Genomic DNA, 89,992 nt, shown 5'->3' on the forward strand with positions numbered 1-89,992 from the left:
GCACTTTGAGGTAGTTTGTAGCAAAGGCACTTACATACGCTCCTTAGCAAACGATTTTGGCAATGCCTTAGGATCTGGTGGCTATCTGTCGGCGTTGCGACGCACTCAAATAGGTGAGTTTTCAGTGAGTGATGCCCTAACACCTGATGAATTTATAAACATACATATCCCGAAAATGCAAACAAAACCTATTATTCTCACTACTGTATTCGAGCAATTTATCGATAAGAATAAAACAACTCTTAATGACCGATTTGCTCAGAGAGAATCTACTTTAAACACACAAAACAATAGAAGAAAATCTATTAATGATGTGTATGAAGAGCGAGAAAGAGAGCGCCTCAATAATCAACAGAGGCAAAGACACACTTCTGAACTTAATTTAGAGGCTATTTTCCCTCGGAAAAAGAGGAAAAAGAGTTCAGGTATTAAATATGAGTTTCGCTATTTTCTATCGATGTTTTCAAATACCGATAAGGCAATTATGCTTACTTTACTGATACTTTTCGGTACGGTAGTAACCCTTATGATGATACAGTTAAACAATAAGGAGAAGGAAATAATGATTGAAATGGCACTCACTCCCGATGATTTACCTTATGAGCCCCCAAAGTTAGAAGAACAAACTGACGCTCCTGATCTTTCTCAGGCTATGAATGCCAAACTTACTACTAATGCCTATAATCAAGCTGATGCTGACTTGCGTCAGACTGAGAACTTTAAAACCCTTGACGAAATAATGGCTGAACGTGCTTCTCAAGAGATGGAAAGTGCCAAAGAAGAGTTGGTGAGCACCAATAAAATGTCGTCTAATTTAGTAATATCAGATGATAATAATCTTCAGAAAACAAGTCATAAAACCGCATCTGATAATAAAGTAAACAAAAATACTTTAGTAAAATATGCTTTATCTGGCAGGACAGGTAATATACCTAACCCTGTATTTACTTGTGAAAAGGAAGGGCAAGTTGTGATTATTATTACAGTTGATGAAGTAGGAAGAGTCATCAGAACAGCTCTTGACAAAATGAACTCAACTACTAATGACGATTGCCTTATAGAAAACTCATTACTTTATGCCAGCAGAGCCAGATTTAATGCTGTAACAGGCAAAAAAGAGCAGACAGGAACTATTACTTATATTTTTCAAAGTAAACGATAGAATGAAATTACCACAGTTAATATGCATATTATGTTTTCTATTAATCGCAGCTTGCAAAAATGCAAATCCATCTAAGCAAGATGCTTTTAATATAGAACTAAATCCTAAAAAGAAAGAATACCACATAGGAGAAACTTTACAGATAAAAGTCGTCAATCCTAAATTTGACGGAAAAATAGTAAAGATTAACTATCAATTACATCACCAAGAGCTCTCTGTTACCGATGAGATTGCAGTACTTGAAGACTTACTATTAGGCAAACAACCTTTGGAAGTAACCGTATATACTGATAAAGGAGAAGTTTATAAAGTGCGGAAAGAAATCTTACTTTTGGCAGGACAAGCTCCTAAATTGTATACTTATAAAATACTAAATGAATATCCTCACGACAAACAGGCTTATACGCAAGGTTTAGAATTTATAGGTGATACTTTGGTAGAAAGCACAGGACAATACCGAGAGTCTTCCATACGCAAATGGAATCCTTTTACGGGCGAAATGTACAAAAATGTACCTCTACAAGCAATGTATTTTGGTGAAGGAGCTACCGTTTTTAGAGATAAAATTATCCAACTCACTTGGAGAGAAAACATAGGGTTCGTATATGATGCTCAGCTAAAACTATTGAAAACATTCCCTTACAATAAAAGCAAAGAAGGTTGGGGAATTTGCCATAACGGTAATGATAAACTTTACAAAAGTGATGGTTCAGAAAAGATTTGGATACTCAATCCTAACACTTTTGAAGAAATAGACAGCTTGCAACTATGTACGAATAAATCTATTTTTACTAATGCTAACGAATTAGAATTTGTAGATGGTAAAATATATGCAAACACCTATCTAAAAGACGGCATTATGATTATCAACCCCAATAATGGTGCTATAGAAGGCGTTATTGATGTACGAGGATTGAAAGAAAAAGTAGAACAAACGCCCGATTTAGATGTTCTTAATGGCATTGCTTATCACGCTGGGCGTAATACTTTCTTCATCACAGGTAAGAATTGGAGTAAGATATTTGAAGTGATTTTTATAGAAGCAAATAATAAGTAACATAAATCATTCATACATCTAACTATTGCGTTTTATCTTCAAAAAAGCAAACTTACGATCACTGTTATTAGTCCTACACCCATTTTATCCACCAACGAACAAAGCAATAAAGTTTAAGAGCGGACGCGGAGTATTTACAGAAGAGTGCGTAAAGAAACAAAAGCATAAATATTTTTATACTTTTTTTGGTGATTAAAAAATAATTCTCTACCTTTGTCGCACGAATTTCTAAAATATTCACAATATGTCTTTAACCAATTACAATAATCAGCACCTCACTGATGAGGAATACACAAAAATTCAAGAGGCTCTAACTTCTGTAAAGCAAATCTGTGAAAAATACTTGAAGAATCTTTCTCCCGAAGAAAGAAAAAAGTACGGCAGGGTAAACGAGCAAAACAAGCTACTTGTGAATAAAACATACGATTATCACAAGAGCCAACCCGAACTACAAGCCCCCGAAGTGAATTGGGAAGAGTTCGAAAAGGACTATATCTCACGCCAGCGATTAGAAGCTATCACCACAGTGTTAGAAAGGCTAAGCATAGGGCTTTACAACGCCAAAATAATGCACGATAACGACAATTATCAGGCAGCCCTCACCGATTATTCGTACGCTTCTTACAAAGCAGGCACTCTCGACCCTAATTTTGAAAAGAAATACAAAGACCTCAAGCAGTTTTTTGCCAAAAATAAAGGCAAAGACTCCTCCAAAGATGCATAAAGCAGATTGTTTTTTAATTAACTCTCCATCGGAACGTTATAAAACAGCTCCGATGGAGTTTTTTAGTAATACGAACCTCTTTTTTAGCCCTCCGTAGGTGTTTTTTAGTCCTCCATAGGATAATTTTACACCAAATTACCACTTCAGAAGCCCTCTGTTGCAGTCTTATAGTGCTCCGTTGTGGTGCATTTGAAGTCCAGAGAAGTAAAATTGAAGTACGGAGGATATCAAAAGAAGTACAGAGAAGAAAAACTGAAGTACTGAGGAGTAGAATTGAAGTACGGAGGATATCAAAAGAAGTACGGAAAGGTTAAATTGAAGTCCGGAGGGATAAAAAAGAGCTACTGATAACCATTTAACACTTCAATTTGATAATAATAGAAATATTTTGAGACCTCAAAAATATTAAATGTATTACAAATAACGTCATTCGTATTTTTTTTATTACTTTTGCCCTTATGATTCCAGAGAATATCCTACATACTCCCATCAACTACCTGCGTGGCGTGGGCAATCAGCGTGCTGAACTCCTAAAAACGGAGCTCGGTATCTATGAGTATCAAGATTTACTGAACCTCTTCCCCAACAGGTATATCGACCGTACCAAGTTTTACAAAATCAACGAATTGCAAAACAATAATACCGAGGTGCAACTCGTAGGCAAAATAGTAAACTTGCGCACGGTAGAGTCGGCTCACCAAAAAGGCACTCGCCTTGTTGCTACTTTCGTAGATGATACCGGAACTATGGAGCTCGTATGGTTCAAAGGACTCAAATGGTTGCGCGAATCTCTAAAAATCAACGAACCTTATGTGATTTTTGGCAAACTGAATTTCTTTGGAGGTACTTTCTCTATGCCTCACCCCGAAATGGACTTGCTCAGCGAGTTCAAGAAGGCAGGATACAGCAGTATTCAGCCTGTGTACCCCTCTACTGAGAAGTTAGCCAAGCGCAACATTACTAATAGAGTGATGCGCCAATTGGTGCAAACGGTTTTTGAAGAAGTAGGCAACAGCTTTGCCGAGAATTTGCCAGATAACATACTCACTTCTATGAACCTCATCTCTAAGCAGGAGGCAATGCGCAATATTCACTTCCCCACCGACCAAACTTTGCTTACCAAAGCCTCTGTACGACTCAAATTTGAAGAACTTTTCTACATACAAATACAGTTGGTACGCAAGAATTTGCTACACAAACAGAAGTTTCAAGGACAACCTTTCAAGAAGGTAGGCGATGCTTTTATGAATTTTTACAACCACCACCTACCCTTTCCGCTTACCGATGCCCAAAAACGAGTATTGAAAGAAATACGCGCCGATGTGGGCTCTTCTGCCCAAATGAACCGCTTGTTGCAAGGCGATGTAGGCTCTGGTAAAACCATCGTAGCCCTGATGACAATGCTTTTAGCAGTAGATAATGGTTGTCAAGCCTGCTTGATGGCACCTACCGAAATCCTCGCCAACCAACATTACCAAACCATTAGTGAGCTGCTACAAGGCACAGGCGTAACGGTAGCCTTGCTTACGGGCTCGTCTAAAACCAAAGAACGCCGTGTGTTAGACGAACAATTACAGTCTGGAGAGCTTTCTATTCTCATCGGTACTCACGCTCTGTTGGAAGACAAAGTACAGTTCCACAACTTAGGGCTTGCCATTATCGACGAGCAACACCGTTTTGGGGTAGAACAGCGCTCGAAGTTATGGTATAAAAATACTGTCCCGCCTCACATCTTAGTAATGACCGCTACCCCTATCCCACGCACTTTAGCGATGAGTGTATACGGCGATTTAGATGTTTCGATAATAGATGAACTTCCCCCCGGTCGCAAGCCTATTAAAACGCTACATCAGTACGAAAACCACCGTGCAGAGACTTATGAATTTATTAAAAAAGAGATAGATAAGGGTAGACAAGCTTATGTAGTATATCCACTTATAGAAGAATCGGAAGCGTTAGATTTTAAGAACCTTACCGAAGGCTATGATTATATCACGGCGAGCTTCCCGTTGCCAAAATATAAGGTTTCTATGGTACACGGAAGGCTCAAACCAAGTGAAAAAGATGCTGAAATGGAGCGCTTTCTACGTAATGAAACACAAATAATGGTGGCTACCACTGTGATAGAAGTAGGAGTAAATGTGCCCAATGCCTCGGTAATGGTGATAGAGAGTGCTGAGCGTTTCGGACTCTCACAACTGCACCAGTTGCGCGGACGTGTAGGACGTGGTAGTGAGCAGAGTTATTGCATACTACTCACAGGCAACAAAATGAGTAACGATACTCGTACGCGTATGGAAACGATGGTACGCACTAACAACGGTTTTGAAATCGCTGAAGTAGACTTAAAACTACGCGGTCCTGGTGACCTAATGGGTACGCAACAAAGCGGAGTGCTCGCTCTAAAAATCGCCGACCTTGTGAAAGACCAAGACATTCTAAAAGCTGCGCGCTTTCAAGCCATTGATTTATTAAAAGCAGACCCTAATTTGGAGTTACCCCAAAACCAACGGGTTGCTTATACACTCTATCAGTTACAACGATACAAGAATTTATGGACATATATATCGTAATGAAAAACAGTATCTTCTTTTCCGCTCTCATAGGGCTATTTATGGGGTGCAAGCAACATCAATCCCCTATCCTACAAGCCAATAATACAATGGCTACAACAGCTATTTTGCCCTCTATGTCTACTGGTGTTACCTCAGAAGTAGCAACCAAAGACACGATTATAACACCCTTCCTTTCAAAAAAAGATAGTTTAGTAAAAAGCTTACGAATACAATACAATAATGACTATGATGGATACCAAAGAGCAATACGCAAGTTAGTGTTACAACAAAAGGCAGAAAACTACTTAAAAAACACTTGCTTAGAAGAGTTTTACCTCTTAGGATTTGCCTCTACCACTAAAGATAGCATAAAAGTAATCCTCCCTTTCAACCTTCACAGTTTTGATTGTGGTGCCCCCGATTGTTATACTACTGAGGTGCGTTTCAGTTTAGTCAAAGAAAAACCTATTGTTTTTCCTGAGAAACTCGCCTTTTATGAAGAGCAAACAGGTTGTACAGAAAACTATCATTTCAAAAATGTTTACAAACTTGTAGAAGCAACCCACAAGCACGTAATTTACCATTGCAAAGCATGGAGGCGTACTTTGGTATTGTTTTTCCCTAAAGAAAAAGGTAGTTGGAGTGGTGATGCCAACTATTTTGTGGGAGCGAGCAGTAAGCGTTTCAACGGAAAGAACATCTATACAGTAGCACAAAATTATGATGAAAATAAGACTGAAAGTGAATGGAATATAGCACCTTATATGATTAAAAGTTTCAAACAGCGAGAATATGAGCATATGCTAAAAGAATAATATTTTTTGACTTTTTTCGGCAAAAAATTTGGAGAGTTCAAAAAAAGTAGTACCTTTGCACCCGAATTAAACGTAAGGGTTCTTAGCTCAGCTGGTTCAGAGCATCTGCCTTACAAGCAGAGGGTCACTGGTTCGAATCCAGTAGGACCCACTTAGGTTAAATTTAAAATTTTTTATCATTGTAATTTTAGGGTTCTTAGCTCAGCTGGTTCAGAGCATCTGCCTTACAAGCAGAGGGTCACTGGTTCGAATCCAGTAGGACCCACTAAATTCGGATTTTATTGTTGTTTTCATAATTAAAAAAGGATTCTTAGCTCAGCTGGTTCAGAGCATCTGCCTTACAAGCAGAGGGTCACTGGTTCGAATCCAGTAGAGTCCACCTAAGCTACTCAGTACTGAGTAGCTTTTTTTGTTAATTCTTATTTTAACAACAAATGATTATCAATTATTTACAACTTTTCTAATTGTTAATTCTCAATTAATAATTGTTCATTGATAATTATTTCTTACTTTTGCGATAATTTTAAACAGAAAAACAAAGAATAATATGTTAGGATTACAAACTTCTGTAGACGTTGCTACTACTGCAACTGATACTGCTCCCGTAGTACAAGAAAAGACACTTTCCATAATGGAAATGATTGTAAATGGCGGTACTGCCAATATCATTATTATTGGCATTTTATTTGTGATGCTCGCTGTAGCGCTTTTTCTCTATTTTGAACGCCTTTTTGCTATTAAAGCAGCTTCTAAGGTGGATAAAACTTTTATGTATAAAATACGTGATTGCATTTCTGCAGGACGCTTAGACGCAGCCAAAATGCTTTGTGTGCAATCGAACACTCCTGTGGCACGCCTCATTGAGAAAGGAGTTTCGCGCATAGGAAAACCACTTGAAGATATCAATAAAGCTATTGAAAATGCAGGTACTTTAGAAGTGTATAAGCTAGAAAAGAACACGGCTATCTTGGCTACTATTGCTGGAGCAGGACCTATGATTGGATTCTTAGGCACGGTTGTTGGTATGATTATGTCGTTCCACGAAATGGCATCGGCGGGAGGTCAAGCTGAAATGGGTGCTCTAGCTGGCGGTATTTATACAGCAATGGCTACTACCGTTGCGGGACTTATTGTGGGTATTATTGCCTATGTGGGCTACAACCACTTGGTAGTAAAAACCGATAAGATTGTACACCTAATGGAAGCTAACGCTGTTGAATTCTTAGACTTGTTAAACGAACCTTTATAGGTATTAAAAAAGCTACTTATATCTAATTATGAAATTAAAAGGTAGAAATAAAGTAAGTCCTGAGTTCAGTATGTCGTCAATGACAGACATTGTGTTCTTGTTGTTAGTATTCTTTATGATTACTGCCAACAGCCCTAATGCGCTCGATTTGTTGTTGCCTAAAGCAAAAGGTAAATCCACCAATACACAGAACGTTTCAGTAAGTATTGATAAGGATTTGAACTATTTTCTTGACAAGAAGCCTATTTCAGTAGATAATCTCGATGCTGAGCTCAAATCAGCACTCAATGGAGTTGAAAACCCTACGATTATTTTACGTGTAGAGGAAAGCGTACCTATTGAAAATGCGGTAACAGTGATGGATGTAGCAAACCAAAACCAATTTAAGGTGATTTTGGCTGTTCGTCCGAAATAGAAAAGTATATGAGTTTATTCGATACAGAACATAAACGCAAATCATTAGCACTCACTACGGCTGTGATGTGTTTGGTAATCTTCATACTGTTTTTTGCAGGAATGAAGTACTTAGACCCACCGCCAGAAAGTGGTGTGGAGGTTATTTATGGTGTCGATTTGGTAGGTATGGGAGAGCGTACTCCTCCCCCAAGCGCTACTAAGCAAGAAGAAACCAAAACTCAGCCACAAAGTCCTCCCGAAGAGACTACTTCACAAGAGGTGAAGGAGAATCTTTTAGCTCAAGATAACAACGAAGAAGTTTCTGTACCCGAAGCACCTAAAAAGAAAGAAAAGAAGAAAGAAACACCTAAAAAAGACCCTCCCAAAGAGACTCCTAAACCTGCTCCTAAGCCTTCACGTGAAACTTCCGATGCGCTCTCTAATATTTTAGGAGCTGCTAATGCAGGCGGTAGTGGCACTACAGGGCAAGGAGACGGCAACCAACCAGGTTATCAAGGACAGATAGACGGTAGTCAGTACGCTAATTCTTATTATGGTTCAGGTGGTGGTAATGGAGCTGGCAAAGGTTGGGGATTGAAAGGTCGCACTATTGCTTCACAAGGTAAAGTACCTCAAAATTGTAATGAAGAAGGACGTGTGGTCGTACAAATAGAAGTAGACCGCAGTGGTAAAGTAGTAAAAGCTACAGCAGGTGTGAAAGGTACTACTAATTCTGCTCAGTGTTTATTAGAAGCTGCCAGAAAAACAGCCACTATGCACCGCTGGAACGCCGATGAGAATGCACCTGCACGACAAGTAGGTTTTATTGTTATCAACTTTAAACTCGGAGAATAAACAATGTTTCTTATTATTTTTGCTGTTATTGTTTTATTATTGATTATTAAACCTTTTTCTAATAATTATCGTGAAAAGAAAAGGTTTACTCTAAGAAACAAGAAACCATAAAATCCCCAATGAGATAATAGTTATACTTATAACTGATTATCTCATTTTTAATTGTACAACAACTAAAAACTATCTTTAACATTGAATTATCAAGAAACACTTTCGTGGATGTTCAACCGTTTGCCAATGTTTCAAACACAAGGTAAAACCGCTTTGAACAACAAATTAGATAATATCCTCGCCTTTACTTCGTTCTTAGGAAACCCTCAAACAAAATTCAAAAGTTTACATATTGCAGGCACGAACGGAAAGGGTTCTTCCAGCAGTATGCTCGCATCTATCCTACAAGAGGCAGGTTATAAGGTAGGATTATACACCTCTCCACACCTCAAAGACTTCCGTGAGCGTATCAAAATCAATGGAGAGGAAATACCTGAAGACTATGTGGTAAGTTTTATAGCTAAAAACAAGTCTTTTTTAGAAGAACACCACCTCTCATTCTTTGAAATGACCGTAGGAATGGCTTTTAATTATTTCGATGAAGAAAAAGTGGATATCGCTGTGATAGAAGTAGGCTTAGGAGGGCGTTTTGACTCCACTAATATTATCATTCCCGAAGTTTCACTCATTACTAACATTTCTAAAGACCATACTGATATTCTGGGAGATACTTTACCCAAAATAGCTTTTGAAAAAGCGGGTATCATCAAACGAAATGTGCCTGTAGTAATTAGTGAATACCAAGAAGAGACAGCTCCTGTATTTACAGCAAAAGCGAAAGAAATGAACGCTCCTATTATTTTTGCCAACAATCTACAAACTTCTCTTACAACCGACCTTCAAGGGGATTACCAAGAAAAAAATATCAAAGGAGTGATAGCCGTTACCGAATTGCTTATCCACCAAGGGTGGGATATTACTCCGGAGAATATTGCACAAGGACTTTTACACGTGGTACGCAATACAAATCTGAAAGGTCGTTGGCAAACCCTTGGCTCCTACCCTACTATCGTATGTGATACAGGACATAATGTGGGCGGACTTACTTATGTAATGCAACAACTTAAAAAGCAAACCTATACACATCTTCATATGGTTGTAGGTTTTGTAAAAGAAAAAGACGTAAATGGTGTTTTAGAGCTTTTCCCTAAAGAAGCTACTTATTACTTCTGTAGTCCTGCCATTGCAAGAGGACTGAATGTAAATTCATTAAAGGAAATTGCCACTGCAAAAGGACTCCAAGGCAATGCTTATCCTTCTGTACAAGAAGCCTTAAATGCCGCTAAGGCACAAGCACTTCCCACTGACTTTATCTTTGTGGGTGGGAGCACGTTTGTAGTTGCTGAAGTGGTGTAATTAAAACCCTAATATCATTTTTGCGATAAAAAAGTAAATCAAGATACCTAAAACATCATTGCTGGTAGTGATAAACGGTCCCGTAGCGACAGCGGGGTCAATACCGCGCTTGTGAAGGAGAATCGGGATAAAAGTACCTATTACAGCAGCATTTACAATCACTGTAACAAGGGCTATGGCTACCGTAATACTTACTAAATACTCAGCTTGAAAAGCAAAATGGCTTACTAATATCACTATTCCTGCAATAGTTCCTCCGTTGATGAGCCCCAATAGGAATTCCTTAAACAATCGTCTGATAATTTCACCATCAATAGAGTTATTTGCCAACCCTTGTACTATTATCGCCGATGATTGTACTCCCACATTTCCTGCAGTAGCCTGAATAAGCGGTATAAATATCAATAATATAGGGTAAACCATCATCGTATCCTGAAAACCATTGATAATACTCGCTGCACCTAAGCCTCCAAACATTCCAATAAGCAACCAAGGCAAACGCGCTTTGGTAAGTTTCCATACATTATCATCTGCTTCTACATCATTGGTGATACCGGCAGCCAACTGATAGTCTTTTTCAGCTTCTTCTTTAATCACGTCCACTACGTCATCAATGGTAATGCGCCCCACAAGGCGTTTCATCTCATCAACTACGGGAATTGCCTCTAAGTCATACTTACTCATTATGTGAGCTACCTCTTCGGCTGTATCAGTAACGTATACGTAGTCTACTTTTGGAATATAAATGTCTTTCACTTCTGAACGTGTGGAAGTAGTAAGCAAATCTTTAAGTGACAATCGTCCTTTAAGCACATCATTATCATCTACCACATAAATAGAATGTACTCGTGTAACATAAGCTGCTTGTTCACGCATTTCTTTTACGCATTTTAGCACATTCCAATTCTCATTTACCTTTACAAGTTCTTTCGCCATTAGTCCCCCCGCAGTATGTTCGTCATAACGAAGTAATTCTACGATGTCTTTGGCGTGTTCTACGTCTGTAATATGAGAAATTACCTCTGTTTTACGTTCTTCAGGCAGTTCAGCAATAATATCCACCGCATCATCGGTGTCAAGCTCTATGATTTCATCGGCAATTTCTTTTGCAGAAAGGTTTTTTAAGATATTTTCACGGTAATCATCGTCTAATTCTGTGAGTACATCTGATGTTTTCTCAGCATCAATGAGACGAATGATGTATACCCCCTCTTCAATATCCAATTCGTGAATGATTTCAGCTATATCGGCATAGTGTAAATCATTTAAGAGGGTGGTAAGTTCTTTATTTTGCTTTTCCTCAATGAGTTGTTTAATTTTCTCAATGAGTTCATCGGTTATCTTAAACGTTGCCATAGTTAATTATCTCCCTTATGTAACATTTTTGTTATTTTCACAAACTCTTGCCAAGGTAATTGCTCAGGACGTTTATCAAATATAGGGTCTTGTTTTAAATTTTCATCTGTAAGTAGTGGTTTTAGGCTATTACGAAGAGTTTTTCGCCGTTGATTGAAAGCCATTTTCACTACGGTAAAGAATAAAGCCTCATCACAATCTAAATGGAAATCAGTTTTTCGTACTAATCGTATGACACCACTCTTTACTTTGGGCGGAGGATTAAAAACACCCTCCGAAACTGTGAATAAATAGCTTGCATCATAAAAAGTTTGCACTAAAACAGATAAAATACCATACGTTTTACTGCCTTCGTGCTCGCATATACGTTCGGCAACCTCTTTCTGAAACATTCCGCTAAACTCAGGAACGTATTCTCGCAGTTCAAGTAGTTTAAAAACGATTTGAGTAGATATATTATAAGGAAAATTACCTATAATAGCAAAGGGTTCGGCTAAATACCCCGCTACATCATATTTCAAAAAGTCATCGGCGATGATTTTTCCTCTTAATGCAGGATAATTTGCCTCTAAATAAGCTACCGATTCCTTATCAATTTCTACTATGTGCACATCAACGTCTTTTTTGAGCAAGAACTGAGTGAGTACGCCCATTCCAGCTCCTATTTCTACCACTTTTTTATATCCTTTTAGCGATAGCGTATCGGCTATTTTTTGTGCAATGTTTAAATCTTTTAAGAAATGTTGCCCTAAATGCTTTTTTGCTTTTACTAATTCCATTTATATACCTTTCAGCGAGGCTTTTAGTTGTTCTTTTGCAGAAGTATCGACTTTATTTCCTCATAATGGTCAGTTCCTACCAAAAACACCTTCTTTCTGTCCTTAGACACTATCCTGATTGCCTTATTATATTTCGTATTATAGATGATACCTGACGAAGTATAGCGTATCCCGATGCCATAATACCAAGGAATATCTATTAATTGTAACGTAGATACATCTATTTCATCAAAAGTCATTCGCCTGCTGAGTATACCAACACCAAATGAAGCTACAATACCTTTATCGTCAATTACAGTAGTAAGTTTATAGAATACAACTACTAAAATAGCTACTAATAATGCAATTATTGCCCAACCTTCTTTGCTCTGATAGCCTGAAAAAGCTATAATTCCTATAAAAAGAGCTAAAATAGACAGTAATATGTAAGAAAATTGCGTTTCTTTAAATTTTATAGCTGTTTTCATAATATACATTCTTGTGCAATTTAAAAATACACAGAAGCCACACCCCAATTGTTACTAATAATGTCATATGAAAAAGAATAATTTTTAAATTTGGTGAGGATGGAGGGCTTCTGTGCTAAAATGTGTATATAATTGCGTTACAACTAACTCTTTACGAGTTTACCAATGCTTTCAAGCAGTTGCGGACGGTCAGAAAGGGCTATCTTGGCTACTTCGTAGAATTCCTTTACCCATTTGTTCATCGCCTCAAAGGCTTTGTTTTTATCCTGGGTAGCTTGCTGGTCGATACCACGTAATTTTACGTATTCCGCACGCAATTCTTCCACTTTCACAATGGCTGAAAGCTGTTCATCGGCGATGGCTTCTGTAAGTTTGAACCTGTCGAGGGATGCCCGCTGAGTAGTAGTGGCTTTAATGCCCTCGTAAAGCTTTTTCGTGATGGCTAAACCTTCCAGATAATCGCGCGACATCGTTCCTTTTAATCCAAATGATACCAGCGCTTCGGGAGATGCTTTTAACGCTACTTTTGCGACCTTACGATGCTCTTTATATTTGTCGTTCATCGCTTTATAAGCCTTTTCAAACAAGGCTCTTTTCTCTACCGTTTGGCTTGTTTTTGCCAAATTGTCGTTATAAGCAGCTTGTGCTTTGTCATAAAGCGCTTTACCTATTTTCATAGCCTCTTCATTGTATTGATATTCCTCTAACTGAGCTTTCAATTCGGCTATTTCGCTGTAATTGGTAAATAACAAACGTCTGTTTTCAAGTGTTTTTAATTCTGTGCTCTTTTCCTTCATAATATTACATATTTTAAAAGGTTATTTATTTAGTTGAAAAATGTTAATTTTTTATGAATTATATTCATTTTTATACCGCAAAAATCCTGCCAAATAACACATTGTCAGGTATTGTTTATGTTAGTAAAAATATATTTTTTATAGACATACAATATAGGTTTAAAATAAGACGATAACCTGTTACATTACTTTCGTTTGTAGTTACAGTAGCTTATTTTAATGTTGCAATACACTTTATACTTATTACTTAATTTCGTTATAATATTACTTTATTATCTTTTATGTTTACTTTATTTTGTTTTACTATTGAAACAGTTTCTTTTTGCGTTACAAATAGATAAAATGCGCTATCAGCTTCTTACTTTTCGGAGTAACAAGATTGCTAAGGTAAGGAAAATAAGGTTAGGCAAAAGGACTGCCATTAATGGTGATAAGCCTCCTGAGGTTTGAGCGAGAGTTCCAAACACACGGTCGAAGAAGACGAAGCTAAAGCCTACGACTACCCCCACCATTAGGTTGATTCCCATTCCTCCACGCTTTTTTACTGATGAAACTGCCACTCCTATGAGCGTAAGGATAAAGGCGGTGCTTATAGCACCCCAACGGCGGTATTTTACCAATAGATACATATTTAAATTAGGTGACCCTTTCATCTTTTCGCGTTCAATGAACTTATTCAGCTCAAACAAGTTCTTATTTTCGGCTGTATATTCCATCGGCATTAGGTCATCGGGTTTGAAATTGAATATCGTGTCTAACTGGTCGCGTTTCACTATCATATCGTCACCCTCCCCTATCGTTCTTTTGGAATACCCTGTAAGCCGATAGGTTTTCGTACTGTCTATCCACTGAATCGTTTCGGCATTTATCTTTTGTGTCATCTTAATATCGTCAAAATGTTCTACCGAAAAATTATACCCTTTTTTATCTTCGTAATTAAATGAACTTACATACAGATAATCATTGTCAGAAAACTGATTATAAAGGTCAGAAACACTTTTCACTTCGCCCGAACGGATATATCTATTCCAAAAATCGTTATAAATAGTGCTGGCAGCGGGTACAATAAACATTCCCATAAAGAACACTATCACCGAAATGACACTCGCACCCACGATATACGGACGCAAAAAGCGCATATACGATACACCTGAGCTTTGGATAGCGATTATCTCAGTATTATTGGCTAACTTTGACGTAAACCAGATGATAGAGAGGAATAGCAAGATGGGAAACAATATATTGGCAAAATAAACGATAAAACTGAGGTAATACCACAGTATTTCGTTCATCGGGGCGTTCTTTTGTATCATCTTATCTACTTTTTCAGATAAATCTACGATAATTCCGATAGGAATAAAGAGAATTATCATCATAAAGAAGGTAAGAAGATAGCGTTTTAAGATGTACCAGTCGAGTATTTTCATTTTTTTGTTTTTTTAAACCTCCCCTATCCCCCTCCGAAAGGGGAATTGGCAACGCAAAAGCGTTTTTATCAGAAGTATATTAATTAATTTTGTTTGTTTAAAGGCGATTTGACATATCAGCAACCATTTTTGTCTTCCACTGAAGGAAAGTACCCGCTACAATTTGACGGCGAGCTTCCCTCACAAGCCATAAATAGAAACCAAGATTGTGAATTGAAGCGATTTGTTTGCCCAAAAACTCGTTAGCAGCGAATAAATGACGCAAATAGGCTTTCGTATAGTATGTATCTACGTAAGTATGCCCGTCAGGGTCTATGGGCGAGAAATCATCTTCCCATTTTTTGTTTTTAATATTGATTATTCCCTTTGCAGTAAAGAGCATTCCGTTGCGAGCATTGCGCGTGGGCATTACACAATCCATCATATCCACTCCCAAAGCAATATTTTCCAATATATTAACGGGTGTACCCACTCCCATAAGGTATCTGGGCTTGTCTTTAGGAAGAATATCGCATACAAGTTCAGTCATTTCATACATTTGTTCTACGGGTTCACCTACTGATAGTCCCCCGATAGCATTACCATCAGCATTTTTGCTTGCAATATATTCGGCAGATTGTGTACGAAGGTCTTTATAGACTGACCCTTGTACTATCGGGAATAAACTTTGATGATAACCGTATTTAGGAGGTACTTTTTCAAGATGAGCAATGCATCTATCAAGCCACCTATGCGTCATATGCATTGAACGTTTGGCATAACCGTATTCACAAGGGTAAGGCGTGCATTCATCAAAAGCCATCATAATATCAGCACCTATACTGCGTTCTATTTCCATTACTTTTTCGGGTGAAAAGAAGTGAAAAGAGCCATCGATATGGCTTTTGAACTTTACACCTTCTTCTTTTATCTTTCGGTTAGCAGCCAATGAATATACTTGATACCCACCGCTATCGGTAAGTATGTTTCTATCCCAATTAATAAACTTATGTAAGCCTCCTGCTTTTTCCAAAATGGGTGTTTGAGGTCGTAAATAAAGGTGATAGGTGTTCCCCAAGATGATATCGGCATTAATATCGTCTTTCAGTTCGCGTTGGTGCACTCCTTTCACGCTCCCCACCGTTCCCACAGGCATAAAAATGGGAGTTTCAATTACGCCGTGAGCAGTAGTAATCTTTCCGGCACGTGCTTTAGTATGTTCGTCTGTTTTTAGTATTTCAAAATCCATAGTTGAAACGTTTTCGGGCGCAAAGGTAGGGAAGAATTAGCAAATTAGCAAATTAGGAACGTTAGCAAATAGGCTAATATTTCTTTCAGAATAACTGAGTAAAGGCGTAAATGGCTAAACCTACTAATCCACCTACCAAAGTGCCATTGATACGGATAAATTGAAGGTCTTTTCCTACTTCTAATTCTAGTTTTTCGCTCAATTCGCGTCCCTCCCAGTTCTCCACCGTTTGACTGATGAGTTTGCCTACTTCCTCTTTGTTTTTTAGCACAAACTGATAGGCAGTTTTCTGTACCCAAGCGTCTATTTGGTGTTGCAAGTGAGTATTTTTGCGGAGTTCATCGGTGAGGCGCTCCGTAGCGGTGCGTAATAGCTTTGCAAGATGTTGTTCCCACTCAGGAGTATTGAGTTTTTCGGCAAATTCATACAATTGCGCTGTAATTTCAGCCCTGATAGGGTGTGTTTCATCTTCTGAAGCTTTCACAACTAATTGGTAGAGCCCATTACTCACCTTCCGAGTAATCGTATCTTTAATAAAATATGGAACAAGAGGAGGAAATTGGCTGTCAATTTCCTGTTGCACCAGCTCTTGATGTTCGGCGAGATAAGTAGCTACCTTTTCAAAAGCTTTCCGAAGAAATTTCTGATGTTTGTGCTCGTCTAAAAAAGTGGTGAATACTTCACTTGCCTTTGCATTGAGAGGAATTCCTTTTACAAAAGATTCTATTTTAGATGGAGTACTTTCTTTTGATAGCCACTCAACTATAAATGATGATACTTTAATATCAATAATGTAAGGACGTATTTGCTTTGGTTTTAAAAAGTTTTGTACTACAAAATCACCTAAGTTTTCACCTATGTCTTTCTTTCGTTCTTCAATGAGATTGGTATGTGGAATATTTAACCCTAAAGGTTTATGAAAGAGCGCTGTAACAGCAAACCAATCGGCAAGAGCTCCCACCATTGCAGCTTCGGCAAAAGCCTTTACATAACCTATAAAAGTGAGTTCAGGAGCTCTTTTGTGTGCTATCACCATTGCTATGTAAATGATGAACATCAAAACAAAGAGCCCTGTAGCAATATTCTTGTGACGTTGCAGTTTTTGGCTTTTGGAACTGTTCATAAATTCTCGGTTTTTATGGTGCAAAGGTACGAAGAAATGTGCGAAAAATAAAAAAGTTGAGTATATAAATTGTCAGATAGTAATTATTATCTATCTTTGCATCAGTTTATTCTAAATAGTAGTATTTTAAAACTTGTAATAAAGATGATGAAAAAGAACTTTTTAATAACATTAGCCGTAGTAATGATTGCTTTGCTTACTCTTTCATTTGTACAGCAAGCAACTGTTAAGAAATATAAATGCCTCATACAACTTACCAATTACAAAGGCGAAGGAGCTTATGTAGTAGTTTCGCTCATTAATCCTGAAGGTAAATATGAGCAAACATTACAAATTCTTGGCGATGACCCTGAATGGTATGATGACCTCACTCAATGGTGGAAGTTTTACGGTAAACGCGAGACAATTGATGGGATTACGGGAGCTACCATTAGTGGTGGAGAACGCACTGTAAAAATACTTACAATTGATGAAAGCAAACTGAACAAGGGTTACAAAATACGTTTTGAAACTGTTGTTGAAGATGAGTATTACTATGCTAAAGATGCTGAAGTGGATTTTAAAACCGAGAGCCTTAACACTAAAGTTGAAGGTAAAGGATATATCCGTTATGTGAGATTAATGCCTAACGATTGACAATCACCTTAAAGAAACTATGAGTAAAGAAGCTATTTTAGACCGGTTATGGGCATTAGAAGACTCTCCTTATAGAGATTTTACAGCGAACTTGATTCCTACTGTGGAGAAATCTCGCATTATAGGGGTTAGAACTCCTGCAATGCGAGCGTTGGCTAAGGAATTGGTAAAGCATTACCCTACAGAAGCGATGAGTTTCTTAGAAAAGTTGCCTCATTATTATTATGAGGAGAATAACCTACACGGTTTTATCATTGAACAGTTACAAGATTTTGATAAAGCGATACAATATACAGAGCGGTTCCTCCCTTATATTGATAATTGGGCTACTTGCGATACTTTTGTTCCTAAAATCTTCTTGAAATACCCTGATGAGACGTTAAAACACATCAAACAGTGGATTACAAGTAAAGAAACCTATACAGTACGTTATGGAATTGGCTTGTTATTGTCTAATTATTTAGATACTCATTTTAAAGAAGAATATCTGGAGTGGGTAGCAGGAATTACATCAGATGAATACTACATAAATATGATGATAGCGTGGTATTTTGCAACTGCTTTGGCAAAACAATACGAAGCAACAATCCCTTACATAGAATCTAAGGCGCTTTCTCCTTTTGTTCAGAACAAGAGTATACAAAAAGCAAGAGAGAGTCGTCGTATTTCCGAAGATACTAAGAAATATTTGTTACAGTTTAAGCTCTAATCTTCTTCTCTTTCAAAAAAACTAAATACACTCCCCCCATATTTCTTTGCTTGTGAGAAAAAAGGCATTTCTGATAAATCTGTTTTTGAAGAATGTTCAATAATGAGCATTCCGCTTTCAGTAAGTAGGTTTTGAGTGAAAACTATATCAGCAATAGCAGTGAATTTTTCAATCGGGAAATCATACGGAGGGTCAGCAAAGATAACGTCAAACTGCTGAGTAGTGCGTTTTAAATATTCATATACATCAGTTCTAAGTGCAGTAATAGGATAGACTAATTCACGTGCTATTTTATTGATAAATTGCACGCAACCGCTATGGCTATCAACTGATAATACTGAGGGACAACCTCTGCTTGCAAACTCATAACTAATATTTCCCGTACCTGCAAAAAGGTCGAGTACAGAAAGTTCTTCAAAATAATAATAGTTATTGAGTATATTAAATAGTGCTTCCTTAGCGAAATCGGTAGTAGGGCGCACGGGCAATTTACTGGGTGCTATAAGCTGTTTTCCTTTGTTCTTCCCTGATATTATTCTCATAAATCCACTTGTTTATTAAACGCTTTCACTTACTGCTAAGCTCTGTTTTACCTCGTTCATAGCCTCTTGAGTGTCGGCAATCACGATGAGCACATCACCGCTTTCTATTTTGGTAGAACCATTAGGCGTGATATAAGTGCCTCCGCGTTGTATCATTGCAATGATCGCATTTTTGGGAAAATCCAAATCTACAATCTCAGAGTGTACTATGGCACAGCTATCGCCAATAGGGATTTCTTGCATCACTGCTTTAGGGTGTTCCTTTACAATAGCATCTACAGGATTTTCGGCGTTTTCTTCTTGAGTTTCGGAAGCCATTCCTAACCACTTGGCTACTACTGATAGACTCGTACCCTGAATGAGCACCGAAGTTACCGAAATGAAGAACACTATATTAAAAATAGTATGTGCTTTGTCCTTATCGTCCAAGAACAACAGCGGATAGGTAGCAAATACAATAGGCACAGCACCGCGCAAGCCTACCCACGAAATGTACAAACGTCGTGCAAACTTCATCTTAAACGGACTCGTACTGAGGAACACGCTTAGCGGACGTGCTACCACTATCAAGAAACCCGATATGAGTAATCCAATACCTGCCAATGGAATAATGTCTTTAGGATTTACCAAGAGCCCCAAGGTGAGGAACAGCACGATTTGCATCAGCCACGCCAAACCGTCGAACATTTTTAATACACTGCCTTTGTGGATAAAACTGTGGTTACCCAAGTACACTGCACATACGTAAATTGCTAAAAATCCGTTACCTTTCAGGGCTTCAGTAGCCGAGAAAGTGAGGTACATCAACGCAATTGCTAACACAGGGTACAGTCCTTCAAAACCTAAGTGAATACGATTGAATATGAGTTTGCTGAGTTTTCCAAAGGCAAACCCCAACACGCCTCCTAAGATAATCTGAGTAAAGAAAGTAAGAATCACCATTGGGATACTCTCTTGTGGGTTCATCACCAGTCCCAAGAAAGCCGTGGTAAGCACGTAGGCCATAGGGTCGTTACTACCACTCTCAAACTCCAAGGTAGGACGCAAGTTGTACTTTAAGTCTAAGTTTTTAGATCGGAGAATAGAGAATACAGCAGCAGCATCGGTAGAGGAGACAATTGCCCCCAGCAAAAGACTCTCATAAATGGTAAAATCGGTAACATAGAACACAAAGAGCCCCAAGAATACGGCTGTGAGCAGCACCCCGAGGGTAGAGAGCACTATGCCTTGATAGAGAATAGGCTTTACTGACTTCCATCGTGTTTCTAAACCTCCTGAGAACAAGATAAAGTTCAAGGAGATAATACCGATAAACTGCGCTAAGCTGGGATCGTTAAACTGTATTTTAAGTATCCCATCACTACCAGCCAACATTCCCACCCCTAAGAATAACAAAAGGGTGGGAACGCCGAATTTAAAGGAGGTTTTTCCTACTACCAAACTAATCAGCAGTAGCAATGAACCTATTAATAATATATTTTCAGAGGTTAAACTCATAGGCTACTCTTCTGCTTCTTTCATCGTGTGGTAAACGTTCTGCACGTCCTCGTCCTCTTCTATTTTTTCGAGAAGTTTCTCAACGTCAGCTTGTTCTTCAGGGGTGAGTTCTTTGGTTACCTGCGGAATGCGCTCAAATCCTGAAGAAAGGATTTCTATACCGCGACTCTCCAATTCTTTTTGTATCGCCCCAAAGCTCTCAAAAGGTGCGTAAATTAAGATGCCGTCTTCATCTACAAACACTTCTTCTGCCCCAAAATCTATCATCTCGAGTTCCAACTCTTCTGGGTCAATACCTGCTGCATTGATGCGGAAGTTACAAGTGTGGTCAAACATAAACTCTACTGAACCCGAAGTTCCTAAAGTACCATTGCACTTGTTAAAATAACTACGGATATTTGCTACGGTACGATTGTTATTGTCGGTAGCCGTTTCAATCAGCAGGGCAATACCGTGAGGGGCATAGCCTTCAAAAAGGACTTCCTTATAGTTAGCGGTATCTTTTTCACTCGCCTTTTTAATGGCGCGCTCAATATTTTCTTTGGGCATATTGGCGGCTTTGGCATTCTGTATCACGGCGCGTAAGCGTGAGTTGCTCTCAGGGTGAGGTCCCCCCTCTTTCACTGCCATTACGATGTCTTTCCCTATACGGGTAAATGTCTTTGCCATTGCTGCCCAACGTTTAAATTTACGGGCTTTTCTAAATTCAAATGCTCTTCCCATTTATTATATTAGTTTTTAGTTATTAGTTTGTTATCTGGTTCCGTTGTCTTAATCAAAATTTGGTCATTCTCAAAAATCAAAGGGGTTTCAGGAAAGTCAAGCTTCGTAAGGCGTTTCATTTCGTCAAACACCTTACAATCGTTGTCAAGTTCCAAGCCTTTCGCTTTCGTTTGTTTCACTGAAAGCACATTGGCATATAAGAAATTGCCTTTACGGTCAATTTTAATGTCGAGTAGTGGTGCAATCCCATTAGGTCCCTGCAAGTTAAATCTTCCGTAAGTGTTGAAATTCCCCATACTATAAGCAATAAACTTCCCGTTATACACCTCTACGGCACGTGTCACGTGAGGCCCGTGTCCCAATACTATATCAGCACCTGCGTCTATGACTGAGTGCGCAAATTTGTGTACATTTCCTCGGTTCTCTCCAAAGAACATTTCATTAGTTTTCGGCACTCGCGTGTTCTTTGCTCCTTCTGCCCCTCCGTGGAATGAAACAATAAGAATATCTACTTGCGGGCGCAATTCTTTCACCAAATCGGTAGCTTGCTCTATATTGTTCACCGACAGCATATTACTGTTAGGCGAAAAAGCGCAGAAACCATACTTCACACCGTCTTTTTCAAATACCACCGACTTGTTTTCCACAGGTCCTGCGTGGTATATCCCTACTTCATCAAGTATCTTAGCAGTGTTGCGTCGTCCTTTTTCGCCAAAGTCGTTCGCGTGATTATTAGCCGTACTCAGCAGGTTGAACCCCGCCTCTTTAATGATCTTCCCATAGCGATCGGGCATACGGAAAGCATAGCAACTGCCCTCTTCCGAGTTCTTGCACTTGTCGGAATCGCCACTATTGAGTATCGCCCCTTCTAAGTTGCCAAATACAATATCACCTTTCAAGTAAGGTTTTACATATTTAAAACTGTTCACCGCATCGTCTTTCGGCAAATACCCCGAAGGAAACCCCGAGCCTATCATCACATCACCTACTGCTACTATCGTAAGCGTATCCTTGGTAGGAAGTGCTAAACTATCAATAATAGTACGCGGTAAAGTGTCTATCTGTGCAGTGGCATACCCACTGATACTTAAGGCTATTAACAACAGAATTCTTCGCATCTCGTTCTTTCTTATTTTTCGGCAATCACATCAATACCGCCTTTAACGGTCTGATTGAGTTGCACATTTACTTTTGTTCCCAAAGGCAAATACACGTCCACACGCGACCCAAATTTGATAAAACCCGCATCTTCACCTTGAACGGCAGTATCGCCCACTTTGGCATAATTCACAATGCGCTTGGCAAGGGCTCCGGCTATTTGTCGGTACAACACTTCACCGAACACAGGGTTATCTACCACTATGGTGGTACGTTCGTTTTCTTCTGAAGCCTTCGGGTGCCACGCTACTAAGTATTTCCCTGGGTGATACTCGCTGTAAGTAATTTTTCCTCCTAAAGCATAACGCGTTACGTGCACATTGATAGGCGACATAAAAATAGATATCTGCAAGCGTTTGTCTTTAAAGTATTCTTTTTCAAACACTTCTTCAATCACTACTACTCTACCGTCTACCGGAGCAATAATATGATTGTCATTCTTTTGGGTGGCGCGTTTAGGATTTCTAAAGAACTGCAAAATAGCAATCAGAAACAAGATAGCTAATAGCTGTATAGCCTTTTTAAGCCACACTATATCCACGAAATATTGCGCTACGAGTGACACGCCTATCACGATGAACAGCGTAACAAGAATAATCTTAAAACCTTCTTTATGAAACATTGTATTCAATTATTTTAGGGTGCAAAGATACGAAAGAATTAACAAATTGCAACGCATAGCAAATATTTTTCAACCACAATTCTTTGTCTTCCCTATTTTTTTAGTACTTTTGCCCTCTGACATCACAACCTATAAAACTATTGCATTTTTTTCAGTATATAGCCTATTTTAACACTTTTTTTTCAATACTCAAAATTGAAGTTTTTACTAATTGATATACAGTTTAATAAGACCTTAGCTTCGGTTTACCTTCGCCTTAGCTTCGTCTTAGCTTCGCTCTAACACCATCTAAAACATAAGGCAACTTTAACACTCATTTAACTGATTAATAAGTGTTTAATAATTTTCATTGCATTAAAGATAAAAAAGTGTTTTATTTATTTTTTATTGAATAAAATGCAGTGTTTTTATATATTTTAACATTTTTTTTCTCAGTTTTCTAATATAACGTGTGTTCTGTGTTATCCGTGCGAAACTAACAAACACCTTTGATGCTCTATTTAAATAGTATTTTAACTTGTAGTTTCGTGAAATCTGATAGCAAAGCTATAAATCCGTGCACATTACAATACAGTCTTTTCTGTATTTAGAGAGTTTATCAACGTACAAATCCGTGTGTTCCGTGTTATCCGTGCGAGACTAACAAGCATCTTTGATGCTCTATTTATTTGATTTTATTATAAAAAATAAACGCATAACTTAATATAATGAATTATATAGAATACAATTTTACAATTACCCCGATGGGCGTTGCCTCCGAAATATTAGTAGCCGAACTCGCTGAAGTGGGCTTTGAAAGTTTTGTAGATACCGAAACAGGCTTGCAGGCTTATATACAAGAACCGCTTTGGAATGCCAATATACTCGCTGATATACAGATACTTCACAGCGAAGAGTTTCAAATTACCTATACCCACCAAACTATCGAACAGGTGAATTGGAACGAGGAATGGGAAAAACATTTTGAGCCTATCACAGTAGATGACCAGTGTACTGTGCGCGCTACTTTTCACCTCGAGGCGCATACTCCTTATGAAATCGTCATTGATCCCAAAATGAGTTTCGGTACAGGACATCACGAAACGACTTATATGATGTTGCAGTTCTTGCTGAAAGAGGAACTCAACGGTAAAAAAGTGCTCGATATGGGCTGTGGTACCAGCGTGCTCGCGATTATGGCAGCTAAGCGCGGAGCTACCCAGGTGCTCGCTATTGATGTAGATGAGTGGTGTGTAGAGAACTCTATCGAGAACGTACAACGCAACGGCTGTGAGCACATCAAGGTACAGCTCGGCAATGCCGATAGCTTAGCACACGAGAAAGATTTTGACCTCATTATCGCCAACATCAACCGCAACATTCTCTTAAACGACATACCACAGTACGCACCAGCCCTCAAAGCAGGAGGCTCCCTCTTGCTCAGCGGTTTTTACAAAGAAGATATGCCTCTCATTATCGCAAAAGCTGAAGAATACGGCTTGCAGTACGTTGAAAATTTAGAGCGTAATAACTGGGTAGCGGTGAAATTTCAAAAACAAGCGTAATGAATACTTTCACCGATAAAATCATCAACTTCAATACACATTTGGTGTATCACGATGCGCTTCCCAAAGACTTTGCAGTGCTGAACCCTTATACTGATAATCCTGAAACTATGCAAGTGATGCGCGCTTTTTACGAAAAATTCTACAACGATAATCACACAAGACGCTTTATCATTGGCATCAATCCCAGTCGACACGGGGCGGGGGTTACGGGGGTACCATTTACAGATACCAAGCGCCTGCAAAGCGAGTGTGGCATTACAATGGCTTCAGCACATACGCACGAAGTATCTTCGGTTTTTATGTATGAATTGATAAAAGCATACGGCGGAGTAGCTAAGTTCTACAATGATTTTTATATCAATTCACCTTTCCCCTTAGCGATTGTGCGCAAGGCAAAGGACGGCAAATGGCTCAATGCCAATTACTACGATGATGAGGCGCTTTTTAACTGCTTAAAAGGCTATATGATTGAAACGCTCAAACAACATATCGCCTTAGGGGTAGACGCTCGCAAAGTATTTGTACTCGGCAAAAAGAACGCTACTTTCTTGCAGAAATTGAATAAAGAAGCGAATTTATTCGGAGAAATGGTCGTGTTAGAACACCCTCGCTTTATCCAACAGTACAAATCAAAAGAAAAACAACTCTATATTGATAAGTTTTTGATGAGTTTTGACAATAATTGATGAAACAATACGACGTTCTTATCATAGGTAGCGGACTTTCGGGACTCTTTTCGGCTTTGCTATTGGCAAAAGCGGGAAAGAGGGTATGCGTATTGGAGAAAAATCAGCAATATGGGGGTAATTTGCAGACGTTTGTGCGCTCTAACACGCTGTTTGACACAGGAGTGCATTACGTAGGGAGTCTCGCTGAAGGTCAGGTGTTGCACGAATACTTTAAAGACGTAGGCATTGCCGATAGTCTTTCCTTAGAACGCCTTGATATCAATGGTTTTGACCGTATTGCTTTTGGCGACACCCCTAACACTCTCTATCCTCACGCTCAAGGTTATGACAATTTCATTGCACAGCTCCTCCCCTACTTTCCTAATGAAAAAAAAGCTTTAGAGGAGTATGCTCACACGATGCAAAGCATTTGCGACCGCTTTCCGCTCTACCGCCATAAAGAGGCTGTAGCAGAATACGATGTGCATACCCTTTCCTTAAAACTCCTCGATTTTCTCAACCATCTTACTGATAACGAGCGACTCAAAGCGGTGCTCTTGGGCTCTAACTTTCTCTACGGCGGTGCTGATGAACAAACACCTTTGTACGTACACGCGCTTTCGGTCAATTCGTATATAGAAAGCGCTTGGCGATTGCAACACGGTGGCTCTCAAATCACTGATTTGCTCATCGCTCAATTGCGACAACACGGCGCTGACCTCTTTAACAACCGCGAAGTAATTGGGTTTGAGTACGGCGAAGAAATTACTATCAGCAAGGTGCTTACTAAGCAAGGTGAGGTATTTAAAGCAAACCAAATCATCTCGGCTATAGATGTGAAGCAACTGCTGAACATCACTGGCAAAGCACCTTTTAAACCGTCGTTCTACAAGCGAGTGCAGGGCTTACAACCTACAGTCGCTGCTTTTTCTTTACACTTGACACTCAAGCCCGATAGTTTCCCTTATCTGCCTTACAACATATATTGGTTTAAGGACAATGCCAGCGTTTACAATTCTCCCAATTATCCTACCAACGACTTTCCGCTATCGTATATGCTCTCAATGAATCCGCCAGCCAGCGGAGGGGCTTATAGCGATAATGCTACCCTTCTCACCTATATGAATGCCAGCGAACTACAGCGTTGGCAGGAATCGTTTGCTACCAATACTGAAGGCAGTCCGCGAGGGGTTCAATACGAACTTTTCAAGCGCCAACGCGCTATGGATTTGCTCGATGTGGTGGCACAGCAATTCCCTACACTTAAGAGCTGTATCAGTCGTTACTATACTTCCACTCCCCTCACCTATCGCGATTATATAGGTAACCCTACAGGAGCTTTATACGGCTACAAAAAAAACGCTTCCCGTATAATGGAAAGCGTTTTTATGCCACAAACTCACATCAAGAATCTGTATGTTACTGGTCAGAGTGTTGCGATGCACGGCTTAGTAGGAGTTACTATCAGTGCGGTGCTAACTACTAAAATGTTGCTTGCAACTCCTTAAATTCCCCCTTTCAAGGAAGTCCGCGAGAGCGGAGTATGTGAGGGGGATGTTCTACCAAATCTTAATGCGGTCTTCAGGTTTTTTATAGAGTTTATCACCTTCTTTTACATCAAAGGCTTTGTACCAAGCATCTACATTCACTATAGGGCCGAATGAACGGAAGTAACCCGGACTGTGAGGGTCGGTTTTTACTTGGTTAGTGAGGTACTTATCAGTAGAAAGGGTGCGCCATACAGTTCCCCAAGAGATGAAGAAACGTTGATCTTGTGTAAAACCACTGATTTTATCTACATTCCCTTTGTCTTTGAGGTACATTTGCAAAGCGTCAAAAGCGATGTTCACCCCACCAAGGTCGGCGATGTTTTCACCACTGGTAAAAGTACCATTTACGAAAATACCTTTTACAGGTTCGTATTGGTCGTATTGTTTAGCAAGGGCTTTGGTAGCATTCTCAAAGTTGGCTTTATCTTCAGGAGTCCACCAATTCTTAAGGTTTCCATCAGCGTCGAACTCAGCACCACTATCGTCAAATCCGTGAGTCATTTCGTGACCGATAACTGCCCCAATACCTCCGAAGTTCACCGCAGGGTCGGCTTCAAAATTGAAGAAAGGAGGTTGCAAAATAGCAGCTGGGAACACGATTTCGTTGTATAGTGGATTGTAGTAAGCGTTCACGGTTTGAGGTGACATACCCCATTTAGTTTTATCTACAGGTTTGCCTACTTTTTCCAAACTCTTTTGGTAAGCCCATTCGTTTACACGTTGCAAATTGGTGTAGTACACAGTTTTAGCAGCAGGTTCAACTACCAATTTAGAGTAATCTTCCCACTTGTCAGGATAGCCTACTTTTACCGTAAAACGGTTGAGTTTTGCTAAAGCTTTTTCTTTGGTAGCATCAGACATCCAAGTGAGATCTTTGATGTGTTGAGCAAAGCTTTTTTTGAGGTAATCCACCAAAGTAACCATTTCTTCTTTAGCTTTAGCAGGGAAGTATTTTTCAACGTACAATTTACCGAACGCTTCTCCCAAAATACCGTTGATTACCGCAAGCGCGCGTTTGTTCATCGGGCGTTGTTCTTCTTGTCCTTGCAAGTATTTGTTGTAGAAATTAAAAGAAAGCTCATCGAGTTCTTTGGTGAGGTTGCTCGCGTTATCGGCTACTAATTGGTAACGGAGGTAATCTTTGATAAGGGGCAAGCTCTTTTCGTTGAGCAATTGGTCGTATTGTTTGTACAAGCGAATTTCGGAAACTACCACTTTATCAGTATTTACCCCTACGTTCTTGAGCAACTGAGGCAAGTTGATGTTTTTCACCAATTTGCTAAGCTCAGCCATTGTTTGAGGGTTGTAGCTGAGGTTAGGGTTGCGGTCTTCCTCATTGGTGAGCATCAGTTTTGCCACTTTGCGTTCAAAATCAACAATTTGTTTAGCTTTTTCAGCAGCTTTGTCGTCTTTGAGCACTTTGAAGATAGCGGCTACATACTCTTGGTATTTGTTCAAGGCTTCGGTGTTTTCCTTGCTATCCTTTTGGTAGTAATCGCGCCCCATACCTATGCTGAAGTTGCCGAGGTACACGGTATTCATATTAGAATCCTTCATATCGGCGTACACGCCCCAAGCGCAGATAGGGTTTTCACCTTCGCGAGTTACCTCTTCCAAATACTTTTGAAGGTCGGCCAAGGTTTTGATATTGTCGATTTTAGTGAGATAGCCTTCAATAGGTTTGAGACCTTCGGCATCGCGCTTTTTCCAATCGATAAACGACTCGTACAAGTCTTTGATTTTCTGACCTTCTGTACCTTGAGCGAAGTTTTCTTTGAGGAGGTTATCGAGTATGAGCAAGCAATTCTCATCAGTTTGCTCGCGCAAGATATGGAAAGCCCCCCACGTAGGTTTATCAGCTGGAATTTTAGCGGTTTTAGCCCACGAGCCATTCACAAAGTTGTAGAAATCATCTTGCGGACGCACGGTAGTATCCATTTCAGCAAGGGCGATCCCCTTGTCAGCATTTTTGTCTGTCATTTCGCTGTTTGATTTAGAGTTATTTCCGCCACAAGCAACCATCAGGGTTGCGGACGAAAACAACAGTGCGGTTTTTACTGTTTTTTTCATTTGTATATTATTTAATAGTGAAGTTCAATCCTTTATGTTCGCCCAAGGCGTAGTAGTGTTTGAAGTTGTAAATAAGGGAGTCCCATTTGAGAGGGTCTATTTTATTGCCGTCCATCACGAGATAGTCTTCAGCGTGCACTTGTACAAATTTGAGTTCAACTAATGCATATTTTTTGCGTTCGTGGAGATGAGTTACTTTGGCTTCTGCCTGAATAGGACACTCGGCAATGCGTGGCGGTTTTACTTTTTCTGAAGAAATAGCGGTAAATCCTCCTATGGAGAATTTATCATCTGTATAAGTGTACTTAGCTGCTTTTTGCTCTGGCACAGGATTTTTGGTTGTGTAAGGAGCTATGGCTTCTACTTTTTCCCACATTTGAGCAGTGGGCAGGTTAAAGACTGCTTCAGGCACTGCCTTTACATTATCATACGCCTGATTAAGCTTCACTAAAGCCATTCCCGCATCACCCATTAAAGTAAAATTGCAGGTGATAGGGGTAATATCGGTATTTCCTTCCTTATCAGTAGTAGTAAGGAGTACTACGGGAAAACCGTAATAAAACATATTAGGAATAAATGATTGCATACTATTTAATTTATGGCACAAAGGTACAAAATTTAATCGGGAATTCAATAAAATATTTATCAAAAAGTTTTTATATGCTAGTTCCCTATATAATTACTTTTTGTATTCTTATCTCACCAATTTTTTATATTTAATACGTGTAGGCGTTACTTCTTTGCCGAGGCGTTTTTTCTTGTTCTCTTCGTATTCGGAGAAGCTGCCTTCAAAGAAATAGACTTGTGAGTCACCTTCAAAAGCTAAGATATGGGTACAGATACGGTCTAAGAACCAGCGGTCGTGTGAGATGACTACGGCACAGCCTGCAAAGTTTTCTAAACCTTCTTCTAAAGCGCGGAGGGTGTTCACATCGAGGTCGTTTGTAGGTTCGTCAAGCAGCAACACATTGCCTTCTTCTTTGAGGGTCATCGCAAGGTGCAAGCGGTTGCGTTCACCTCCTGAAAGGGTAGCTACCTTTTTGTTCTGCTCACTACCACCAAAGTTAAAACGGCTCAGATAAGCGCGAGAATTCACTTGACGCCCCCCCATCATAATGAAGTCTTGTCCGCCAGAAAAGTTTTCCCAAATAGATTTTTCGGGGTCTATCTGTTTGTGAGTTTGGTCTACATAAGCGATTTTAACAGTTTCGCCTACAAGGAACTCGCCACTATCAGGTTGTTCTTCGCCCATTATCATACGGAAGATAGTAGATTTACCCGCTCCATTAGGACCTATCACCCCTACGATACCCGCTTGAGGGAGTACAAAGTTCAAATCATCGTACAGCAATTTATCGCCAAAAGCTTTAGCAACGTGACGCGCTTCAATGACATTGGTACCCAAACGAGGGCCGTTAGGGATGTATATTTCGAGTTTTTCTTCGAGCTGCTTTTGGTCTTCATTGAGCAAGCGGTCATAGTTTTGCAAACGCGCTTTTTGTTTGGCTTGACGACCTTTAGCCCCTTGACGCACCCACTCGAGCTCACGCTCCAACACCTTTTGGCGTTTGCTTTCAGTCTTTTGTTCTTGAGCCAAACGTTTCGCTTTTTGGTCGAGCCAAGAAGAGTAATTACCTTTCCAAGGAATACCCTCGCCGCGGTCGAGTTCAAGAATCCAGCCAGCAACATTGTCTAAGAAGTAACGGTCGTGTGTAACGGCAATTACCGTACCAGCATACTGTTGTAAGTGTTGTTCTAACCACAGAACAGACTCGGCATCTAAGTGGTTGGTAGGCTCATCAAGCAATAATACATCAGGTTGTTGCAAGAGCAAACGACAAAGAGCTACCCTACGGCGTTCCCCCCCTGAAAGTACTTTGATAGGAGTATCAGGCTCAGGGGTACGGAGGGCCTCCATAGCTACTTCCAACTGGTTGTCCAGCTCCCAAGCGTTGAGTGCATCAATTTTATCTTGTAACTCAGCTTGTTTATCCATCAACTTTTGCATCTTATCGGGGTCGGAATAGTTTTCTTCCAGCGCAAAAAGGTCGTTGATATGATTGAACTCGTCTAAGAGTTTTACAGTTTCGGCTACCCCTTCGCGTACTACCTCAATGACAGTTTTTTCATCGTTTAGATGCGGCTCTTGTTCAAGATAACCTACCGTATAATTAGGGGCGAATACTACTTCGCCTTGGTAGTTTTTATCGATTCCTGCAATGATTTTTAAAAGAGAAGATTTACCAGAGCCGTTGAGCCCGAGTATACCAATTTTAGCCCCATAGAAGAAGCTGAGGTAAATATCCTTAAGTACTTGCTTATTAGTAGATGAATAGGTCTTGCTTACCTTATTCATTGAAAAGATGATTTTTTTGTCGTCGGCCATAGTTTATTGTAAAGTAGAAAATGAATAGTAAATGAAATCATTAAAGATTCTCATTACAAGTGCAAAAATATAAAAATAATATCAAGTAAACAAATTTTGGCTCACATATACTCTGCAAACTGTAAAATTATATTTCTATAACTAATTGAATTATAACTTTGTAATAAATAATATACTTCATACTACAAAAATAATTGCTAAAAAATTTGGTTTATATTATAAACCAACTTATATTTGCAACGAATTTATAACATTAAATATTTTAAACTATGGAATTACAAGTAGCCGACAGCTTGAAAATCATTCAGTCTGTCATCAATCAACGAAAACAAAAGTACGAAGAGAACGGTTTCTTCCTCATCTTTTGGAGTGTGCTCATTATGCTTTCTGGTATTATTCAGTTTGTGATGCTCATCGCGGACTATTATCCTAAACAATCAGGATTTGTTTGGTTGATATTAATGCCTCTCGGGTTCTTTTATAGCTTATGGATAAAAATTAAAAGTACGAAGCGCAAAAAAGCCGAAAAAAGCTATAATGATTGGACGGATTGGCTTTGGTTTATAGCAGGTATTAATGCCATAATAGCCTTCTTAATCCCTTGGTCAATCTTTGACTCTTTTCTCACTGCTTTTTTAATAATCTATCTGCCTTTCACGTTTGTAACTTTAACAATGGCGTTACAAATGAAAATGAAGCTATGGATAGTTGCCTGTGTATTGGCATTTATAATTATTTACGCCATACAATTTATTTCTTTTAGTCAAGAAATTTTTCTACCTTTAGTCAGTAGCATTATGGCGGGTTTACTATTCTTAATACCTGGTATTCAATTTCATAACGAATATAAAAAAAGAAACAATGTTCGCTGATTTAGACCCTATTTTGCACTCACAGCTTCGTTTGGCTATCGTCTCTCTATTGGTATCTGAAGAAAAAGCTGATTTTGCCCGTATCAAAGAGGCAACTCAAGCTACCTCTGGCAATATTTCTGTACAAATCCAGAAGTTAGAAACAGCTGGATATATCAGTATTAAAAAGAGTTTTAAAGATAACTACCCGAATACTGAAGTACAACTCACCAAAAAAGGTCTTTTAGCTTTTGAGCAATATGTAGAGGCATTAAAAAGCTATATTAGCCGTTAGCTATATCACTCGTTAGTCGTTTGCTTTTAACGACTAACGAGTGATGTTAAATAATTGATGTATCTCCTTTGCCTTCACGTAGTACTTCTGGAACATCTCCTGAGAGGTCAATCACCGTAGAAGCTACATTATCACCATAACCTCCATCAATCACTATATCTACACGATTTTGCCATTTCTCAAAAATAAGTTCTGGATCGGTGGTATATTCTATCACATCATCTTCATCATAAATAGAAGTAGATACAATAGGGTTCCCTAATTTCTCTACAATTGTACGTGCGATTAAGTTATCAGGAATACGGATACCTACTGTTTTTTTCTTCTTAAAATCTTTAGGTAAATTATTATTACCCTGCATAATGAAAGTATAAGGACCTGGTAAGGTACGTTTCAACAACTTAAAAGTACTTGTATCTATTTGTTTTACGTAATCTGATAAGTTTTTTAAATCAGAGCACACAAAAGAGAAGTTTGCCTTTTCGAGCTTTACACCTTTGATACGAGCAATTTTTTCAAGCGCCTTGGTATTAGTAATATCACAGCCCAATCCGTAGACGGTATCAGTAGGATAAATAATCAGTCCTCCACGACGAAGGACTTCTACTACCCTATTTATATCTTTTTCATTGGGATTTTCATTATATATCTTTATAAACTCAGCCATTTTTCAATGATTAACAGTTATTGATTAATTCTTATAGTAGTAAATTTACAGTAAGAGATAAGCTTTTTGTCTTGATTTGTTACTTTTATTTCCCATAACTGGAGCATTCTACCTGCATTCACACATATTGCCTTAGCATAGAGTGTATCCCCTACCCTACCCGCTCGCACGTGATTAGCACTTAGTTCTATCCCTCGTATCTGCTCTCCTTCTTCTCGGTAAAGCAAATAAGCTCCTAAACTCCCTGCAGTTTCAGCCAGTGCCAATGTAGCTCCTCCGTGAAGCACTCCATCTATTTGGGTAACACGTTCGGTAACCGGCATACTAAGAGTAATTGTATCTTCAGTAACTTCAGCAATTTCCATTTGCCAATCACGCATTAGATTATTAGGTGGTAATGTTTTCCAGAGTTGTTGTAAGGATTCTTTATTCATATGTTTTACCTAAAAAACTTAGGAAGTTTTACAAGATTACAAACCGTAATTTTAAGGTTCTAATTCCTTTGCCTTAATGCTATCTAACAAAGTGCGATACTCATCGGCTAAGTAAAACTGAGTACCAATAGCATCAAAAATAGCATCTTGTGAAAGTACCCATTGCGGTACTTCGTTAGGTATTTTACCATCGTTGCTATCGAAATAGTCTTGACGCCACTGCTTACTGTCGTAATAAGCTACCAACTGGTCATACTCGGGCTGGATTGCTTTCCATTCTTCCAATACTTCTTGAGCTTTAGTAAGAACGTTTTCTAATTTAGTAAGAATGTTGTTCATCTTACTAATATTTTCATATCGCTTGTTCATTGTTTATTTAAGAAATTAGGTTATTGTTTTAATTAATGCTATCATATTCGATAATAAACACTTCTTCATCGTCGTGTTTTAGATAGTATATTTCGCGACCGAGTTTCTCCTTACCTTCTTCGGTGTAAAGAGATTGAAGTTCTTTTTTATCCTTTTCAATCTCCTTTTTAAGGAATTGTTTTTGTTTATTGAGCTTTTCTCTTTCTTTATTGAGTTCGTGGTGAGTAAGTATAGAATTGGCATCAAAGAAAGACATCCATATTATAAAAAAGAATAATATGACAAGGTATAATTTATAGCCCCTCAATAAAGAAAGATATTCAAGTAACTTTTTCATTATTTTTGAAATATACGGTTATGCACTATGGTTTTAATGATATCAATAGCTACCTTATTGCGCTTATTGTTAGGAATAATAATATCGGCGAACTCTTTAGCAGGTTCAATGAACTCTAAATGCATAGGCTTTAAAGTGGTTTGATAGCGGTTGAGCACTTCGTTTACATCACGACCTCTCTCGGTTGTATCACGTTTGATACGGCGTATAAGCCGTTCATCAGAATCGGCGTGCACAAATATTTTAATATCGAAAAGTTCACGTATATCGGGGTGTGAAAAGATAAGAATGCCTTCTACAATTACGACTTTAGTAGGTTTAACTAAAATAGTTTCCTTAGTACGATTATGCTCTACAAATGAATAAGTAGGGCTTTGAATATCCCTTCCTTCTTTTAATGCCAATAGATGTTCTTTGAGCAAATCAAAATCGATAGAATTGGGGTGGTCGAAATTGATTTTGGTACGGTCAGAAAAGCTAAGATGACTCAAATCTTTATAGTAAGAATCTTGTGAAATAACGGTAACTTCCTCTCCTGAGAGTTCTTTAATAATTTGATTAACAACGGTTGTTTTACCACAACCTGTTCCTCCTGTAATTCCTATAATAAGCATCTTTGATGTATTTTGGGGCAAAAGTATAAAATACTCGTCAATTGACAAAGTAAAACTTAAAAATCGTCTATGAGAAGTTTTTTTAGTGATTGGTCTTTACATACTACAGTAACAAGTGTGCGTTCTTATAAAGTTTTCGCAATTCATCTCGTACTTCCATTAGGGCAAATCCTAAGAGGTTCTTACCGCGCCACGAAGCGATGCTGTGCGCTTTTTCGTTGTCTTTACCTAAACCAATGCCCCAAATGGTATCAAGAGGGCTGGCTTCTACTAATATCTTATCACTGGTAGATAAAAGAAAATCCATCATTACTTTGTTTTGGGTGAATTTGTAGTAATTGCCGTTGAGCACTATGCTGTATTTCACCTTATCCCATATTGCAGGGTGGAAATTGCGCACCTTTCTGCCTAAAGCTTTCATCAGGTTAGGATCGTGGGTGCTCATTATTTCCTTTTCTACTTCTTCATCGTCAAACAAGCGCGCTTTTTCAGCCATCATATACTGTTCAGCACAGAAATATTTATCGGCATTTACTCTGAAAGATGAAGGTTGCCATTGCGAAAAACAAGACTCGTCTACCACATCAGTATTGGGTTTCCAAAAGAAGAGATACTTGAGCTTTTTAGATGAATTGATAAAAGTTTCTTTGGAATATTTACACATTCCCTTAGGCTGCCAAAAGGAAATACTTCCAAAGTAATAATCCTCTTCATTATCAACAATATCTTGGGATAATTTACCGTCATTGTTAATCATTTTCCAATTGTTGTGATGCCAAAAAGAAGGATAAGGAAAGTGTTTTTGATACTCTTGCTGTTGTTGAGGTGTAAGTGAGTCGTACCAATTCCAAAACTGATAGCGGTATTCTTCGCCATAGCCCATACGCCAGCCCATCGTAAATTCAGAAAGTTCAGGATATTGAATCCACTGTGGGGGCATTAGTTTGTTATCTTTATTCATAAGGATTTTTTTGATGCAAAAGTAAGAGATTATTGGCAAATTAGCAAATGTACTGTTAATATCACAGTGCGAGCCACACGGGCAGGTGTAAGCCACACAGGCAAATAATAAAGTTTGAACAAACAAGTTATGGATAAAAAATAATAAAAACATCCCCCCTATTCACATACTCTGCTCTCGCAGACTTCCTTCAAAGGGGGAGTATAGCGACGCAAAGACGAACAAAGAACGAAGGAATGAAGAACGATGAGTGGATCATCATCGGCTCTATATCGGCTCTATATCGGCTTTACATCGGCTCATCAGCGAATAAATGACGAATAAATGACGAAGATAACCTCCCCCTATCCCCCTCCAAAGGGGGAATTGTAGCGACGCAAAGACGAAGGAAAGACGGAGGAAGTAGCACGGGCAGATGGACAAATGACGAACAAAGAACGAACAAAGAACGAACAAAAGACGAAAGAATGACGAAGATAACCTCCCCCTATTCACATACTCTGCTCTCGCGCTGTGCACATACCCAGCTGTGAGCCCTCGCTGGCTATCTCCAAAGGGGGAATTGTAGCGACGCAAAGACGAAGGAAAGACGGTGCGAGCCGCACGGGCAGATGGACAAATGACGAAGGAAGAATAAAGATTAGATGATAGTTAGTAAGTGGATTTCAACATAGCTGAAGTTTGAAACTTTGGCTAAGTTGATATAAAGACGGTGGGAGTTGTAAGGGCAATCATATCACGACAGGCAATTAGAAATTTTGCAAAGTGCAGAAAGCAAATTTGCAAATCAATTTTGATAGGCTATTATGCTTTTGGAATATAAGATTTAACATAAAGTTTGGCTATGTAAAAAAAAAGTACTACTTTTGCAAATTGAAAAAATTAGATTAATATTTTTTAGAAATGAATATAAACAGAGAGCAAGTAGATGCTTTGAATGCTGTCATTAAGATAGCGATTGAAAAAAACGACTACTCCGATAAAGTAGAGAAAGTACTAAACGATTACAGAAAAACCGCTTCTATTCCTGGTTTTAGAAAGGGTCACGTACCTGCGGGAATGATTAAAAGACAATACGGCAAAGCGGTGAAATTCGACGAGATTAACCGTGTGTTACAAGACTCGTTGTACAAATACATAGGGGATGAAAAACTCAATATTTTAGGTAACCCATTACCTAAAGAAAAACAAGATATCAACTTAGATGCCGATGACTTTACTTTTGAGTTCGAAATAGGATTAGCACCTGCTATTGAAGTGGATTTGAAACCTAAAAAAGGTATCGTTCGCTACGAAATTACTGTAACTGATGACCAAATCGACAAACAAGTAGAGCGCATTCAGAAACAATTTGGTAAACTTGTGGCTAAAGGCGAAGTGATTGATGACGACAGTCTTGAGGTAACGGGTACTTTCTTCAACGAGGAAAAAGGGATAGACTCTCAAGCTACTTTCACTTTGGAAGAACTCAGCGATGGCGTGCGCAAAGAGTTTGTAGGCAAAAAGATAGGTGACCAATTTCAATTGCAAACTAAAGGGTTGTTTAAAGATGCTCACAGCCTAATGCACTACCTCAAAGTATCGCACGACGAGGCGCACCACTTGGACGTGGAAGTTACTTTCACCCTCGAAGAAGTGAACGAGCGCCAAGGTGCTGCCTTAGACCAAGAGTTGTTTAACAAACTCTTCCCTGATGGTTCTGTTACCAGCGAAGAGCAATTGCGCGACAAGATAAGAGAAGGCGCTCAGCAACAATACAACGAGCAAGCCGACCAGCATTTCTTGAATACTGTTACTGATTATTTGGTGGATAACACTCAGTTTGACCTCCCTGTTGCTTTCCTTAAAAAATGGTTGCGTACCGCTGGTGAAAAAGAATTGACTGAGCAAGAAGCTGAAGAAGAATACACGCGCTCAGAAAGAGGTTTGCGTTACCAACTCATTGAGGGTAAAGTAATGGAAGAACACGACTTGCACCCTAAATTTGAAGAACTGAAAGACTTTGCTCGTACTTATATCAAAGGACAGCTGTCACAATACGGTATGCCTACGGACGACGATAGCTACGTAGATGGTATCGTAGACCGTGTGTTGCAAAACCGAGAAGAAGTGCAACGCATTCAGCAACAGTTGGTATTTAAAAAACTCATTGAGTTCTACAAAGAAAATGCTAATACGGATGTGAAGAAAGTTACTTTCGACGAGTTTGTGAAAGTTGCTTTCCCTGAATAGCTCCTGCACTTTATCAAAGTTTGAGACTTTGACAAAGTTATAAAGATTAACAAAACCAGTCCAAAATTGCTAATAAAAATACCATTATTGTGTGATAATTTGGCAATTTTGGACTACCCTTTTTAAGTAAAAAGTAAGAGGTAAAAGGTAAAAACAGCTTATCATATTATACCTCTTCATTAATCATTAACAATTAATCATTAAAAAAGTGAATTTATCAGACGAATTTAGAAAATATGCTACCAAAGAACGCGGCGTAAACAGTTTGTACTACGATAAGATTATCGGCAGTATGACGCCTTACATTATGGAGGAACGCCAGCTGAATGTAGCCCAAATGGATGTGTTTTCCCGATTGATGATGGACAGAATCATCTTTCTTGGCACTGACGTAAACGACCAAGTAGCGAATATTGTTACTGCACAATTGCTTTTCTTGGAAAGCGTGGATAGCAGTAAAGATATCCAAATCTATATCAACTCACCTGGTGGTAGTGTGTACGCTGGCTTAGGTATGTACGACACTATGCAGTTCGTAAAACCGGATGTAGCCACTATTTGTACAGGCATCGCGGCTTCGATGGCTGCTGTATTACTATGTGCAGGAGCTGAGGGCAAACGCTCAGCGCTTCCTCACTCACGCGTGATGATTCACCAACCTTCAGGAGGGGCACAAGGGGTAGCCAGCGATATGGAAATTAACCTCAAAGAAATGTTGAAACTCAAAAACGAACTCTACGAAATCATCGCCAAACACTCTAAGCAACCTTTCGCTAAAGTGTATAAAGATTCAGAACGTGACTACTGGATGATAGCACGCGAAGCTAAAGAATACGGTATGATTGACGAGGTGTTAGAAAGAAAATAAATGGCTAAAAAAGAAGTAGAATATTGTTCGTTCTGCGGTCGTGCAGAACCCGAAACCGAGATGCTTATTCGCGGTATGGCTGGTAATATATGCAATTATTGCGTAGAACAAGCTAATATCATCATAGAAGAAGCATTCGGGACGAAAGCTCAAAAAGGCAAGCCAGTAGCATTAGGCGATATGACTCTCAGAACGCCACAAGAAATCAAGGCGTTCCTCGACCAATATGTAATAGGTCAGGATTTTACCAAGAAAATTCTATCAGTGGCAGTATACAACCACTACAAGCGTTTGCAACAGCCTGATGCCGACGATGAAGTGGAAATACAAAAGAGCAACGTGATAATGGTAGGCGAAACGGGTACAGGAAAAACCTTAGTAGCGCGTACCATTGCCAAAATGCTGAACGTGCCTATCGCTATTGTAGATGCTACAGTACTTACTGAAGCAGGCTATGTGGGTGAAGATGTGGAGAGTATCCTCTCTCGTCTTTTGCAAGCAGCCGACTATGATGTGGAAAAAGCGGAACGTGGCATCGTGTTTATTGACGAAATTGATAAAATCGCACGCAAGAGCGACAATCCTTCGATTACTCGTGATGTATCGGGCGAAGGGGTTCAGCAAGCTTTGCTGAAACTCCTCGAAGGCTCTGTGGTGAACGTACCTCCCAAGGGCGGACGCAAGCACCCCGACCAGAAGTATATTGAAGTAAACACCGAACACATCTTGTTTATTGCAGGAGGGGCTTTTGACGGCATTGAGCGTGTCATTTCTAAACGTCTGAATATGCAAGCGGTGGGTTATAATTCGTCTAAAAACACACAGGTAGACCGCAAGAATTTGGTGCAGTACATCATACCAAAGGACTTAAAAGATTTCGGTTTAATACCTGAAATTATAGGACGTTTGCCGGTGCTTACCTATATGAATCCATTGGATAAGCACACGTTGCGTATGATTCTCACCGAGCCTAAGAACGCCATTATCAAACAGTATAAAAAACTCTTTGAGATGGATGGCATTAAATTTGATATTACCGAAGAAGCGCTTGACTATATTGTTGAAAAAGCTTTAGAGTATAAACTCGGTGCGCGTGGTTTGCGTTCGCTATGTGAGAATATTCTCACTGATGCGATGTTTGAGCTCCCTAATTCAGGGGTTAAAGAACTCACTGTTACGAGAGACTACGCCGAAGAAAAGCTCAATAAATCGGCTTTACAAATCGCTTCATAATATAAACGCTTTGCGTATCAAACTTTGTCAAAGTCTTAGAACTTTGACAAAGTCTATTATGTTAATTGTTAATTATTAATTGTGAATTGTCAATTGATTGAATATGGATACAACACAAATCATTCGCAATAGTCTCCTCAAAGCGGTTTCCTATGAAACTTATCGCAACCTAATAGACAAGTATGAATCGGAAGGAAAATCAAGTGGAGAAGAGCAGACAGAAGAACGCATATATTACACTGCTTTGAACCAAAAACGCTACAAACGCTTGGATAAGACCATAGAAATAGCTGAAGATAAAGCGCAATTCTTTGTAAACTATCCTAAAAGCGTTTGCTTATTGGTGATTGCTGAAAGCTGGTGCGCCGATGCCGCTCAAATCTTGCCTGTAGTGCATAAGATAGCTGAATTGAATCCCAAAATCACTATGAAACTTGTTTTTAGAGATGAAAATAACGAACTGATGAACCTTTTCCTTACCAATGGAGGCAAAGCGATACCGATAGTAGTGTTTTTAGACTTAGAAGATAAGGTATTGACGCATTGGGGGTCTCGCCCTTCGGTAGCTACCAAAATGGTGGAAGAGGAAAAAGCTAAAAACGGCAAACTCACTCCTGAATTTAAAGAAGAACTACAAAAATGGTACAACCAAGACAAAGGAGCTACCATTGTAGACGATTTCACAAAGATAATGAAAACATTGTAACCTCAATTATTAATTTAAAATACAAGTTATATGAAAAAACTAATAATAATGATGGCTTTAGGAGCCTTTTCTACTGTATCAATCAAAGCACAAGATGCGACAACAACTTCATTTAGTTCACAACAAACAGTTTCAACTACTGTGGCAGTAGAGCCTGAAGAAGTAAAGCCTACTACTCTACCCGAACAGTTCCAACGTATGATTGATAAGGCAGGTTCTTGGCAAAACTACAAAATGTTTGACAAAGCTAAGCTTGCCAGCTTTCAACGCAGTATGGCAGATAGTGTGAATAACATAAAATCACGTCTTGCTGCTGAAAAGGAAACTGTAAAAACTCACGAAGAAACTATCAAGACACTAAATGATAACATAGCTTCTTTACAAACTACTTTAGATCAAACTCGCAATGAGAAAGATAGTATGAACCTATTTGGGGCTTTGTTATCCAAAGGCTTGTACAATACGATTATGTGGGGTATTGTTATTGCTTTAGGAGTATTGTTGGTACTATACATTTACAAATATTCTAACGGAAACATTATTACAAGAAGATCGCTTCACCAATTATCAGAATTGCAAGACGAATACGAAAGTTATCGCAAAGCTGCTATTGAACGCGAACAAAAAGTGCGCCGTCAGTTGCAAGACGAAATCAACAAACACCGTTAAACCGATGCGCATTGATATTATATCAGTAGTGCCTGAACTGATGCAAGGCTTTTTTGAGTACTCTATCATTAAGCGCGCGATTGATAAACAACTCGTAGAGGTGTATTTTCACAACCTACACGACTATGCGAATAATGCTTACCGCCAAGTAGACGATTATCAATTCGGTGGTGGAGCAGGAATGGTGCTAATGATAGAACCTATTGATAAGTGTATCTCGTCTCTCAAAGCGGAACGTGACTATGACGAGGTGATTTTCCTCACCCCTGATGGCGATACATTCAAACAAAAGACGGCTAACCAACTCTCGTTGGCTGAAAATATCATCATCTTGTGTGGACACTTTAAAGGAGTAGACCAACGCGTACGCGACCACTTTATCACCAAAGAAATCTCTATAGGCGACTATGTGCTTTCAGGAGGGGAATTGGGAGCAGCAGTGCTTTGCGATGCAGTGATTCGCCTTATTCCAGGGGTACTCTCTGACGAAACCTCAGCTCTTACGGATTCGTTCCAAGACAACTTATTAGCACCACCTGTTTATACACGTCCGGCTAATTACAACGGTTGGGAAGTACCTGAGATACTTACCAGTGGTAATACTCCTAAAATAGAGCAATGGCGGGAAAATATATCTTATGAACGCACAAAAGCCAAACGCCCCGACTTACTGAAATAACTAAAAATAATCCTTATGAATAAAAACTTAGCTTATACTTACGGAGCTTCCGATGTCGCCCTTATAGGGGAAACTATTGACCAAAACCTCCGTAGAACTGTAGAAAAATTTGCTGATAAAGAAGCACTCATCTCTGTGCACCAAAACTATCGTGTTACTTATGCTGAATTTTACCAGCAAGTAACAGCTGTAGCCAAAGGGCTTATCGCTTTAGGGGTAAAACAAGGCGATAGAGTAGGCATTTGGTCTCCTAATTGTTATGAGTGGACACTCTTACAGTACGCTACTGCCAAGATAGGAGCGATAATGGTGAATATCAACCCTACTTACCGTACCAGTGAACTTATTTATGTAATCAATCAATCGGGAATATCACATATTTTTGCTGCTCTTGAATTTAAGAGCAGTAATTACAAGAAGATGATAGACGATGCGCGTGAGTTTACTGAATCCCTCCGCAAAGAAGTCTACTGGGGTGAAAGCTGGGAGCGCTTCTTAGCGCACGGCGAGAAAGTTACTGATGAGAAACTGCTTTCTTTTGAAGAAAAAGTACAGTTTGACGACCCCGTGAATATACAATATACTTCAGGAACGACAGGTAACCCCAAAGGCGTAACCCTCACCCACCATAATATCCTCAACAATGGTTATTTCATCGGTATACGAATGAATTATAGTGAAAGGGATAGAGTGTGCATACCAGTGCCCTTTTACCACTGTTTTGGAATGGTAATAGGCAATCTTGCTTGTACTGCTCACGGCGCTACTATGGTAATTCCTAATGACAGTTTCGATGCTACTAAAACGCTTGAAGCCGTAGAAAGAGAAAAGTGTACTTCGCTTTATGGTGTGCCTACGATGTTCATATCTGAACTCTATATATTAGATAAACACCCTTATGATTTGTCAAGTTTGCGTACGGGCGTAATGGCTGGGGCTTTGTGTCCTCCTGAAATTATGAAACGCGTGAAGGAGCAAATGAATATGCACGAAATAACCATTTGCTACGGTATGACAGAAACTTCTCCTGTATCTACACAAACTAAGATAGGTGCTCCTTTTGAAAAACAAATCCACTCAGTAGGGACTATTCACGACCATCTCGAAATTAAGATTATCAATCCTGAGACCAAAGCTATTGTACAACGTGGTGAAAATGGCGAACTTTGCACACGTGGCTACTCGGTAATGCTGAAATATTGGAATAGTCCTGAGGCTACCAAGCAGGTAATAGATGAACAACGCTGGATGCACTCTGGTGACTTAGCAATGATGGATGAAGACGGCTATATCCACATCTCAGGTCGTATTAAAGATTTGATTATTCGTGGAGGTGAGAATATTTCACCTAAAGAAATTGAGGACTTCCTCTATACTTATGAAGGAGTAATGGATGCCCAAGTGATTGGCGTACCGAGCAAGAAATACGGTGAAGAGGTGATGGCGTGGATCAAACCTAAAGAAGGTGTTACCCTTACTGAACAAGAACTCCACGACTTCTGCAAAGGACGTATTGCTCATTACAAAGTGCCTCGTTATTGGAAGTTTGTAGACGAATTCCCAATGACCATCTCTGGCAAGATTCGCAAAGTAGAAATGCGTGAAATATCAGCCAGAGAACTCGGCTTAGAGGATGAAGATTAAGGCAAAGAAACTATTTCCTCTGTCACTTTATTTATCTGTAGGGAGTTATTATAGAGCAAAGTCAAGTTCAGTCGCATATTACAACAAATAAGATATAATACATAAAAAATGGCGCGATAGTCGCGCCATTTTTTTATTATCCTCTCTCTATCTCTTCTGCTATCTCCTCAAATATTGCTAAGCTATTCTGTTTTGCCAAAAGTCTATACTTTTGTGCATATTCCTTAGGGAATTGATTCCAAAAGTTTACATTCGAAAGATAACCCAAAAAGTAATAAGCATTACCTGTCTTTACTCTCTGTGAAGTGTGATAGACAAGTTCAAACTTATTGGGTAAGTTGCGTTTCAACACCAAGCGGAACAGCCATACCATATCACCTGAATAGGATTGAGCAAGGGCTTTTACGAGCAATTCGTCTAATCGTGTGCTTGTTCCTTCTAAAGTATCGAGAATAAACAGTGCCTTATAAGTGTAATTGTTATTGAGCTTTTTCATACTGTTGATAAAAGTATAAAAGATAGACACCCAACGAGGGTCTAACCTATCCACTCTAACTTCTGATACATTTCTAACACTATAGTTATTATAGTCCCCTGTAATACCGCTAAAAGCTGATAACATACCTTCTGTTGCAGATGTTTTCCCGAGTTGGGAGCTAAATACATCAAAGAGTTTCTCCTTACTGTAATGTTCGTTATTAAAGGCACGCCAGAAAAAGTTCGTCCACATATCACCATAACCATTAGTATAGGTAAGGTATAGCTTGTGTTTCTCATAGAAACTCGTTACCTTATCGGCATCAAAACTGTTGAGTACCCCTATCATATTATGAGGTATAGGGTCGTAAGCATTCTTGAATACTTTTTTGCGCAAATCATTGAACTCTTTGTGTTGCAACATCTGTGAAAAGAGCGCGTACACTTGTTCACAACCCTTGTGCTCCAACATATCTATATCAATAGCAAAGCGATCTAAGGCAGTGGTAAGAGCTTTTTCGTTAGAAGTGTCCATTGTGATGAGCTCTTGAAAACGCTCTTCCATCTTGGTTACAAAAGGTTGGTAGTACTCAGGGTTCGCTACTTTAGCAATAGCGTTGGCAAGGAGTTCGGCATTGCCTTTCTGCTTGTTAGTATTGTACAATTCGTACAATTTATCAATACTGTGTTTCGTACCTAAAGTAGCTAAAGCCATATAAGCAGCCCCACGCACGGCTTTATTCTTATCTCCTGTCAGACTAATGATCAGCTCTTCGGTGTGCGCATCTTTGTTTTCAGCCAATATGCCAATAGCTTCAGCTTGCAAGTTTGGCAGACTCTCAGCGAATATTTTCTCTATTAAAGCAGGTGTTTCCTCATAGCCTAACTGGTGTAACAATCGCAAGCGACGCACATTCTCGGTTTTGTCTTCTAAGCAAAAATCGGATAGCAAGAATGGTATTATCGCTTGACCGCAGGACGGAATAATGGTTTCCCGCACATAATCGGCGAGTTCGGCGTATTTATCACCTAAGGCAACACTGAGGTAACCAAAAGTACGCGAGTCAGTAAACACTTTGCGCTCAAAAGCATCTTTCAGTACCTCCAATCGCCCTGAGTTGCTCTCAGTAAGAGCTTGCAATACGGGTTTCAGTTGTAAATACGAATAAATAGTGTTCACATCAGCTAACGATACGCTGGGTTGTTGAGGAACTTTTTCAGCATCAGGTACTACAGTAACACCTTGTGTATAGAGTACAGAATAGAGCAAGGTGGAAATGCTGAGTAGTTTTTCGGCAGATTGTTGTGTCTCTGTCTGTAATAACGCTTTGAGTTCTTGAGCTAATTTGGTAAATACGAGGGTTTTTTCACCTAATTTCTCTAATACGGGGATATGTTTCTGCAAACGCGGGTCGTTCTTAGCAAACTTGCTCCCTGCTATAAACAGACGGTTGAGTTCTTGTTGTAAGTCGTATAATGGTTTCATTGGTATTCAACTTTTAATATAATAATCTAACTATTTTATCAGGGGTAATGAGCGATAACGGTTGAGCCGATAACAAACCATTCGCTACATCGTTGTGCATCATTACTACTAATGAAAGTCCTTCGGCATTCGCAGGTAAAAACGATTTGAGGTTGCTCGTAGGTGATACCGCTTGTTCCTCCATATCTCTTAAAGTAATTGCTACGCCATTAGCGTCTTCCACTACCAAATCCTCGCCTTTCAAATAGGACTTGTGTAAAGCTAATAGTACCACGGGGTGCTTGTCCATTAACGGATTTTTAATGGTGTTCTTCACCGCTTTTACTGTATCAGCAAACTGAGTAGAAGCAAAACTTTTGATAGTGGTAAGATCTTCTTTTTGAAGCGGGCGTTCGGCACTGCCATCGGCTTCCCAACGGATACGAGGGTTAGTATCACCAGGGTAAATGTAGAGGTCTTTGAGTTGCAACACGCTGAACACAGTATTGTCCTCTTTGATATGCTTCGCTGCCTTATAAGGACGATAGTTGAGCGTTTTGTAGATCTTGCCCGTTTTGAGATTCAGCCATACACCTTCGTCTACATACTCTCTACGCGCCTCGTTGTCATAACTGTTGAACGACAGCTGTACGAGATTGGCATTCTCTTCATATAGTCCGTATTGCATCAATTCGACCAACTTCCACGTATAGCCTATTTGCTCCTCAATAGCAGAAGAGAGTTCGGGCGTACCCTCTGGGTCTTCTTTACGCGCTTTGAGGTAGTCGGTAGCTTTTTTGAGGAGGGCAGAGAGGTAGTTCAGGTTGTTCACTACGGCTGTATATTCCTCATTTTCTACCTCTTCAATAGAGAGTAATAGGTTGTTAAAAGCGGTTTGAATGCCCCCAATGTAGTAGTTGCCTAAATCTTTTATTTGAGATTTGAGGGTCGCACGCATTTTGGCATCTACCGATGAGAGTCCGGTAGTAACAATGTCGTGCAATAGTTTTTGAGCGTTTTCAATCCCTATGAGCTGGGCATCAATCTTTTTAGTAAAAGCAGCTTTGTTCACCTTTTTAGGTTTTTCGGCTTTTTCTTTGATGCTCTCCTTTTCTTGGGCTTTTTTCTCCTGCTTTTTCTCTATCTTTTCGCGTTTGGAGAGGATATCCTCAGGCACTTCCGCTTCGGCAAATTGGGAAGCATCGGCTTCAAAGCAGTACAGCAAGCCTACAGAGTGCTTACAGGGGAACTGCCTACTGGGGCAGTTACAGCGGAACACAGGGTTGTGCTCATCGATATAATCAGCAGAGCAATAGTAAGGATTCTTACTACTACCCACACACTCACCCCATATCAGGTTCTTTTCGGCGTTGATTTTGAGGTTGCTGAATTTGTTTTTCTTCACCAACTCACGTCCTTTTTTAGCTGCCTCGGCATTAGGGGCAAGCTCTTCAATCTTTTGTTGCGTTACTTCTATCATATTTTATATTGTGAATTATGTGCTTAAAGAAGGTTTCATCAGAAGATAAATAATTTATCACCCATTTATGAAAGTGAAAGCTACAAAACGGAACGCAGGCGATAGCAAGGTTTAAGATGAAGACCTCTATACCCACAAAGGTAAAGACTATAGCAAAGTTTTAGTTATGATGCGATAAACATCAGCAGGGAATAACACACATTTCCCTTATTAAAAACTGTTTGGGTATAGAGCGATATATCAATGAGTGTGTTTGCAATCTTATAGGAATCCGCTTTGTAGCTTTCTAAATTGGTGTGATATAAATCTGTTATAGGTCAACTATTTTACACCGCACCAAACCTTATTTCTTTAAAAGAAGCTCAATAGTATTTTTGTAGCTGTTAGGTACTACTATTCTAAAACCTGCAACTGTTTCCTTTATCTTCATCAGTTCAGCTGTTTTTTCTAGCACTAAAGCTGTTACTTTTGCTTGGCGTTCTTGTTGTAACTTTTGAAGTTGTTGTTCATATTGCAATTGAGCATTATTTTGGAACGTGCGAAACTGAGCTTTATAAAAGTTTACTTCGCTTTCAACCTCACGATGCTGTGCCAATAGTTGTTCTTGTAATTGTTGTAGTTCTGCAAGGTCGTAAAGGGGTGTATTCTTTACTTTAAACACCTGCTCGCCTACTTGTTTTAGGGTGATAAGCTCTTTTTTAGTGAGATTTGTGCGTACCTCATCAAAATTGTGAATATACTTACCGATATGGGCAGCTTTTGCCTCCGCTTCCTTATATCGCACTACTTCTTCAAGTGATAGGGTTTTAAGATAATCTTCTATGGTGACCTCTCTAAGGAGATTGAGTTGCTCATAGTCAATTGGTTTTACTTCTGCTTCTGCTTCAAGCTGTATATTAGTTAGCTTTTTTGCTAATATGTCTAATCGAGCCTCTTTTTCCTTAATTGCTGTACGCAAATAAGCCGAGATTGCATATAGTGAACCTATTTCAGTGAGCTTACCTCCAATATCATTTACCTTAGTAAAACTATCTAAAGGTTCCCCATCAATACTTGAAGTGTGGGTTTCAATAGTGTTTACAAGATCTTGAATAGGTTTAAGTCTCTCCTTAATACGTTCGCATACGTAGTTAGCCTCTGATGAGGTAAGTCCAGAGGTATTAAAATAAGGATTCTTGGTTTGTAAATAATCTAACATAAACAATTTGTTTTATCTGATTTACATAAGATAGTAGCTTAATTGGCAACTTTTCTCTTGAGTACTTTATTAACAGCTTTCAAGATGCCTTCTTTATCTAAGCCGTATTTTTGTATTAGTTGAGCAGGAGTACCGCTTTCACCAAAGGTATCGTTTACGGCTACAAACTCCTGTGGGATGGGGTAGTGCTGTGTGAGCACACGAGCGATACTTTCTCCTAAACCTCCGTAATAATTATGTTCTTCACAAGTTACTACTGCTTTAGTCTTCTTTACTGAAGTAAGAATAAGCTCTTCGTCTAACGGTTTAATAGTGTGGATATCAATAACTTCTGCTGAAATACCCTTTTGCTCCAATTCTTCACAAGCTAAAAGAGCTTCCCATACCAAATGTCCAGTAGCAATAATGGTTACGTCTTTTCCTTCATTTAATAATATACCTTTACCTATTTCAAAGATTTGGTCTTCAGGAGTAAAGTTTGCTACCGTAGGGCGACCAAAACGGAGGTAAACAGGACCTACATAATCGGCAATGGCAAGGGTCGCTGCTTTGGTTTGATTGTAATCACAAGGATTAATTACTACCATATTAGGGAGCATTTTCATCAAACCAATATCTTCTAATATTTGGTGAGTAGCTCCATCTTCTCCAAGAGTAAGCCCAGCGTGAGAAGCGCAAATTTTTACGTTTTTGTTTGAATAAGCTATTGATTGGCGTATTTGGTCATATACGCGTCCTGTAGAGAAAGCTGCAAAGGTGCCTGTGAAAGGTATTTTACCACCAATGGTAAGCCCTGCTGCAATACCCATCATATTTGCTTCAGCAATACCTATTTGAAAGAAGCGTGTGGGGTTCTCTTCAATAAACTTTTCCATCTTCAAAGAGCCAATTAAATCGGCACAAAGGGCAACTACATTAGGATTCTTGCACCCTAACTCAGTAAGTCCAGCCCCAAAACCACTTCGGGTGTCTTTTTTTCCTGTATCAATATATTTTTTCATCAGTAAATGAGGTTTAATCTTTTTGAGCGACAAAGGTAATGCTTTTTATCTTCTCTTCCTAACAAAACTTTTATTTTCTGCACAAACAGAACAAACAACCCATAAAAATAGTTATGATAATCATAGCGAAAAAGCTTATTTGTTTAATCATAAACTGTATTTTAATGGAGTATAGAGATAGTAAATATTGATAGCTTACAGATTTTTTTTCCTATTAATTTCTTCAGTAAAATAATCTTTTGTACTTTTAGCCCCTCATATAAACTTACATTTCAACTATTATTAATATGGATACCCTTATTATCGACCCTTATTACACCTTGATTGTTGCAACGATAGTGTTGCTCATAGGGCGCTTTTTAGTGCGTAAAGTGAAGTTTTTGCGCGACTTCAATATTCCTGAACCTGTAGCTGGCGGACTCTTAGCGGCTGCTTTTATGTATCTGCTGTACGCCTACACCGGCACTTCTTTGGAATTTAACAAAGGTTTACAGGACGCTTTTATGCTTTTTTTCTTTTCATCTATTGGCTTGAGTGCCGATTTCTCGCGACTTAAAGCTGGCGGAATGGGGCTGATTATTTTCTTAGGGGTAGTAGCGCTCTTTATCGTGGTACAGAATGGTGTAGGCGTGGGCTTGGCTACCGTTTTGGGTGAAAACCCTATTGTGGGACTCATTACGGGCTCTATTACGCTTACGGGCGGACACGGAACGGCGGGTGCTTGGGGCAAAATATTAGAAGGAGAATACGGTATCAGAGGGGCAACCGATTTAGGATTGGCTTCAGCTACCTTCGGACTTATACTCGGAGGGCTTATTGGAGGACCTGTTGCGCGCAAATTAGTAAAGAACTTAGGCAGAAAACCTATTGCTGAAACAACACAAAACGATACTGCTGATACTGCTGTTGAAGTATTTGAGAATGCCGATAAGAAGCGACTCATTACGGCTAAATCAGCAATTGAAACGATAGCTCTTTTTGCAGCTTGTCTATCATTTTCGGCTATAATGGAGACACCACAGGTAACTGCTTATCTGCCTGAGAAATTTACCATACCACAATTTGTATGGGCTCTTTTCTTTGGGGTATTGTTGCGCAATGTGCTTACCAAGGGGTTCCGATTAAAGATATTTGACCGTGCTATCGATGTGTTTGGCAATGCTTCTTTGAGTCTGTTTTTGGGGATAGCTCTCTTAAATCTCAAACTGTGGCAGTTGCTTGATTTAGCACTACCGATGCTTATTATTTTAACTGTGCAAACCTTTGTGATGTGCACTTATGCTTATTTTGTTACTTTCCGCCTAATGGGTAGTAATTATGATGCTGCTGTATTGGCAGCAGGTCATTGTGGTTTTGGATTGGGAGCTACCCCAACGGCTGTCGCCAATATGCAGTCGGTAACGGAACGTTTTGGACCTTCGCACAAAGCTTTTTTGATTGTGCCAATGGTAGGGGCTTTCTTTATTGACTTCATCAATGCTTTTATATTGACAACATTTATTGGTTTTTTGCAATGATGAATAATTAACGGTTAATGATGAAATTAAAGATAGTTATAGAAAACTTATAAGATAAAGGAACAAGAGACGGTGCGAGGTCGTAGCACGACAGGTAGATAAAAAATAAATGAACGAAGGAAAGACGAACGATGAACGAACAAAAGACGGTGCGAGCCGCACGGGCAGATGAACAAATGGTGAACAAATGACGGTGCGAGTCACACGGGTAGATGAACAAATGGCAAATGATGAGTATAGAATAAACGGAGTTAGGATGGGAATAAACAAAGATGAAGTGAGCCTAACTTCTTTTGAAAATGTCTCTTTTTTGAATTATTACTTGTAAAATAAAAATGTAGAGAGGCTATTAAGCTTAAAGTATCTCTTTAGTACGATATAACTGAATTGTTTGATTTTTAGATTTGGCGAAAATTTAAACTCTCTTGCTATCACTCGGGTGTGTCTCTAAAGCCTAAAAATACTGGGTGTGTATTGGGGATTGCTTTTAAAAACTTAAAATAATGTGTAAAAATTTTGTGTAAGTGAATAAAAGTTGTACCTTTGCGGGGTATATTTATATGTAAACGCTATGAAACAGAAAATACAATGGGTGTTACCCTTGCTGTTCCTGATGATAGGAGTGGCTCACGCACAAATTAAGACTATTACGGGAGAAGTGCTTGATGCGGAAAGGAAAGAACCTCTTATGGGAGCTTCGGTAGTTGTAAAAACTAAAAACCCTACTAAGAATCCTAAAGGAATGGCAACTGGTTTAGACGGTAAATTCGAGCTCAAAGCTAGAGTTGGTGATGTAATTGAAATTAGTTCTGTAGGATATAAAACGCAACAAAGAAAAGTAGAAGGAAAAGTGAAGAATATTCACTTTAAAATAGTTTTAGAGGAAGAGAAGGGAGCTCTTACAGAGTGCTACGGACCTATGACTATTCGTTACTATACATCTCTTGAGCGTTTAAAAGAAGAAGAAGAGTTATCATATAGTCAGCAAACAGTTTCAAACGACAATTTTACCCAAATAAAACAAGCTAATTTTGTGAATAGTCTTGATGGTAGAGTTGCAGGTTTGCATATCCAGCGCAGTGCAACCGGCGTAGGAGGAGCTACCAAAGCTACAATGCGTGGAGCTCGTTCTCTCTTTGGTGATAATAATGTACTGTATGTGATAGACGGAATGCCTATCGCTAACCAAGCTGAAAGAGGTTTCGGGGGGAATGGTAGAGATACCAGCGAAGGTATATCCGACCTCAATCCTGAGGATATTGCAGAGGTAGTTGCATTACAAGGAGCGCAAGCAGCAGCACTTTATGGGGCTTCAGCCGCCAATGGAGTGGTACTTATTCGCACTAAAAAAGCAAATAACAACGAACTCAATATCAATCTTTCTTCCTCAATAGAATTTGTAAACCGATTCACTAATCCTGAGTTTCAAGAAACCTATGGCAATGAGCTGGGGCAGTATACTTCGCTTTCTACACGTGTCTTACCTAAGGGTACTTCTTTTAACCTAAATGATTTCTACAAGACAGGACACATATATCAAAATGCCGTAAGCGTTTCGGGGGGACGCAATTTTAGAGGAGGTATAAAAAACAGAACTTATGCTTCTTTAGCTTCTTTACAGTCGGTGGGCATTGTGCCTAACAGTGTATATAATCGCTACAACGGTTATTTACGCAATACTACTTCGTTGTTAAATGATAAATTACAGATAGACCTTTCAGGTAACTACATTCGCCAGTACGAGCGGAACCAAGTAGCCTCTGGCATCGCTTTCAATCCTATAGTGGGCTTGTACTTATATCCAAGAGGAGAACAATTTGGTCAGGAGCGCTATTTTGAGCGTTATGATGCTACAGCGGGTTATGCTAAACAGTATTGGATTGCAGGTTCAGGTACGCCTGATACGCCAGCCAACTTAGGTGAGAATATCCAAAACCCGTATTGGATAGCGTACCGAAATTTGCGTCCCGCCACCAAAGACCGGTATATGTTTTCGGCTAAAGCAAGCTATCAAATAGGTTGGGGCTTTGATATAACAGCGCGTTTCCGTATGGACAACACTACTTCTACAATGGACGACAAGCGTTATGCTTCTACGCTACCTGTCTATGCGGACGCCAATGGCTACTACGCCCATTGGAAAGAGACGTTCAAACAGCAATACGCCGATGTGATTTTGCATTACAATAAGCAATTATCAGGTGACTTTAGCTTAGACGCTCATTTAGGAGCTTCGTATGATGGGTATAACACACAGGTAGAAGGATATAGAGGTAATTTACTCTCTGTAAATAATTTCAGTCAGAGCAATATTACGACTCCTACTGCTATAGAACACCCGTTGTGGGGAAAAAGAAGCAATACCGCTTTTTTTGCAATGGCTGAAGTGGGCTGGGAATCTAAAGTGTACCTCACTCTTTCGGGTCGTGCGGATAAACCATCGGATTTTCCTCATACGAGTCAAAATACCGTATTTAGCCCTTCTGTAGGCGTCTCAGCACTATTGCACCGATTTATAGAATTAGATGAAGATATATTGAGTTATGCCAAATTGCGTGGGGGCTATACCCAAGTAGCAGCACCTATGAGCTATGCAGGTTTAGGTACGAACGAAACTTCTCGTGCTTGGGTAAGAGATAACAATTATAATTTGCTTAACTATTCTACTGATTTGCAGTTAGAACGCACTACTTCTTATGAAATAGGTTTAGATACCAAATGGTTGCGTGACCATCTTACTTTTGGGGCTACTTTCTATCGAACACGTACTAATAACCAATTAGTACCTATTGTATGGCAACAAGCAGGAGAAGTACAGAACCAAGGGTTAGAAGTTTCGTTAGGCTATGTTAGTGAAAAGATAAGTCCTTACCCTAGAGAGCCATTCTATTGGGAGACACAACTTATTGCTTCTACTAATAAGAATAAGATAGTGAATTTACCTCACGAGATAACCAATGGTATCTATACCTTGCGCGAAGGAGGTGAAATAGGAGATATTTACGATGCGAATGGCAATAAGTTAGGTTCCTCTAATCCGGATTGGCTATTAGGCTGGCAAGGCAAGGTGAGCTATAAGAATTTTGATTTAAACTTCTTGTTCAAAGCGCGCCTTGGTGGTATTGTTTTCTCAGATACCGAACGCTATTTTGACCGCTATGGGGTCTCTAAAGCTTCTGCTGACAACAGAAGTAATTATGCTACTTTTATAGCTAATAGAACTTCTGCCGATTACAAATACTCGGCTACGAATATTCGCTTGCAAGAGGCAGCGCTTACCTATCACTTCAGAGAAGGTTTTATTGTGAAAGGTCTAAAAGACCTCAGTGTGTCGTTAATGGGGAACAACCTATTGATGCTCTATAACAAAGCACCATTTGACCCCGAAATCGTACCTTCAGTAGGTACTTATGGTAGTGGTTATGACCTATTTATGTTGCCTTCAATAAGAAGTTATGGACTCAGTGTGAAAATGCAATTCTAAAATTCTACAAAGATGAAAAAGATATTTTTAATACTCAGCTTGCTAAGTGTAGTAGCTTGCCAAGACGAAACTACCGATAAAACGCCCCAAGCTCCTAATGTATATCAGGGAGTATTTCTCGATGGTAATAATGCTGTTGAGGTGTATGTACAAGAATACCAAGATAACAAGATTGAAGGGTTAAAGGTAAAATTGATAAGAGCTGCAGGCAAGATTGTATCAGCTGAGCTTATCACGGGCGATGCTCAAACTTTAGCTGATTATAATGCACAATATGGTACTGATTACAAACTCTTGCCTACTGATAACTATAGTATTGATGAAAACGCTATCTTCAATACTTATGAGACAGAAACTCCTATTGATATTACAGTTAGTGAATTGACCTTCCCTAATAATGAAGTATATGCACTACCTATACAAATAAGAGGTAGAAATAACATTGAAGCTATTGCAGGACAAGACCGTTTGCTATTAGTAATACATAAAGGAACAAGGGCAAAGGTATTGCGTATGGGAAATGTACAAGCTACTACAGGTGAAGTACTTTCTAACGAGCTTTCACAATGGACTTTGGAAGCTACTGTAAATTGTTCAAATCTTACGGGAAATAATCCGATAATAGGAGTAACATCTACTACTCATCAAGTAGAGATAGGGTTTGCTAATAATCAATTAGCTGTAAAGGTTTTAGACATTTCAGTTTTAATACCTACTGAGGTGTTTAAGGCACAAACTAATAAGTGGTATCCTATTGCAGTAACCTATGACAGCAATACTTTACGTGTATATGTAGAAGGAAAAGAAGTAGGGTCTAAAACAGTAGATAATAATGTAGGCAAAATCTATGTAAAAGATTTATGGCTTGCAGGAGCTAATGAGCTTTTAAGGGAGGTACGTTTATGGAAACGAGCTGTAACCCAAAAAGAAATACAATCACAACTTTGGAGCACTCTTAAACCTACCAATGATTTACTGCTTTATTATCCTTTAAATGGCAAGAGATATGATAAGACTTCTAATGCCATTATAGATGATGAAACAAAGCTGTGGGATTGGTCAGCTACAGGTACCTTAATAGAACTTCCAACAGGAACAACCTTTGATAATGGCACAGGTTACGGTATTGTTTTTCCTCCGCAATAGACAGATATAAAGGAGATATATAATTAAAATACTATTTTTAAGTATTTGATAATTATTAGATTGATAAAAAATACACAAAAAAGTTTCCAAAATATTTGTACAGAATAAAAAGTTGTTATACATTTGCAACCGCAAAAGCAAAGGAGCTTTCAAAATTGGAGAGGTGCCGGAGTGGTAACGGAGCAGATTGCTAATCTGTCGGCGGGTAACCGTCGCCTGGGTTCGAGTCCCAGTCTCTCCGCATCTAATACAAATTGTTAGATATAAATTCGGGGCGTAGCGTAGTCCGGTCATCGCGCCTGGTTTGGGACCAGGAGGTCGCAGGTTCGAATCCTGCCGCCCCGACAAAATAAGATATTTCATAAATGTTTCCTTTTGTGTGGCATTTTTGAAATATTTTTTTTGGAATGGAATAGCGGTCACGTAGCTCAGCTGGATAGAGCATCTGCCTTCTAAGCAGACGGTCACAGGTTCGAATCCTGTCGTGATCACGAGAATTTGTTTCATTTTGTATTAAAATTTATGTTCGAAATAACGCAGGATTTTACGTCCTGCGTTATTTTGTTTATGTGATTACATAACTATATAAAGATTATTTTTTAAATAAAAATTGCTCATTTGCAAAGAATGTTTTACCTTTGTACAAAAATTAACCACAGAAATGTTAGTAAAGATTTACGGAAGCGCTGTATTTGGTGTAGAAGCCAGCACGATTACTATTGAAGTAAATATTGATAAAGGTATTGGTTATCATTTGGTTGGATTACCCGATATAGCTATAAAAGAAAGTAACTATCGCATAGCAGCTGCCCTGCAAAACAATGGATATAAAATTCCAGGTAAAAAGATAACTATCAATATGGCTCCTGCCGATATGCGCAAGGAAGGTTCCGCCTATGATTTAAGTTTTGCAATTGGTATTTTAGCAGCTAACGGGCAAATACAAAATGAAGAAATAGAAAAATATATCATTATGGGTGAACTATCCTTAGATGGTGGTTTACAACCCATTAAAGGAGCCCTACCTATTGCTATTCAAGCACGCAAAGAAGGATTCAGAGGATTCATTCTTCCTAAGCAAAATGCTAAAGAAGCTGCTATAGTAGATAATTTAGACGTTTATGGTGTAGAAAATATTAAAGAAGTCATAGATTTTTTTAATGGAGAAAAAGAATTACAACCTACTGAAATAGATACACGCAAAGAATTTTACAGAGATTTAGAACTTTCAGAATTTGACTTTGCTGATGTAAAAGGACAAGAAACAGTTAAACGTTGTATGGAAATAGCAGCTGCTGGTGGGCATAATGTTATTTTAATAGGACCTCCTGGTTCAGGAAAAACAATGCTCGCTAAGCGTTTACCCAGTATTCTTCCTCCGATGACACTTCACGAAGCTCTTGAAACTACTAAGATACACAGTGTAGTGGGACGTATTAAGGACTCAGGTTTAATGAGTCATCGTCCTTTCCGTAGTCCACATCACACTATTTCAGATGTAGCTCTTGTAGGAGGAGGTACTTATCCTCAACCAGGTGAAATATCTCTCGCACATAATGGAGTGCTTTTTCTTGATGAATTGCCAGAGTTTAAAAGAGCTGTTCTCGAGGTAATGCGACAACCTTTAGAAGATAGAGAAGTTACTATTTCGAGAGCAAAGTTTTCGGTTACTTACCCTGCTTCGTTTATGTTAGTGGCAAGTATGAACCCAAGTCCAAGTGGCTATTTTAATGACCCCGATGCTCCTGTTACTTCTACACCTGCTGAAATGCAACGCTATTTAAGTAAGATTTCAGGACCGCTATTAGATAGAATTGATATCCATATAGAGGTAAATCCTGTACCCTTTGAAAAACTTTCAGATGATAGAAAAGGTGAAAGTAGTAGTGATATTCGTAGGCGAGTGATAGAGGCACGAAATATCCAAACAGAGCGATTTAAAGAATATGAACATATTCATTACAACGCTCAAATGAATACTAAACAAATACAGAAATTCTGTAAGGTAAATGAAAACTCTTTGGCTTTACTAAAAGACGCAATGAAGCGTCTAAACCTTTCTGCACGTGCCTATGACCGTATTTTAAAAGTAGCACGTACAATAGCCGATTTAGAAAAGTCAGAAGAAGTACAACCTCATCATATAGGTGAAGCTATTCAATATCGCAGTTTAGACCGTGAAGGTTGGTTTGGCGGATAAAAGTAACTATAAGATAAGAAACAAAAAAGCAGGTTACAATAACCTGCTTTTTTTATTATTTCAATCCACGTGCTTTGAGCAAAGGCTCTATAGAAGGAGCTTTGCCTCTAAAGTCATAATACATCTTTTCGTAATCCATTGTATTTCCTTTGGAGAGTATCAAATCTCTGAAACGTTGTCCATTAGCACGAGTGAGTCCGCCGTTTTCTTCAAACCATTGGTAGGCATCGTGGCAAAGCATTTCTGTCCATTGGTAAGAGTAATAGCCTGCCCCATAGCCTCCGCCAAAAATATGAGCAAAGTAAGACGAACGATATCTTGGGGGTACTTCTTTCAACCATAAGCCTGTTCTTTCAAGGGCTTTCTTCTCAAAATCACTTACATTATTGATGATAGTATCTGAAGGAATAGTATGCCATTGCAAGTCTAAATTGGCAGCAGCTAAAACTTCGGTAAAAGCATACCCCTCATTGAAGGTACTCGCTTTTTTTATCTTATCAATAAGTGCTTGTGGAATAGGTTGTTTAGTCTCGTAATGTACTGCATAGTTTTTAAGTACCTCAGGATACAAAGCCCAATGCTCATTGAATTGCGAAGGAAACTCCACAAAATCGCGTGCTACTGCTGTTCCTGATAAACTTGCATACTGTTGGTTAGCAAAGAAACCGTGCAATGCGTGACCAAACTCGTGGAAGAGCGTAGTAAGTTCGTCGTAAGTAAGCAAAGCAGGTTTACCTTCGGCAGGTTTCACATAATTGCACACATTGTAGATAACAGGTTTAGTGCCTAATAACTTCGATTGGTTTACAAAGTTGCTCATCCACGCACCACCACGTTTGCTTTCACGAGCAAAGAAATCGCCATAGAAAAGTCCTAATGGCGTACCGTCTTCTTCAAAAAGCTCATACACTAATACATCGGGGTGATATACGGGTATATCTTTGCGTTCTTTAAAGGTAATGCCATAAAGTTTAGTAGCTGCATAGAATACACCATTTTCAAGAGCATTTTTCAGTTCGAAATAAGGTTTGATTTCGTTCTCATCGAGGTCGTATTTAGCTTTGCGCACTTGTTCGGCATAGAAGTTCCAATCGTAAGGTTCTAAAGTAAAATTACCTCCCGTTTTGGCGATTTGCGCTTGTATTTCTTTAGCTTCTGCTTTGGCTTTACCTACTGAAGCAGGCACTAAATTTTTAAAGAATTGAGCAATAGCAGCAGGGGTTTTAGCCATTGTGCGTTGCAAGCTCCATTCAGCATAGTTTTTAAAGCCCAAGAGCTCGGCTTTTTTAGCGCGTAGTAAAGCAATGCGTTTTAGGATATCATTGGTATTATGAGCTCCCCCATCGGTGCGATTCCAGCTTGCTTCAAACAATTGTTTACGAGCGTTGCGGTCGGCTAATTCACTAAGGAGCGGTTGCTGGGTAGTATTCACAATCGCTACTTTCTGACCATTGATAGTTTGAGCGGCTGCCAACGATCCTTCTAAAAGCGTTTGGTTAAAATCAGTTTCTAAAGAAGCTAACTCACTATTGTACTTTTTAAGAGTTTCTTTATCAGTAGCCGATAGGTTAGCACCTGCTACTACAAAATCTTCGTAGTAATTTTCTAACAATTTAAGCGATTCAGCATCTAATTTCAAGCTCTCACGTTTATCGTATAAGGCTTTGATACGCGCAAAGAGTTTTTCGTTCAGGTGAATGCCATCGGCGTGCTCGGCAAACTTAGGCGATAGTTCTTTTTGCAATACTTTTAAGGTATCATTAGTATTTGCCTCAGTTAAAGCATTGAATACCGCTGAAGCACGTTCCAATTCTACTCCACTTTTTTCTAAAGCGATAATTGTATTCTCAAAAGTAGGCGCTTCGTTGCTATTAGCAATAGCTGCAATACGTTCGTTTTGCAAAGCCATTCCTTTGAGCAAGGCGGGACGGTAATGCTCATCTTTAATTTTTGAGAAGTCGGGAGCACCATAAGGCAAAGTGCTTTCTACCAATAGCGGATTGTTCTCTGTGTTTTCTGTCATTTTTGAAGTCTTTGAGTCGTTGCAGGCTACCAAAGCAGTGAGTAATATAGCTGCTGAAAATAAAGGTAATTTCATAGTTTTTAGGTGATTATAAAAAGGGTGTTCAAGGAAAGAACTTCCTCAAACACCCCTTTTGAGGTTATATAGTAACTAAAATATTTTGCTATTTAGCAGTCAAACGTATGTCGATACGTCTATTTTTAGCTTTGCACTCATCGGTGTCGTTAGCAGGACAAACAGGGTGTTCTTGACCATAACCTTGAGCGCTCAATTGTACTTTGTTAGCACCCAATGCTACCAATTTGTTTAACACTGAATTAGCACGTCTTTCTGAAAGTTTCAAATTACCTTCAGCGCTACCTGTGTTATCAGTGTAACCTCCTAAACGAATAGCCACCTTAGGATAGGCTTTTAAAATAGCTACAATGTTCTTTAATTGTTGTTCTGAACCTTCAGTAAGTTCATCGCTACCTGTTTTGAAGTAAGTTCTATCCAAAGTAATCCAGTTATCTTTGAATTGTTCTGGAGTAGTAAGGTTTTTATCTTCTATCAATTTCACGAGGTGTGCTTCAGATGAGTTCTTTCCAACTTCTAACATTGTATTGTCAAAAAGGCTCAATTGGAATAAATCACCTACATTGTACTCGAAGTCACCATCGGCGTTAAGCTTACCTTCTTCAATAACTACTACTTCTTCCACAGGCATCACTCCCTCACCTTCACCTTGACGAATTTGAGCTTCTATAGGAGTACCTGAAGCATCAGCGGTATGTCCACCCAAGATAGGAGCGATTACCAAACCTACCAAGCAAGTGAGTTTGATAAGGATATTCATTGAAGGTCCTGAAGTATCTTTGAATGGGTCACCTACAGTATCACCAGTAACGGCAGCTTTGTGAGCGTCAGAACCTTTGTAAGTCATTTGTCCGTTAATTTCAACACCTGCTTCAAATGATTTCTTAGCATTGTCCCAAGCACCACCAGCGTTGTTTTGGAAGATAGCCCATACGACTCCTGATACAGCTACACCAGCCATATAAGCGCCAAGAGCTTCAGCACCCATCACAAAACCGATAATAATAGGTGTAATGATAGTAATTGCTCCAGGTAACATCATTTCACGCAAAGCAGCTTTGGTAGAAATATCTACACATCTTCCGTACTCTGGAGTACCTTTACCTTCCATAATACCAGGGATTTCTCGGAATTGGCGACGTACTTCATTCACCATATCCATAGCAGCTTTCCCTACTGATTGCATAGCTAAAGCTGAGAAGATTACGGGAATCATACCTCCAATAAACAAGGCAGCTAATACATCTGCTTTGAAGATGTTAATACCATTGATACCTGTAAAGGTAACATAAGCTGCAAACAATGCTAAGGCAGTAAGAGCTGCAGAAGCAATCGCAAAGCCTTTACCTACAGCAGCGGTAGTATTACCTACTGAGTCTAAAATATCAGTACGTTGGCGTACTTCTTTTGGCAATTCACTCATTTCGGCTACACCACCAGCGTTATCGGCAATAGGACCAAAAGCATCAATAGCCAATTGCATAGCTGTAGTTGCCATCATTGCTGATGCAGCAATCGCTACACCATAGAAACCAGCTAAAGAGTAAGAACCCCAAATAGCTACAGCAAAAAGCAATACAGAACCAAAGGTAGATTTCATACCAGTAGCCAAACCTGCAATAATATTGGTAGCAGCTCCTGTAGATGAATTGCGAACGATATTCAATACTGGTTTTTTACCCAAAGCGGTAAAGTGTTCAGTAATAGCTGAAATGAGCAAGCCTACTGCCAAACCTACGATAGTTGCGTAGAATACATTGATACTTGGGATTGCTTGTACCCCTTCACCAAAGAAACTCATTTGGATAGTTTCGGGCAACATATATTTAATAAGGAAATAGCAAGCTACTAAAGTAAGACCTAAGGCTACATAGTTACCTGTGTTCAAAGAACTTTGTACTTGTTTTTCTTTAGCGTCGTTGTTCTTGATACCCACGCAGAAAGTACCAATGATAGAGGCAATGATACCCACGCCTGCAATCACCAACGGCAACAAGATAGGGCCTAAGCCACCGAAAGCATCGGTGAAAGTACCGCCGTTGGCAGTTGCCATATCTTTAATCACGTAGTTACCCAATACCATTGAAGCGAGTACGGTAGCCACATACGAACCGAACAAGTCGGCACCCATACCAGCCACGTCACCCACATTATCACCTACGTTGTCGGCAATAGTAGCAGGGTTACGAGGGTCGTCCTCAGGGATACCTGCTTCCACTTTACCTACGAGGTCAGCACCTACGTCGGCAGCTTTGGTGTAGATACCACCTCCCACACGAGCGAAGAGTGCGATTGACTCAGCACCGAGAGAGAAACCAGCCAAGGCTTCGAGCACGAGGGTCATTTCATCATAGAAAGATTTGCCTCCTACTACAAAAGTGTTTACAAAAAGAATGAAGAACAAGCTCAAGCCTAAAACTGCCAAGCCTGCAACCCCCAATCCCATTACAGTACCACCGCCAAACGACACTTTCAAAGCTTTAGGCAAACTGGTGCGAGCGGCTTCGGTAGTGCGCACATTGGCATTAGTAGCAATGCGCATACCTATATTTCCCGCCAAGGCAGAGAAGAAAGCACCGCACACAAAAGCTACTACGATGAGCCAGTGTGAAGTTTCGACCATACGAGAAACGATGAATAAGGCGATAGAAGCGATAATTACAAAAAGAGCCAAAATGCGGTATTCGGCATTGAGGAAAGCCATAGCACCCTCTTTGATGCTTTTAGAAATACTTTGCATTCGGTCGTTGCCTGTGGTTTGTTTGTTCACCCACAACGCCTTTGTAATCATAAAGATAAGCCCTAAAATAGCAAGGGCTAACGGCAGATATAACATCATTTTATCCATACAAATATTAGTAATTAGTTTATTTTAGGGCGTAAAAGTACGAAAGAAAATTGTAATGAGAAAATAAAAAGAGATTTTTTTTAGTCGGCTTCATTCTACAATCAAACACTATCCCTATAATAGTTTCCTAATTGTACCGCTTCATAGCATTACCATAAAGTGTACTCTATAGAACATCATTGAGAAAGTTAGGCATTACTTTCATTATAACTACCTGAATGGCACAATTTTTGAACTCGTCCCTGACAAATAGTAACATCACCATTCACATTGTAGATTCGAGGCTTAGTATAGAGACCCTTGTTTTTCATAGCGTATTCGTTTCCGTATTCGTTAGCGTATTCGTTTTGTATTTTTTCACTAAATTTAGACATAAAAAAAGAGCGATTTATGAATATAAACCACTCGTTTTTAGTTGTCTAATCTTAGTAGCGAAGACGGGATTTGAACCCGTGACCTTTGGGTTATGAATCCAACGCTCTAACCACCTGAGCTACCTCGCCATTTTATTTATTAAGTCACATTCTGACTTTGCGGGTGCAAATGTACTACATTTTTTTGTACTACCAAATTTTTATAACTATTTTTTTTCTTTTTATGAATATCATTACCTTAAAAAGCGTTGATTCTACTAATCAGTACTTAAAAAAATTGATACATACTGAAGATACCCTTCCTAACTTCCTAACTGTTTGGACGCCTCAGCAAACTGCAGGTGTAGGACAATACGGGGCGAAATGGACAAGTGAACCCTATCAAAATCTTACTTTTAGTGTTTTATTCCTTCCTGAGTTTTTAGATTTAAAAGATGCCTTTTTGCTCAATATGCTTGTGCCTATTGCAATAATGAAAGTATTAGAGAAATTAAACATTCCTAACATAAATATTAAATGGCCTAATGATATCCTTTCTCAACGTTACAAAATAGGTGGAATACTGATAGAAAATACCATTCAAAAAAATAGAATTAATAAATGTGTAATCGGTATTGGTCTCAATCTAAATCAAACAAATTTTGATGATTTACCCAAAGCCTCCTCTTTGAAAAAATTAACCAAAAAAGATTTTGAAGTAGAACAAGTAATGAAACTAATTCTTTCTGAATTAGAATCAAACCTTTCTACACTCACTCAACAGTCTTTCAAAAGTGTTTATCCTATTTATCAGAGCTATCTATTTCAGCTAAATAAAGTATCTACTTTTCGTTCTCCCGAAGGAGAAACCTTTTCAAGTATCATAAGAGGAGTAGAACCTTCAGGAAAATTAATTGTAGAAACAGAACAACAAGCTATAAAGACCTTTTCTCTAAAAGAAATAACTTTATTATACTAAACTCCTTTCTACACACACAGCAAACAAAATATATAAAAGTTATTTGATTTAATAAACTCATTTAAACTTTATCTTCGTTTTAAATTAGTCTTATCTCTATTCTTTGTTCGTTCTTTCTTTATCTATTCTTTATCTGCCCGTGCGGCTCGCACCGTCTTTTGTTCGTTCTTTGTTCGTTCTTTGTTCGTTCTTTGTTCGTTCTTTGTTCGTTCTTTGTTCGTTCTTTGTTCGTTCTTTGTTCGTCTTTTGTTCGTCTTTCCTCCATTCATTCTTTATCTACTTGCCTGTCGTGCTACGACTGCCCGTGTGATTCACACTATTATACTTTTGATTTTCAACACAATATTAATTAATCAAATTTTTGAAAGTCTAAATCATTTCTCTTTAAAAAATAAATTGTATCTTTGCCCCGTAAATGAAAAACAAATCAGTTGCAAATTTACTAAAACAATATAAGCGAAAATAGCTCAGTTGGTAGAGCGCAACCTTCCCAAGGTTGAGGTCGCGGGTTCGAGACCCGTTTTTCGCTCTTTTTAATGAGCAATTATTTAATTGTTAAATGAACACTTTTAAGCATATCACCCCTCAAGCACTCCCTTGTGCAATAGGCAGTACTCGTAAGAGATACGCAGGGCAACGATATTCTTTATTATTTAATAGCTATGTTTTTCTTTTCTGAAAAATGTAGCTATTTTTTTATACAATAAAAAACACAGCAATATCTATATAAAAATGCCAAAAAGAAACGACCTACACTGCGTACTGATTATAGGCTCAGGCCCTATCATTATTGGGCAAGCCTGCGAATTTGACTATTCGGGCTCTCAAGCCTTGCGCTCTTTGCGTGAAGACGGTATCAAAACCGTGCTCATCAACTCTAACCCCGCTACTATTATGACCGACCCTTCAATGGCGGATGCGGTCTACCTCAAACCGCTTACTACCAAATCGTTGGTGGAAATCCTCAAAGCCCACCCCGAAATCGATGCGGTGCTCCCTACTATGGGCGGACAAACAGCGCTCAACCTCTGCATTGAGGCTGATGAAAAGGGGATTTGGGAAGACTTCGGCGTGGAAATCATCGGGGTAGATATTGATGCTATTCAAATTACGGAAGACCGCGAGAAATTCCGCCTATTGTTAGACGAAATAGACATCCCGATGGCACCTTCTGAAACAGCGACTTCTTTCCTTCGCGGAAAGGAAATTGCACAACGTTTTGGCTTTCCATTGGTAATACGCCCTTCATTTACCCTGGGCGGTACAGGAGCATCTATCGTCTATAAAAAAGAGGATTTTGACAATCTTCTTAACCGTGGTTTGGAGGCATCTCCTATCCACGAAGTCTTGATTGACAAGGCGCTTTTGGGTTGGAAAGAGTATGAATTAGAGCTCTTGCGCGACAAGAACGACAATGTAGCGATTATCTGTACCATTGAAAATATGGACCCGATGGGTATCCACACAGGCGACTCTATTACGGTGGCGCCTGCTATGACCCTATCCGACCGTACTTTCCAGCGTATGCGGGATATGGCGATCAAAATGATGCGCAGCATAGGCGATTTTGCTGGAGGTTGTAACGTGCAGTTTGCTGTTTCTCCTGACGAGAAAGAGGAGATCATCGCTATTGAAATCAACCCGCGTGTGTCGCGTTCTTCAGCTTTGGCATCTAAGGCTACGGGCTATCCTATCGCCAAGATTGCCACCAAGTTGGCTATTGGCTACCATTTAGATGAATTGCAAAACCAAATCACCAAATCTACTTCCGCTTTCTTTGAGCCTACCCTCGACTATGTGATTGTAAAAATACCGCGTTGGAATTTTGATAAGTTTGAAGGCTCCGACCGTACTATTGGACTCCAAATGAAGTCGGTAGGGGAAGTGATGGGCATCGGTCGTTCTTTCCAAGAAGCCTTGCAAAAAGCTACTCAATCGCTTGAAATCAAGCGCAATGGCTTAGGTGCCGACGGCAAAGGTTACAAGAACTACGACCAGATTATCGAGAAACTCACCTACCCCAGTTGGGATAGGGTGTTCGTGATTTACGACGCCATACAAATGGGTATTCCGCTTAGCCGTATTCACGAGATTACCAAGATAGATGTGTGGTTCCTCAAACAGTACGAAGAACTCTATTCACTTGAAAAACTGATTTCTACCTATAAAATTGACACGCTACCTAAAGAACTCCTCTTTGAAGCCAAACAAAAAGGTTTTGCCGACCGACAAATTGCTTATATGCTCGGTTGTTGGGAGAGCGAGGTGCACAAGAAACGCGAGGAGTACAATATCCAGCGCGTGTTCAAATTGGTAGACACTTGTGCGGCAGAGTTCAAAGCGCAAACTCCTTATTATTACTCTACTTTTGAGGCGCCTATCCGCACGCCCGAAGGCAAAGAGTACGTGCAGAACGACAGTGTGGTAACGCCTCGTAAAAAAGTGGTGGTACTCGGTTCAGGGCCTAACCGCATCGGTCAGGGTATTGAGTTCGACTATTGCTGCGTGCACGGGGTGTTGGCAGCCAAAGAATGCGGTTACGAAACCATAATGATCAACTGTAACCCCGAAACCGTTTCAACCGACTTTGACACAGCCGATAAACTCTACTTTGAGCCTGTGTTCTGGGAGTATATTTACGACATCATCCAGCACGAAAAACCCGAAGGGGTGATTGTTCAACTCGGCGGACAAACAGCATTGAAACTCGCTGAAAAATTAAACAAATACGGCATTAAGATCATAGGCACCAGCTTCCAATCGCTCGACTTAGCTGAAGACCGCGGTAGCTTCTCTACCCTCCTCAAAGAAAACAACATTCCTTACCCACGCTTTGGGGTTGCCGAAACTGCCGACGAGGCGCTCAAGCTCGCTGATGAGTTGGATTTCCCACTATTGGTACGTCCGTCATACGTATTGGGCGGACAAGGAATGAAGATTGTAATCAACAAAGAAGAGCTCGAAGCCCACGTGGTTGACCTCCTCCGCAAAATTCCTAATAACAAGCTCCTTTTGGACAATTATTTAGACGGTGCCATTGAGGCAGAAGCCGATGCGATTTGCGATGGTGAAAACGTGTATATCATTGGTATTATGGAACATATCGAGCCCTGTGGTATCCATTCAGGCGACAGTAATGCTACCTTGCCACCGTTCAACTTGGGCGAGTTTGTGATCCAGCAAATCAAAGATCATACTGAAAAGATAGCCTTGGCACTCAATACAGTAGGCCTTATCAATGTACAGTTTGCCGTGAAAGACGACGTGGTGTATATCATCGAGGCCAACCCACGTGCTTCGCGTACTGTACCTTTCATCTCCAAAGCCTACGGCGAACCTTACGTGAATTACGCCACCAAGGTAATGCTCGGTGAGAAAAAGCTCACCGACTTCCATTTTTCGCCACATCTCGAAGGTTTTGCCATTAAGCAACCCGTTTTCTCGTTCAATAAGTTCCCGAATGTAGATAAGAAACTCGGCCCTGAAATGAAATCAACAGGTGAAAGCATTTTGTTTATCGATAGCCTCAAAGACGATGCTTTTTATGATATTTATACAAGGAGGAAGATGTATCTTTCAAAATAAAGAAAAAGAGCAAGTAAAAACTTGCTCTTTTTGTTTTTTATTGTACTTTTGCGGTGTAAAGTAAATATGTAAAAGCAACTTATGAGATTATTCACACTAATAGTTTTAACAATTTTATCTATGTCAATGGAAGCACAGAATACAAAATCAGCTTTAATACTGATAGATATTCAAAATGATTATTTTCCACAAGGAAAAAATGAGCTTGTTGGTAGTGAGCAAGCAAGTTTGAATGCTAAAAAAGTACTTGATAAATTCCGAAAAAATAAGGATTTAGTAGTGCATATTCAGCATTTATCCAATCGGAAAGATGCTACTTTCTTTATCCCTAACACAAAGGGTGCAGAAATTCACAAAAATGTAGCTCCCACAAAAGACGAAAAAGTAATTACTAAACATTTTCCTAATAGCTTTCGAGAAACTGAATTACTTGCATACCTTAAGGAGCATAAAATTAATCACTTGGTAATCGCAGGAATGATGACTCATATGTGTGTTGATGCAACTGTGAGAGCAGGAAAAGATATGGGGTATACAATAGAAGTAATTGGCGATGCTTGTGCTACAAAAGACCTTTTTTATAACAATAAAAAGACAGTTGCAAGTGAGGTTCAAAACTCATTTCTTTCTGCTTTAAGTTATTTCTATGCCTCGGTAATTAGTACAGATGATTTTCTAAAAAACAATTAGTTTTTTTTTTTTTTACATACTTTCTTAAAATCAAATCCCTATGTCCCGCAGTCGTAAAAAAGCTATTATCAAAGATGATGGAATAGGCAGGAGAGCTTATCACCGCATTGTAAGGCGGCATAATGGTACTATCTTAAAAACAAAGATAAAACGCAATATTCTTTTAGATGATACTGAAATAGAACTCAATCTAAAAGATGCTAAAGCTATTGTAAATAGCTATAATTACTGCGATTACAAAACTAATTGGGAACAAGATATTGAACTGAGAAACCGCCTTACCCAAGAAGAATTAAACAAATGGAGAAGAAAATAAACACCCTTATTTTTGACCTCGACGGTACTCTCGGTGAAACCTTACCTCTTTGTATTGAGGCTTTTCACCGCTCTATTGAGCCGTTAGTAGGACGACACGTATCTGACAAAGAGATTATTGACACCTTTGGCCCCTCGGAAGAAGGAACAATAATGTCGCTCGCTCCTGAGTATTATGAGCAGGGGGTGCGTGACTATCTATATCATTATGAGCAGTTGCATCCCGTAATCTGTCCGAAACCTTTTGAAGGCATCAAAGAACTGCTTGAAAAACTCATTGATAAGGGTGTACACGTAACGATGGTTACAGGCAAAGGGGCAAAGAGCTGTAAAATCACTATGGCTTTGTGCAAATGCAAGACTACTTTGAAATTATAGAAACGGGCAGTCCCAAGGGGGCTCGCAAACCCGAAGCTATTGAGGAAGTGATAAAGCAATTAGGTGTAAATCGCGATGAAGTGCTCTACATAGGCGATACCCCCAGCGATATTGTTTCGTGCCGAGAAGCAGGCGTAAAAATAGCCTCGGTAGCGTGGGCAAAAACCGCTGAGCCCGAAACCCTCAAAGCCCTCCACCCCTATTTATTTTTCTCCTCAGTAGATGAGTTCTCGCAGTGGTGCTTAAGAGGTGATTAATAAACTTTGGTTAATTAAAAAATAATAGTTATTTTTGCGCCCTCAATTATAAAAAATAATCGTTAATGAAAAAGATTTTTATCACTATGTTGTTAGGAATAAGCTTTCTAACTTCTTTTGCACAAAATGCTTCTAAAGAGCTTTACACAGCTCATAACAAGGGAAAGTTCTTCTTTTATTGGGGAGGTAACCGCGGTTATTACTCAAATTCAGATATTACTTTTACTGGTAATGATTATGATTTCACTATCAAAGATGTAGAAGCGGTAGACCGACCTAAAGGTTGGCATATTGACTACATCAATCCTTTGCGAATGACTATTCCCCAGACAAACTTTCACATAGGATACTACATTTCTGACCATTACACCATTTCTGTGGGGGTAGACCATATGAAATACATAATGAAAAACGGACAAACTGTGAAAATGAATGGTTACATCAATAGTTCTGGCACATCACACGATGGCATTTACAATGATGTTGATAAATTGCTTAGTGAAGATTTTCTTACCTTTGAACATACCGACGGCTTGAATTATGTAGTAGTAGAAGGTGCACGTATAGATGATATTTCTGGTCTATTTGGCATTCGAAACACCGATATATTTCAAGTAAATCTAACTGAAGGACTTGGCTTTGGTGTTCTATATCCGAGATCCAACACTAAACTACTGAACAAAGAACGCTATGATGAGTTTCACATTGCAGGATTAGGTATAAATGCCAAAGCTGGATTACACCTTACTTTCTTTAAGTATTTTCGCATAGTAGGAGAACTCAAAGGCGGTTACATTAATATGTATGATGTTCGTACCACTTATGATATTGCTGATAAAGCTAAACACGATTTTTTCTTTTTTGAAACTGTTTTAGGTATTGGTGGTGTTTTTAGATTTTAATTAAGAAAAATATGAATTAACAACATTGCCCCCAAAAGTATTTGGGGGCAAGTGTTCTTAAAAAGTATAAGTAACTCCAAAATGAAAACCTATAGAAGAGTAAGGTGCATCAGGAGCTCCCTTGCCTTCCCAACTATAGCTACTTTCCAATAATGGTGCTACTTGAGTTGCTAATTGTTTTAAACGTTCTGTACTGGGAGAAGTAGGTACATTTTGTAGCGCTATCATATATCTTTTAAACTCTTCAAGAGTAAGTGCCGATGTTGTACCTCCTATCGTACGTGTAGCCGAAAAATATTTCAGTTTAGATTCCTTACGAGGCACATTGATATTCAGGTATTCTCCTTCAACAAAAAATGCTACTTTATCACTAATTTTAAAGCGGTATCCTATACCCCCTATAAAACCAAAAGGTATTTTACCGTGAAAATCATTCTGAAAATCAGCTTTCATATCAACCATAGATCCAGCAGGAGCTCCTGGTCTAAACAAAGCTAAAGGTAACCGATTTGCATTAAGTTCTGTTTGTATTTCTGTTCTACCACCTATTTTAGTTACACCTCCTGCGCGTACATATAGATTATCAGTGATATTGAATACCAATGAAAGGGAAGCCCCAAAAGCACGTCCGTGCCCTTTCATATTCAATATTTGGTTCTTATTGGTGTTCATATCTTCACCGTGAAGATACCCTAATGATAGTTCTCCTCCCCAACGCTTATGAAAGAAGTATCCTCCTCGCAATTGTGCTTGATATCCTTCTCCATAACTCCCTTTTAGGTCGATTATAGCTATTGGGTCAGTAGCATCTCTACCTAATATTTTTTGGTGGGTTTTAAATCCATACCCTCCACTCACCGATATATATGTCTGTGAGTATATAGCTGTTACTCCCCAAATAAAAGCAATAGCACATAACAGTGTTTTTCTCATTATTTTATATGATTTCATTTATTTTTTCAGTGGGTCGTCCTATTATAGCTTTATTATCTACTATTACAATAGGACGTTCGATAAGCTTTGGATATTGTACCATTGCCTCTATAATTTCATCATCAGTAAGTATTTTTCCTTCAAATTGTTCTTTCCAAATATTCTCTTTAGTACGAATCAATTCCATAGGGGACATCTTTAACTTAGTAAGAAGATTGTTAATTTCTTCTTTAGATAGCCCTTTTTTAAGATAATCTACTACTTGATACTCTTTCCCTGAATTTTTTAAAAGCTCCAAACCGCAACGCGATTTGGAGCATTTAGGATTATGATATATCGTTATCATTCTATACTAACTAACAAATAATAACTTCTACACCGCGTTTCTCAAGTTCCTCAACAAATTCTGGATCAGCACCTGCATCGGTGATAAGCATATCTATTTTTTCCACATAGCAGATAAAACCAAAGCCTCGTTTATGAATTTTAGAAGAATCGGCCAAAACAATTGTTTTGTCTACACGTTCCATCATTTTCTTGTTTAGATGCGCTTCGCCTACATTGGTAGAACTCAATCCATAGTCAAGATCAATACCTTCAACCCCTAAGAACAAAGTAGTACAAGAAAAGTTACTAAGAGTCTCTTCAGCAAGAACTCCTATAGTAGAAGTAGAGTTCTTTCGTACTTCACCTCCCAAGTGAATAGTATTTACACTAGGATTTTTGCAGACCTCTAAAGCTACTCTAAGAGAAGGAGTTAGTACTGTAAGATTACGTATACCATAAATTTTTTGAGCTAAAAGATTAGCTGTAGTTCCTGATGAAAGTATGATAAACTCATTTTCTTTAATAAAGTCTAATGCTTTAGTAATGATACGAGTTTTCTCTTCCACATTTTGAGTTTCTTTCTCAGTTATTGTTTGCTCAAACACATAGCGCATTTGTTTACTGGCTCCACCGTGAGTACGATGCAAGTAACCTTCTTGTTCTAAGAGAGTAAGGTCTTTACGTATAGTAACTACCGAAACTTTAAGCCTATCACTCAATTCGTTTACGCTGACATACTTTTTGGTTTCTAAGCTCTCCAAAATCTTTGATTGTCGTTCATTAAGTACTTTCATATTTTATCAATTTTATTAATATTCAATAGTTTATATGTTTATCCTATGCTTAACTTGACTATAAACAAAATACCTCATTAAGATTATTTTCGGCAAAATTAGTCATTATATTGAAAAAAACAAAAGAATTAGAAAATAAAAAACGCTACTAACTATAAATTATGTAGCGCTGAGTTTTTATTTTCTGTATTTTCATCCCTTTAAATTTAATTCAAAAGTTCTTCTAAAATCTTGTAAAACAGGATTTTCTTCTAATAATTTTTCATATTTATCTTCAGGGGTTACCACTATTCTTTTTGCTATTTCTTCATTTACATTTATTTCAATAGTAAGATCATAATTCTGTAAAGATTTGTGTAAATAATTTAAGAGCTTATGCTCCATCTGAACAATATCACTTTTTGCTGTATTGCTTGATACTTCTAAATGAATAGTAGTTCCTTCTAATCTTAATGTCGCAATTTTAAGAATAGATGCTTGTATGCGTTCTCCCTTAGCAAGTAATTCATCTATATAACGTTCCCAAAATCGATTGAAAGTTTCTTCAGAAAAACTCTCACGTGGTAAGGTATTAGGGTCTATTACAACCTCTTTGAAATTCTTCTGATGTTCTGTTTTTAGATGTACACTTTTAATAGAAAAATTAGATACAGCTTCTGTACGTTCTGTTTTAGTAATAGTAGGTATATTAGGGTTAAGTATAGTAGTTGTTGTATTTATATAATTTATAGGAGGGGCAACAACAGGTGTTTGTAAGTTAGGTTGTATTTCTGCTATAGGTTTTTGCCCATTAAAAACATTAGCAGGAATTATGAAGCGTCCATCATTTTTTTTTTATCCCCTTCATAGGTCAGAGAGGCGAGTTGCATTAGGGCAATCTCTACCAATAAGCGTTGGTTTTTACTAGTGCGGTATTTCAGGTCACAATCATTAGCAATCTCTATAGCTTCTATAAGAAAGGGAACTGTAGCACGAGCACTCTGTTCAGCGTATTTCTTTTGGGTTTCTTCCCCTACTTCCATTAAAGCAATAGTAGCAGGATTCTTACATACCATCAAATCGCGAAAATGACTTGCTAAGCCTGCAATAAAATGATTACCGTCAAAGCCCTGCGCAATAGTATCATTGAATGCCATTAGTAACTCAGGAAGTTTATTGTCTAAGATAAGGTCTGTTACCTTAAAGTAGACTTCATAGTCGAGTACATTTAATATTTCAGAAGTAGCTTGTCGTGTAATCTTCTCTCCTGAAAAACTTACCACTCGGTCAAAGATAGAAAGCGCATCGCGCATCGCCCCATCTGCTTTCTGAGCAATAATTTGCAAGGCTTCATCTTCTGCTTCAATCCCTTGTTGTTCTGCAATATATTTTAGATATTCTCGAATGTCATTGATCGTAATACGCTTAAAGTCGAATATCTGGCAACGAGACAAAATAGTTGGAATAATCTTATGCTTTTCAGTAGTTGCTAAGATAAAGATTGCGTGTTTGGGTGGCTCTTCTAATGTTTTGAGAAAGGCATTAAAAGCTGCAGTAGACAGCATATGCACCTCATCGATGATATACACTTTATATTTGCCTACTTGAGGTGGAATACGCACCTGTTCAATCAGTTTGCGGATATCATCTACGCTGTTATTGGAGGCTGCATCAAGTTCAAAAACGTTAAAAGCAAAATCGTTTTCATCTTCTACTCCAGAAGTTTGTTCATTTATCTTTTTTGCTAAAATACGAGCACAGGTAGTCTTCCCTACTCCACGAGGACCTGTGAAGAGGAGGGCTTGCGCCAAATGATTATTTTCAATGGCATTGAGTAAAGTATTAGTTATTGCTTGCTGTCCTACTACATCACGAAATGATTGTGGGCGATATTTGCGTGCTGATACTACAAAGTGATTCATTTCTACTGTCTGTTAGTTTGATAAGTTCCAAAAACAAAATTGGAGTCTACTATCTTATTACCGTCTCCATTGACAAGCACCAAATCAGTGATAGTTATTTGATGGTCATAACGCAATAAAGCTCCAGTAGTTTCATTGTAAATGGGGCGAGATGAAATAGTAACAGTACCCCCTGTCGCTTCAATTTGTGAGGTAACACTGGGGGTAGCGGGAGGATATGCATTACAAAAATAGTTAGTGGTTACCGCATCGCTGAAAGTACGGTAAGTGAGCTTAAAATTAGTGGGTATAGTACCTGAGACGGTCTTCTCTTTATTTTCTAAAATATTAGCAGGCAAATCAAGTATAAGCGCTTGCTTTTGACTGTATTTAAACAGAAAAGTAGCAGTAGTATCATTAGCGGTACAAGATAGCACATCAGAGTTCTCAAATGAAATAGTGTCTACCTCCAAATTACCATCATTGCAAGCTACTGCAAATAGCCCTATCACAAAGGCAAAATAAAGTATTTTTTTACTCATCAAGTATAAATGTTTTTGCAAATGTACGAAAAAAATATGAAACTACAACAGGAGGCAATATATTTTGTTATTTAAGCAAGGTAAAGATATAACCTTCTCCTCGCATAATCTATCACCGCTTTCTTCTTTTGGAGTATATCAGCTCCTATAATGCCGTGTACAGGGAGTGTGTGAAACTCGGCTAATGCTTCGTTTACGTGAGTTAAATCAAAAAGCACCAAAGGGAGTTTGTGAATACTTACTTTGCCTATTTCTAAGAGATTCTTTGCTGCAAGTTGCGTTTCCATACCACTCGCACCTGCTCCTGCTGCTTTTATTTCGGATGCTTCGGCTTGCAGATTGAAATAGGTTATCCACTCTACTCCTACACAAGTGTTGGATGCTCCTGTATCTAAGATAAAGCGCCCTTCTACTTCATTGATTTTGGCTTGTAATACAAAATGTTTAGTGAGGGTAAACTCAAGTGGAACAGAGGTGTATCCTTTCTCGGTGAGTAACTTCTTTAATGTAATCCCCATTTATTCTTTACTTCGTTTACTATTTCCTTTATATTTTGCTCTTTTGCTTTTGGATAAATGAGCAGTACATCGTCTCTATCTACTACAATATAGTCCTTGAGACCATCTATTACCACACATTTATCACCTTCGGTACGGATAATATTATTCTCAGCATCTTTGAGCAATACTCTTGCATTGATAACCGCGTTTTGAGCGCTATCTTTAGGCGTTTTTTCGTGTAGTGAACCCCAAGAACCCAAATCGTTCCAATCAAAATTGGCTGGTAGTACATAAATGTTAGTAGAGGGTTCTAAAATAGCATAGTCTACCGAAATGTTTTCAGCTTCAGGATAGGCTTTGGCTATAAAGTCTACTTCGTTTTCGGTATTATAGGTCTCTTCTCCTTTTTCAAAGAGTTTATACATCGCTGGTTGGTAAGTTTTATAGGCGGTGAGCACCGTTTGGGTACTCCAAATAAAGATGCCTGCATTCCACAAGAAGTTACCTTGCTTTAAGAACTCTTTGGCGGTAGCGTAATCGGGTTTTTCACGGAATTGATTTACTTTTTTGATATTGGTATGATCGTCTTTATCGTATTGTATATAACCGTAACCTGTGTTAGGGAAAGTAGGAACAATACCCAAGGTGAGGATATGAGCCGAGTTTTGTGCGGCATTAAAACAAGTAATCACATCGTGCATAAAGGCTTTTTCATCTTCAATCCAGGCGTCACTGGGGGCTACTATCATTACCCCATTTGGGTTGCGCTTGTGTATCTTCATTGCAGCATAAAGTATGCACGGAGCTGTGTTGCGCATACAAGGCTCTAACACCAAGTTTTTAGGCATTATGTTAGGAATTTGTTCCTCTACAATATCTTTGTACCGCTCATTAGTAAGGATAAGAATATTCTCTTGCGGAATAAATTTCTGCAGGCGCGAATAAGTGCGCTGTAAAAGCGTTTGCCCTGTACCGAGCATATCGTGGAATTGTTTAGGATACTCAGTTGTACTCACAGGCCAAAAACGAGAACCTATGCCTCCTGCCATAATCACTGCATAATAATTGTTCACCATATATTTGTAATATTTTGATTCAAAAATTCAAGATTTGATGAGTTCAACCTCGGCGTGAGGTTGAAATATATACTTCTTACCAGAGCTGAGCTCTACACAATCATAACATTTCAGGCGGCGTTTCCCTTTGCGAAATACTCGTCCGTCCTTGATACGGAAGGTACTACCTGTGGGAATTTCATAAATAAAACTCACATTCTCACTCATATCAAACTGCTTTAGAGCGATTGCCAAAGCAGGGTCTACATCACTACTAGACATAGGGTTGAGGAAGTGCCGTTGGAGTACCCCTAATAATTGCTGAGGGAATATTTCAGGAATGATAAAAGGATACATCAACTGTTGGAAAGTGTATTTCCACTCATTGCCGTGGGGTTTGATAAGCCGTCCAAAACGTTCGAAAGCCACCAAATGAGCTACTTCGTGAATAAAGGTTATCAAGAAACGATACTTATTAGCGGTAGCATTCATTGTGATGAGATGTTGCCCATTAGGGAGTTGGCGATAGTCTCCGTGCCTTGTTTTTCGTTCATTCACAATCCGCAAATAGATGTTGTTTGCTTTAATCAGTTCAAAACAAGGAGTTACAGCGTTATCGGGTAAATATTTAGCCAGAATCTCTCTCATAGCTCGCAAATGTACAAATAATATTTTATACTCACAAATAAAATTTGTTAATTTACGATTTTTCTCTACTTTTGCCGTGTTTGTTTGAAGAAAAGAAAAAGATGCAGGTTAAACGTTATTTAAAATTTCTTTTGAAATCTACCAACGAGCACGGGGTACACTCACCTTTTGTGTACAGCTTTGTAACCCGGTGTCTGTATCATAAACAATTGGTAAAGCGTGAAGAAGTTAACTACTTCTCCCCTACTCTATCCCAAAAGCAATTGATATTTTTACTGAAGATTATTCGTTATTTAGAGGTTAAAACTATCTTTACTGATGAAGATTTGTTAAATAATATAAGTGCTATAAAAGAAGCTTGCAATATCTGCTTTCAGTTACAGTCTTCTGTTACCTACGACCTGCTTTTTATCAATCACCCTAAAGGAGATTTAGATGTTTATTTGAATTATATGCATAACGATTCTATTCTTATCATCAACAATATTCACCAAAAAGAAAATGAGTTGTTATGGCAAACTCTTACTGCTGATGAAAAAGTTACCGCTCATATTGATGTATACTACCAAGGATATGCTTTTATCAGAAGAGAACAAAGAAAAGAAGCGTTTTATATTAGGTAAAAGATAAAAGATAAAAAGGAAACAAGTAGTATACTTGTTTCCTTTTTATTTTGTTTGTTACTTATATATCAATCAAGGGTTGAATTAAAGTGTTGATTATAAACCTCCCCCTATCCCCCTCCAAAGGGGGAATTAGTGATGGTCATTATAACTTACCATAAACCAAATATTAGAAATTTTAATCCTTGATTTGCATTACTTACCTAAGAGATAAGCAAAAATGAGGGGTGCTACAATGGTAGCATCGGATTCTACTATGAATTTAGGGGTATCGATATCTAATTTACCCCAAGTAATCTTCTCGTTAGGCACTGCTCCTGAATACGAACCGTAGCTGGTGGTTGAATCGGAAATCTGACAGAAATACGACCAGAAAGGCACATCTTCCCATTCTAAATCTTGATACATCATAGGGACTACACAGATAGGAAAATCACCTGCTATACCGCCTCCTATTTGGAAGAAACCTACACCTTTACCTCCTGAATTAGCACGATACCATTCAGTAAGATAAATCATATACTCAATACCTGTTTTGACAGTTGACGCTTTTAAGTTTCCTTTGATTACATTAGCAGCAAAGATGTTGCCGGTAGTTGAATCTTCCCAACCTGGGCATACGATAGGCAAGTTCTTTTCGGCAGCTGCCAATATCCAAGAGTTTTTAGGGTCGATTTCATAATATTGTTCTAATACGCCCGACTTGACTACTTGGTATAAAAATTCGTGAGGAAAATAGCGTTCACCCTTGCTTTCGGCTGCGTGCCATACGTCTTCCAAGTGTTTTTGCAAGCGGCGGAAAGCCTCTTCTTCAGGGATACAAGTATCGGTTACGCGGTTGTAATGACCATCGAGGAGTTCTCTCTCTTGCTCAGGGGTAAGGTCGCGATAATGTGGCACACGCTTGTAATGAGAGTGCGCTACAAGGTTCATCACGTCTTCTTCGAGGTTTGCCCCTGTACACGAGATGATATCTACTTTGCCTGCGCGAATCATCTCGGCAAGTGAGATGCCTAATTCTGCCGTACTCATTGCTCCAGCGAGTGCTACGAGCATTTTTCCGCCTTCGGTGATATGGGTTTCATACCCTTTAGCAGCATCAACGAGAGCTGCTGCATTGAAGTGTAAAAAGTTTTTCTCGATGAATTGAGAAATAGGTCCTTTACTCATTTTTTACTTTAAAATATGAATTATGGTGCAAAGGTAATACATTTAATGTTTACTGACAAATTATCACTCAGAAAAATTAAGTTGATTATGAGATAATAAACCGAATAAGAAATCGAAATTATAAGAAACTGAAAAAGTGCTTTTCAGCTGAAGAAAGCTTATACTTAGCTTATACAAACCTTATACGAACCTTGAACGAATCTTGGACGATTGGTATACAAAAGGTATATAAATAATTGAGAATGAACAGTTAAAGGTGAAGAAAAAAGCCTATTTTGAGGAAAATAAAACGAAAGAAAAGCAAAGTAATGACGAGGTAAGATACCCGAGTAAGAAGGAGTTTAACAACCAACTGTGGGGCTAATAAAACTTTTTGTTTGATTGATTGTAGAAAATTTCCTTATCTTTGTACTTTCAACTGATATTTTTTTAAGAACGATGAAACGACTTTTTTAATTTTTAGTTTTTTGCTTTGCTCTTATACAATAAAAGCACAGATGAACGTGCAGGCTTACCATCAGGTTATCAAGACTTTGGGAATTCCTGAAAGCAAAATAGACACTGATATGTACACCGAAAAGATATTACCTTACGATACTGATAAGCTTGCAATGATATTCCTTATAAGAAAAGGAGATGATGAAGACGAGGCAACATTTGACCTCTATGTTGTACTATATGACCTTTTACATCAGCGAATAGCCCAATCATACAAGGGGATTGATGAGTATTTTTCAGATGCTATTGCATTACAAGGACTCACTATTGATACGGCTAAGTTCATTCTCACTGAAGGGGTACGAGCTTTTGGTATTCGGGCTTTCTATAAAAATAATAGCAGAATATCTCCTTATTCAGAAGAAACATTTAGTTTATTTTTACCCCAAGGGAACTCTCTTAAAAAGGTGTTACATCAATATCGATTAGGTAGTTATAACGGAGAATATAGCGATTTCAACTGTGAAGGAAGTTGGTCAGATGAAAGCGATTCTATGTTTATAATGGATAACAAAAAAACAAATGATTATTTTAACATTAAAAATAGACAGACTTTTATTAGGAAAGCAACAGATAGAAATTGTGATGACAAAATAGTGGAGAAAAGCACTAAAACCGTATTTTTAAAATACAATGGTGAGGAATACGAGGAATACAAAGAAGAATAGACATCATTTATTGAGGTATTAAAAATAAAAATATCTTTTTTCTGTTGTTTTCTTAAATTATATTGCTACTTTTGCAACCTAATGGGTAAATATCTCATTATGGACGTATTCTGCTATTGTATGCTTTCTTTAAAGAGAGCAAAACATCTCCCTACCCCCTTCAAAGGGGGAATGTGGTGACGCAAAAGCAATTTTATGCTGTATTCTTTTTATAACTCAAATAATTAAAAAACACTAAATAAATAAAATAAAAAATGAATAAATCTGTTTATATCATCGCTACCAATGCACACAGCGGTAAGTCGGTGGTAAGTTTGGGCGTATTGCAAATGATTATGCGCAATACCGCTAAGGTGGGTTACTTTAAACCTATCATAGAGAGTAAATCTAAAAAGGATTCGCTTATCGAAACGGTTTTACAGCACTTTCAGCTGGATATGACCTATGACGAGGCGTTTGCATTCTCTCGCAAAGAGGTAATCTCTCTTAAAAATGAAGGCAATATAGGCGATGTATACGATACTATTATCAAAAAATACAAAGCCTTAGAAAGCAAGTTTGACTTTGTATTGGTGGATACTTCCAGCTTGGTAGAAGATAGTGTTTTCGATAGCAACTTCAACGCTTCGGTAGCTCAAAGCCTGAATATTCCGGTGCTAATGGTGCTCAAAGACAATTTTACTTCAGAAGAAGAGCTCATCAACCAAGTGCAGGTAGACCTCAACAGCCTATTGGAGAGAGATGTACGCGTGCTCAGCGTGTTTGTGAACAAAGCTGTAAATGCTACTGAGAGCACTCAAGCTAAATTAGAACAGATTTTTAAAGGCATCACCTTTACAGTGATTCCGCGTAAAGAGGAGCTCTCTCGCCCTACCATTCGCGAAATAGCCAACGCTCTTAACGCTGAGTTCCTTTACAAAGGCGACAATATTGATGTTACCACCAAACGCACTATTGTGGGGGCTATGCAACTCTCCAATTATTTAGACAACCTTACTGAGGACGGCTTAGCAGTATTGCCTACTGACCGTACCGACCTCATTGCGGGTACTTTGGTGGCGAATTACTCAAACTATGCTAACATCAAAGGAATGGTGCTTTACGGCGGTTTTGAACCAGACAAGTCGATTATCAAAATATTAGAGGGTATCCAAAAAAATATCCCAATAATGCTTGCCAAAAGTAATACTTTTGAGACAGCAAACCTCATTGGCAATATCAAATCACGCATCTATCCAGAAAACACTGAGAAAGTGAAAATGCTCTTGCAGTTGTTCGATGAGAATGTAGACGAACAAAAGCTCAACAGCAGTATTTCGTCATTCAAATCAGAGAATATCACACCGCGTATGTTCCAATACAATATGGTACAGAAAGCGCGCAAAGGACAAAAACACATCGTTTTGCCCGAAGGTACTGACGACCGTATTCTTACAGCAGCCTCACAATTGGCGGAAGACGAATTGGTTTACATCACTATTTTGGGAGAACCCGAAGCCATCAAAACCCGTGCTAAGAACATTTTGAGCCTCAAATGGAACGAAGAACGCATCAGCATTGTAAATCCTGCCGAGAGTCCTAAATACGAAATGTACGCCGAAAAGCTATACGAATTGCGCAAGAGCAAAGGCTTAGAGCTTTCACAAGCTAAAGACTTGATGCTCGACGCTTCTTATTTCGGTACGATGATGGTTTTTTTGGGCGATGCCGATGGTATGGTATCAGGAGCCGTGAATACTACCGCCCACACTATCCGTCCGTCGTTGCAATTTGTAAAGACCAAACCAGGAGTAAATACTGTATCCTCAGTGTTCTTTATGCTCTTACACGACCGCGTACTCGTATACGGCGACTGTGCCGTAGTGCCTAACCCCACTGCTGAACAATTGGCAGACATAGCTATCAGCTCAGCCGATTCAGCCATCGCGTTTGGTATTGAGCCTAAGGTTGCCCTCCTCTCCTACTCTTCAGGCAACTCAGGTAGCGGTGCCGATGTAGATAAAGTGCGTGAAGCTACAGCCCTCGTAAAAGAACGTCGCCCAGAGTTATTGGTGGAAGGTCCTATCCAATACGATGCGGCAGTAGATCCTAAAGTAGGCAAACAAAAAATGCCTAATTCACAAGTAGCAGGACAAGCCAATGTGCTTATCTTCCCCGACCTCAACACCGGTAACAACACCTATAAAGCGGTACAACGCGAAACTGGTGCTTTGGCGATAGGCCCTATGTTACAAGGTTTGAAAAAACCTGTAAACGACTTGAGCCGTGGTGCTACTATTCCCGATATCTATAACACTGTACTCATTACAGCAATACAATCAGAATTCTAATAAAGGAGATAGGAGATAGGAAATAGTATCCTAATTCCTAACTTCTATTTCCTAAAACCTAAAATAAGAAATGGAAATACTTATCATCAATTCAGGGAGTTCGTCCCTTAAATACCAGCTGATAGATTCAGCCACAGGAGAGCCAAAAGCCAAAGGAGTGGTAGACCGCATTGGCATTGACGGCAGTTTTATAAAATACACCGCGGTAAAGAACGGCAAAGAAGTGGATGTAAAAAAAGAACAACCTATCCCCAATCACGAGGTGGGTATGAACTTAGTTGTGGAACTCCTCACTGACCCTGAAGTAGGAGTAATTCACGACCCTTCCGAAATTAAAGGCGTAGGACACCGCGTAGTACACGGAGGTGAAAAATTCGTACAACCTACCGTTGTTACCGATGAGGTAGTAGCAGAAATCAAACGCCTCATTCCGCTATCACCTTTGCACAACCCAGGAGCATTGGAAGGCATACGCGTAGCACAAAAACTTTTCAACAAAGCAACTCACGTAACCGTATTTGATACTGCTTTCCACCAAACAATGCCCCCACGTGCTTACCGCTATGCCATTCCGAATGAATATTACGAAAAATACGGTTTGCGCGCTTACGGGTTCCACGGTACCAGTCATAAATACGTAAACGGAGAAGCTCGTAAATACCTCAACAATCCACATCTTAAGAATATCACTATTCACTTGGGTAATGGGGCAAGTATGGCTGCGGTGAATGAAGAAGGACACTGTATAGACACCTCTATGGGGCTCACACCTCTCGACGGACTTATTATGGGTACACGCTCTGGACAAATAGACCCATCAGTGGCGTTCTTTTTGGTAGAAGAACTCGGATTGGGGATTGATGAAGTGAAAAATCTTTTGAACAAGAAGAGTGGTATGCTGGGGCTTACAGGGCATTCCGATGCGCGTGATGTAGCAGCGCTTTACAATTCAGGAGATGCCAATGCAGCTCTTTGCTACGAGATGTACGGCTACCGCGTGCGCAAGTTCATCGGGGCTTATACCGCAGCCCTCAACGGATTAGACAGCATTGTATTTACCGCAGGTTTAGGTGAACACGATGCCCTCACCCGTTCGTTTGCTTGTAAAAATATGGAGTTCTTCGGCATCAAACTTGATGAGAAGAAAAACGTAGAGCTCAACCACGCTTCTCAACCCGTAGAGATACAAGCTGCCGACAGCAGAGTAAAAATCTTGATTATCCCTACCAACGAAGAGTGGCAAATTGTAAAAGAGATTGTAGGTCTCGTAAAATAATTAGATAATTATACTTTGCCAAAGGCACGAGCCGTACAAACAGTTTGTGCTTTTGGCAAAGTTGTTTTTATAAAGTACCTCTATGAGACAATATGAAAAATCAATGAAACACCTCTTGTTTCTCTTATTGCTACTCAGCAACATCACTTTTGCACAAACAGAAGGTGGTTTTGCTGTTATAAAAGACAAAGACGGTTGGGTGAATGTACGTAAAGAAAGGAGTGTTCATAGTAAAGTACTGAAGAAACTCAACAATAACACTCTTATTTATGTGTACCAATACGCCCCACAAGAAGAAGGCAATTGGCTAAAAGCTGATGGAGAAGGCTATATCTATTACAACAGAGTGAAATGGATAAGTAAACTACCTCAAATAGCTAAAAAGATTCAGCGAGATAATGCTATTTTTTTTTGAAGGTAAAGGCGTCAGTATTACCCTTACTTCACAAGATTTTGATAAAAACAAACATACTATTACATACGTTAAAGGTCAGGGAATAACTAAAATAGACGGAAAGACATTCCAAGGTACAGATGGTAATATGCCTAAAAGAGAGTATAAAAGTATTGAGGTAGTTGTCAATGGAAAGAGAGTTACTATCCCTAAAAGTGCTTATAGCGATTTGTATAATCCTAACCTTGATGTAGCAGACTCAGATTACTATACTTATAACTCTGTTTATTACGATAAGGAAACTGATACGATTTATATAGTAGCCTCTAATGGTGATGGTGCTGGAGGTTACGCTGTATGTTGGCAAATAGAAAAAGCCGTTTATAAAGGTAGAAAGATAGGAAGAGGTTTCTAAAAACAAAGGGATAGAAATATATTTTTTTACTCAATTTTTTGTAATTCAAAAATAATAATTACCTTTGCACTCGAATAGCAATGAACTACACTGAACTATAAAATAATTTAATTACTAAAACCTTATAGCTGTCTGAAATGAACATCTTATTTTTAAGTTATTTTCACTCTGCACGTACGCATTCCTTACAAAATAAGTCCAAGGCGAAACGCCTTTCACCACTTCGTATTTGAATTAGGTGTAATTAGGTAATATGAAAGGCAACAAATAATGTTGCCTCAATGTTTTTATTAAAAAATACTCATTATTTAAATTACACTATACAAATGAAAAATAAATATATTGACCTAATTGACCAAACTTACTATTTTCCACAAGACGAATTTACCTTAGACGGCGATGAACTGCGTTTTCACAATATTGATTTGATGGAACTCGTGCGCAAGTATGGAGCTCCTCTTAAGTTTATGTACTTACCTCGTATTTCTGAAAACATTCAGCGCGCCAAGAAATGGTTTGAAAAAGCTATCAAAAAGCACAAGTACAAAGGGGCATACAACTACTGCTATTGCACCAAAAGCTCTCACTTTAAGCACGTAATGGTTGAAGCCTTGAAGAATGATATCCATATGGAAACCTCTTCTGCTTTTGACATCAATATCATTAACAACCTTATCAATGAAGGATTAATTACTAAAGAAAATCACATTCTTTGTAATGGCTTTAAGCGTGATGCCTATATTGATGGTATTGCCGACTTAATCAATCGGGGTTACCACAATTGTATTCCTATTATTGATAATTATGAGGAAATCACACTCTTTGAAGAAAAAATAAAAGGCTCATATAGCATTGGCATTCGCATTGCGTCTGAAGAAGATCCTCGTTCTGAGTTTTACACCAGTCGTTTGGGTATTGGATATAAGAATATTGTACCTTTCTATAACCGTGAGATTAAGGATAATCCGAAAGTACAACTCAAAATGTTGCATTTTTTTATCAATACCGGTATTAAGGATAATGCCTACTATTGGAATGAGCTCCTTAAGTGTTTGCGCGTATATATTCAACTTAAAAAAGTAGCTCCTGAACTCGATAGCCTCAATATAGGAGGAGGATTTCCCATCAAGAGCTCATTGGCTTTTGAGTACGACTACGCTTATATGGTGGATGAAATTATTCGCCAGATAAAAATCACTTGCGAACAAGAAAAAGTACCAGTGCCTAATATTTTTACCGAATTTGGTAGTTTTACGGTAGGTGAAGCAGGAGGTGCTATCTATGAGATAATGTACCAAAAACAACAAAACGACCGTGAGAAATGGGATATGATCAACTCTTCTTTCATCACTACTTTGCCAGATTCTTGGGCTATTAACAAACGTTTTGTGCTATTGCCTATCAATCGTTGGAATGATGAATATGAACGTGTACTCCTCGGTGGGCTCACTTGTGATGGTGACGATTATTACAACAGCGAACAGAATATGAACGCCATTTATTTACCTAAGTATAATAAGAACAAACCATTATATATAGGTTTCTTCAACACAGGAGCCTACCAAGATAGTATCGGGGGAGTAGGAGGTTTGCAACACTGCTTAATCCCTCAACCTAAAATAGTACTTATTGATAAAGACAAGGATGGCAATCTCACCTCTCGTTTGTTTATGGAACAACAAAAAGCTGATGAGATGTTGAAAATCTTAGGTTACTAAAATAATGTAATCAATAATAAGGACTTTACCAAAAGTCTATAAAAAGAATTTGGTAGAGTCTTTCCTTTTATATACTCTTCTAACTTCTAATTCTTAACTTCTAAATTTTATTCTGATGAAATATATAGTTTTATTTTTTTTATCTATCACTACTTTATTGGCGCAAGACACTACTTCCACTAAGAGATATTACTATAAAATGTGGTTTAAACCTTCTTTAAGTATCAATTATCTATCGATAGACATAGAAGATGAACCATTGAATCCCGCTTTGAAAAATAAGTCATTATTACCTAACTACCCACTTACGGTTGGATTAGGATTTGGTATCCATAATACCTATATCAATCTTGATTATGCCCAGAGTATTGCTCCTTTGCGCAATGAAAGTAAATATGGGAAGACAAGATATTTTGACTTTCAATTACATTCTTTTGTGAGTCAAAAGATTTTACTTGATTTTTATTATCAAAGTTATAAAGGCTTTTATTATCAAGAAGGTAAGAATATTGAAATCTTAGCAGATACTCGTATACAACAAATAGGTACTGAAATGTTGTACTTTTTCAACTTAAAAAACTTTTCAATAAAAAATGTATTTAATCCTGATGGAAACCCATTACAGCCTACTTTTAGTTGGTATGCAGGAGCAGGAATCTATTACCATAAAGTAGCAATTCCTGCAATCTCACTTAATGAAGATACTTTTAGACATATACAAGGAGGTTTCAGCGGGGGTATTTCTGGAGGTATTGAAGTCTTGCCACACCTCACTTTTACAGCTTTAGCCGGTATGGGATTCTATTTTGGTGGAGAAGTTAATCCGATAAGCAAAATGAAGTTTAATCAGTATATAAATTTCAGACTTAACACTTCATTATCTTATACACAAAAAGATTGGTCACTTGCCTTTTCAATTCTTTACAACAACAAGAATTTATATTTTAAAGATGTTGATTTGTTAGGTATCAATACTGCAAATTTTAAACTTACTTATATAAGACAAATCAAATTCTCTACTCGGAACAGCAATAAAGTAACTCGTTATTTAGGAATGTAATCTTAAGAGGAGGAGACTATCTTCTCCTCTTTACATTTTTTATAGCGTCATCTATTACTCGATCATAGATTTTACTTTTACCTAAATATTCTTTTTGATAAGCATTTAAGTTTTGTATTAGCTCTTCTTTCTCGTGTTTATTATTAGAAGATTTAAAAAACAACCTATACTCCGACATAACCTTATAATACGCCAATTCATAAGGAGGTACATAACCATTTTCACTATACATTGCTACTAAGTCTAATACCTTTTCAAATTGTAATCCATCAAAAGCCTGTTTTAAAGTAGTTAGTTGATGTTGTTTAGCCTTCTGAGAACGAATACTCAAAAATAATTCTTCAGTATCAGGATATGATTTGAGTGAATCACTTAATAGTTTTATCTTACTTAAGTCTGTTTTCCTATTAGTATGAGACAAGTAATAAGCTACTTGTTCTCTTATTTTTATCACTCTGTTGAAGTCAAACTCAGCTATATGCTCTTCATAATCTTTACTGATTAAATCGTATTCTTTTTGAATGTCTAAATACAAAGAATCTAAGTCCTTATAACTATTTTCTATTTTTTGTGCGTTCACCCCCCAAAAGAAGAATAGACATAAACAAAGTAAACCTCGCCTCATAATTTTATTATTTGATTAACATTGATTAATATCCTTGAATAACACCTACATATTTATTCCATCCTTTAGCTATCTTATATTTCTCTACAAGTTCTATAGGCACATAAATAGCTTTCAATTTCTCATCACTATACGCCAAATAACCATCTAATACGGGAGGTTCTTTTGCCTCAAGTATTATACTCTCTGGGCAACTCTTTCCAAAAATACAGTTACCTATGCGCAGATGCTCACTAGAGAAAGTCACTGAACACAAACACTCACAATCATCAAGAGCAAAATCAATAATAAGGTTAAGTTGTTTAGGGAAAATAATATGAGTGAGCTTATTACAACCATAAAATACATCTCTGTCAATAATACTCACTTTATTAAGTATTGGGTCAGCAAGCATCTTGATAGAGTCCACTTCAGTATCAAGCCATTTCTTCAAAATAGTATCTTCTTTTGTAACTATAAAATCATATTTATCAAAAGTAATACTCTCAGAAGTGTAGTTTGATATAGGATGATATGTTCTATCCAAAGGAGATTGTGAAGTAAATGATGTAGAAGTAGTCACATTGAAAAAGTTTATTCTCTTTTTAGGGTCTTCTCCATATTCATTTTTTCCCGATACACCTTCTGAAAAAAGTAAAAAGAAAGGATTATAAAAAGGTAGAAGTATATACCACCCACTTTGTCCCAAATCGTGTGAACGTTTCACTGATTGAGCCAAAATAAACCAAAACAATAATGTAAAGAGTAAGAACTTTATCACAATTCCTAAAGTTGCTACGGCATCTATTATCCCAAAAAGCATAATAACAAAATAATATATAATGATAGATAATCCAAACTCCGTACGCCTAATGCGTCCTGTAAAAAGAAAGATGTTCTTAAACATATATTCAATTTTATAATTACTTTATCTTTCTTATTCCCTAACTTTACATTTAATTATTGTTGAATAGCATTTAGATACTCACAAGCCTTAGGACTATTATTTTTACAACCTTTTTCAAACCAATAAATAGCCCTTTTCTGTGATTTATCCACTCCCGTACCGGCGTAATAGCAAAAACCTAAAATAGTTTGAGCTTCTTTGTCTCCTTGATTAGCCGCTTTTTCAAACCAAAAGATAGCTTTAGTATATGACTGAGGTATTCCCTGTCCTTTAAAATAATAAGAACCCAAATTGCGTTGTGCCTCTACATCACCCTGATTAGCGGCTTTCTCATACCAAAGCACCGCATCACTATCCGATTGTAAAACCCCTAAACCTTTGTAGTAACAATATCCTAAAAAACTTTGTGCCTCTGCAAAATCTTGATCAGCTGCCTTCTGAAACCACAACACAGCCTGTTCATCCGACTGCTTTACCCCTTGCCCTTTGTGATAACATACACCTAATTTTGATTGAGCCTCTGCATATCCTTGTTCTGCTGCTTTCTGAAACCAATAAGCTGCTTTCTCATAAGATTGTACCACTCCTTTCCGATAATAGTAACAAAGTCCTAATTTTGTCTGTGATTTTACATCACCTCTTTCAGCTGCTTTTTCATACCACGTAACAGCTTTAGGAAAGGACTGAGGTACACCAATACCTTTTTCATAATTATTTGCCAAACGCACTTGGGCTTCCACATCTCCCTTTGTAGCTTTTTCTATCAAAGTTTTCAAGTCTTCCCGTTGAGAGTAACTCACACCAAAGGAAAATAACAAGCACACAAACCAAGCTTTAAAGCAAAGTTTGCTGAGTTCTTTAAATACTTTTGAGTTGAATGTTTTATTCATATGTCAGCGAAATAAAAGTTAATTATTATAGTGAAGAGATTGGATTATTATTCATTTTCGCTGGCAAAGATAGAAAATTATTTCATACAAAACAAGTTTTCTGATTATTTCTTACACATAAATATGCAAATTTGATTGATAATATTCTCATTTTTTCTTCATCTCAACTATACTTGTTCTTCATTCTTTCTTTGTCTTAGCTTTGTCTTTTCTCTCTAATAAAGTTTATTTTTTAGCTTAATAAGTTTCATCCTATTTCTCATCTCTATCCTTATAGATTTATCAGCTCCATCAGATTAATAAAACAAAAAAAGAGCAACTCG

Annotated in this window: 80 protein-coding genes, 8 tRNA genes and 1 pseudogene (1 of these 89 cut by a window edge); 48 read left to right on the plus strand and 41 right to left on the minus strand. The window is 38.6% G+C overall.

Annotation, left to right across the window (positions count from 1 at the left end):
• The 12 genes from truB to RCZ04_RS07435 form a co-directional block, all read left to right on the plus strand.
• Positions 1-1,162, plus strand: partial view of a tRNA pseudouridine(55) synthase TruB gene (gene truB, locus RCZ04_RS07380; protein ID WP_460485377.1) — the 3' portion only. It extends 518 nt beyond the left edge of the window; 1,162 of the gene's 1,680 nt are visible here — the last part of the coding sequence; the start codon falls outside the window, past its left edge; its stop codon occupies positions 1,160-1,162.
• Position 1,163: 1 nt separating this feature from the next.
• Positions 1,164-2,219 carry a glutaminyl-peptide cyclotransferase gene (locus RCZ04_RS07385; protein WP_460485378.1) on the plus strand — a complete coding sequence of 352 codons (1,056 nt, stop codon included), beginning with the start codon at positions 1,164-1,166 and terminating at the stop codon, positions 2,217-2,219.
• 244 nt (positions 2,220-2,463) lie between these two features.
• Positions 2,464-2,943, plus strand: a complete 480-nt coding sequence (locus tag RCZ04_RS07390; protein WP_460485379.1) for a hypothetical protein — start codon at positions 2,464-2,466, stop codon at positions 2,941-2,943.
• Between the two features lie 458 nt (positions 2,944-3,401).
• Positions 3,402-5,516, plus strand: a complete 2,115-nt coding sequence (gene recG, locus RCZ04_RS07395) for an ATP-dependent DNA helicase RecG (protein ID WP_460485380.1) — start codon at positions 3,402-3,404, stop codon at positions 5,514-5,516.
• Complete coding sequence (locus RCZ04_RS07400) at positions 5,498-6,313, plus strand: hypothetical protein (protein ID WP_460485381.1); 816 nt, start codon at positions 5,498-5,500, stop codon at positions 6,311-6,313. Before recG ends, RCZ04_RS07400 begins: the two co-directional genes overlap by 19 nt.
• A 76-nt stretch (positions 6,314-6,389) precedes the next feature.
• A tRNA-Val gene (locus tag RCZ04_RS07405) sits at positions 6,390-6,464 on the plus strand.
• Positions 6,465-6,503: 39 nt separating this feature from the next.
• Positions 6,504-6,578: transfer RNA gene (locus RCZ04_RS07410), tRNA-Val, on the plus strand.
• A gap of 39 nt (positions 6,579-6,617) precedes the next feature.
• Positions 6,618-6,692 (plus strand) — tRNA-Val (locus RCZ04_RS07415).
• Between the two features lie 168 nt (positions 6,693-6,860).
• The gene (locus RCZ04_RS07420; RefSeq protein ID WP_460485382.1) at positions 6,861-7,562 is read left to right on the plus strand and encodes a MotA/TolQ/ExbB proton channel family protein; all 702 of its coding nucleotides are present in this window, start codon (positions 6,861-6,863) and stop codon (positions 7,560-7,562) included.
• 28 nt (positions 7,563-7,590) lie between these two features.
• A complete protein-coding gene (locus RCZ04_RS07425; protein WP_460485383.1) occupies positions 7,591-7,977 on the plus strand; it encodes an ExbD/TolR family protein in 387 nt (128 codons plus the stop codon).
• A gap of 8 nt (positions 7,978-7,985) precedes the next feature.
• Entirely contained in the window at positions 7,986-8,813 is an 828-nt protein-coding gene (locus tag RCZ04_RS07430; RefSeq protein WP_460485384.1) for an energy transducer TonB, read from the plus strand.
• Between the two features lie 192 nt (positions 8,814-9,005).
• A complete protein-coding gene (locus RCZ04_RS07435) occupies positions 9,006-10,220 on the plus strand; it encodes a bifunctional folylpolyglutamate synthase/dihydrofolate synthase (RefSeq protein WP_460485385.1) in 1,215 nt (404 codons plus the stop codon).
• Here RCZ04_RS07435 and mgtE read toward each other — a convergent pair whose 3' ends face one another.
• The 7 genes from mgtE to RCZ04_RS07470 form a co-directional block, all read right to left on the minus strand.
• On the minus strand, positions 10,221-11,576 hold the full coding sequence (gene mgtE / locus RCZ04_RS07440) for a magnesium transporter (protein ID WP_460485386.1): 1,356 nt from the start codon (positions 11,574-11,576) through the stop codon (positions 10,221-10,223).
• 2 nt (positions 11,577-11,578) lie between these two features.
• Complete coding sequence (gene rsmA / locus RCZ04_RS07445; protein ID WP_460485387.1) at positions 11,579-12,355, minus strand: ribosomal RNA small subunit methyltransferase A; 777 nt, start codon at positions 12,353-12,355, stop codon at positions 11,579-11,581.
• A 23-nt stretch (positions 12,356-12,378) separates the two neighbouring features.
• Positions 12,379-12,822, minus strand: coding sequence for a hypothetical protein (locus RCZ04_RS07450; RefSeq protein ID WP_460485388.1), 444 nt, complete (start codon positions 12,820-12,822; stop codon positions 12,379-12,381).
• A gap of 143 nt (positions 12,823-12,965) precedes the next feature.
• Positions 12,966-13,619, minus strand: coding sequence for a PQLLE family protein (locus RCZ04_RS07455; protein WP_460485389.1), 654 nt, complete (start codon positions 13,617-13,619; stop codon positions 12,966-12,968).
• Positions 13,620-13,969: 350 nt separating this feature from the next.
• On the minus strand, positions 13,970-15,046 hold the full coding sequence (locus RCZ04_RS07460) for an LptF/LptG family permease (RefSeq protein ID WP_460485390.1): 1,077 nt from the start codon (positions 15,044-15,046) through the stop codon (positions 13,970-13,972).
• A gap of 97 nt (positions 15,047-15,143) precedes the next feature.
• Positions 15,144-16,274: a tRNA guanosine(34) transglycosylase Tgt gene (tgt, locus tag RCZ04_RS07465; protein ID WP_460485391.1), complete on the minus strand. Its 1,131-nt coding sequence runs from the start codon at positions 16,272-16,274 to the stop codon at positions 15,144-15,146.
• Between the two features lie 85 nt (positions 16,275-16,359).
• A complete protein-coding gene (locus tag RCZ04_RS07470) occupies positions 16,360-17,397 on the minus strand; it encodes a DUF445 domain-containing protein (protein WP_460485392.1) in 1,038 nt (345 codons plus the stop codon).
• 144 nt (positions 17,398-17,541) lie between these two features.
• Here RCZ04_RS07470 and RCZ04_RS07475 point away from each other — a divergent pair, with 144 nt between their 5' ends.
• Both RCZ04_RS07475 and RCZ04_RS07480 read left to right on the plus strand, forming a co-directional pair.
• Positions 17,542-18,033: a DUF2271 domain-containing protein gene (locus RCZ04_RS07475; RefSeq protein WP_460485393.1), complete on the plus strand. Its 492-nt coding sequence runs from the start codon at positions 17,542-17,544 to the stop codon at positions 18,031-18,033.
• A gap of 19 nt (positions 18,034-18,052) precedes the next feature.
• Positions 18,053-18,742: a DNA alkylation repair protein gene (locus tag RCZ04_RS07480; RefSeq protein ID WP_460485394.1), complete on the plus strand. Its 690-nt coding sequence runs from the start codon at positions 18,053-18,055 to the stop codon at positions 18,740-18,742.
• On the opposite strand, the gene RCZ04_RS07485 is transcribed toward RCZ04_RS07480, so the two are convergent.
• From RCZ04_RS07485 to RCZ04_RS07505, 5 genes are read right to left on the minus strand one after another with little or no spacing between them, the layout of a single operon-like run.
• Positions 18,739-19,284 carry an RsmD family RNA methyltransferase gene (locus RCZ04_RS07485; RefSeq protein ID WP_460485395.1) on the minus strand — a complete coding sequence of 182 codons (546 nt, stop codon included), beginning with the start codon at positions 19,282-19,284 and terminating at the stop codon, positions 18,739-18,741. The genes RCZ04_RS07480 and RCZ04_RS07485 overlap by 4 nt on opposite strands.
• Before the next feature lie 15 nt (positions 19,285-19,299).
• Positions 19,300-20,781 carry a potassium/proton antiporter gene (locus tag RCZ04_RS07490; RefSeq protein ID WP_460485397.1) on the minus strand — a complete coding sequence of 494 codons (1,482 nt, stop codon included), beginning with the start codon at positions 20,779-20,781 and terminating at the stop codon, positions 19,300-19,302.
• A 3-nt stretch (positions 20,782-20,784) separates the two neighbouring features.
• Entirely contained in the window at positions 20,785-21,504 is a 720-nt protein-coding gene (locus tag RCZ04_RS07495) for a YebC/PmpR family DNA-binding transcriptional regulator (protein ID WP_460485398.1), read from the minus strand.
• 8 nt (positions 21,505-21,512) lie between these two features.
• A complete protein-coding gene (locus RCZ04_RS07500) occupies positions 21,513-22,622 on the minus strand; it encodes a CapA family protein (RefSeq protein WP_460485399.1) in 1,110 nt (369 codons plus the stop codon).
• Between the two features lie 11 nt (positions 22,623-22,633).
• On the minus strand, positions 22,634-23,284 hold the full coding sequence (locus RCZ04_RS07505) for a phosphatidylserine decarboxylase (RefSeq protein WP_460485400.1): 651 nt from the start codon (positions 23,282-23,284) through the stop codon (positions 22,634-22,636).
• Positions 23,285-23,991: 707 nt separating this feature from the next.
• On the opposite strand from RCZ04_RS07505, the gene prmA reads away from it, so the two are divergent.
• The 3 genes from prmA to RCZ04_RS07520 are packed head-to-tail and all read left to right on the plus strand — an operon-like array spanning position 23,992 to position 27,007.
• Positions 23,992-24,828: a 50S ribosomal protein L11 methyltransferase gene (prmA, locus tag RCZ04_RS07510; RefSeq protein WP_460485401.1), complete on the plus strand. Its 837-nt coding sequence runs from the start codon at positions 23,992-23,994 to the stop codon at positions 24,826-24,828.
• Positions 24,828-25,517 carry an SMUG2 DNA glycosylase family protein gene (locus tag RCZ04_RS07515; RefSeq protein WP_460485403.1) on the plus strand — a complete coding sequence of 230 codons (690 nt, stop codon included), beginning with the start codon at positions 24,828-24,830 and terminating at the stop codon, positions 25,515-25,517. The genes prmA and RCZ04_RS07515 overlap by 1 nt, the downstream gene beginning before the upstream one ends.
• On the plus strand, positions 25,517-27,007 hold the full coding sequence (locus RCZ04_RS07520) for a phytoene desaturase family protein (protein ID WP_460485404.1): 1,491 nt from the start codon (positions 25,517-25,519) through the stop codon (positions 27,005-27,007). Before RCZ04_RS07515 ends, RCZ04_RS07520 begins: the two co-directional genes overlap by 1 nt.
• A 51-nt stretch (positions 27,008-27,058) precedes the next feature.
• Here RCZ04_RS07520 and RCZ04_RS07525 read toward each other — a convergent pair whose 3' ends face one another.
• From RCZ04_RS07525 to ettA, 3 genes are all read right to left on the minus strand, one after another.
• Positions 27,059-29,119, minus strand: coding sequence for a M13 family metallopeptidase (locus RCZ04_RS07525; RefSeq protein ID WP_460485405.1), 2,061 nt, complete (start codon positions 29,117-29,119; stop codon positions 27,059-27,061).
• A gap of 7 nt (positions 29,120-29,126) precedes the next feature.
• Positions 29,127-29,705, minus strand: coding sequence for a flavin reductase family protein (locus tag RCZ04_RS07530; RefSeq protein WP_460485406.1), 579 nt, complete (start codon positions 29,703-29,705; stop codon positions 29,127-29,129).
• A 108-nt stretch (positions 29,706-29,813) separates the two neighbouring features.
• Entirely contained in the window at positions 29,814-31,505 is a 1,692-nt protein-coding gene (gene ettA / locus RCZ04_RS07535; protein WP_460485407.1) for an ABC transporter ATP-binding protein, read from the minus strand.
• Between the two features lie 269 nt (positions 31,506-31,774).
• On the opposite strand from ettA, the gene RCZ04_RS07540 reads away from it, so the two are divergent.
• Complete coding sequence (locus tag RCZ04_RS07540) at positions 31,775-32,377, plus strand: hypothetical protein (protein WP_460485408.1); 603 nt, start codon at positions 31,775-31,777, stop codon at positions 32,375-32,377.
• Positions 32,367-32,651: a winged helix-turn-helix domain-containing protein gene (locus RCZ04_RS07545; RefSeq protein WP_460485409.1), complete on the plus strand. Its 285-nt coding sequence runs from the start codon at positions 32,367-32,369 to the stop codon at positions 32,649-32,651. The genes RCZ04_RS07540 and RCZ04_RS07545 overlap by 11 nt, the downstream gene beginning before the upstream one ends.
• A 46-nt stretch (positions 32,652-32,697) precedes the next feature.
• Here the strand turns inward: RCZ04_RS07545 and RCZ04_RS07550 are convergent, their stop codons facing one another.
• The 6 genes from RCZ04_RS07550 to RCZ04_RS07575 form a co-directional block, all read right to left on the minus strand.
• Complete coding sequence (locus RCZ04_RS07550; protein WP_460485410.1) at positions 32,698-33,318, minus strand: L-threonylcarbamoyladenylate synthase; 621 nt, start codon at positions 33,316-33,318, stop codon at positions 32,698-32,700.
• 17 nt (positions 33,319-33,335) lie between these two features.
• Complete coding sequence (locus RCZ04_RS07555; protein WP_460485411.1) at positions 33,336-33,752, minus strand: PaaI family thioesterase; 417 nt, start codon at positions 33,750-33,752, stop codon at positions 33,336-33,338.
• Between the two features lie 51 nt (positions 33,753-33,803).
• Positions 33,804-34,121, minus strand: a complete 318-nt coding sequence (locus tag RCZ04_RS07560) for a DUF4298 domain-containing protein (RefSeq protein WP_460485412.1) — start codon at positions 34,119-34,121, stop codon at positions 33,804-33,806.
• Positions 34,122-34,149: 28 nt separating this feature from the next.
• Positions 34,150-34,458: a septum formation initiator family protein gene (locus RCZ04_RS07565; RefSeq protein ID WP_460485413.1), complete on the minus strand. Its 309-nt coding sequence runs from the start codon at positions 34,456-34,458 to the stop codon at positions 34,150-34,152.
• On the minus strand, positions 34,458-35,072 hold the full coding sequence (gene udk, locus RCZ04_RS07570) for a uridine-cytidine kinase (protein ID WP_460485414.1): 615 nt from the start codon (positions 35,070-35,072) through the stop codon (positions 34,458-34,460). Before udk ends, RCZ04_RS07565 begins: the two co-directional genes overlap by 1 nt.
• Before the next feature lie 103 nt (positions 35,073-35,175).
• Entirely contained in the window at positions 35,176-36,033 is an 858-nt protein-coding gene (locus RCZ04_RS07575) for an NADAR family protein (RefSeq protein WP_460485415.1), read from the minus strand.
• 903 nt (positions 36,034-36,936) lie between these two features.
• Here RCZ04_RS07575 and tig point away from each other — a divergent pair.
• The 7 genes from tig to RCZ04_RS07610 all read left to right on the plus strand — a co-directional run bounded on the left by tig (position 36,937) and on the right by RCZ04_RS07610 (position 44,064).
• Positions 36,937-38,265 (plus strand): trigger factor, encoded by a 1,329-nt coding sequence (gene tig / locus RCZ04_RS07580; RefSeq protein WP_460485416.1) that lies wholly within the window; start codon positions 36,937-36,939, stop codon positions 38,263-38,265.
• A 208-nt stretch (positions 38,266-38,473) separates the two neighbouring features.
• Positions 38,474-39,133: a Clp protease/crotonase-like domain-containing protein gene (gene clpP / locus RCZ04_RS07585; protein ID WP_460485417.1), complete on the plus strand. Its 660-nt coding sequence runs from the start codon at positions 38,474-38,476 to the stop codon at positions 39,131-39,133.
• Positions 39,134-40,366: an ATP-dependent Clp protease ATP-binding subunit ClpX gene (gene clpX, locus RCZ04_RS07590; RefSeq protein ID WP_460485418.1), complete on the plus strand. Its 1,233-nt coding sequence runs from the start codon at positions 39,134-39,136 to the stop codon at positions 40,364-40,366.
• Between the two features lie 103 nt (positions 40,367-40,469).
• Positions 40,470-41,072, plus strand: a complete 603-nt coding sequence (locus RCZ04_RS07595) for a thioredoxin family protein (RefSeq protein ID WP_460485419.1) — start codon at positions 40,470-40,472, stop codon at positions 41,070-41,072.
• 30 nt (positions 41,073-41,102) lie between these two features.
• Positions 41,103-41,741, plus strand: coding sequence for a hypothetical protein (locus tag RCZ04_RS07600; RefSeq protein ID WP_460485420.1), 639 nt, complete (start codon positions 41,103-41,105; stop codon positions 41,739-41,741).
• A gap of 4 nt (positions 41,742-41,745) precedes the next feature.
• Positions 41,746-42,420 (plus strand): tRNA (guanine(37)-N(1))-methyltransferase, encoded by a 675-nt coding sequence (gene trmD / locus RCZ04_RS07605; protein ID WP_460485421.1) that lies wholly within the window; start codon positions 41,746-41,748, stop codon positions 42,418-42,420.
• A 15-nt stretch (positions 42,421-42,435) separates the two neighbouring features.
• A complete protein-coding gene (locus RCZ04_RS07610) occupies positions 42,436-44,064 on the plus strand; it encodes an AMP-binding protein (RefSeq protein ID WP_460485422.1) in 1,629 nt (542 codons plus the stop codon).
• Positions 44,065-44,200: 136 nt separating this feature from the next.
• On the opposite strand, the gene RCZ04_RS07615 is transcribed toward RCZ04_RS07610, so the two are convergent.
• From RCZ04_RS07615 to RCZ04_RS07630, 4 genes are all read right to left on the minus strand, one after another.
• Positions 44,201-46,027, minus strand: a complete 1,827-nt coding sequence (locus RCZ04_RS07615) for a HEAT repeat domain-containing protein (RefSeq protein WP_460485423.1) — start codon at positions 46,025-46,027, stop codon at positions 44,201-44,203.
• A 13-nt stretch (positions 46,028-46,040) separates the two neighbouring features.
• Entirely contained in the window at positions 46,041-47,486 is a 1,446-nt protein-coding gene (locus RCZ04_RS07620; protein ID WP_460485424.1) for an SWIM zinc finger family protein, read from the minus strand.
• Positions 47,487-47,829: 343 nt separating this feature from the next.
• Positions 47,830-48,684, minus strand: coding sequence for a hypothetical protein (locus RCZ04_RS07625; protein WP_460485425.1), 855 nt, complete (start codon positions 48,682-48,684; stop codon positions 47,830-47,832).
• Positions 48,685-48,722: 38 nt separating this feature from the next.
• Positions 48,723-49,685, minus strand: coding sequence for a transketolase family protein (locus RCZ04_RS07630; protein WP_460485426.1), 963 nt, complete (start codon positions 49,683-49,685; stop codon positions 48,723-48,725).
• A 281-nt stretch (positions 49,686-49,966) separates the two neighbouring features.
• Here RCZ04_RS07630 and gltS point away from each other — a divergent pair, with 281 nt between their 5' ends.
• From gltS to RCZ04_RS07665, 7 genes are all read left to right on the plus strand, one after another.
• A complete protein-coding gene (gene gltS / locus RCZ04_RS07635) occupies positions 49,967-51,202 on the plus strand; it encodes a sodium/glutamate symporter (RefSeq protein ID WP_460485485.1) in 1,236 nt (411 codons plus the stop codon).
• 571 nt (positions 51,203-51,773) lie between these two features.
• A complete protein-coding gene (locus tag RCZ04_RS07640; RefSeq protein ID WP_460485428.1) occupies positions 51,774-54,686 on the plus strand; it encodes a SusC/RagA family TonB-linked outer membrane protein in 2,913 nt (970 codons plus the stop codon).
• 12 nt (positions 54,687-54,698) lie between these two features.
• Positions 54,699-55,832 carry a DUF1735 and LamG domain-containing protein gene (locus RCZ04_RS07645; protein ID WP_460485430.1) on the plus strand — a complete coding sequence of 378 codons (1,134 nt, stop codon included), beginning with the start codon at positions 54,699-54,701 and terminating at the stop codon, positions 55,830-55,832.
• Between the two features lie 157 nt (positions 55,833-55,989).
• A tRNA-Ser gene (locus RCZ04_RS07650) sits at positions 55,990-56,073 on the plus strand.
• A gap of 29 nt (positions 56,074-56,102) precedes the next feature.
• Positions 56,103-56,177: transfer RNA gene (locus RCZ04_RS07655), tRNA-Pro, on the plus strand.
• Positions 56,178-56,249: 72 nt separating this feature from the next.
• Positions 56,250-56,323, plus strand: a tRNA-Arg gene (locus RCZ04_RS07660).
• A 170-nt stretch (positions 56,324-56,493) separates the two neighbouring features.
• Complete coding sequence (locus RCZ04_RS07665) at positions 56,494-58,032, plus strand: YifB family Mg chelatase-like AAA ATPase (RefSeq protein WP_460485431.1); 1,539 nt, start codon at positions 56,494-56,496, stop codon at positions 58,030-58,032.
• Between the two features lie 55 nt (positions 58,033-58,087).
• Here RCZ04_RS07665 and RCZ04_RS07670 read toward each other — a convergent pair whose 3' ends face one another.
• The 3 genes from RCZ04_RS07670 to RCZ04_RS07680 all read right to left on the minus strand — a co-directional run bounded on the left by RCZ04_RS07670 (position 58,088) and on the right by RCZ04_RS07680 (position 63,481).
• A complete protein-coding gene (locus RCZ04_RS07670; RefSeq protein WP_460485432.1) occupies positions 58,088-60,130 on the minus strand; it encodes a M3 family metallopeptidase in 2,043 nt (680 codons plus the stop codon).
• 88 nt (positions 60,131-60,218) lie between these two features.
• On the minus strand, positions 60,219-62,978 hold the full coding sequence (locus RCZ04_RS07675) for a sodium-translocating pyrophosphatase (RefSeq protein WP_460485433.1): 2,760 nt from the start codon (positions 62,976-62,978) through the stop codon (positions 60,219-60,221).
• 429 nt (positions 62,979-63,407) lie between these two features.
• A tRNA-Met gene (locus tag RCZ04_RS07680) sits at positions 63,408-63,481 on the minus strand.
• Between the two features lie 94 nt (positions 63,482-63,575).
• Between RCZ04_RS07680 and RCZ04_RS07685 the strand changes: the two genes are divergently transcribed.
• The 7 genes and pseudogenes from RCZ04_RS07685 (at position 63,576) to RCZ04_RS07715 (ending at position 70,437) form a co-directional block, all read left to right on the plus strand.
• Entirely contained in the window at positions 63,576-64,310 is a 735-nt protein-coding gene (locus RCZ04_RS07685) for a biotin--[acetyl-CoA-carboxylase] ligase (RefSeq protein WP_460485434.1), read from the plus strand.
• Positions 64,311-64,766: 456 nt separating this feature from the next.
• Positions 64,767-64,839 (plus strand) — tRNA-Gly (locus RCZ04_RS07690).
• A 203-nt stretch (positions 64,840-65,042) separates the two neighbouring features.
• Positions 65,043-67,895 carry a carbamoyl phosphate synthase large subunit gene (gene carB / locus RCZ04_RS07695; RefSeq protein WP_460485436.1) on the plus strand — a complete coding sequence of 951 codons (2,853 nt, stop codon included), beginning with the start codon at positions 65,043-65,045 and terminating at the stop codon, positions 67,893-67,895.
• Positions 67,896-67,976: 81 nt separating this feature from the next.
• Positions 67,977-68,585 (plus strand): cysteine hydrolase family protein, encoded by a 609-nt coding sequence (locus RCZ04_RS07700; protein ID WP_460485437.1) that lies wholly within the window; start codon positions 67,977-67,979, stop codon positions 68,583-68,585.
• A gap of 40 nt (positions 68,586-68,625) precedes the next feature.
• Positions 68,626-68,901 carry a hypothetical protein gene (locus tag RCZ04_RS07705; protein ID WP_460485438.1) on the plus strand — a complete coding sequence of 92 codons (276 nt, stop codon included), beginning with the start codon at positions 68,626-68,628 and terminating at the stop codon, positions 68,899-68,901.
• Positions 68,886-69,445 (plus strand): annotated as a pseudogene (locus RCZ04_RS07710) (HAD family hydrolase); the annotation flags it as partial. The gene RCZ04_RS07705 and the pseudogene RCZ04_RS07710, both read left to right, overlap by 16 nt.
• Before the next feature lie 155 nt (positions 69,446-69,600).
• A complete protein-coding gene (locus RCZ04_RS07715) occupies positions 69,601-70,437 on the plus strand; it encodes a hypothetical protein (RefSeq protein ID WP_460485440.1) in 837 nt (278 codons plus the stop codon).
• Positions 70,438-70,494: 57 nt separating this feature from the next.
• On the opposite strand, the gene RCZ04_RS07720 is transcribed toward RCZ04_RS07715, so the two are convergent.
• The 9 genes from RCZ04_RS07720 to RCZ04_RS07760 form a co-directional block, all read right to left on the minus strand.
• Complete coding sequence (locus RCZ04_RS07720; protein WP_460485442.1) at positions 70,495-71,370, minus strand: outer membrane beta-barrel protein; 876 nt, start codon at positions 71,368-71,370, stop codon at positions 70,495-70,497.
• 4 nt (positions 71,371-71,374) lie between these two features.
• Positions 71,375-71,716: an arsenate reductase family protein gene (arsC, locus tag RCZ04_RS07725; RefSeq protein WP_460485443.1), complete on the minus strand. Its 342-nt coding sequence runs from the start codon at positions 71,714-71,716 to the stop codon at positions 71,375-71,377.
• Between the two features lie 10 nt (positions 71,717-71,726).
• Positions 71,727-72,491: a DeoR/GlpR family DNA-binding transcription regulator gene (locus tag RCZ04_RS07730; protein WP_460485444.1), complete on the minus strand. Its 765-nt coding sequence runs from the start codon at positions 72,489-72,491 to the stop codon at positions 71,727-71,729.
• Positions 72,492-72,683: 192 nt separating this feature from the next.
• A complete protein-coding gene (locus RCZ04_RS07735; RefSeq protein WP_460485446.1) occupies positions 72,684-72,875 on the minus strand; it encodes a hypothetical protein in 192 nt (63 codons plus the stop codon).
• Between the two features lie 425 nt (positions 72,876-73,300).
• On the minus strand, positions 73,301-74,392 hold the full coding sequence (gene dnaX / locus RCZ04_RS07740; RefSeq protein ID WP_460485447.1) for a DNA polymerase III subunit gamma/tau: 1,092 nt from the start codon (positions 74,390-74,392) through the stop codon (positions 73,301-73,303).
• A gap of 2 nt (positions 74,393-74,394) precedes the next feature.
• A complete protein-coding gene (locus tag RCZ04_RS07745) occupies positions 74,395-74,913 on the minus strand; it encodes a hypothetical protein (protein ID WP_460485448.1) in 519 nt (172 codons plus the stop codon).
• A gap of 71 nt (positions 74,914-74,984) precedes the next feature.
• The gene (locus RCZ04_RS07750; protein ID WP_460485450.1) at positions 74,985-75,431 is read right to left on the minus strand and encodes a retropepsin-like aspartic protease; all 447 of its coding nucleotides are present in this window, start codon (positions 75,429-75,431) and stop codon (positions 74,985-74,987) included.
• Positions 75,416-76,489 carry a mannose-1-phosphate guanylyltransferase gene (locus RCZ04_RS07755; RefSeq protein WP_460485452.1) on the minus strand — a complete coding sequence of 358 codons (1,074 nt, stop codon included), beginning with the start codon at positions 76,487-76,489 and terminating at the stop codon, positions 75,416-75,418. The genes RCZ04_RS07750 and RCZ04_RS07755 overlap by 16 nt, the downstream gene beginning before the upstream one ends.
• 27 nt (positions 76,490-76,516) lie before the next feature.
• Positions 76,517-77,116 carry a SprT-like domain-containing protein gene (locus tag RCZ04_RS07760; RefSeq protein ID WP_460485454.1) on the minus strand — a complete coding sequence of 200 codons (600 nt, stop codon included), beginning with the start codon at positions 77,114-77,116 and terminating at the stop codon, positions 76,517-76,519.
• Positions 77,117-77,217: 101 nt separating this feature from the next.
• On the opposite strand from RCZ04_RS07760, the gene RCZ04_RS07765 reads away from it, so the two are divergent.
• Entirely contained in the window at positions 77,218-77,739 is a 522-nt protein-coding gene (locus RCZ04_RS07765) for a hypothetical protein (RefSeq protein WP_460485455.1), read from the plus strand.
• Between the two features lie 195 nt (positions 77,740-77,934).
• Here RCZ04_RS07765 and RCZ04_RS07770 read toward each other — a convergent pair whose 3' ends face one another.
• Positions 77,935-78,909: a deoxyhypusine synthase family protein gene (locus tag RCZ04_RS07770; protein ID WP_002681113.1), complete on the minus strand. Its 975-nt coding sequence runs from the start codon at positions 78,907-78,909 to the stop codon at positions 77,935-77,937.
• Between the two features lie 497 nt (positions 78,910-79,406).
• Between RCZ04_RS07770 and RCZ04_RS07775 the strand changes: the two genes are divergently transcribed.
• From RCZ04_RS07775 to RCZ04_RS07805, 7 genes are all read left to right on the plus strand, one after another.
• Positions 79,407-80,075: a PA3715 family protein gene (locus RCZ04_RS07775; RefSeq protein ID WP_460485457.1), complete on the plus strand. Its 669-nt coding sequence runs from the start codon at positions 79,407-79,409 to the stop codon at positions 80,073-80,075.
• A 254-nt stretch (positions 80,076-80,329) separates the two neighbouring features.
• Entirely contained in the window at positions 80,330-82,405 is a 2,076-nt protein-coding gene (pta, locus tag RCZ04_RS07780; RefSeq protein WP_460485458.1) for a phosphate acetyltransferase, read from the plus strand.
• A gap of 70 nt (positions 82,406-82,475) precedes the next feature.
• On the plus strand, positions 82,476-83,681 hold the full coding sequence (locus RCZ04_RS07785) for an acetate/propionate family kinase (RefSeq protein ID WP_460485460.1): 1,206 nt from the start codon (positions 82,476-82,478) through the stop codon (positions 83,679-83,681).
• A gap of 82 nt (positions 83,682-83,763) precedes the next feature.
• Entirely contained in the window at positions 83,764-84,096 is a 333-nt protein-coding gene (locus RCZ04_RS07790; RefSeq protein WP_460485462.1) for a hypothetical protein, read from the plus strand.
• Positions 84,080-84,490: a hypothetical protein gene (locus RCZ04_RS07795; RefSeq protein ID WP_460485463.1), complete on the plus strand. Its 411-nt coding sequence runs from the start codon at positions 84,080-84,082 to the stop codon at positions 84,488-84,490. The genes RCZ04_RS07790 and RCZ04_RS07795 overlap by 17 nt, the downstream gene beginning before the upstream one ends.
• Before the next feature lie 326 nt (positions 84,491-84,816).
• Entirely contained in the window at positions 84,817-86,208 is a 1,392-nt protein-coding gene (locus RCZ04_RS07800) for a type III PLP-dependent enzyme domain-containing protein (protein ID WP_460485464.1), read from the plus strand.
• Positions 86,209-86,323: 115 nt separating this feature from the next.
• Positions 86,324-87,268 carry a DUF4421 family protein gene (locus RCZ04_RS07805; protein ID WP_460485466.1) on the plus strand — a complete coding sequence of 315 codons (945 nt, stop codon included), beginning with the start codon at positions 86,324-86,326 and terminating at the stop codon, positions 87,266-87,268.
• A 16-nt stretch (positions 87,269-87,284) separates the two neighbouring features.
• Here RCZ04_RS07805 and RCZ04_RS07810 read toward each other — a convergent pair whose 3' ends face one another.
• From RCZ04_RS07810 to RCZ04_RS07820, 3 genes are all read right to left on the minus strand, one after another.
• Complete coding sequence (locus tag RCZ04_RS07810; protein ID WP_460485468.1) at positions 87,285-87,848, minus strand: hypothetical protein; 564 nt, start codon at positions 87,846-87,848, stop codon at positions 87,285-87,287.
• A gap of 70 nt (positions 87,849-87,918) precedes the next feature.
• Positions 87,919-88,779 carry a DUF805 domain-containing protein gene (locus RCZ04_RS07815; RefSeq protein WP_460485470.1) on the minus strand — a complete coding sequence of 287 codons (861 nt, stop codon included), beginning with the start codon at positions 88,777-88,779 and terminating at the stop codon, positions 87,919-87,921.
• A gap of 53 nt (positions 88,780-88,832) precedes the next feature.
• Positions 88,833-89,669 (minus strand): tetratricopeptide repeat protein, encoded by an 837-nt coding sequence (locus tag RCZ04_RS07820; RefSeq protein WP_460485472.1) that lies wholly within the window; start codon positions 89,667-89,669, stop codon positions 88,833-88,835.
• Positions 89,670-89,992: the final 323 nt, after the last annotated feature.

This window comes from Capnocytophaga sp. HP1101, assembly GCF_054772415.1.

Excerpts from the sequence above, each read along its gene's own strand:
- RCZ04_RS07385 (WP_460485378.1), top strand. The coding sequence starts at position 1,164 with ATGAAATTACCACAGTTAATATGCATATTATGTTTTCTATTAATCGCA.
- RCZ04_RS07390 (WP_460485379.1), top strand. The coding sequence starts at position 2,464 with ATGTCTTTAACCAATTACAATAATCAGCACCTCACTGATGAGGAATAC.
- recG (WP_460485380.1), top strand. The coding sequence starts at position 3,402 with ATGATTCCAGAGAATATCCTACATACTCCCATCAACTACCTGCGTGGC.
- RCZ04_RS07400 (WP_460485381.1), top strand. The coding sequence starts at position 5,498 with ATGGACATATATATCGTAATGAAAAACAGTATCTTCTTTTCCGCTCTC.
- RCZ04_RS07420 (WP_460485382.1), top strand. The coding sequence starts at position 6,861 with ATGTTAGGATTACAAACTTCTGTAGACGTTGCTACTACTGCAACTGAT.
- RCZ04_RS07425 (WP_460485383.1), top strand. The coding sequence starts at position 7,591 with ATGAAATTAAAAGGTAGAAATAAAGTAAGTCCTGAGTTCAGTATGTCG.
- RCZ04_RS07430 (WP_460485384.1), top strand. The coding sequence starts at position 7,986 with ATGAGTTTATTCGATACAGAACATAAACGCAAATCATTAGCACTCACT.
- mgtE (WP_460485386.1), bottom strand. The coding sequence starts at position 11,576 with ATGGCAACGTTTAAGATAACCGATGAACTCATTGAGAAAATTAAACAA.
- rsmA (WP_460485387.1), bottom strand. The coding sequence starts at position 12,355 with ATGGAATTAGTAAAAGCAAAAAAGCATTTAGGGCAACATTTCTTAAAA.
- RCZ04_RS07450 (WP_460485388.1), bottom strand. The coding sequence starts at position 12,822 with ATGAAAACAGCTATAAAATTTAAAGAAACGCAATTTTCTTACATATTA.
- RCZ04_RS07455 (WP_460485389.1), bottom strand. The coding sequence starts at position 13,619 with ATGAAGGAAAAGAGCACAGAATTAAAAACACTTGAAAACAGACGTTTG.
- RCZ04_RS07460 (WP_460485390.1), bottom strand. The coding sequence starts at position 15,046 with ATGAAAATACTCGACTGGTACATCTTAAAACGCTATCTTCTTACCTTC.
- tgt (WP_460485391.1), bottom strand. The coding sequence starts at position 16,274 with ATGGATTTTGAAATACTAAAAACAGACGAACATACTAAAGCACGTGCC.
- RCZ04_RS07470 (WP_460485392.1), bottom strand. The coding sequence starts at position 17,397 with ATGAACAGTTCCAAAAGCCAAAAACTGCAACGTCACAAGAATATTGCT.
- RCZ04_RS07475 (WP_460485393.1), top strand. The coding sequence starts at position 17,542 with ATGATGAAAAAGAACTTTTTAATAACATTAGCCGTAGTAATGATTGCT.
- RCZ04_RS07480 (WP_460485394.1), top strand. The coding sequence starts at position 18,053 with ATGAGTAAAGAAGCTATTTTAGACCGGTTATGGGCATTAGAAGACTCT.
- RCZ04_RS07485 (WP_460485395.1), bottom strand. The coding sequence starts at position 19,284 with ATGAGAATAATATCAGGGAAGAACAAAGGAAAACAGCTTATAGCACCC.
- RCZ04_RS07490 (WP_460485397.1), bottom strand. The coding sequence starts at position 20,781 with ATGAGTTTAACCTCTGAAAATATATTATTAATAGGTTCATTGCTACTG.
- RCZ04_RS07495 (WP_460485398.1), bottom strand. The coding sequence starts at position 21,504 with ATGGGAAGAGCATTTGAATTTAGAAAAGCCCGTAAATTTAAACGTTGG.
- RCZ04_RS07500 (WP_460485399.1), bottom strand. The coding sequence starts at position 22,622 with ATGCGAAGAATTCTGTTGTTAATAGCCTTAAGTATCAGTGGGTATGCC.
- RCZ04_RS07505 (WP_460485400.1), bottom strand. The coding sequence starts at position 23,284 with ATGTTTCATAAAGAAGGTTTTAAGATTATTCTTGTTACGCTGTTCATC.
- prmA (WP_460485401.1), top strand. The coding sequence starts at position 23,992 with ATGAATTATATAGAATACAATTTTACAATTACCCCGATGGGCGTTGCC.
- RCZ04_RS07515 (WP_460485403.1), top strand. The coding sequence starts at position 24,828 with ATGAATACTTTCACCGATAAAATCATCAACTTCAATACACATTTGGTG.
- RCZ04_RS07520 (WP_460485404.1), top strand. The coding sequence starts at position 25,517 with ATGAAACAATACGACGTTCTTATCATAGGTAGCGGACTTTCGGGACTC.
- RCZ04_RS07525 (WP_460485405.1), bottom strand. The coding sequence starts at position 29,119 with ATGAAAAAAACAGTAAAAACCGCACTGTTGTTTTCGTCCGCAACCCTG.
- RCZ04_RS07530 (WP_460485406.1), bottom strand. The coding sequence starts at position 29,705 with ATGCAATCATTTATTCCTAATATGTTTTATTACGGTTTTCCCGTAGTA.
- ettA (WP_460485407.1), bottom strand. The coding sequence starts at position 31,505 with ATGGCCGACGACAAAAAAATCATCTTTTCAATGAATAAGGTAAGCAAG.
- RCZ04_RS07540 (WP_460485408.1), top strand. The coding sequence starts at position 31,775 with ATGGAATTACAAGTAGCCGACAGCTTGAAAATCATTCAGTCTGTCATC.
- RCZ04_RS07545 (WP_460485409.1), top strand. The coding sequence starts at position 32,367 with ATGTTCGCTGATTTAGACCCTATTTTGCACTCACAGCTTCGTTTGGCT.
- RCZ04_RS07550 (WP_460485410.1), bottom strand. The coding sequence starts at position 33,318 with ATGGCTGAGTTTATAAAGATATATAATGAAAATCCCAATGAAAAAGAT.
- RCZ04_RS07555 (WP_460485411.1), bottom strand. The coding sequence starts at position 33,752 with ATGAATAAAGAATCCTTACAACAACTCTGGAAAACATTACCACCTAAT.
- RCZ04_RS07560 (WP_460485412.1), bottom strand. The coding sequence starts at position 34,121 with ATGAACAAGCGATATGAAAATATTAGTAAGATGAACAACATTCTTACT.
- RCZ04_RS07565 (WP_460485413.1), bottom strand. The coding sequence starts at position 34,458 with ATGAAAAAGTTACTTGAATATCTTTCTTTATTGAGGGGCTATAAATTA.
- udk (WP_460485414.1), bottom strand. The coding sequence starts at position 35,072 with ATGCTTATTATAGGAATTACAGGAGGAACAGGTTGTGGTAAAACAACC.
- RCZ04_RS07575 (WP_460485415.1), bottom strand. The coding sequence starts at position 36,033 with ATGAATAAAGATAACAAACTAATGCCCCCACAGTGGATTCAATATCCT.
- tig (WP_460485416.1), top strand. The coding sequence starts at position 36,937 with ATGAATATAAACAGAGAGCAAGTAGATGCTTTGAATGCTGTCATTAAG.
- clpX (WP_460485418.1), top strand. The coding sequence starts at position 39,134 with ATGGCTAAAAAAGAAGTAGAATATTGTTCGTTCTGCGGTCGTGCAGAA.
- RCZ04_RS07595 (WP_460485419.1), top strand. The coding sequence starts at position 40,470 with ATGGATACAACACAAATCATTCGCAATAGTCTCCTCAAAGCGGTTTCC.
- RCZ04_RS07600 (WP_460485420.1), top strand. The coding sequence starts at position 41,103 with ATGAAAAAACTAATAATAATGATGGCTTTAGGAGCCTTTTCTACTGTA.
- trmD (WP_460485421.1), top strand. The coding sequence starts at position 41,746 with ATGCGCATTGATATTATATCAGTAGTGCCTGAACTGATGCAAGGCTTT.
- RCZ04_RS07610 (WP_460485422.1), top strand. The coding sequence starts at position 42,436 with ATGAATAAAAACTTAGCTTATACTTACGGAGCTTCCGATGTCGCCCTT.
- RCZ04_RS07615 (WP_460485423.1), bottom strand. The coding sequence starts at position 46,027 with ATGAAACCATTATACGACTTACAACAAGAACTCAACCGTCTGTTTATA.
- RCZ04_RS07620 (WP_460485424.1), bottom strand. The coding sequence starts at position 47,486 with ATGATAGAAGTAACGCAACAAAAGATTGAAGAGCTTGCCCCTAATGCC.
- RCZ04_RS07625 (WP_460485425.1), bottom strand. The coding sequence starts at position 48,684 with ATGTTAGATTATTTACAAACCAAGAATCCTTATTTTAATACCTCTGGA.
- RCZ04_RS07630 (WP_460485426.1), bottom strand. The coding sequence starts at position 49,685 with ATGAAAAAATATATTGATACAGGAAAAAAAGACACCCGAAGTGGTTTT.
- RCZ04_RS07640 (WP_460485428.1), top strand. The coding sequence starts at position 51,774 with ATGAAACAGAAAATACAATGGGTGTTACCCTTGCTGTTCCTGATGATA.
- RCZ04_RS07645 (WP_460485430.1), top strand. The coding sequence starts at position 54,699 with ATGAAAAAGATATTTTTAATACTCAGCTTGCTAAGTGTAGTAGCTTGC.
- RCZ04_RS07665 (WP_460485431.1), top strand. The coding sequence starts at position 56,494 with ATGTTAGTAAAGATTTACGGAAGCGCTGTATTTGGTGTAGAAGCCAGC.
- RCZ04_RS07670 (WP_460485432.1), bottom strand. The coding sequence starts at position 60,130 with ATGAAATTACCTTTATTTTCAGCAGCTATATTACTCACTGCTTTGGTA.
- RCZ04_RS07675 (WP_460485433.1), bottom strand. The coding sequence starts at position 62,978 with ATGGATAAAATGATGTTATATCTGCCGTTAGCCCTTGCTATTTTAGGG.
- RCZ04_RS07685 (WP_460485434.1), top strand. The coding sequence starts at position 63,576 with ATGAATATCATTACCTTAAAAAGCGTTGATTCTACTAATCAGTACTTA.
- carB (WP_460485436.1), top strand. The coding sequence starts at position 65,043 with ATGCCAAAAAGAAACGACCTACACTGCGTACTGATTATAGGCTCAGGC.
- RCZ04_RS07700 (WP_460485437.1), top strand. The coding sequence starts at position 67,977 with ATGAGATTATTCACACTAATAGTTTTAACAATTTTATCTATGTCAATG.
- RCZ04_RS07705 (WP_460485438.1), top strand. The coding sequence starts at position 68,626 with ATGTCCCGCAGTCGTAAAAAAGCTATTATCAAAGATGATGGAATAGGC.
- RCZ04_RS07715 (WP_460485440.1), top strand. The coding sequence starts at position 69,601 with ATGAAAAAGATTTTTATCACTATGTTGTTAGGAATAAGCTTTCTAACT.
- RCZ04_RS07720 (WP_460485442.1), bottom strand. The coding sequence starts at position 71,370 with ATGAGAAAAACACTGTTATGTGCTATTGCTTTTATTTGGGGAGTAACA.
- arsC (WP_460485443.1), bottom strand. The coding sequence starts at position 71,716 with ATGATAACGATATATCATAATCCTAAATGCTCCAAATCGCGTTGCGGT.
- RCZ04_RS07730 (WP_460485444.1), bottom strand. The coding sequence starts at position 72,491 with ATGAAAGTACTTAATGAACGACAATCAAAGATTTTGGAGAGCTTAGAA.
- RCZ04_RS07735 (WP_460485446.1), bottom strand. The coding sequence starts at position 72,875 with ATGGAGCATAAGCTCTTAAATTATTTACACAAATCTTTACAGAATTAT.
- dnaX (WP_460485447.1), bottom strand. The coding sequence starts at position 74,392 with ATGAATCACTTTGTAGTATCAGCACGCAAATATCGCCCACAATCATTT.
- RCZ04_RS07745 (WP_460485448.1), bottom strand. The coding sequence starts at position 74,913 with ATGAGTAAAAAAATACTTTATTTTGCCTTTGTGATAGGGCTATTTGCA.
- RCZ04_RS07750 (WP_460485450.1), bottom strand. The coding sequence starts at position 75,431 with ATGGGGATTACATTAAAGAAGTTACTCACCGAGAAAGGATACACCTCT.
- RCZ04_RS07755 (WP_460485452.1), bottom strand. The coding sequence starts at position 76,489 with ATGGTGAACAATTATTATGCAGTGATTATGGCAGGAGGCATAGGTTCT.
- RCZ04_RS07760 (WP_460485454.1), bottom strand. The coding sequence starts at position 77,116 with ATGAGAGAGATTCTGGCTAAATATTTACCCGATAACGCTGTAACTCCT.
- RCZ04_RS07765 (WP_460485455.1), top strand. The coding sequence starts at position 77,218 with ATGCAGGTTAAACGTTATTTAAAATTTCTTTTGAAATCTACCAACGAG.
- RCZ04_RS07770 (WP_002681113.1), bottom strand. The coding sequence starts at position 78,909 with ATGAGTAAAGGACCTATTTCTCAATTCATCGAGAAAAACTTTTTACAC.
- RCZ04_RS07775 (WP_460485457.1), top strand. The coding sequence starts at position 79,407 with ATGAACGTGCAGGCTTACCATCAGGTTATCAAGACTTTGGGAATTCCT.
- pta (WP_460485458.1), top strand. The coding sequence starts at position 80,330 with ATGAATAAATCTGTTTATATCATCGCTACCAATGCACACAGCGGTAAG.
- RCZ04_RS07785 (WP_460485460.1), top strand. The coding sequence starts at position 82,476 with ATGGAAATACTTATCATCAATTCAGGGAGTTCGTCCCTTAAATACCAG.
- RCZ04_RS07790 (WP_460485462.1), top strand. The coding sequence starts at position 83,764 with ATGAGACAATATGAAAAATCAATGAAACACCTCTTGTTTCTCTTATTG.
- RCZ04_RS07795 (WP_460485463.1), top strand. The coding sequence starts at position 84,080 with ATGCTATTTTTTTTTGAAGGTAAAGGCGTCAGTATTACCCTTACTTCA.
- RCZ04_RS07800 (WP_460485464.1), top strand. The coding sequence starts at position 84,817 with ATGAAAAATAAATATATTGACCTAATTGACCAAACTTACTATTTTCCA.
- RCZ04_RS07805 (WP_460485466.1), top strand. The coding sequence starts at position 86,324 with ATGAAATATATAGTTTTATTTTTTTTATCTATCACTACTTTATTGGCG.
- RCZ04_RS07815 (WP_460485470.1), bottom strand. The coding sequence starts at position 88,779 with ATGTTTAAGAACATCTTTCTTTTTACAGGACGCATTAGGCGTACGGAG.
- RCZ04_RS07820 (WP_460485472.1), bottom strand. The coding sequence starts at position 89,669 with ATGAATAAAACATTCAACTCAAAAGTATTTAAAGAACTCAGCAAACTT.